109 protein-coding genes and 2 pseudogenes (1 of these 111 running past the window's edge) are annotated in these 110,050 nt (G+C 64.9%); 50 read left to right on the top strand and 61 right to left on the bottom strand.

All coding sequences use genetic code 11. The features are described from left to right. Nucleotides 1-348: 348 nt before the first annotated feature. A complete protein-coding gene (locus ACM6JT_RS20405; RefSeq protein WP_034181434.1) occupies nucleotides 349-528 on the top strand; it encodes a hypothetical protein in 180 nt (59 codons plus the stop codon). Here the strand turns inward: ACM6JT_RS20405 and ACM6JT_RS20400 are convergent. The 8 genes from ACM6JT_RS20400 to ACM6JT_RS20365 all read right to left on the bottom strand — a co-directional run bounded on the left by ACM6JT_RS20400 (nucleotide 498) and on the right by ACM6JT_RS20365 (nucleotide 5,643). Then, the gene (locus ACM6JT_RS20400) at nucleotides 498-1,076 is read right to left on the bottom strand and encodes a hypothetical protein (protein ID WP_414857212.1); all 579 of its coding nucleotides are present in this window, start codon (nucleotides 1,074-1,076) and stop codon (nucleotides 498-500) included. The genes ACM6JT_RS20405 and ACM6JT_RS20400 overlap by 31 nt on opposite strands. After that, nucleotides 1,033-1,236 (bottom strand): hypothetical protein, encoded by a 204-nt coding sequence (locus ACM6JT_RS20395; RefSeq protein ID WP_081938455.1) that lies wholly within the window; start codon nucleotides 1,234-1,236, stop codon nucleotides 1,033-1,035. Before ACM6JT_RS20395 ends, ACM6JT_RS20400 begins: the two co-directional genes overlap by 44 nt. 256 nt (nucleotides 1,237-1,492) lie before the next feature. After that, nucleotides 1,493-2,212 (bottom strand): Crp/Fnr family transcriptional regulator, encoded by a 720-nt coding sequence (locus tag ACM6JT_RS20390; RefSeq protein WP_034181435.1) that lies wholly within the window; start codon nucleotides 2,210-2,212, stop codon nucleotides 1,493-1,495. A 65-nt stretch (nucleotides 2,213-2,277) separates the two neighbouring features. Next, on the bottom strand, nucleotides 2,278-2,499 hold the full coding sequence (locus ACM6JT_RS20385) for a hypothetical protein (RefSeq protein WP_034181801.1): 222 nt from the start codon (nucleotides 2,497-2,499) through the stop codon (nucleotides 2,278-2,280). A gap of 81 nt (nucleotides 2,500-2,580) precedes the next feature. Next, nucleotides 2,581-4,257 (bottom strand): SagB/ThcOx family dehydrogenase, encoded by a 1,677-nt coding sequence (locus tag ACM6JT_RS20380; protein ID WP_414857143.1) that lies wholly within the window; start codon nucleotides 4,255-4,257, stop codon nucleotides 2,581-2,583. 243 nt (nucleotides 4,258-4,500) lie between these two features. Then, the gene (locus tag ACM6JT_RS20375; protein ID WP_034181437.1) at nucleotides 4,501-4,767 is read right to left on the bottom strand and encodes a DUF1488 domain-containing protein; all 267 of its coding nucleotides are present in this window, start codon (nucleotides 4,765-4,767) and stop codon (nucleotides 4,501-4,503) included. Beyond that, the gene (locus ACM6JT_RS20370) at nucleotides 4,768-4,953 is read right to left on the bottom strand and encodes a hypothetical protein (RefSeq protein WP_034181438.1); all 186 of its coding nucleotides are present in this window, start codon (nucleotides 4,951-4,953) and stop codon (nucleotides 4,768-4,770) included. 534 nt (nucleotides 4,954-5,487) lie between these two features. Then, nucleotides 5,488-5,643 (bottom strand): hypothetical protein, encoded by a 156-nt coding sequence (locus tag ACM6JT_RS20365; RefSeq protein WP_165948038.1) that lies wholly within the window; start codon nucleotides 5,641-5,643, stop codon nucleotides 5,488-5,490. Between ACM6JT_RS20365 and ACM6JT_RS20360 the strand changes: the two genes are divergently transcribed. Then, complete coding sequence (locus ACM6JT_RS20360; protein WP_414857142.1) at nucleotides 5,642-6,013, top strand: hypothetical protein; 372 nt, start codon at nucleotides 5,642-5,644, stop codon at nucleotides 6,011-6,013. The genes ACM6JT_RS20365 and ACM6JT_RS20360 overlap by 2 nt on opposite strands. On the opposite strand, the gene ACM6JT_RS20355 is transcribed toward ACM6JT_RS20360, so the two are convergent. The 3 genes from ACM6JT_RS20355 to ACM6JT_RS20345 form a co-directional block, all read right to left on the bottom strand. After that, nucleotides 6,000-7,004 (bottom strand): hypothetical protein, encoded by a 1,005-nt coding sequence (locus ACM6JT_RS20355; RefSeq protein ID WP_414857141.1) that lies wholly within the window; start codon nucleotides 7,002-7,004, stop codon nucleotides 6,000-6,002. The two genes, ACM6JT_RS20360 and ACM6JT_RS20355, sit on opposite strands and share 14 nt — an antisense overlap. A 115-nt stretch (nucleotides 7,005-7,119) precedes the next feature. Further along, nucleotides 7,120-7,947 carry a hypothetical protein gene (locus ACM6JT_RS20350; RefSeq protein ID WP_105391356.1) on the bottom strand — a complete coding sequence of 276 codons (828 nt, stop codon included), beginning with the start codon at nucleotides 7,945-7,947 and terminating at the stop codon, nucleotides 7,120-7,122. 120 nt (nucleotides 7,948-8,067) lie between these two features. Next, nucleotides 8,068-8,655 carry a tetratricopeptide repeat protein gene (locus tag ACM6JT_RS20345; RefSeq protein WP_414857140.1) on the bottom strand — a complete coding sequence of 196 codons (588 nt, stop codon included), beginning with the start codon at nucleotides 8,653-8,655 and terminating at the stop codon, nucleotides 8,068-8,070. A 476-nt stretch (nucleotides 8,656-9,131) separates the two neighbouring features. Here ACM6JT_RS20345 and ACM6JT_RS20340 point away from each other — a divergent pair, with 476 nt between their 5' ends. After that, the gene (locus tag ACM6JT_RS20340; RefSeq protein ID WP_051983726.1) at nucleotides 9,132-9,743 is read left to right on the top strand and encodes a TetR/AcrR family transcriptional regulator; all 612 of its coding nucleotides are present in this window, start codon (nucleotides 9,132-9,134) and stop codon (nucleotides 9,741-9,743) included. 123 nt (nucleotides 9,744-9,866) lie between these two features. Further along, nucleotides 9,867-10,817 (top strand): universal stress protein, encoded by a 951-nt coding sequence (locus ACM6JT_RS20335; RefSeq protein WP_414857139.1) that lies wholly within the window; start codon nucleotides 9,867-9,869, stop codon nucleotides 10,815-10,817. Nucleotides 10,818-10,828: 11 nt separating this feature from the next. On the opposite strand, the gene ACM6JT_RS20330 is transcribed toward ACM6JT_RS20335, so the two are convergent. Then, the gene (locus ACM6JT_RS20330; RefSeq protein ID WP_414857138.1) at nucleotides 10,829-13,120 is read right to left on the bottom strand and encodes a heavy metal translocating P-type ATPase; all 2,292 of its coding nucleotides are present in this window, start codon (nucleotides 13,118-13,120) and stop codon (nucleotides 10,829-10,831) included. A gap of 228 nt (nucleotides 13,121-13,348) precedes the next feature. On the opposite strand from ACM6JT_RS20330, the gene ACM6JT_RS20325 reads away from it, so the two are divergent. Together ACM6JT_RS20325 and ACM6JT_RS20320 are read left to right on the top strand one after the other, a co-directional pair. Further along, nucleotides 13,349-13,966 (top strand): hypothetical protein, encoded by a 618-nt coding sequence (locus tag ACM6JT_RS20325; RefSeq protein WP_414857137.1) that lies wholly within the window; start codon nucleotides 13,349-13,351, stop codon nucleotides 13,964-13,966. Between the two features lie 357 nt (nucleotides 13,967-14,323). Further along, the gene (locus ACM6JT_RS20320) at nucleotides 14,324-14,791 is read left to right on the top strand and encodes a CreA family protein (RefSeq protein ID WP_081938456.1); all 468 of its coding nucleotides are present in this window, start codon (nucleotides 14,324-14,326) and stop codon (nucleotides 14,789-14,791) included. Nucleotides 14,792-15,003: 212 nt separating this feature from the next. Here the strand turns inward: ACM6JT_RS20320 and ACM6JT_RS20315 are convergent, their stop codons facing one another. The 6 genes from ACM6JT_RS20315 to ACM6JT_RS20290 all read right to left on the bottom strand — a co-directional run bounded on the left by ACM6JT_RS20315 (nucleotide 15,004) and on the right by ACM6JT_RS20290 (nucleotide 22,292). Further along, nucleotides 15,004-16,215: a porin gene (locus ACM6JT_RS20315; protein ID WP_414857136.1), complete on the bottom strand. Its 1,212-nt coding sequence runs from the start codon at nucleotides 16,213-16,215 to the stop codon at nucleotides 15,004-15,006. After that, nucleotides 16,212-17,585, bottom strand: a complete 1,374-nt coding sequence (locus ACM6JT_RS20310) for a lactate utilization protein B (protein WP_131946223.1) — start codon at nucleotides 17,583-17,585, stop codon at nucleotides 16,212-16,214. Before ACM6JT_RS20310 ends, ACM6JT_RS20315 begins: the two co-directional genes overlap by 4 nt. Next, the gene (locus tag ACM6JT_RS20305; protein ID WP_414857135.1) at nucleotides 17,582-18,325 is read right to left on the bottom strand and encodes a (Fe-S)-binding protein; all 744 of its coding nucleotides are present in this window, start codon (nucleotides 18,323-18,325) and stop codon (nucleotides 17,582-17,584) included. The genes ACM6JT_RS20310 and ACM6JT_RS20305 overlap by 4 nt, the downstream gene beginning before the upstream one ends. 211 nt (nucleotides 18,326-18,536) lie before the next feature. Next, nucleotides 18,537-20,285, bottom strand: a complete 1,749-nt coding sequence (gene dld / locus ACM6JT_RS20300) for a D-lactate dehydrogenase (RefSeq protein ID WP_034181449.1) — start codon at nucleotides 20,283-20,285, stop codon at nucleotides 18,537-18,539. 426 nt (nucleotides 20,286-20,711) lie between these two features. Further along, nucleotides 20,712-21,623, bottom strand: a complete 912-nt coding sequence (locus tag ACM6JT_RS20295) for a LysR family transcriptional regulator (RefSeq protein WP_407971796.1) — start codon at nucleotides 21,621-21,623, stop codon at nucleotides 20,712-20,714. Between the two features lie 321 nt (nucleotides 21,624-21,944). Then, nucleotides 21,945-22,292 (bottom strand): DUF4148 domain-containing protein, encoded by a 348-nt coding sequence (locus ACM6JT_RS20290; protein WP_034181451.1) that lies wholly within the window; start codon nucleotides 22,290-22,292, stop codon nucleotides 21,945-21,947. Nucleotides 22,293-22,517: 225 nt separating this feature from the next. Here ACM6JT_RS20290 and ACM6JT_RS20285 point away from each other — a divergent pair. Further along, a pseudogene (locus ACM6JT_RS20285) lies at nucleotides 22,518-22,724 on the top strand (DUF2384 domain-containing protein); the annotation flags it as partial. A gap of 172 nt (nucleotides 22,725-22,896) precedes the next feature. Here the strand turns inward: ACM6JT_RS20285 and ACM6JT_RS20280 are convergent. Together ACM6JT_RS20280 and ACM6JT_RS20275 are read right to left on the bottom strand one after the other, a co-directional pair. After that, nucleotides 22,897-23,766 carry a S66 peptidase family protein gene (locus ACM6JT_RS20280; RefSeq protein ID WP_414857134.1) on the bottom strand — a complete coding sequence of 290 codons (870 nt, stop codon included), beginning with the start codon at nucleotides 23,764-23,766 and terminating at the stop codon, nucleotides 22,897-22,899. Between the two features lie 81 nt (nucleotides 23,767-23,847). Next, entirely contained in the window at nucleotides 23,848-24,417 is a 570-nt protein-coding gene (locus tag ACM6JT_RS20275) for a hypothetical protein (RefSeq protein ID WP_414857133.1), read from the bottom strand. A 134-nt stretch (nucleotides 24,418-24,551) separates the two neighbouring features. Between ACM6JT_RS20275 and ACM6JT_RS20270 the strand changes: the two genes are divergently transcribed. Further along, entirely contained in the window at nucleotides 24,552-24,701 is a 150-nt protein-coding gene (locus tag ACM6JT_RS20270) for a hypothetical protein (protein WP_198293988.1), read from the top strand. Between the two features lie 26 nt (nucleotides 24,702-24,727). On the opposite strand, the gene qatD is transcribed toward ACM6JT_RS20270, so the two are convergent. The 4 genes from qatD to ACM6JT_RS20250 are packed head-to-tail and all read right to left on the bottom strand — an operon-like array spanning nucleotide 24,728 to nucleotide 29,458. After that, nucleotides 24,728-25,474 (bottom strand): Qat anti-phage system TatD family nuclease QatD, encoded by a 747-nt coding sequence (gene qatD, locus ACM6JT_RS20265; protein WP_414857132.1) that lies wholly within the window; start codon nucleotides 25,472-25,474, stop codon nucleotides 24,728-24,730. Beyond that, nucleotides 25,474-26,736, bottom strand: coding sequence for a Qat anti-phage system QueC-like protein QatC (qatC, locus tag ACM6JT_RS20260; RefSeq protein ID WP_414857131.1), 1,263 nt, complete (start codon nucleotides 26,734-26,736; stop codon nucleotides 25,474-25,476). The genes qatD and qatC overlap by 1 nt, the downstream gene beginning before the upstream one ends. Then, complete coding sequence (locus ACM6JT_RS20255) at nucleotides 26,733-27,617, bottom strand: hypothetical protein (RefSeq protein ID WP_414857130.1); 885 nt, start codon at nucleotides 27,615-27,617, stop codon at nucleotides 26,733-26,735. The genes qatC and ACM6JT_RS20255 overlap by 4 nt, the downstream gene beginning before the upstream one ends. Further along, a complete protein-coding gene (locus tag ACM6JT_RS20250; protein ID WP_059725767.1) occupies nucleotides 27,617-29,458 on the bottom strand; it encodes a P-loop NTPase fold protein in 1,842 nt (613 codons plus the stop codon). The genes ACM6JT_RS20255 and ACM6JT_RS20250 overlap by 1 nt, the downstream gene beginning before the upstream one ends. A 715-nt stretch (nucleotides 29,459-30,173) precedes the next feature. Here ACM6JT_RS20250 and ACM6JT_RS20245 point away from each other — a divergent pair. Beyond that, on the top strand, nucleotides 30,174-30,791 hold the full coding sequence (locus ACM6JT_RS20245; protein WP_105391332.1) for a LysE family translocator: 618 nt from the start codon (nucleotides 30,174-30,176) through the stop codon (nucleotides 30,789-30,791). A 106-nt stretch (nucleotides 30,792-30,897) separates the two neighbouring features. Then, complete coding sequence (locus ACM6JT_RS20240; protein WP_034181454.1) at nucleotides 30,898-31,146, top strand: hypothetical protein; 249 nt, start codon at nucleotides 30,898-30,900, stop codon at nucleotides 31,144-31,146. A 57-nt stretch (nucleotides 31,147-31,203) separates the two neighbouring features. Here the strand turns inward: ACM6JT_RS20240 and ACM6JT_RS20235 are convergent, their stop codons facing one another. The 7 genes from ACM6JT_RS20235 to pobA all read right to left on the bottom strand — a co-directional run bounded on the left by ACM6JT_RS20235 (nucleotide 31,204) and on the right by pobA (nucleotide 38,171). Next, nucleotides 31,204-32,562 (bottom strand): MFS transporter, encoded by a 1,359-nt coding sequence (locus tag ACM6JT_RS20235; protein WP_034181455.1) that lies wholly within the window; start codon nucleotides 32,560-32,562, stop codon nucleotides 31,204-31,206. A 203-nt stretch (nucleotides 32,563-32,765) separates the two neighbouring features. Next, on the bottom strand, nucleotides 32,766-33,152 hold the full coding sequence (pcaC, locus tag ACM6JT_RS20230) for a 4-carboxymuconolactone decarboxylase (protein ID WP_217590356.1): 387 nt from the start codon (nucleotides 33,150-33,152) through the stop codon (nucleotides 32,766-32,768). A 10-nt stretch (nucleotides 33,153-33,162) separates the two neighbouring features. Continuing rightward, entirely contained in the window at nucleotides 33,163-33,948 is a 786-nt protein-coding gene (gene pcaD, locus ACM6JT_RS20225) for a 3-oxoadipate enol-lactonase (RefSeq protein WP_034181457.1), read from the bottom strand. Continuing rightward, on the bottom strand, nucleotides 33,948-35,321 hold the full coding sequence (locus ACM6JT_RS20220) for a 3-carboxy-cis,cis-muconate cycloisomerase (RefSeq protein WP_414857129.1): 1,374 nt from the start codon (nucleotides 35,319-35,321) through the stop codon (nucleotides 33,948-33,950). Before ACM6JT_RS20220 ends, pcaD begins: the two co-directional genes overlap by 1 nt. Nucleotides 35,322-35,409: 88 nt before the next feature. After that, complete coding sequence (locus tag ACM6JT_RS20215) at nucleotides 35,410-36,066, bottom strand: CoA transferase subunit B (protein WP_047903702.1); 657 nt, start codon at nucleotides 36,064-36,066, stop codon at nucleotides 35,410-35,412. Nucleotides 36,067-36,079: 13 nt separating this feature from the next. Then, nucleotides 36,080-36,796, bottom strand: a complete 717-nt coding sequence (locus ACM6JT_RS20210; protein ID WP_034181459.1) for a 3-oxoacid CoA-transferase subunit A — start codon at nucleotides 36,794-36,796, stop codon at nucleotides 36,080-36,082. 142 nt (nucleotides 36,797-36,938) lie between these two features. Continuing rightward, nucleotides 36,939-38,171 carry a 4-hydroxybenzoate 3-monooxygenase gene (gene pobA / locus ACM6JT_RS20205; RefSeq protein WP_105391330.1) on the bottom strand — a complete coding sequence of 411 codons (1,233 nt, stop codon included), beginning with the start codon at nucleotides 38,169-38,171 and terminating at the stop codon, nucleotides 36,939-36,941. A 166-nt stretch (nucleotides 38,172-38,337) separates the two neighbouring features. Between pobA and ACM6JT_RS20200 the strand changes: the two genes are divergently transcribed. The 3 genes from ACM6JT_RS20200 (at nucleotide 38,338) to ACM6JT_RS20190 (ending at nucleotide 40,795) form a co-directional block, all read left to right on the top strand. Continuing rightward, nucleotides 38,338-39,264, top strand: coding sequence for a LysR family transcriptional regulator (locus ACM6JT_RS20200; protein WP_034181461.1), 927 nt, complete (start codon nucleotides 38,338-38,340; stop codon nucleotides 39,262-39,264). 98 nt (nucleotides 39,265-39,362) lie between these two features. Further along, nucleotides 39,363-39,992 (top strand): GTP cyclohydrolase I FolE, encoded by a 630-nt coding sequence (folE, locus tag ACM6JT_RS20195; RefSeq protein WP_034181462.1) that lies wholly within the window; start codon nucleotides 39,363-39,365, stop codon nucleotides 39,990-39,992. Beyond that, nucleotides 39,992-40,795, top strand: coding sequence for an SDR family oxidoreductase (locus ACM6JT_RS20190; RefSeq protein ID WP_414857128.1), 804 nt, complete (start codon nucleotides 39,992-39,994; stop codon nucleotides 40,793-40,795). The genes folE and ACM6JT_RS20190 overlap by 1 nt, the downstream gene beginning before the upstream one ends. A gap of 36 nt (nucleotides 40,796-40,831) precedes the next feature. On the opposite strand, the gene epsC is transcribed toward ACM6JT_RS20190, so the two are convergent. Both epsC and ACM6JT_RS20180 read right to left on the bottom strand, forming a co-directional pair. After that, nucleotides 40,832-41,752, bottom strand: coding sequence for a serine O-acetyltransferase EpsC (gene epsC / locus ACM6JT_RS20185; protein WP_034181464.1), 921 nt, complete (start codon nucleotides 41,750-41,752; stop codon nucleotides 40,832-40,834). A 138-nt stretch (nucleotides 41,753-41,890) separates the two neighbouring features. Beyond that, nucleotides 41,891-42,124 (bottom strand): hypothetical protein, encoded by a 234-nt coding sequence (locus tag ACM6JT_RS20180; RefSeq protein ID WP_034181465.1) that lies wholly within the window; start codon nucleotides 42,122-42,124, stop codon nucleotides 41,891-41,893. Nucleotides 42,125-42,401: 277 nt separating this feature from the next. Here ACM6JT_RS20180 and ACM6JT_RS20175 point away from each other — a divergent pair, with 277 nt between their 5' ends. The 4 genes from ACM6JT_RS20175 (at nucleotide 42,402) to fnr (ending at nucleotide 44,726) form a co-directional block, all read left to right on the top strand. Next, nucleotides 42,402-42,812 (top strand): DUF3005 domain-containing protein, encoded by a 411-nt coding sequence (locus tag ACM6JT_RS20175; RefSeq protein ID WP_034181466.1) that lies wholly within the window; start codon nucleotides 42,402-42,404, stop codon nucleotides 42,810-42,812. A 29-nt stretch (nucleotides 42,813-42,841) separates the two neighbouring features. Beyond that, entirely contained in the window at nucleotides 42,842-43,009 is a 168-nt protein-coding gene (locus ACM6JT_RS20170; protein WP_175749692.1) for a hypothetical protein, read from the top strand. Between the two features lie 399 nt (nucleotides 43,010-43,408). Then, complete coding sequence (locus ACM6JT_RS20165) at nucleotides 43,409-43,876, top strand: universal stress protein (protein ID WP_414857127.1); 468 nt, start codon at nucleotides 43,409-43,411, stop codon at nucleotides 43,874-43,876. 103 nt (nucleotides 43,877-43,979) lie between these two features. Further along, on the top strand, nucleotides 43,980-44,726 hold the full coding sequence (gene fnr / locus ACM6JT_RS20160) for a fumarate/nitrate reduction transcriptional regulator Fnr (RefSeq protein WP_034181468.1): 747 nt from the start codon (nucleotides 43,980-43,982) through the stop codon (nucleotides 44,724-44,726). A gap of 48 nt (nucleotides 44,727-44,774) precedes the next feature. On the opposite strand, the gene ACM6JT_RS20155 is transcribed toward fnr, so the two are convergent. Continuing rightward, nucleotides 44,775-45,668, bottom strand: a complete 894-nt coding sequence (locus ACM6JT_RS20155) for a LysR family transcriptional regulator ArgP (RefSeq protein WP_105391326.1) — start codon at nucleotides 45,666-45,668, stop codon at nucleotides 44,775-44,777. Nucleotides 45,669-45,786: 118 nt separating this feature from the next. Between ACM6JT_RS20155 and ACM6JT_RS20150 the strand changes: the two genes are divergently transcribed. After that, nucleotides 45,787-46,407 carry a LysE/ArgO family amino acid transporter gene (locus ACM6JT_RS20150; protein WP_034181470.1) on the top strand — a complete coding sequence of 207 codons (621 nt, stop codon included), beginning with the start codon at nucleotides 45,787-45,789 and terminating at the stop codon, nucleotides 46,405-46,407. A 386-nt stretch (nucleotides 46,408-46,793) separates the two neighbouring features. Then, complete coding sequence (locus tag ACM6JT_RS20145; RefSeq protein ID WP_034181471.1) at nucleotides 46,794-47,741, top strand: aldo/keto reductase; 948 nt, start codon at nucleotides 46,794-46,796, stop codon at nucleotides 47,739-47,741. Between the two features lie 77 nt (nucleotides 47,742-47,818). On the opposite strand, the gene ACM6JT_RS20140 is transcribed toward ACM6JT_RS20145, so the two are convergent. Continuing rightward, nucleotides 47,819-48,799 carry a helix-turn-helix domain-containing protein gene (locus tag ACM6JT_RS20140; RefSeq protein WP_034181472.1) on the bottom strand — a complete coding sequence of 327 codons (981 nt, stop codon included), beginning with the start codon at nucleotides 48,797-48,799 and terminating at the stop codon, nucleotides 47,819-47,821. A 184-nt stretch (nucleotides 48,800-48,983) separates the two neighbouring features. Here ACM6JT_RS20140 and ACM6JT_RS20135 point away from each other — a divergent pair, with 184 nt between their 5' ends. The 5 genes from ACM6JT_RS20135 (at nucleotide 48,984) to ACM6JT_RS20115 (ending at nucleotide 53,931) form a co-directional block, all read left to right on the top strand. Continuing rightward, nucleotides 48,984-49,517, top strand: coding sequence for a 2,4'-dihydroxyacetophenone dioxygenase family protein (locus tag ACM6JT_RS20135; RefSeq protein WP_414857126.1), 534 nt, complete (start codon nucleotides 48,984-48,986; stop codon nucleotides 49,515-49,517). A gap of 18 nt (nucleotides 49,518-49,535) precedes the next feature. After that, a complete protein-coding gene (locus tag ACM6JT_RS20130) occupies nucleotides 49,536-50,840 on the top strand; it encodes an MFS transporter (RefSeq protein WP_414857125.1) in 1,305 nt (434 codons plus the stop codon). A 1-nt stretch (nucleotide 50,841) separates the two neighbouring features. Beyond that, nucleotides 50,842-51,963, top strand: a complete 1,122-nt coding sequence (locus ACM6JT_RS20125) for a 2,3-butanediol dehydrogenase (protein WP_414857124.1) — start codon at nucleotides 50,842-50,844, stop codon at nucleotides 51,961-51,963. After that, nucleotides 51,941-52,663 carry an SDR family NAD(P)-dependent oxidoreductase gene (locus ACM6JT_RS20120; protein ID WP_414857123.1) on the top strand — a complete coding sequence of 241 codons (723 nt, stop codon included), beginning with the start codon at nucleotides 51,941-51,943 and terminating at the stop codon, nucleotides 52,661-52,663. Before ACM6JT_RS20125 ends, ACM6JT_RS20120 begins: the two co-directional genes overlap by 23 nt. Before the next feature lie 176 nt (nucleotides 52,664-52,839). Beyond that, nucleotides 52,840-53,931: a porin gene (locus ACM6JT_RS20115; protein ID WP_034181477.1), complete on the top strand. Its 1,092-nt coding sequence runs from the start codon at nucleotides 52,840-52,842 to the stop codon at nucleotides 53,929-53,931. 164 nt (nucleotides 53,932-54,095) lie between these two features. Here the strand turns inward: ACM6JT_RS20115 and ACM6JT_RS20110 are convergent, their stop codons facing one another. The 5 genes from ACM6JT_RS20110 to ACM6JT_RS20090 all read right to left on the bottom strand — a co-directional run bounded on the left by ACM6JT_RS20110 (nucleotide 54,096) and on the right by ACM6JT_RS20090 (nucleotide 60,003). Beyond that, on the bottom strand, nucleotides 54,096-55,013 hold the full coding sequence (locus tag ACM6JT_RS20110) for a LysR family transcriptional regulator (protein WP_414857122.1): 918 nt from the start codon (nucleotides 55,011-55,013) through the stop codon (nucleotides 54,096-54,098). 128 nt (nucleotides 55,014-55,141) lie between these two features. Then, nucleotides 55,142-56,185, bottom strand: coding sequence for a porin (locus tag ACM6JT_RS20105; RefSeq protein WP_279512481.1), 1,044 nt, complete (start codon nucleotides 56,183-56,185; stop codon nucleotides 55,142-55,144). Between the two features lie 560 nt (nucleotides 56,186-56,745). After that, nucleotides 56,746-57,081, bottom strand: a complete 336-nt coding sequence (locus ACM6JT_RS20100) for a DUF485 domain-containing protein (protein ID WP_414857121.1) — start codon at nucleotides 57,079-57,081, stop codon at nucleotides 56,746-56,748. A gap of 14 nt (nucleotides 57,082-57,095) precedes the next feature. Continuing rightward, nucleotides 57,096-58,775, bottom strand: coding sequence for a sodium:solute symporter family transporter (locus ACM6JT_RS20095; protein WP_034181479.1), 1,680 nt, complete (start codon nucleotides 58,773-58,775; stop codon nucleotides 57,096-57,098). A 70-nt stretch (nucleotides 58,776-58,845) separates the two neighbouring features. Beyond that, on the bottom strand, nucleotides 58,846-60,003 hold the full coding sequence (locus ACM6JT_RS20090; RefSeq protein ID WP_131946238.1) for an amidohydrolase: 1,158 nt from the start codon (nucleotides 60,001-60,003) through the stop codon (nucleotides 58,846-58,848). A 448-nt stretch (nucleotides 60,004-60,451) separates the two neighbouring features. Between ACM6JT_RS20090 and ACM6JT_RS20085 the strand changes: the two genes are divergently transcribed. Continuing rightward, entirely contained in the window at nucleotides 60,452-61,024 is a 573-nt protein-coding gene (locus tag ACM6JT_RS20085) for an AidA/PixA family protein (RefSeq protein WP_034181481.1), read from the top strand. 137 nt (nucleotides 61,025-61,161) lie between these two features. Here ACM6JT_RS20085 and ACM6JT_RS20080 read toward each other — a convergent pair whose 3' ends face one another. The 5 genes from ACM6JT_RS20080 to ACM6JT_RS20060 all read right to left on the bottom strand — a co-directional run bounded on the left by ACM6JT_RS20080 (nucleotide 61,162) and on the right by ACM6JT_RS20060 (nucleotide 69,293). Beyond that, the gene (locus ACM6JT_RS20080; protein ID WP_414857206.1) at nucleotides 61,162-63,399 is read right to left on the bottom strand and encodes a TOMM precursor leader peptide-binding protein; all 2,238 of its coding nucleotides are present in this window, start codon (nucleotides 63,397-63,399) and stop codon (nucleotides 61,162-61,164) included. 88 nt (nucleotides 63,400-63,487) lie between these two features. Continuing rightward, nucleotides 63,488-63,850, bottom strand: coding sequence for a BMA_0021/BMA_0022 family TOMM bacteriocin (locus tag ACM6JT_RS20075; protein ID WP_034181483.1), 363 nt, complete (start codon nucleotides 63,848-63,850; stop codon nucleotides 63,488-63,490). A 17-nt stretch (nucleotides 63,851-63,867) separates the two neighbouring features. Continuing rightward, nucleotides 63,868-64,212 carry a BMA_0021/BMA_0022 family TOMM bacteriocin gene (locus tag ACM6JT_RS20070; RefSeq protein WP_105391313.1) on the bottom strand — a complete coding sequence of 115 codons (345 nt, stop codon included), beginning with the start codon at nucleotides 64,210-64,212 and terminating at the stop codon, nucleotides 63,868-63,870. 33 nt (nucleotides 64,213-64,245) lie between these two features. Then, on the bottom strand, nucleotides 64,246-68,271 hold the full coding sequence (locus tag ACM6JT_RS20065) for a TOMM system kinase/cyclase fusion protein (protein ID WP_414857205.1): 4,026 nt from the start codon (nucleotides 68,269-68,271) through the stop codon (nucleotides 64,246-64,248). A 20-nt stretch (nucleotides 68,272-68,291) separates the two neighbouring features. After that, a complete protein-coding gene (locus ACM6JT_RS20060) occupies nucleotides 68,292-69,293 on the bottom strand; it encodes an FHA domain-containing protein (RefSeq protein WP_034181485.1) in 1,002 nt (333 codons plus the stop codon). Nucleotides 69,294-70,101: 808 nt separating this feature from the next. On the opposite strand from ACM6JT_RS20060, the gene ACM6JT_RS20055 reads away from it, so the two are divergent. From ACM6JT_RS20055 to ACM6JT_RS20045, 3 genes are all read left to right on the top strand, one after another. Then, nucleotides 70,102-70,812: a PadR family transcriptional regulator gene (locus ACM6JT_RS20055; RefSeq protein ID WP_034181810.1), complete on the top strand. Its 711-nt coding sequence runs from the start codon at nucleotides 70,102-70,104 to the stop codon at nucleotides 70,810-70,812. Between the two features lie 37 nt (nucleotides 70,813-70,849). Then, complete coding sequence (locus ACM6JT_RS20050) at nucleotides 70,850-71,671, top strand: siderophore-interacting protein (RefSeq protein WP_414857120.1); 822 nt, start codon at nucleotides 70,850-70,852, stop codon at nucleotides 71,669-71,671. Between the two features lie 241 nt (nucleotides 71,672-71,912). Continuing rightward, the gene (locus ACM6JT_RS20045) at nucleotides 71,913-72,146 is read left to right on the top strand and encodes a hypothetical protein (RefSeq protein ID WP_034181811.1); all 234 of its coding nucleotides are present in this window, start codon (nucleotides 71,913-71,915) and stop codon (nucleotides 72,144-72,146) included. A gap of 26 nt (nucleotides 72,147-72,172) precedes the next feature. Here the strand turns inward: ACM6JT_RS20045 and ACM6JT_RS20040 are convergent, their stop codons facing one another. Next, nucleotides 72,173-72,754, bottom strand: a complete 582-nt coding sequence (locus ACM6JT_RS20040) for an undecaprenyl-diphosphatase (protein ID WP_105391310.1) — start codon at nucleotides 72,752-72,754, stop codon at nucleotides 72,173-72,175. A gap of 443 nt (nucleotides 72,755-73,197) precedes the next feature. Between ACM6JT_RS20040 and ACM6JT_RS20035 the strand changes: the two genes are divergently transcribed. Both ACM6JT_RS20035 and ACM6JT_RS20030 read left to right on the top strand, forming a co-directional pair. Then, nucleotides 73,198-73,938, top strand: a complete 741-nt coding sequence (locus ACM6JT_RS20035) for an acetoacetate decarboxylase (protein WP_034181487.1) — start codon at nucleotides 73,198-73,200, stop codon at nucleotides 73,936-73,938. Nucleotides 73,939-73,988: 50 nt separating this feature from the next. Beyond that, the gene (locus ACM6JT_RS20030; protein ID WP_105391308.1) at nucleotides 73,989-74,774 is read left to right on the top strand and encodes a 3-hydroxybutyrate dehydrogenase; all 786 of its coding nucleotides are present in this window, start codon (nucleotides 73,989-73,991) and stop codon (nucleotides 74,772-74,774) included. Between the two features lie 49 nt (nucleotides 74,775-74,823). Here the strand turns inward: ACM6JT_RS20030 and ACM6JT_RS20025 are convergent. Continuing rightward, nucleotides 74,824-74,964: pseudogene (locus tag ACM6JT_RS20025) on the bottom strand (RNA-guided endonuclease TnpB family protein); the annotation flags it as partial. A gap of 86 nt (nucleotides 74,965-75,050) precedes the next feature. On the opposite strand from ACM6JT_RS20025, the gene ACM6JT_RS20020 reads away from it, so the two are divergent. Further along, the gene (locus ACM6JT_RS20020) at nucleotides 75,051-76,268 is read left to right on the top strand and encodes a patatin-like phospholipase family protein (protein ID WP_034181489.1); all 1,218 of its coding nucleotides are present in this window, start codon (nucleotides 75,051-75,053) and stop codon (nucleotides 76,266-76,268) included. A 67-nt stretch (nucleotides 76,269-76,335) separates the two neighbouring features. Beyond that, entirely contained in the window at nucleotides 76,336-76,800 is a 465-nt protein-coding gene (locus ACM6JT_RS20015; RefSeq protein WP_034181490.1) for a hypothetical protein, read from the top strand. A gap of 143 nt (nucleotides 76,801-76,943) precedes the next feature. Here the strand turns inward: ACM6JT_RS20015 and ACM6JT_RS20010 are convergent, their stop codons facing one another. Next, on the bottom strand, nucleotides 76,944-77,828 hold the full coding sequence (locus ACM6JT_RS20010) for a LysR family transcriptional regulator (protein WP_034181491.1): 885 nt from the start codon (nucleotides 77,826-77,828) through the stop codon (nucleotides 76,944-76,946). Nucleotides 77,829-77,949: 121 nt separating this feature from the next. On the opposite strand from ACM6JT_RS20010, the gene argC reads away from it, so the two are divergent. Beyond that, nucleotides 77,950-78,888 (top strand): N-acetyl-gamma-glutamyl-phosphate reductase, encoded by a 939-nt coding sequence (gene argC / locus ACM6JT_RS20005; protein WP_243565845.1) that lies wholly within the window; start codon nucleotides 77,950-77,952, stop codon nucleotides 78,886-78,888. Nucleotides 78,889-79,063: 175 nt separating this feature from the next. Here argC and ACM6JT_RS20000 read toward each other — a convergent pair whose 3' ends face one another. Next, nucleotides 79,064-79,987, bottom strand: coding sequence for a LysR substrate-binding domain-containing protein (locus ACM6JT_RS20000; protein ID WP_034181493.1), 924 nt, complete (start codon nucleotides 79,985-79,987; stop codon nucleotides 79,064-79,066). Nucleotides 79,988-80,103: 116 nt separating this feature from the next. Between ACM6JT_RS20000 and ACM6JT_RS19995 the strand changes: the two genes are divergently transcribed. Beyond that, nucleotides 80,104-81,189, top strand: coding sequence for a tartrate dehydrogenase (locus ACM6JT_RS19995; protein WP_414857119.1), 1,086 nt, complete (start codon nucleotides 80,104-80,106; stop codon nucleotides 81,187-81,189). Nucleotides 81,190-81,685: 496 nt separating this feature from the next. Here the strand turns inward: ACM6JT_RS19995 and ACM6JT_RS19990 are convergent, their stop codons facing one another. Continuing rightward, nucleotides 81,686-82,165, bottom strand: coding sequence for a DUF1348 family protein (locus ACM6JT_RS19990; protein WP_217590342.1), 480 nt, complete (start codon nucleotides 82,163-82,165; stop codon nucleotides 81,686-81,688). Nucleotides 82,166-82,230: 65 nt separating this feature from the next. After that, complete coding sequence (locus ACM6JT_RS19985; protein ID WP_414857118.1) at nucleotides 82,231-82,836, bottom strand: TetR/AcrR family transcriptional regulator; 606 nt, start codon at nucleotides 82,834-82,836, stop codon at nucleotides 82,231-82,233. Between the two features lie 192 nt (nucleotides 82,837-83,028). Between ACM6JT_RS19985 and ACM6JT_RS19980 the strand changes: the two genes are divergently transcribed. Then, nucleotides 83,029-83,667, top strand: coding sequence for a GNAT family N-acetyltransferase (locus ACM6JT_RS19980; protein WP_414857117.1), 639 nt, complete (start codon nucleotides 83,029-83,031; stop codon nucleotides 83,665-83,667). Beyond that, nucleotides 83,664-84,080, top strand: a complete 417-nt coding sequence (locus ACM6JT_RS19975) for a hypothetical protein (RefSeq protein ID WP_414857116.1) — start codon at nucleotides 83,664-83,666, stop codon at nucleotides 84,078-84,080. The genes ACM6JT_RS19980 and ACM6JT_RS19975 overlap by 4 nt, the downstream gene beginning before the upstream one ends. A gap of 391 nt (nucleotides 84,081-84,471) precedes the next feature. Here the strand turns inward: ACM6JT_RS19975 and tdh are convergent, their stop codons facing one another. Together tdh and ACM6JT_RS19965 are read right to left on the bottom strand one after the other, a co-directional pair. Then, nucleotides 84,472-85,500, bottom strand: coding sequence for an L-threonine 3-dehydrogenase (tdh, locus tag ACM6JT_RS19970; RefSeq protein ID WP_096475501.1), 1,029 nt, complete (start codon nucleotides 85,498-85,500; stop codon nucleotides 84,472-84,474). A 13-nt stretch (nucleotides 85,501-85,513) separates the two neighbouring features. Next, a complete protein-coding gene (locus ACM6JT_RS19965) occupies nucleotides 85,514-86,713 on the bottom strand; it encodes a glycine C-acetyltransferase (RefSeq protein ID WP_414857115.1) in 1,200 nt (399 codons plus the stop codon). A 161-nt stretch (nucleotides 86,714-86,874) separates the two neighbouring features. On the opposite strand from ACM6JT_RS19965, the gene ACM6JT_RS19960 reads away from it, so the two are divergent. The 3 genes from ACM6JT_RS19960 (at nucleotide 86,875) to ACM6JT_RS19950 (ending at nucleotide 89,133) form a co-directional block, all read left to right on the top strand. Beyond that, the gene (locus tag ACM6JT_RS19960) at nucleotides 86,875-87,486 is read left to right on the top strand and encodes a helix-turn-helix domain-containing protein (protein ID WP_105391300.1); all 612 of its coding nucleotides are present in this window, start codon (nucleotides 86,875-86,877) and stop codon (nucleotides 87,484-87,486) included. A 130-nt stretch (nucleotides 87,487-87,616) separates the two neighbouring features. Next, nucleotides 87,617-87,994, top strand: a complete 378-nt coding sequence (locus ACM6JT_RS19955) for a DUF2471 family protein (protein ID WP_034181502.1) — start codon at nucleotides 87,617-87,619, stop codon at nucleotides 87,992-87,994. Nucleotides 87,995-88,095: 101 nt separating this feature from the next. Beyond that, nucleotides 88,096-89,133: a tyrosine-type recombinase/integrase gene (locus ACM6JT_RS19950; protein ID WP_414857114.1), complete on the top strand. Its 1,038-nt coding sequence runs from the start codon at nucleotides 88,096-88,098 to the stop codon at nucleotides 89,131-89,133. A gap of 138 nt (nucleotides 89,134-89,271) precedes the next feature. Here ACM6JT_RS19950 and ACM6JT_RS19945 read toward each other — a convergent pair whose 3' ends face one another. After that, complete coding sequence (locus ACM6JT_RS19945) at nucleotides 89,272-90,453, bottom strand: DNA-binding protein (RefSeq protein WP_414857113.1); 1,182 nt, start codon at nucleotides 90,451-90,453, stop codon at nucleotides 89,272-89,274. Nucleotides 90,454-92,275: 1,822 nt separating this feature from the next. Between ACM6JT_RS19945 and ACM6JT_RS19940 the strand changes: the two genes are divergently transcribed. Then, on the top strand, nucleotides 92,276-93,643 hold the full coding sequence (locus ACM6JT_RS19940; RefSeq protein ID WP_243565841.1) for a replication initiation protein: 1,368 nt from the start codon (nucleotides 92,276-92,278) through the stop codon (nucleotides 93,641-93,643). Nucleotides 93,644-93,747: 104 nt separating this feature from the next. Here ACM6JT_RS19940 and ACM6JT_RS19935 read toward each other — a convergent pair whose 3' ends face one another. Both ACM6JT_RS19935 and parA read right to left on the bottom strand, forming a co-directional pair. Beyond that, the gene (locus ACM6JT_RS19935; protein WP_414857112.1) at nucleotides 93,748-94,809 is read right to left on the bottom strand and encodes a ParB/RepB/Spo0J family partition protein; all 1,062 of its coding nucleotides are present in this window, start codon (nucleotides 94,807-94,809) and stop codon (nucleotides 93,748-93,750) included. Nucleotides 94,810-94,832: 23 nt separating this feature from the next. Beyond that, a complete protein-coding gene (parA, locus tag ACM6JT_RS19930; protein WP_034181507.1) occupies nucleotides 94,833-95,495 on the bottom strand; it encodes a ParA family partition ATPase in 663 nt (220 codons plus the stop codon). Between the two features lie 978 nt (nucleotides 95,496-96,473). Between parA and arsC the strand changes: the two genes are divergently transcribed. Further along, entirely contained in the window at nucleotides 96,474-96,833 is a 360-nt protein-coding gene (gene arsC / locus ACM6JT_RS19925) for an arsenate reductase (glutaredoxin) (RefSeq protein ID WP_414857111.1), read from the top strand. Between the two features lie 123 nt (nucleotides 96,834-96,956). Here the strand turns inward: arsC and ACM6JT_RS19920 are convergent, their stop codons facing one another. Both ACM6JT_RS19920 and ACM6JT_RS19915 read right to left on the bottom strand, forming a co-directional pair. Beyond that, on the bottom strand, nucleotides 96,957-97,172 hold the full coding sequence (locus tag ACM6JT_RS19920; RefSeq protein WP_034181509.1) for a zf-HC2 domain-containing protein: 216 nt from the start codon (nucleotides 97,170-97,172) through the stop codon (nucleotides 96,957-96,959). Next, entirely contained in the window at nucleotides 97,150-97,749 is a 600-nt protein-coding gene (locus ACM6JT_RS19915; protein WP_414857110.1) for an RNA polymerase factor sigma-70, read from the bottom strand. The genes ACM6JT_RS19920 and ACM6JT_RS19915 overlap by 23 nt, the downstream gene beginning before the upstream one ends. 367 nt (nucleotides 97,750-98,116) lie before the next feature. Here ACM6JT_RS19915 and ACM6JT_RS19910 point away from each other — a divergent pair, with 367 nt between their 5' ends. Continuing rightward, complete coding sequence (locus ACM6JT_RS19910) at nucleotides 98,117-98,671, top strand: NADPH-dependent FMN reductase (protein WP_243565839.1); 555 nt, start codon at nucleotides 98,117-98,119, stop codon at nucleotides 98,669-98,671. 66 nt (nucleotides 98,672-98,737) lie between these two features. On the opposite strand, the gene ACM6JT_RS19905 is transcribed toward ACM6JT_RS19910, so the two are convergent. Then, nucleotides 98,738-100,981, bottom strand: coding sequence for a hybrid sensor histidine kinase/response regulator (locus ACM6JT_RS19905; RefSeq protein WP_105391364.1), 2,244 nt, complete (start codon nucleotides 100,979-100,981; stop codon nucleotides 98,738-98,740). A gap of 470 nt (nucleotides 100,982-101,451) precedes the next feature. Between ACM6JT_RS19905 and ACM6JT_RS19900 the strand changes: the two genes are divergently transcribed. Genes ACM6JT_RS19900 through ACM6JT_RS19890 form a run of 3 tightly spaced genes read left to right on the top strand, consistent with a single transcriptional unit; the run spans nucleotide 101,452 to nucleotide 103,374 of the window. Next, complete coding sequence (locus ACM6JT_RS19900; protein ID WP_034181513.1) at nucleotides 101,452-101,820, top strand: response regulator; 369 nt, start codon at nucleotides 101,452-101,454, stop codon at nucleotides 101,818-101,820. Beyond that, a complete protein-coding gene (locus ACM6JT_RS19895) occupies nucleotides 101,813-102,439 on the top strand; it encodes a chemotaxis protein CheC (protein WP_034181514.1) in 627 nt (208 codons plus the stop codon). The genes ACM6JT_RS19900 and ACM6JT_RS19895 overlap by 8 nt, the downstream gene beginning before the upstream one ends. Further along, nucleotides 102,436-103,374 (top strand): GGDEF domain-containing protein, encoded by a 939-nt coding sequence (locus tag ACM6JT_RS19890; protein WP_034181515.1) that lies wholly within the window; start codon nucleotides 102,436-102,438, stop codon nucleotides 103,372-103,374. The genes ACM6JT_RS19895 and ACM6JT_RS19890 overlap by 4 nt, the downstream gene beginning before the upstream one ends. Nucleotides 103,375-103,425: 51 nt before the next feature. On the opposite strand, the gene ACM6JT_RS19885 is transcribed toward ACM6JT_RS19890, so the two are convergent. Beyond that, complete coding sequence (locus ACM6JT_RS19885; RefSeq protein WP_034181516.1) at nucleotides 103,426-104,310, bottom strand: alpha/beta fold hydrolase; 885 nt, start codon at nucleotides 104,308-104,310, stop codon at nucleotides 103,426-103,428. 192 nt (nucleotides 104,311-104,502) lie between these two features. On the opposite strand from ACM6JT_RS19885, the gene ACM6JT_RS19880 reads away from it, so the two are divergent. The 5 genes from ACM6JT_RS19880 to ACM6JT_RS19860 all read left to right on the top strand — a co-directional run bounded on the left by ACM6JT_RS19880 (nucleotide 104,503) and on the right by ACM6JT_RS19860 (nucleotide 109,936). Continuing rightward, complete coding sequence (locus ACM6JT_RS19880) at nucleotides 104,503-104,835, top strand: hypothetical protein (protein ID WP_034181517.1); 333 nt, start codon at nucleotides 104,503-104,505, stop codon at nucleotides 104,833-104,835. A gap of 289 nt (nucleotides 104,836-105,124) precedes the next feature. After that, the gene (gene hpnD / locus ACM6JT_RS19875) at nucleotides 105,125-105,973 is read left to right on the top strand and encodes a presqualene diphosphate synthase HpnD (protein WP_105391294.1); all 849 of its coding nucleotides are present in this window, start codon (nucleotides 105,125-105,127) and stop codon (nucleotides 105,971-105,973) included. Between the two features lie 13 nt (nucleotides 105,974-105,986). Beyond that, nucleotides 105,987-107,240, top strand: coding sequence for a hydroxysqualene dehydroxylase HpnE (gene hpnE, locus ACM6JT_RS19870; RefSeq protein WP_034181519.1), 1,254 nt, complete (start codon nucleotides 105,987-105,989; stop codon nucleotides 107,238-107,240). 11 nt (nucleotides 107,241-107,251) lie between these two features. Continuing rightward, on the top strand, nucleotides 107,252-109,225 hold the full coding sequence (gene shc / locus ACM6JT_RS19865) for a squalene--hopene cyclase (protein WP_034181520.1): 1,974 nt from the start codon (nucleotides 107,252-107,254) through the stop codon (nucleotides 109,223-109,225). Between the two features lie 54 nt (nucleotides 109,226-109,279). After that, entirely contained in the window at nucleotides 109,280-109,936 is a 657-nt protein-coding gene (locus ACM6JT_RS19860) for a phosphorylase (protein ID WP_051983728.1), read from the top strand. Between the two features lie 111 nt (nucleotides 109,937-110,047). On the opposite strand, the gene ACM6JT_RS19855 is transcribed toward ACM6JT_RS19860, so the two are convergent. After that, nucleotides 110,048-110,050, bottom strand: partial view of a VacJ family lipoprotein gene (locus tag ACM6JT_RS19855; RefSeq protein WP_414857109.1) — the 3' portion only. It continues 999 nt past the right edge of the window; 3 of the gene's 1,002 nt are visible here — the last part of the coding sequence; its start codon lies beyond the right edge, outside the window — the gene reads right to left on this strand; its stop codon occupies nucleotides 110,048-110,050.

Below are 110,050 nucleotides of genomic sequence, written 5' to 3'. Positions count from 1 at the left end.
GCTACCTCAGGGAGAATGTCTGATCCCGGCAGCGCTCGCACGGCGACAATGCGTCCAATCACGCAGACGGCGCAGGCCGCCGTCTGCAACCCGCATCACTCGATCGATCGGCAGCCGTGCCGCTGGCTGCTGCCCGGCCTCGACCGCCTCCGCGGCTGCGCCGCGCGAGACACGGGCCGTTTTCCACGAAGGCGCGCCGCAAACGGCGGCGTTCGCCGTCGAACTGGCGATGCAATTCGGCAGGGACATCGTCGATGGCGAGATCGCTTCACCAGAGATCCGACCCACCAGCCGCGGCAAATTCGCCGCGACCGGCCGACAATCCGCTCACCTCGCTCCGAGGGAACCATGAAATACCAGGAAAGCACGGCAATCGATCGACGCGATCAGGCAACCCGGCAAAAACTCCGCGACGACCTCGCCCGCGCCGACATCGAACGGGCCGACAAGCGTACGCAAAACGACGCCCGCATCGACTCCAATGCGAGCAAGTGGCGCTATTTCAGTCCCGACCATCGGGTGAAGTAAATGACGCGGCACTGCTCCCGGCGCAGGCGGCGGTTGACGTTCGCGCCTCGCGTCGTCGTGCGCGCTTTGCGCAGGCTGCACCGCAGACGTTCCGGCGCCAGATACCCTGGCGCAGGCGGATCGAGAATTCGGCGCTGGCCTTGATCCCGCGCGGCTCCGCGCAACGACACCGCTCGTGCAAGCGGGCCGGCAATTGCTCGTTCGATGCGGGTGAGCGCCTGCAGCATCGATGAACCGATCATCTCCCGCAGCGAGGTTTGAACGCGGTCGTTTGAATCCGCTCGTCGATCACTGCGACGACGTTGTCCCGTATCGGGATGATCATAAAAAACCGGCACCCTTGACGCCGCTGCCCGACGACGGACATCGCAGCATTGCAGGCGCCGTTTGTCGTAACGAGCGACGTGCCAAAGTAAAAAGCCGGCGCTTGGCCGGCTTCGAATTCCGCCTTGCTGGGGCGGCTCCTCGTTCTGTTTGAGAGCGAGGAGTTTTGCTACGCCTGGGTTAATGGTTCGACATAAAACCCATTCCCAGACGTTTCCTTGCATCGGAAATGCGTTGCTTGGGTGTGACGGCTTTCCACGAAAAGGCAGGGCGTCTTGGCCAGTCCGGATGAACAACAGGCATTCCATCGTCGGTCGCGCGTGCGTCCGCCTGTTCCTGTTGCCCGTCCTGCGAATTCTTTTCTCGTTTCGGATGATCGTTCATCAACAAGCTCCGTCAAGCAACCGCGTTTCGTCATGGATTGGCTTGCGCCGCCCGAGTCGGGATAAAACTGCGCAAGCGATACGAATCGCAACGGCCCGCTTCCATCACGGCATGCTCTCTCCATGAAGTCTGCGGCCGATCTGCAGTCTGTGCGTCATGCACCACCATGCACCTGCGGGCTTCGGCAGTCGGTACGCTGCCGTACGAACCCGATGGCACGGACAGGCGCGCGGCCTCGGTACGGTTCCAAAGGGCTCTAAAGGCGCTTCAAATCAGGAAGCAAGCGGTCGAATTCTCGCCTGACCACGCCGTAGCATTCGCACACACGCTTTTCGAGCCCGGATCGATCCAATACCTCGATGTGCCCATAGTTGTACCGGATCAATCCGGCATCCTGAAGTTTCAGCGCAGCTTCCGTCACGCCCGATCGTCGGACACCGAGCATGTTGGCGATCAACTCCTGCGTCATCTTCAGTTCGCTCGACGGCAGCCGGTCGAGACTGAGCAGGAGCCAGCGGCACAGCTGCTGATCGATTGAATGATGCCGATTGCAGACGGCGGTCTGCGCCATCTGCGTGATGAGCGCCTGGGTGTAGCGCAGCAAGAGCCGCTGCATCGAGCCGCCGCGACGGAACTCGTCTTTCAGCATGCGTGCATCGAGTCGGTAAGCGTGTCCGGCGCTTTGGACGATCGCGCGGCTCGGGGTCGTTTCGCCCCCCATGAACAGCGCGATGCCGATCAGCCCGTCGTTGCCGACGATGGCAATTTCGGCCGACGAACCGTCTTCCATCACGTACAACAGCGAGACGATGGAGGTCGTCGGAAAATAGACATGACTGAGCGCACCACCCGACTCGTACAGCACCTTTCCCAACGGCATCTCGACCAGCACAAGATGCGGCGAAATATGCGCGAGAGCTTCTGGCGGCAAGGCTGCGAGCAGATGATTGTCAATCGGGGATAGCTGCGCCGACATAGCTCGCTCCTGCAGTGATTGCGGCCTTCCCCCAACGCGACTCGACGCCACGAAGCGTCATCCGCTCAAGACTCGAACTCGCGAAGCAGACGTTGCGCGAGGATCTTGGCGTCTTCGAGCGCGAGATCGTACTGCTCCCGATCGAAATCGGTCTGGTATGGGGGATCATCGTTCGGCCCCTCGTCGGTGCGGCGCAAATACACATAACCTCGGTACACACCACGCGCAGATTCCATCACACGAATGCGTGCGAAGTGTGTTTTGGTACTGAATGTGAAATCGTCCATGATGTGACTTTCTGCACTGCACATGTTCAATCATCCTAGCACTCCGGGTGAAATCGAACGGAGAGGTCGGTGGGCTGTCAGTCAAGGCTGTCTCTCGTACGGCGGAAATGCCGACAGACGTGGATCGTCCACCGCGCCGCCAACGGTGAAGTGATACAGGGATTGCCAGACATGGTCCTTCGCGCCGAGCAATGCATGCATTTCATCATCGAAAAAGCAGCCGATCCCCGTCGCGCGCACGCCGGCGGCTTCTGCTTCGAGATAGAGCGCGTGGCCAAGCATCCCGCATTCCCAGAACAGGTGGCGATAACGCCATGGCTGCTTCAACGCGATTTCGAATCTCGTGATCATCCCGAGCGCAAAGCAGGAATCGGCGGCGATATCCTGGTGGCAGCAGATCAACCCTGCCGCCGCGCGCAAATCGTAAGGCAGTAGCAGATAGAGCGGCAGGTCGTCCGGCCCGGTCTTTTGCCACAGCCATTCCGGACGCAGGGATCGCTTCAGATCCGGCAGTGCGCCAGGGTTTCTTGCGAGCATATAGAGGCCCGGCTCCAGGCCGTCGACGCGATGCACCAACAGCGCCGCATGCACCGCGGCAGGAGACGTCAGCGCATTCCACGGCGGTGTGCCGGGACGTGCCAGCAGGCATGTCAGCATGCTGAAGAAGGCCGCGTCGCCGATGCGCGTCGTGCCATCGAAATTCACGGCGCTGCGACGCTGTCTGGCGATTCGGGCGAAGCCGAGATCGAGGGCTGGCATCGCCGGCGCCGAGCACGGCTCCGGGTTCGGCGACGGTGGTTCGCGAGTACGGGTCTTGTGCGTGGCGCGATGAATCGAATCGATGTCCGGCCAGGCCACATGTCCCGAACTCAGTTGATTGGCGCGCCCGTGCCACTGTGCGCTGCCCAAAGCGATCCGCATGCGCTCGAGATCGGGTCGCGTCTCGGGGCTGCCGATCCAGAGCAAAAGATCCGGCGCCTCCGCTTCGGCTCCGCTGAAATCTTCGCGGCGGTCCACGCCGAGCAAATCGGCCACAGCATCATCCGCAGCCGCCTCCATCAACCGCGTCTGCCAGCCGAGCGCAGCTGCTGCATAACTCATCGCAGCGACGACATGGCCGCAATCCTGTTGGCAGTAGCGCCAGGCGCGCATGCCATATTTCCACGCTTCGCGCCAATGGATCGAGCTGACGCCGACCAGGACGCCACTTCCCGAAAACGCGTCGGTCCATTGCGGCTCGTCCACCGCGGCACGATGTTCAAACGCATGATCCCGGCTCAGGTAATGGTAGACGCCTGCGGACAAGCCGGGCAGGGCCGGACACAGAAGATAGCCCTCGGTCGGATGCAGATTCCCGCTCGAAGGATTGCAGCGCAGTGCCCACCGCTGGGCACCATAGGATTTCCACCCCGACAAGCCGAGCGAAAGTTCGAACAGGATTGCCAGACTGGACAGATCGAATTCGTGCGCGGGCGGCAGGTTGCCGCAACGCAACGCGTTGTAGCGAGTGGCCAGCGTGTCCGCGGCCAATGGCAGATCGACGCGCGGTGCGCCACGAAACACCCGGAACGGGTCCGGCTGGGTTGCCCAGTCGAGCCGCCCGGGGCCGGGAGCGTAGAAGTCGAGGCGGTGCTTGCTGCGTTCGTGATAATCAAGCAGCGCATGCCATAACCGATCCATGTCCACCTCAGACCCGGAATACTGCATACGCACTGTACAAAACCGGATGGCTCGACGCTTAAGCGCGGCCGTCATCATGTCGGGGAATCCGGCGCGCGCCTTCCTTCAACATCGATTTCGCCGAGGTGCGCGTGCTTGTTTTCCCCGAGGTCTTCAGTATGCGATCGGCAGGAAATAGTCGCGAGCCCGCCGGACCGAGCCGTCCGTGCTCTCCGCCCGAACGATCGGCAGTCCCGACGCCAGCAGACGACTACTCACGGCCAGTGCAGGCCGGAAGGAAGGCATACGTCGGGTCGGGCGCGTGCGCAAACCGGCCCCGTCTCACGAGATCATGTACCTGTTCTGGGGGCCGCCCTTGTAAAGATCTCTGGCGAGCCCCAGGATCCGGTCGCGGTTGCGGTCGAAGGCCGCCAGCAACGCGGGCTCGCTCGAATCCATGTCGGAGTTCAGTTTCGCCAGCATCGCATCGTCGACCAGAAAGGTAATCTCGCGAGCATTGTCGTAGCCCCAGAAGCACACGCAGTGCCTGGACATGTCGTAGGTGCGACTGGGATTGGGAAAGTTGAGTGCCGCGTCGATTTTTCCCATCTAACCCTCCTGGCTGATATAACGCCACTTGCTCGCGTTGACATCGAGGCGGGCGTCATTTTCGCGTCGCTTCTCGGCGCGCTCGATGTCCGCGCGCTTCAGTGCCTGGGCGCGGGACTTTTGCGCGTCGACGTAATCGTTTTGCCTGACGGACGTGGCGGACTTCTGTTCGGTTTGCTTGGGCATGCCGGTTCCCGAAAAATGAATTTCAAATGTCAGGACCGTCGCGGTGACCGAATTTCGTCGTCGTCCGGCCCACAGGAGGCACGAACGGACTACCCGCGGGCTTGCCGCCGACGGCCTCTGTTGCGCACTGAACTGCCGGATCGGGCCTCGCGGGGAGGCCGGGTTGACGCACGACGTTCGCAACTTCGACGTTCGCGCGCGGGGTCATTGTGGTGAGCGTTCTGCGGAACCGTGCGGACAGGGGGAAGCGTAAGGAGTCGAAACAAAATCGCCGGTCGCGCACATCGAACCTCATGAGAATGCGCCCTATATCACGGCCATGCAAGCGCTATCTCGCGTCAAGGGCCATCAACGGCACGATTCACTCCAGGCCACATTACTGTCATCAACCGGACCGGGCGGCCGCCGGCCAGCATTTTCCCGGCCCCACGACCCAAGCGATGCGCAGCGTGCGCGGCGGCTTGTTCAGCGTCGCGCACAACTGTCGTCGCTGCTTCGTGGAGCGGGATCGGAACCGCATCGTCGACCACGCCGTCAGTGCTTGTGGTGCATCCAGCCCATGTGATGTGCGTCAAGCCACTGAACCATCCCTTCGCCCTTGTGGTCGCGCAGGTAACGCAGCGCCAGCATGACCGCGATGGCGAGTACGACCGCCAGGCCAACTACAAAGCTAATCATTGACTGAGTCATGGCAGCCTCCTTGACAGGTCGCGACCATCTTTACATTGTAGGTGATGCCCTCGCGGAAACCAGCGTCCGGCACGGCTTCTGTCCCTCAGGAAAACGAATCAGCGTTTCCCTGGCCCGGCGGTCGATGGAGGCCGGCAGCTTCGCTTCGGTTCCGGCCGATTTTCTGGTCCGCCGGACAAAAAGGGGCCGGCGTTTGGCTGGCTTCTGCCGTACGCGTAAACGAAATACCGCCGGCAAGCCGGCGGCAAAAGATGCGTCCACGGATGACGTGACGCACCTGAGGCACTCGATGCAGCTGGCGCGGATCATTCAGCAGCGAATGACCCGCGCAATGCTGCTGCGCCAGAGGCACCCGCTCAGTTCTGCGTGAGCGGATTCAGCGTCGTGCACAGGAAGCCCGTGCAGTTCGCCGGCTTGAAATAGAACGACGCCATCACCGGGGTCGTCGTGCCGAGCGCGAGATCGCCCAGGTACGCGGAGCCCTGCGCGCCAAACGTGTTCGACTGCTGGACGAAGCTGTCGCCGGTCGACTGGATCGCGGCCGACTGGTACGTGAAGGTCGGCGACTGCGTCTGGTCCTTCACGTAGACCCACGAAATCGTGCTGCCGAACAGCATCCCGCCTTTCGCGCGATAACCCTTCGCACCTTCGCTGTTGGCCTGCGCGATGAAGTCGCTGACGTTCGACGTCGGCACCAGCGCGTCGTACGTGTAGGTTGCGTTCGAAGCGTTGTTCTTCATGTACACGTTCGCCTGCACCGATCCGACCATCATCGGGCCCACGAACCAGTAGCCCGACTGGCCCTGGCCGTTCGCCTGCGCGAGGAACGCGTTCGTGTCGGCCGGCAGGCCCGTTGTCGCGTACGTATAGGTAGCCGACGAGCCGCCGTCCTTGCGATAGAGATAACCGTACGTGAGCGGCCCTTCGAAGCGGTAGCCGCTCGCGCCTTGCGCGTTGGCCTGGCTGACGAAGCCCGTCATGTCGGCCGGCGTCGACTGCAACTGGTACGTGTAGGTCTGTGCGGTGCCGTCGCTCACGAAGATCGAGCGCGAACCGCCGTTGGACGCGTTGTAGAAGTAGTCGCCCAGATAACGATAGCCCTTCGCGCCTTCACTGTTGAGCAGCGTCAGGAAGCCGGCCTGATCCGCCGCGGTCGGCTGGGCGTCGTAGCGCAGCGTCAGCGTGCTGCCGCCCGACCCGCCGCTGCCGCCGCTTACCGTACCGCCGGAACCCGTGCCGCCGCTTCCACCGTTATTGCTCGTGCCCGATCCGCTGCCGGACGATGCGGGCGAGGAATTGTCGTCGCCGCCGCACGCGGTCAGCGCCAGACAGGTCAATGCGATCAATGCAAAGGCTTTCATCGGAGTCACCTCGGAACGAAAAGGGCGAACGAAGCCGAGACGCGCAGATCACGCCGCACGCACGGACATTCACGTATCGGAAATCGACCGGCGGCGCACCGCCGGCCAGGGGACATCAGTTGACCTGGAGCTGGCCGCCGCGGCCGAGGCCGCCCTTGACGTCCTGCGCCTTGTAGCTGCGCAGTGCGACGACCATCTTGTTGTACGCATCGATGAACGCGACGACCGTCGCCTTGCCTTCCGGCGTCGACGAGAAACCGGCGAGCGCACCGCCCACGCCGCCGCCGAAACCGCCCAGCGCCGCGCCGTAGTTGGTCGCCGTCGAGCTGCCTTCCGACGCCGCGATCTGCACGGCCGAGCGCACGTCGAACAGCGTCAGCGTGACGACCGATGCCTTCGCCTGCAGGTGGCCGGCCACCGCCGCCACCGCGCCGTTGCCGATCAGCCCGCCGATCATGCTGCCGATGCCGCCGATCGGCGAATCGTTGATGACGATCTGCGGTTCCATGTAGTAGTCGGCCGCGACACGCTGGCCCTTCTGCTGCTTCGAGCCCGCGCGATATTCGCCGGAGCTGCGCTGCAGCTGCGTAATCCGCGACAGGCGCGCGTCGCTCTTCTGGTTGCCGATCGACGTGATCACGAAGCAGTTCGACTGCTGGACCGCCAGGCGCAGCAGCGGGTCGATCGTCGTCATCTTGGTCGCGCTGCCGAACGGGCCCCACCAGTCGGCGTTGCGGCCGTCGTCGACGGCGATCGTGCCGAGCGGCGACGTGCAGCGCTGCAGCCCCGAATCGGCGCCTGCGCTCGTGCCGCCTGCCGCGGCGCCCGTCACGCCGGCGTTCTGGCCGCCGGGCGTCACCACGCCGCCGCAGCCCGCGACGGACGCGCAAAGCGCTGCAACCAGCGCACCTTGGGTGAGACGATGGGAAAGGATGGTCTTCATGTCGTTATCGTTCGATAGAGTCGTTATTCGGCTTACGTGTCCGTACGAACGTCGATAAGCCCCCCGGCGTGGCGCGCGATGGTGGTCTCCCCGCTGCCGCCCCCGTTGCTTCCGGCCCGGTCAGTAGTACCAATACGTCTGATTCCAGACGCCGTAGTACGGATAGCCCGAGTTCCAGTAGCCGTAATAGACGTCACGCCATTGCGTGCGCCATTTCCAGTCTTCTTCGTCTTCCTTCTTCGCCTTGCGCGCGAGTTCGAGCAGCTTCTTCGACTCCTTGTCGCCGCGGCCGGCCGCGATCGACAGCCACTTGTCCGCTTCGCGTGGATCGGAGCCCATTTCCTCGAGGCCGAACAGGTAGAAGCTGCCGAGCGCCTTCTGCGCCCGCAGGTCGCCGCGCTCGGCGGCGTCGCGCATCCACTTGAGTGCCTGATAGCTGTCCTGGCGCACGCCGTCGCCGCGGAAATAACGCAGGCCGAGATCGTAGGCCGCCTTCGGCTGGGCTTTCGCGGCCTGCTTCAGTGCGACGATGCGAGGGTCTTCGCGATCTTCCGCATCGTCCTTATTTTGATAGGAGACCTGATCTTTAGGTCGATAGGAACAGCCGGTGTCGTCGCAGATCCGCACCGTGTTGCTGGTCACGGACGGATCCTGCGCGCACGCGGCCAGCAGCAACAACAGCCCCGGTGCGAGTAAACGGCGGTACATGGGTACTTTCCTCGAGTTTTATTTGCGCCGACTGCTTCGCGCGATCCCGCCCCGCGAGCGCGCACCGGTTTGCGCGCGGCGCGGCGAATACCATCCGCCAGCACCGACACGTAACCCACGGCTCTCTCAGGTTCTCTTTTCGTCTTGCATTACCGCTGCATCGCCAGAAGCCGGCAAGAGGCACAGGGCGCCGCCGGCATTCTTTCAATTTCGCTGCTGTGCCCGCTGCGGCACCGTCGAGCAGTGAATCGATGGCTCACGTTCCTATTTTTTTAAAGCACGCAGCATCGACCATCGCTTTCCAGTTTCAAATGATACATATCGGTCTATATCATAGTCAAGACAACTTGCGAACGCGCATCATGATGCGGACCCGCCAAGTCCGGGAGATCGGTGGCGAGACCGGATGTGACCGAGCGGTACGATGCTAGAATGTTTAATTTACGCAGTCGGAAGGATCAAGGAGGGAACCGTTCGTGCGAGCCAGCAAACGCCAGTTGGTGGTAGATAAAGCTACCGAACTGTTCTCGAAGCACGGTTTTCATCCGGTGGGTGTCGACTGGATCATCGACGATTCCCGCGTCGCCCGAATGACGCTGTATCGGCATTTTCCGAGCAAGGACGAACTGATCCGGGAAGTGCTGGTCCAGCGTTACGACCTGATCGTAGGCAGTATCGACGCGCAGCTGCAGCACGTCGCCGATCCGGTCGAGCGGGTCAAGACGATCTTCGACTGGTACGAAGCGTGGTTCAATACGCCGGCATTCGCCGGTTGCCTGTTCGAGCGCGCGCTGGCCGAATTCGGAACGGCGTATGCGCCCATCTCGGATGTCGCGATCCGCTATCGCCGCAAGATGGTCGAATGGATCGCCGAACTGCTCGCGGATCTCGTTTCGCCCGAAACGGCACAACGGCTGGCGGCCGTTTATATGATGCTGCTGGACGGTGCGACAGTCGAAGCGAGAGCGTTCAACGACTCGGCGTCCGCAGGGCGGGCGTGGCAAGCCGCGAAAGCGCTCCTGGAACAGGAAATGCGTGCCGGCACCGGGCACGCGAAACACGCGGACGCCCATACGCAACGCGCGTGATCCGAGTGGGGCCGGAACGTCGCCGGCTAATTCTTGAAAACTTGATGGCGATCAAGCTGCCACAAGCCGCGCGCGCAAAAAATTACCGCGTACAAGACCTTGGGTTGCCACCGGGAGACGCTCATGAGCACCAGCACTTCAACCTTCCAGGCAGGGGCTCCTCTCCAAAGGGTACTGATCGCAATCGACGGCTCCGTTGCATCCGACCGGGCAGTCGCCTATGCGCAGCACATCGTTCCGCCGAATGCGTCGGTACACATCGTGAGTATTGCGGAAAATCCGCGAACGCTCGTGCCGCTCGGATCACAGGCCACTGCATTTCTCGAGGCCGCGCGCAACGAGTTGCTTAAAGACGCATCCGACTCCGTATCACGCGCCAAAAACGAAATGCAGCGCGACGATATCGACATCGACACGGAAGTCATCGACCTGTCCAAGCATGGCGGCGATATCGTGCGTGCGCTGATCGAGAGTACGGGAGCTCAACAGGCCGACCTTCTGATCGTCGGTGCGCATCAGCACCATGGCTTGCGCAGATGGGTTGAAGGAACGGTTTCGGGCCCGCTTGCCAGGCTTGTTCGTTGCCCGCTGCTTATCGTTCCGGAAAGTTTCGTCTCGGCTGCCGAGCATCTGCCGCAGCGGATTCTGTTTGCCGTTGACGGAAGCCCCCTGGCGCTCGACGCATTGCGAGTCGGATTGCAGTTCTCGAGACCCGACACCGAGTTACGCGCGATCTACGTACAGGATCGCGCCGTATCGCTGGGTGACTTCGTACCAGTCGAAACAATAGAGGGCGCATTGATCAACGAAGGAAATCAGGCGCTGCAACAAGCCACGACCGTGCTCGATGGTGTAACCGCGCACTCGCGGTCGCAACTGCTTCAAACGGATCGAACCGGCTCGGACGTTTCTCAGGTAATCGTGCACGAAGCTGCCGAATGGAATGCGGACATGATCGTCATGGGCACCCATGGGCGGCGAGGCATCGCGGGCTGGGTTGTCGGTAGCGTTGCCGGCCGCGTCGCGCGGATCACGAAGACGCCTGTCCTTCTCGTGAATGCGCGTGGTGCGTGACGCGCTTTTTGTCACGCATCCGTTCCGACTGCGTGGAACAGCTCCTCCTCTTGAGCACAATGCAGGCGTACGATTGCTTCCAGCCCGTACAGCAAGCGTTGTACCGCCTGCATCTGCATCGCGTCCGGTCCGTCATCCGGCATGTCCGCGACCATCTGCCTGAGCGACCGAACCATCTTGAAAATTTCCCTGTGCGCGCTGCTCATCGCCGCGAGCGGGTCCTCGCCGCCGAGAAGTGGCGCGAGACGCGGGTAGACGTCGAGGTCGTCGGATTGTTCGTGAGGCAAAAGCCGTTCGTCCAGCGAGTCGATTACATGAGCGAGTTCGTTCGCCATGATTGCGCCGGATAGCTTAGGTATGCGATCTGCCAGATCCCTGATCTGGTCCATCAGCGGCGCCAATGCCGAATGCTCGCTCTTGAGTTTTTCGACGTCGATGTCGGCGAGGCGAGCCTCCGTCGACATCGGGCGCGCAAGTGACGCCCGTAACGCATTGATGATGACGACGACGTCGATGATCTCCTGAATCACCGCACCGGCGATCGGCTGCAGGAATCCCAACGCAGCAATCGTCATGGCGGCGACAGACAACGACATGCCGATCACCACGCTCTGCAGCGCAATCCGGCGCGACTGCCGGGCGATACGCATCGCGTCCACGAGCCGATCCAGCCGATCCACCAGCAGTACCACGTCGGCCGCTTCCGACGACGCCGCCGCCCCGCGCGCACCCATTGCAATACCGACGTCGGCCGCCGCCAGCGCTGGCGCGTCATTCACGCCGTCGCCCACCATGATCACTACGCCCTCCTTGCGAGCTGCCCGAATGGCGGCAAGCTTGTCCGTTGGCGTTTGCTCCGCGCGTACATCGGTTACGCCCAACAGTTCGCCAACGGCTTCCGCAATGTCCCGCCGGTCGCCGGTCAGCATGATGAGACGCTTGACGCCCTCGCGTTTCAGCAGCCGCAATGCCCTCGGCGTTTCCAGCCGCACCTGGTCGGCCATTTGAATTGCGCCGATCATCGCGCCATCCACGCCAACGAATACAGCAGCCCCGCCCTGGCTGCCGACCCGCCGAAGGAAGGCGTCGCTCCAGGGCACAACGGTCGAACGGGCGGATACGTACTCGAACTTGCCGATTGCGACGGTCCGGTTGTCGACCTGGCCTGTCACGCCTTCGCCGGCCGTTTCCTTGACGGCCGACGGCGGAGAAAGGTCGACGTGGCGTTCCCGCGCCGCGACCGTCAACGCATCCGAAATGACATGACCCGAAGCTTGCGCCAACGATGCCGCGAAACGCAGCACATCGTGCGTTCCGACATCCGGGCCGCACTCGATCGAAACGATGCGTGCCCGGCCGCCCGTCAGCGTCCCTGTCTTGTCGAAGAAGAGAATCGTCGCTTGCGCTAGACGCTCCAGCGCGCCTCCACCCTTGACCAGAACGCCTCGCTTCGAACAGCGCGACATGCCGGAAACGATTGCTACCGGCACCGCGAGGATCAACGGACATGGAGTGGCTACGACAAGCACGGCAAGCGCGCGTGCAATGTCGCCTGTCACCAGCCAGGAGATACCCGCGATCAGCAGCGAAACCAGCACGAAGAATGCCGCATAGCGATCCGCAAGACGGACGGCCGGACTGCGCTCGCGTTGCGCACTCTCGACCATCCGGACGATACCGGCGAATGTACTGTCGCCGACCGTCGCGCGGGCGACCATTTCAAACGGAGCACCGGCGTTCACCACGCCGCTGCATGCGAGCTCCCCGGAGCTTCGCCGCTGGGTCGACGACTCGCCCGTCAGCATGGATTCGTCCAGTTCCGCGTCATTGGTCAGCGTGCCGTCGACCGGCACGAATTCGCCGCTTCGCACGAGCAGCCGGTCACCGGGGCGAATGGTTTCCAGCGCGACAGAACGCCATTCACCGTTCTCGAATCGGATTGCCTGCCGGGGCGCACGGCTGAGCAGCGCGGTCATCTCGCGTTGCGCACGATCTTGCGCATACTGTTCGAGGGTACGTCCGCTTGCCAGCATCAATGCAATGACGGCGGCAGTCAGCGTCTCGTCGAGCGCCACCGCCAGCCCGATCGCCAGCCACGCGAGAATATCGATGCCGGCCTGCCGCTTCACGACGGCCTTTGCGATGGATACAGTCAGGGCGAGCAAGACCGGCAACGTGCCGAGCAGCCAGACGATTCGCGCGACTGAAGGCAGGCCGAACGCAACGCACACGCCTCCACCGGCGAGCGTAACGGCCGCAAAGACCAGCAACATGAAATCGATTGACCAGGGAATTCGAGACATGACGATATTTCAGATCCCCGTGCATGGACGTGTTCGGTGAACCCGAACCCGGTCGCGGATCGCGTTTCATCAGTCTAAGAAACGCCTCCGTTCGATGCTTGACCTGGGTCAGGACGACGTGCCTCCGGCGAAATGCGGGCACGATGCCTTGCTTGACGTGAGTCAAGCCGTCGACTCCTTTCGTCAGCAAAATGGAATCATGATGCCGGATGGCCTGGAGTCGATATCGTGCTAACGCTGGCCGTGCTGTTCCTCGTGATTCTTCTGCTGAATCTCATACCGGCGTTCGCCCCTCCGACCTGGATGGCGATGTCGTGGGTCGGGTTCAATCTGCCTGCCGGAAATCCATTGATCTTTGCTGTCGTCGCGGCTGGCGCTGCGACAACGGGCCGCGTCATTCTGGCTACCTTCGCGAGGTCGCTCGTGCGGTCCCGCTGGATACGGGAATCCGATCGCGAGAATATCGACATCGCCACACACTGGCTGCGGAAGCACAAGACGCTGACCGCCAGCGCATTCTTTTTCTATGCATTGAGCCCGCTTCCATCGAACTATCTGTTCATCGCGTATGGGCTCTCAGGGTTGCCGCTCAAGATCATCGCTGCGGCGTTCTTCATCGGCCGCACAATGACCTATGCGATCTGGGCGCTCCTCGGCCGCTTTGCGTCGACCCGGCTGGATGTGGAATCTCAGGTCGAAGGCACTTACCTCGGCGGATACTTCGTCGTCACGCAACTGGTATTGCTCGGCTTGGTCTTCGCGTTGATGAAGCTCAATTGGCGTGCACTCGTCAACGAACGTCGATTGACGTTTCGACGCGGTCATCATCCGCGCAACTCCGGATGACATGAACGGGCGCGCTCCGGGAGAGTGTGGGCATGGCAAGAAGGCATATCGATGTGCACAGCGCGCCGACAATTCTGCGCCCACATGATCATCTCCGATTGCACATGGCATCTTTTGCATCCGTTATTGCCCGGATACGAACGATGCGGGACGGCCGCGGAGATTATGCGTACGAATCTCGCTGCTCTCGCCATAAGCATCCTGCCGCCCACCAGTTCGACCTTGACTCAAATCAAGCGATCGACGCACGCAGAAACCTAAAGCTGGTTATCAAATCGGCCTCGACGCCACAAACAGCGGGCGAAACGAGCTTGATGATCAGTTGAGGACTCCCGCGATGATCACGTACGAACAGCCATGTGGATTGCTTCCACGGTTTTTGCGATGCTCGCCGCGCCAACTGCCACTGCTGAAGAATTGGCGCGCATACCTACTCACTCTCAGCGCTACGGGATCCATATCGGAATTTCCGCGTACGACGATCCGCTGCTCAAGGGGGTGACGTGCTTCGTTTCGGAACCGCATACAAACGGCCAACGCCCCGGGTTCCGCGACAGACATGGCAACGGCGAATCGTCGGTGTCCTGCCATCAAGTCGGAGCACTCGCGACTACGGCGCATGTGCCGCAACAGGCACAAGTGTTCGACGAATCGGTAGACCCCGTATTTCGATCGATACACGTAATTCGTATTCTCGATATGAAGCGTCTCGTCGTGTTGTATTTCTCATACGCCGAGAGCGACGTGGCCGGCGATCTACCGGGACATGTCGACGTCATTCGCCTTCCCGTACGTTCTGAAAAGCAAAGCTCGTCAGCCGAATGATTCGGAGCGCGATCGATCGACTGCGGTGATGCTGACCCGCCCTCTTCGGCAGAATGCCGACCGTAGCATTCGACGGGACGGGTTCTATCGAGATCGACTCGATCGATCACAACCCGTTCTCCGCCGAAGACCTGCTGCAGAACGAGCGCCCGCCCCGTTCGTGCAGTGGCTTCGCATCGTTCGATCGCGTTCACACCGAGCCCTCGCCCGACTCAAAACCGATGTCGCATGCCGACGGCCAGCACCAGCTGATTCGCACCGGACGCGCGCGAGAAGTTCGAAATCTGCGCACCCGAAATGCCGGTTCCGTCAAGTCCGTTCGCGTGCTGGAACAGCGCTTCCGCATACGCGTCGGTGCGCGGTGACAGCGCATCGATCCCGATGATTCCGGCTTGCTGCCAGTTCGGCCGCGCATGTCCGGACGGGCCGTCGAACGACGCAACGGTAAACGTGTAGGCCGCCGCCACGGTCCACCGGCGCGTCAGCGCATAGCACGCGTTGACCTCCGCGTTGCGGAACGTGATGTCCGCGTCGTGAAGCACGACTGGCGTATCGGCGACGTTGTTGATCGACGTTGCCTCGTCGAGCCGCGTTCGCGTCGCGATGGCCGAGATCCGCAACCGGCCCCACGTGTAGGCGGCCGCCGCGCTGACGGTGCGCTGCCGGGCCGCGTTGAACGGCGCACCGGCCGGCTCCATGCCGTCGGCATTGGCCGGTGGGAGATTGCCTTCGTGGTCGAATGCCAGATAGCTCGTGCCGAAGGCAAACGCGCCACGCTCGTAGGTGGCGGCCAGCGCGTAGCCGCGGTTGTCCGCAAAGCCGCCCGCCGCGTTCGAGAATCCGTAGGTCGCGCCGAACCGGAAGCCGTCGAGTAGCGGGCTGCTGTACTTCACCGCGTTGTTGCTGCGGGTGTAGTTCGCCAGGTTGTCGTTGTCGAACGGATGCGCGAACGCGACTCCGCCGAAGGGCGTTCCGCCCAGCGCGAACGGCTGCACGAGCTGCAGCGTCGAATCGAACTGGCGGCCGACCGTCACCGTGCCGTACCCGAGCGCGTTCACGCGATACTCGCGCTCGCTCAGGTAAAGCGAGCCGGTCTCCGCGACCGCGAACGCCGGACGCACGATCCCGACATCGACATCGTTCAGATCGTGCGGACGCTCGACCGCTTCGATGCGCCGCGTGCCGGCCACTTCGGGCACCGCCGAACAGAAGGTCCGTGCATCCGGAAAGCGCGCGCGGATCAGCGCTTCGATGTCGCCGTCCGCGGGCGCGTCGCACCAGACGCCGCCCACGCGGTCGAGCGATCGTTTGAACGCGTCGATGGCGGGCGGCAAATCCCGATCGAACAACGGCACCGCCAGCAGCGGTTGCGGCGACCGTCCGGCGCCCCGCAGGCGGGAAAGAATCAGGTCGCGGCTGCTCATTTCTTGTTCCTCTTCAGATACCAGTCACGGAAGGTTTCGGTCGGCGGCTCCGGCAGTTCACGCTGCTTGCCCCACGCGTTGAGCGGGTTGTAGAGCACCGCGCGCGGCAACGTCGCGATCGCGCCGGCGGCCCCCTTGATCGCCGCGCGATAGAGCGCCGGTCTGGAAAGCACCTGGCCGGCCACCTTCATCGCTTCCTGCTTGACGAATGGCAGCGCGTGCCGCTCGGCAACGATTTGCCGCCACTTGTAGATCTGCTCGTGGATGTTGATCTTGACCGGACAGACGTTGGTACAGCTGCCGTTCATCGTCGACGCGAACGGCAGCGAGCTGTATTTCTTCAGGTCGTAGGTCGGGTTGATGATCGCGCCGATCGGCCCGGAGTAGACGCCACCGTAGCTCAGGCCGCTGCTGCGCCGGTAGACCGGGCATGTATTCATGCAGGCGCCGCACCGGATGCACTTGAGCGAATACCAGAAATCGTCCATCGCAAGCCGTTCGGAGCGGCCGTTGTCGACCAGCACGAAATGCATTTCGCCGCCGTCGCGCGGGCCGCGAAAATGCGACGTGTACTGCGTGATCGGTGCGCCCAGCGCATTGCGCGACAGCATGCGGATGAACAGGCCCAGGTGTTCGAGCTTCGGAATCAGCTTTTCGATGCCGATCGACGCGATGTGCAGCGGCGGCACGTTGGCACTCAGGTCGGCGTTGCCCTCGTTCGTGCAGACGGTGATGCCGCCCGTCTCCGCCACCGCGAAGTTGCACCCGGTCATGCCGGCTTCCGCCGCCAGGATGAGCGGGCGCGTGGCCTGTCGCTGCGCCTCGGCGAGCCGGGGGATGCTGCTTTCGGCGGGATCGGTGCCGAACGAGTCCGCGAAGGTCCGGGCCACGTCCGTCGCGAGCTTGTGCACGGCCGGCACGACGATGTGCGACGGCAGCTCGTCGTCGAGTTGCTGAATCCGCTCGCCGAGGTCGGTTTCGACGACCGCGATGCCCCGCGCCTCCAGGTACGGGCGCATGTCGCACTCCTCGGTCAGCATCGACTTGCTCTTCACGAGCGTGCGCACGTTGCGCCCGTGCAGAATGCCGTAGACGATCCGGTTGTGCTCTTCGGCGTCCTTCGCCCAATGCACGATCACGCCGTTTGCGACGGCATTGCGCTCGAACTGCTCGAGATAGTCGGCCAGATGCGTGAGCGTATGCTCCTTGATCGCCGACGCGAGCGCGCGCATCGTTTCCCACTCGGGAATCGCGTGCACCGCCGCATCGCGCGCAGTGCGCAGGCCCCACAGGCGCTTGTCATGGAATTCGACGTGTTTTTCGTCCGCGATGAACTTCTTCGAGTAACCGGCATGGTCGATGCGTTTCATTCGGGTGCCCCATTCAGGATGCTCGCGATGTGGATGAACTTCAGGCCGAGTCCGAGACGCTCGGCGCAGCCCTGCTGATGCATCAGGCAAGACGAGTCGGCGGACACGATGTACTCGGCGCCGTTGCGCGCGTGATCGCGCACCTTGTCCGCCCCCATGCGCGCGGATACCGGCTCCTCCGACACGCAGAACGTGCCGCCGAAGCCGCAACATTCGTCCGGACGATCCGGCTCGATGAACTCGATGCCCTTCACGCCCTTCAGGAGCGCCAGGGGTTTCGAGAAGAACGGGCCGTTGATTTCGGACATGCTGGCGGTTTTCAGGCCGCGCAGCGTCCCGCAACTGTTGTGCAGGCCCACCTTGTGCGGAAATTCCGCCCACGGAAATTCGCGAACCTGCAGCACATCGTGAATGAACTCGACCAGCTCGTATGTATTGCGCCGGACCTCGATCGCGCCGGGCGTCTGGTCGGCCGCGGTCAGGTGATCGCGAACGTGATGCACGCAGCTACCGCTCGGCGCGACGATGTAGTCATATCCGGCGAAGTTGCTGACGAACAAGTTCTCGGTGGCCGCGGCCTGCCTTTCGCAGCCGCTGTTTCCCATCGGCTGGCCGCAGCAGGTCTGGTCGAGCGGATAGTCGACGTCGCAGCCGAGGCGCTCGAGCAGTTCGAGCGTCGCGATGCCGACGTCGGGAAAAAATGCGTCGATGAAGCACGGGATGAACAAGGCAACTTTCAATGCAGCGACTCCTGATACGGGTTTGCAGGTTCAACGTTCGGCGTGGCCACCTGGAACGACGCCACGCGATGCCCGCTACGTCGGCTCGACCGGCGACGCTCGGCGCAAGAAGAAGCGGCGGACGTGGCCGGCCATCGACGGCAGGAAGGACCGGCTGACGCGGGCCGCACACGCCGGTTCGAACGACACGCGCGCGCCGCCCCGCGTCGAATCAGTCGTGTGCTTCGCGGTAGTTCGCGAACTTCGACGTCTGGCCGATGCCCGGATTGAAGCAGTTGCACGGGTCGAGCCCTTCGTAGAAAGCCTTGAGCGCGGGCTTCGCGTGGTACAGGTGCCCGACGTTATGCTCGGCCGGATACTCGGCGCGCCGCGCGTCGAGCAGTTTCCACATCGCGTGTTCGAGCGCGAGGCAATCGTTGCCCTTCCTGACGATGTAGTCCTGATGGAAGACGTGGCAGAGGAAATGACCGTAATACAGCTTGATCGCGATCGGCGCGTCGATCTCGTCCGGCAGCGTTTCGAACCAGTCGCGGTCGTTGCGGCGCAGCGCGATGTCGAGCGCGACGATGTCTTCGACCTCACGGGTGTGTACGTTGCGGTAACGGATCGCCGCACCCGCGGCCGCGAACCGGTGCAGGAACGCCTTTGCACCCTCCGCCGGCGTGCATTCGAAGAACGCGCCCGTATGCCGGGCAAAGAACGAGGTCAGGTAGGTCCGCGCTTCGTCGGCGGTATCGGCCGACACCTTGAGCATCAGGTGATGCTCGTATCGCTTCCCGTAGTCGCGAATGCGCTTGGGCAGGTGTTTCGGGAACAGGCGGCTGACCGCCTGCATCACGCGATCGCTCAGATGCCGGGGCAGGAAGCCGAGCCGGTCGAACCACGCGTCGCATTTGCTCTTGAAGGCGAACAACATCGGCATGCGCTGCGTGCCGAAGTGATGAATCATCAGGAACGTGTCTTTCCCGTACTTCTCCGCGATGTCGAACGCATCGCGGTGCAGGTACTCACCCGAGATCGGCAGCCGGCTGAATTGCGTGAGAACGTGGCGGCGGATGTCGGTCAGTTCGTCGATGTCGTTGGTGCCGATATAGAACACCTTCGCACCCGCCTCGATCGGAAACGTATCGAGGCGCACCGCGAACACCATGACCTTGCCCGCCGAGCCCGACGCTTCGTGCAGCCGCAGCGGATCGGCATTGTAACGGGCGGGGGTGTCCGCATCGACGTCCCGCACGTGCTCGGCGTAGCGGTGATCGGACGCGGACGCGCCGCTGTCGACGATGTCCTTCTCCGCGAACTCGCCCTTGTCCAGGCGCGCGAGGATTTCCTCCGGGACGGCGCCGAGACGGACATCGAGGTGGTTCACGAGCGCCAGGCGCCCGTCCGCGCCGACACACGCGAAGAGGGCCATCTCCGTATAAGCCGGCCCGCGTTGCACGAGCGCGCCGCCGGAGTTGTTGCAGACACCGCCGATCACCGATGCGCCGATGCACGACGAGCCGATCACCGAATGCGGCTCGCGCCCGAGCGGCTTCAGCGTCTGCTCGAGCTGATCGAGCGTCGCGCCCGGCAGACAGATCACCTGCGTGCCGCCCTTGATGACGTGGACCGTCCGGATCCGGGCCGTGCTGACGATCACGATATCGCGGTCGTAGTCGTTGCCGTCCGGCGTGGATCCGCCGGTCAGCCCGGTGTTCGACGCCTGGCAGATGACGATCACGTTGGCGGCCACGCAGGCCTGCAGCACCTTCCATTGCTGGAGCAGCGTACCGGGCCGCACCACCGCCAGGACCCGACCATCGCCGAACCGGAAGCCCGTCCGGTACCGTCGGGTATCCGGCTCCTTCGTCAGCACCTCCTGGTGTCCGACGATTTCCGTCAGCGAATGAATGAACGCCTCCTGCCGCCTGTTCCGCGGCGTCGGCGGCGAAGACGATTCGCCTGAAACGGTTGACACGTGAATTCTCCTGTTGGCCGCGCATCGCGATGCGCGCGGGTAATGGACTGAACGGCGCCGCGGCGGCCGGTGCACCGCCGAACCGCACTCCGATCGAATCCCGTAAGGCTAGGCGTGCGAGCCGGTGAAGTCCAATATCGCGCGGACGCGACTTCAAGACGAAATGCATATCGATCGTTGTACGGCGCAGCGGTCCACGGGGCACGTGAGGGTGCGCGGCGCGTGCGTGAAGACGTGCACGTGCCGCGCCGCACGAGCGAAGACACCCGTGGGCAGCGTCGCACGCGCGAAGCATCGGAAGCACGGAGGTGGCGGGGACGAGACGGAAACGCCATGCCCGCCCGGAGACGGCGCACGCGCGGCCTGCGGCGTTACGCCGGCTGGCGCACGGCTGCTAGCGACAGCGCCAGCCGTCGGCGAGGTCCGTCACGGCAAGGCCGTGCGGTCGGCCGTTTCGCGAGCGAGCGCGCGAACGGCCCGTACGAGGTGATGAATCACCGGCGACTTTTCTCTTGGCCGGTGGACGAGCGCGATCGGGGATCGGAGCGGTTCGCCCTGCAATGCGTGGTATGTGACGCCGCCTGTCGGCGCCTGACGCACCGACTCGGGAATCAGCGTGACGCCGAACCCCGCCGCGACCAGATTCACCGCGGCCGGAATCTGCGGCGACTCCATTCCGATGGCCGGCGTGAAGCCGGCCGTCCAGCATGCGCCGACGATCGCGTCATACAGGGCCGGGCCGATCGCGCGCGGAAACAGTACGAGCGGATCGTCGGACAGCGCGTGCAACGCGAGCACCGGCTCGCCGCCGTGGCGGTGGCCGGACGGCAACACCGCCAGAAACCGCTCTTCGACGAGCGGCTGCACCGCCAGGTCCCGGCAATCCACCGGCAAACGCACCAACGCCGCATCGACACGTGCCTCGAGCACCTTGTCGACCAGCGCCGGGCTGTTGCTCTCCTCGCAGTGAATGAGCACGCCCGGATAGTCGCGCCGGTAGCGTTGCATCAGCGACGCGACGAGCGGATGGAACACGATCGAGCCGGCGAACCCCAGCACGAGCCGGCCGCTTTCGCCGCGACCGGCGTTTTGCGCTTCCGCGAGCGCCAGTTCTGCTTCTTCGACGATACGCCTCGCGCGCTCCCTGAACAGCCGGCCTGCGTCCGTCAGTTCGACCCGGCGCGGATGGCGTACGAAAAGGCGCGTGCCGATTTCGCGTTCGAGCTTGAGGATCTGCTGGCTGAGCGGGGGTTGCGCGATGCCGAGAAACTCGGCGGCCTCGGTGAAATGAAGATACTCGGCCACCGCGAGAAAGTAGCGCAACTGACGGAATTCCATACGGTTTTCGTCTCGGGAAGGCGTAGAGGATCGGGCGGGCGATTCTAACCCGACTCGGCGCGTCTACATCCGGACGGACCGCACCTCCTCGGAGGCATATCAGGAAGCGCATCGAGGCCGTTCGCCGCGACGATGGGGGTGACGCACACAGCTCGACGAAACGTGCCCGGCCGCAAGCCCGGGCATGACGCTCGAATTATCGAACTGGAATCGGCTCGCTATTGCAACGATCGCGCAAGGATCGAAATAGCGAGCCGCGGGTTTGACGCGGGACCGCCGGGGACGGCATCCCGCTCGCAGGCAGCGCCGTTCAATCGGCGTTTAGTGACCGCGATACAGCGACTTCATTTCGTCATTGGCGCGCGGGGCCACCACCTTCGCAGGCTTGCCCGACGCAACGGCGCCTTGCGCGTCCTTGCCGATACCACTGTTGTCGACACCTTGCGCACGGGCAAGCGCATGTTGTTGCTCCACGCGAGCTTCGGCAGCCTGGAGGTCTTCCGGATAGTGCGGGTCTTCGCCGACTGCCGGGTTGTAGCCCGCCTTTTCCAGTTCGATCAGTTCGGCGCGGACTTGCGCGCGAGTGAGCGGCGCGCTGCTCTGAGCGAAAACGGCGACCGGAGCAGCAAGGGCGGCAGCAACAACAACGGCTTGAATCAGGTTCTTCATGATACTTACCTCCGACTTTGTCTGGTTGTCTGGCTTCGAACACCTTGTTCGTTACCGATGACTCAAGTCTAGGCAGGCGATCACTCGAGAGTTATAGGGCGGCGAGGAAGAGATTGTTGCTGCTTGCTCATGGAATCATGGGCCACGAAGCAGCCCTCCGGAACGCCGGCGGAGTCGCACCGATTGGGCCTGGACGCGGAAATTCCCGGAACAGATGTCTTTGGGAACGTGCAAAAGTACCTTCGAGAAGCGATTCGGATTATCCGAGTTGCAACAGATATCTCCGAAGACGTAGGAATAACGCTCTTCTGGTATCGCAATGAGCCGCTGCCAACCTTCGACTACAAGACTGCTGAACAGCTCGTGTCGGAAGGACGCGTTGAGGACTTGCTTCGCTACGTCGTTTCGCTTATGGCAGGTGCAGACGGGTAAGGTAAAGAACACTTGTTGCCGGTCTGAAAAATATAACGACCACGCTCAGATCGTGGTCGACCTAAGTTCGACGAAAGAAAACAGGGAGTGGGACATATCGGCTTGGACGTTGTTCCGCGGTATGTTCCTACCCCATCTCTTCGAAGTTAAATGCCATCGAACGCAACTGATGTCAGAAAGCAAAATGGATCACGCCGCAGTCGATTACAGCGTGGCTGCCATACTCCCAAGTAACGTTCCGATGCTCATGTCCAATCGGCAGGCCAGCATAAATCGGCCGGCCCCACGAACTAAGTAGGTCGACCAGCATCTCCTCGAGTGTGAAATCCGCACTCTCGGGGACGGGGCATCGCGTAAATTGTCCAAGCACGAAAGCCCGAGCACCATCGAAGGCGCCGCTTAGGCGCAACTGGGTCAAACTGCGGTCCAAGCGGTACCCGAATTCCGTCACGTCCTCCAGCAAAACAATGGCATCTCGTGCGCGCAACGACCACCGCGTACCAGCCATACTCGCGAGTACCGTAAGGTTGCCCCCACAGAGGCGTCCAGTCACTGTGGCAGGATCTCCGAGCAGATGGCGCAGCTTTAACGGCTCGCGTTCAGTTCCGGTCAGAACGGCACGTATGTCATCGCGCGTTGCATCATCCACCTTCATCGCGAGACTATGAAAGGTCGGTCCGTGCATTAGGCGAACGCCCGGTCGATCTGAAAGAGCACAGAACAACGATGTCGCGTCAGAAAACCCAATGAGTACCTTCGGCGTCGCTATTTCCTCGGGCAAGTGCTCGAGCAGATGCGCACAACCAAACCCTCCGCGGGCGAGCCAGATGATGTCAACGGTCGGATCCGACAAAGCAAGTCGCAGGTCGTGCGCTCGCTCGGCAGTCGTGCCCGAAAAATAGCGATAGCGCCCCCCAAGATACTCGCCTTTTGTGACGCTGAATCCCCAGCTCTCAAGGAGTGCCACGCCGCGCTCGATACCATCCGGGTCAGGGACACCAGCAGGTGCCACTATCTTAATTCTATTTTTTCGTATTTCCATCGAAGTGATATTCCGACGACAAGAATACAATGACTATACTCGGCGGCGAACACCTGCATTTCATCTTCAAACAGGCGTCGGCTATGCATGAGAATACTGCGAACCTGCATCGGCGAACGCGCTGCGAAGCCAGCGTCGTTTGAGGATCACTGTCGAGGCAAAATCACCTACTGAACGATCTCGGTCCCATTCGATCGATTCACCAAGCAACACATCCATCGGATAGACCTCCGTTCCGTCAACTTGACGGACACGTCCGAGCGTCAATCCATCGGTTGGCACAGCGGCAAACGAATCACCGTCGAACCCCCGCAACGTAGTCAATGCCTGTTTCATTTGAGCGAGGTACTGGACCTGGTTGAAGCTGCCGAGGCACTGAAACTGATTCAGGAAGGCAAGTGACGCGAATACCGGGAATGGCCCCGGGCACAACACACGGCTTCGCAAAGCAGTCACGATCGCAACAGGGCTCCAGTCCAACGCGAGATCGCGCCCACTTAGGCAAAAGCCGTTCGTTCGCAATTGTTCGAATCGATCACCGCCCCTTCCGGCATGACTGAACCAGGAAATGTGCGGCAACGCCTGACGCAACTGCCCATTTAATTCCGGATCGAAACAACGGTTTGCGCATGTATTCCACGAAGCCTGCAACTGTGGGCTCTCGGAAAAGATGTCCTCGGCACCGTATATAAATCAACGACTTGGACATCTTTTTTGAGACGATCGCATGCCACCCGTCTCAGAAAAGATGTCCTTGGGCACGGAAATTCTCAGAAAAGTTGTCCTTGGAAGCATCGCTTGCCTGCGTTCGCGTACCCATGGAGCGGGAGAACGTCGCGCGACGCTTCGGCGACCTCAAGGGCAATGCCCGTATCGGAGACGATTTTGATGCGGCGCTTCCCGAAGAAGTGCGCGCCGTATTTGAGGGTCGTTAGGCCTGCACGTCGGCGACGACTGGAATTCACCGATTGTTCGGCCATCCCATTAGCTCAAGCAACTTCCGACTGTTCTCCGTTAGAGTCGCCAGCGTTTCCGATTCTGAGCAGCCCCAACTCGACCCGAGCAATTGCGCAGTTCGGGCCATACTCCATGGCTGAACCGTTGCGCCACCCTCGCTCGCGAATGGACCATCGCTTTCGGGAACGACTCTGTCTCGGGGAAGCCTAGCAGCGAGTGCACGCCCCGCTGTGCTGGCAAACGCAGCAGGGCCCAAGCTGAACCAGCAGCCCATTTTGTGGGCAACTTCCACCTCGACCAAGGTTCCGCTGAACCAATGAAGCACGGCGGTTCCGAACCCGGGATTTTTCAGAAGGATGGGCAATACCTCCTTCACGGCACCTCTGGAGTGGATGCTGAGGGTCTTGCCGCCGAGCTCTCTGCTCCGAGTTACGACGGCTTCGAACACCTTGCGTTGCGCCTGCAAGCTCGATTTGAAGCGATAGGAGCCATCCATTCCCACCTCGCCGATGGCCATCGCTTTCTCCATCTGCTTGAGCAACTGAGGGAGTTCGCCCGCGCGCTGCTCGACCAGTTCAGGATGCAGCCCTGGGGTGATAAGCACGCGCGGAACGTGACCAAGGACCTTTGATGTGGCTGCATAGGCGCGAGGGCTTGTAGTCACAAGCCACGTGAACTCGTTACGACGTGACGCCTCATCGGTGACGGCTTTCGCGCCCGGATAGAGGTCTAGGTGGCAGTGGAAATCCATCAGAGAACGCCGTCTCTACGAAGAATTGCTTCGACCTCGGAAAGGCCTCGTCTCATTGTGTCCCGATACGATTCTCGGTCGGCCGTTGGGGCAAATCCTAGAGTTGCGCCGAGGAATCGGTCGAGCCCCCGCTCTTTGACGGTTAGGACCGCAAGCGCTGCTGCCATGGCGTCATCGGGGCCGCTCGATTTGTCTGCAGCAAGAAGTGATTCGTGTCTGTAGACCGTTTCATCTTTCCCAGGTCCCCAAGCATGAAACGCACCTTTTCGAATCATGCACGGGACGCATCGGCCACAGTGCTGTCGATTGTAGGTTCGGAACCGGCCGCAACTCGTCGTGTCGCTCGCCAGTTCCTTGAGCAGATCCTGATTGAGGCATTCTTGAAGCATCTGTCCTTTCGTCTTGAATCGATAGGGCAGCTCAAGCGCGATGTCGAGGCCGACTCCATCCAGCAGCTCTTGCATCATCGAGATGAATTGAGGATGCGTCGTCTTCGTGCTCAAGCTCGACACACGGCCCGGCACCAAAGGCGGGTTGATACAGATGAAACCGTTCTCCGGAACGTAGACCTGAACTCGGTTCCCTTGCAATCTTGATGCCGCGAGTACGGCGAACGCATAGAAGGCGAGTGACCGAGCACGCGTCGATGGTTCGCGTTGGCCCGGAAAATTGATGCCATGGCTCCATTGCCAATGTGAGTCGGCCCCGCCAAGCCGTCGAGCGTACGAGATTTGCCGAGCGGAATCGTCGTGAGCGAGTTGGGATACGAATACCGGCCGGCGACCTTGCGACACGAGGTTGATACCACCGATCAAGCTGTCTAGGCCTCCCGAGAGAAGGCATACGCAATCGTGAGGCACATCTGCGACCTTGCCTGCGGGCGGTGCTTCGCCACCGACGATGAAGTGGAGCTTCCAATAGTCTCCTGTCAGCAGCTTGAGCATCTTTTCGAGGTGCTCTTCGAGGCCGACCCACCGCATCGGCTCGTGCAGGCCGACCGTGAGGTCGATGACTCGAGTCCAGCCATCTGCGCTTGTCTCCCGTAGGCAAGCTAAGTCTGCCGCACAAACAGCGAGGCAAAACTGAACGAAATCCCACGTGGCCGCGTTGGGTGCAAAGCCTCTGCGCTTCAGCAGCCGCTTCCAGTTATTGGCGATGTTTCCGACGCCTGCTCGCCGACTCGAACGAAAGAACGAGAACGCTTGCTCGTCAGGTTCAAGATTTGCCGGGAGGCTATCCGGGCTGGTGCATAAGATTTTCATTCCCCGAATACCTCCAGAGTTTTCGACAGGACATCGCGCGCGAGCCCATGGGGGTCTACCGGTCTCGGTCCCAATTTGTCTAGTTCTACTCGGACGAGTCCATGGACATATTCACGGACATCGTTCCGGTTCATTTGCACTTGCTGGGGCGTGTACTTCAGCTTTTCGTAGGTTTGGCCGAGCAGCAGGTCCATTCGGTTGCAGATGTCGTTGGCGACGGTGAAGCCGATGACGTCTGCGATTTGCTGGTCTGTGAGGTCGAAGACGTCCACGTCGGGGGACCTCTCGTACAGCATAGAGAGCGTTTCCGTCGCCGCGTTGCGAAGCGACTCTTCATCGACGCTTCCCGAATTGGGTATGACTTCTCGCACCACTTCCAAGATGAGATCGTTGGCCGATAGATTCGCAGCGCGAACGCGCGCGACCCAATCTACGACTCTTGGATTTGTCCCATCACGTGCTTGGGTAAGGAATTGACCCAATGCCCCCGCGCCCTGCGCGGTTGCACGCATGGTTCTTGCCGCCCGGGCTGGGCCACCCATCCCTCGCCCGACCATACGCCTAGCAGCCGACTTGATTTGGTCGCGACCACCTCCTCGCAACGCACCCGCTAAGGCTGTGCGAGCTCCTGCGAGGCGTCTCGCAGGGTTCAGGGGAGGAAGCTGCGGGTCTCCCAGCGCGTCAGCACCATTGTCGATCATCTGACCATCATCGTCTGCAGCGATGTCTCCTTCATCGGCGCCGTCTCCACCGTCACCGTTGTCGTCGTTGTCTTCGCCGTCGATGTCGCCGTCACCGCCGCCCACAGCGGGCCCCTCGAGCCATTCTGGGTCAAATGGTGAGCGCGGGCCGCCACCTTTGCTCGAAGTTGAGGTCCCCATTAGTTATTCCTTTTGTCCTGTTGGTCGATTGCGCGTTTTACCTTCTGGTCGATATCAGGGTGGGCCGACCATTTGTCCAGTACGTCCTTGGCCCATGCCTGTGCTTTGAGCTCGGGAATAATGCCGACCCCAATGTCACCAATCGGGGCGGTGAGCAGCATCCGCGTGGCCTGCTCAACATGCTCCGGGAATGCTCTGGCAACTTCGATAAGCATCAGTACGTCCTCAGCTTTCTTCCACCCGCGCTTAGGCGACTTAAGCGCCCACGCACGCGACAGTGCCAGCCCTGCTTGCACTGACCCAGCGGTGTTGATTGCTGTAGCGAGCGGGTGATTTCGCGTTGTTGCCTCGGCAAGCGCATCACGTAGTCCGCGTCCGACCGCGGTCAGCTCGTCTGGTCCGAAATCGCGGGTTGCGGTGTCACGACTGAGATGAAGAAGAGGGCGGAGATCAACTTCGCCCAGCGGGGGAGCAAGCCCGAGCCATTGGGGTATGAATGGGTCGTCTACACCAAATATTCCTGTTAGCGGCTCTCCGGCTTTACTACCTTCCTCAGCGACTCTCAACGCCTCCACGCGTCCGTCAAACTCTGATGTCACAAGGTTTGCGAGCGCCGTCGCAAGCGTCGGGGCGCAACGTTCGACGAGGTGCCATTTTGCGAGAGCCTGAAGGTCAAGTTTGATGCCTTGCGGCTCAGCCAAGCTTGAGCGAAGGAAGACCGTGTTGAGAAATCGCTTCATCAAGCGAGGGTTCCCATCGACTGCACCGGACCTCGTCAGCAATGGCGCTAGTCCGTCGGCTAGCCGCATCAGTTCGACCATGTCCTGGTTGCCGGCAGCTTGCGCCTCCAAAAAGTCGAGTGTGACGGAATCCCCGCGCCACGCGTCTCTTAGTCTTTTGGACACAGCGTCTTTGGCGGCTGCGAATTTATCCTCTGCGAACTTTTCGTCCTGACATTCCCTCTGCAGCAGCAAGAGTGCCATGTATGCTTTCGCTTCGTTCACGCCGAGCCGTGGCACATGAAGAGGAACCTGAATCAGTTTGTCGAAGTAGTTCGTCGCGACCTCGTCCTTGATTTCCGTTCCGGCAAAATGAATGCGAACTGCGCCCTTGATGAAATCGTTGTCGGCCGCGATAACGAACGCAGTCCGCTTGATAAATAGCAAAAGTCGGATGGATTCGAGCGTGGAAATAGCTGTCTTGGGCAGACACCGGTCAAGGTCATCCACGAATACCACTAGCGTGATTTTCATCTCTTCCAACAAGGCTTCGAGCGCCAAACGAAACTCATGTATCTCGTTCGGCAGAGAAAGCGGCTCTGCTTTCTTGAGAAGTCCATCATCCTTCTTGTCTTCTTTTTTATCGCCCTCGTCGCTCTTATCACTATCGAGTAAGCCGAATCTTTTCATGGCTCTGCCAATCGTCCCGATAGGAACGCCGGTCAGATAGGTGGCGGCGGCCTCGCCACCAAGTTGTACGACGCGGAGCACGTTTATGCGCTTCAGAAGGCGTACAGCCTTGTCGCGCAGCCCTTCTCGGTCGTTGGCCTCCTCGAGAATTTTGTCGCCAACTAACTGCAACAGAGCACTGCGAGCGCTATCGAAGTCTTGATAAAGCCAAGGGTTGAACGTGACAAAAACGTAGCTGTTATCACCAGGCTTGTTGAGCCCTTCGAGACGTTCTCCCACCATCTTCACCAGCGAGCTCTTGCCGGCGCCCCATCCGCCGGATATCCCGACAGAAATCGGCTCGCCGCGGGTCTGTTGAAGCAACTTCGCGCAAGCATCCGCTACGATGCCGAAGTTCAAATAGTCAACGGTAGTTTCGTTGTCATGCCACACTGGTTTGGCCCTCTCGATGCGGTAGCTCAGCGTTGGGTGAGCTCACGTAAGCGTTTTTTTGGTGGATCCGATGCTTTGGTATAAATGATAAATCACATAAGCGATCGTTTATACCAGATTTTTACTTTATAGAGACGGTGAAGGTGCCTCGGGTTTGTATTTATACAAAATAAAGGAATTTGCATCGGATTAATGGAAGTCGTGCGATTCGACGCGCAACCCGCCAAGTAGGTCGCTGCGGTCGGCAAGATGCTTCGCCACGAGGTGCCGGACCTTACCTTCGACCTGCCAAAGGCCTATACGGCCAGCAGCGATGCGCCGAGAGCTTCGCGGCGGTACTTTTCCAGCAGCGCGGGCTAGAGAATGACGTTCGTTTGACCGGATTCGTCCTCAATCGTGATGAATAGCACGCCCCTTCGTAGTCCGTGGTCGCTGCCTGACTATCACGATGCCGCACGAGATGCTCCTCGAACCGCATTGGCACGCTAAGCAAGATTTCCAGCTCAGTTGCCCCCCGATATGTCGCCTTTTATTCAAAGGCAACATATTGAGACTGCGGACATCCTTTCCAAGAGTCAACAGCAACACACACACCGTCGCCGACCCTACCCCCTCCCCGTATCGGCAATCGTCAATCAAACTGTACCGGTACTGTACCGCCAACCGTCGCTAAACTGACCTCCATCCCAGTCTCGAACCGAATGGAGAATCCGCGATGGAATTCCTCACCCTGAGCGCGCTGCCAGCCGGCATGCTGTTCGCGCTCGTCACGTCGATCACGCCCGGCCCGAACAACACGATGCTGCTCGCATCCGGCGTCAATTTCGGTTTCCGCCGCACGATGCCGCACCTGTTCGGCATCAGCATCGGCGTCGCGATCCTGATGCTCTGCGTCGGCTTCGGCCTCGGCGAAGCGTTCAAGCGCATGCCGCTGCTGTACACGATCCTCGAAGCCGCAAGCGTCGCGTACCTGCTCTACCTCGCGTGGCGCATCGGCACGTCGGGCGAAGTGAAGGCGAACGGCGGCAAGCCGCGGCCGATGACGTTCATCGAAGCCGCCGCGTTCCAGTGGGTCAACCCGAAAGCCTGGATGATGGTGCTGACCGCCGCGACGACAGTCCGCCTGTCCGCCGACTACGGCATGAACGCCGCGTGGATGGCCGTCGTGTTCATCCTGATCGGCTTTCCGTGCATCTGCCTGTGGGCCGCGTTCGGCCTCGGCCTGCGCCGCTTCCTGTCGAACCAACGCGCATTGCGCATCTTCAACGTGACGATGGCCGTGCTGCTGATCCTGTCGCTGTATCCGCTCATCGCGCACCTGCTGCCGCAGTGAGCGCTCACAGCGCACCCGTTGAGATTCATGTGATGCAGGCGTACCCTTTCAGTACGGGCGCGCGCAGCCGCTTCGCGGTCGCGCCGCTGCTGCCGGGAGAAAGCCGATGAAACCCATGCTGAGGACGGGCGAGCACATCGAGGGGATGCACTGGATCGCCGAGTATCGCCCGCTCACGCACGACATCCGCGTGCTGCGCGAGAACATCGAAGTCGGCACTTACTGCGCGCCGCCCACGCTGTTCGGCGAAGAGGAAGAGATGGGCGCCGCGAACCTCGCCGATCATCGCGGCCGGGAGGCCGCGCTGCGCGCGTATCTGCGCAACTTCGTCAAGGAACACGACGCGGAGGAATAGCGGCGCGAAAGGCGCCGTTCGCAAAGGGCCGGCGCATCGCGCCGGCCCGCGCTTCGCTCAATGTCCGAGCGATTCGATCTTGCCTGCCGGCTGCGCGACGCCATGCGGCCGCGCCATCTGCTTGATCAGCAGCGCGATGCACGCGAGCACGCCCGCGACGGCAATCGTCGCGAACACACCCGCGAACGTGAAGTGCCGGCGCGTCAGTTCGGCGACGAGGAACGACCCGGCAATCCCGCCGAAGCGGCCGACGCCGAGCATCCACGCGACACCGGTGCCGCGCCCCTCGGTCGGATAGAACGCGGCGGCAAGCGCCGGCATCGACGATTGCGCGGTGTTCATCAGCACGCCGGCCACGAACACGACCAGCACGAGCAGCCCGACGTTGCCGGCCGCCTGCCCGATCGCATACACGCTCACCGCCGTCAGCGCATAGCACACGGCGATCACGCGGTTCGCGTTGAAGCGGTCCATCAGCACGCCGCACAGCACGGCGCCCACGCCGCCGAGCGGGAACAGCGCCGAGATCAGCGTCGCGCTCTTCGGCGTCAGGCCGGCATCCTTCAGCAGGATCGGCATCCAGTTGATCGACGCGTAGAAGATCACGAGGCCCATGAAGTACGCGATCCACAGCATCACGGAGCCGACGATGTACGAGCGCGACAGCACGACGCCGAGCCCCTTGCCGCCCGTCTGCGGCGCGGCCTCGGTCATCGCGAACGAGCCGGCATTCAGCGCGTCTCGCGAGATGCGCGCGAGCGTTGCGCGGATCTTGTCGACGGCCTGGCCGCTCGCGACCATGAAACGCACCGATTCAGGCATCTTCAGCAGCAACAGCACGCCGAGCAGCAGCGGCGTCACGCCGCCGAGCATCAGCACGCTGCGCCAGCCGAAATGCGGAATCATCCATGCGGCCAGGAAACCGCCGAACGCGGCACCGAGCGGGAAGCCGCAGAACATCAGGTTGATCACGGTCGCGCGGCGCTTGTCCGGACAGAATTCGCCCATCATCGTGACCGCGTTCGGCATCGCCGCGCCGAGCCCGAGGCCGGTGATGAAGCGCAGGATCGTCAGGTGTCCGATGGTCGTCGAGAACGCGGACACGAAGCACGCGACACCGAACAGGAATACCGAGCCGAGCAGCAGCGAGCGGCGCCCGAGCCGGTCGGACAGCGGGCCCGACACGAGCGCGCCGCACGCGAGGCCGAACAGCGCGGCGCTCAGCACGGGCGCGAGATCGGGCTTGGTCAGGTTCCATTCGCCGAGCAGCGACGGCGCGATGAAGCCGATCGCGGCCGTATCGAAGCCGTCGAGCAGCACGATCACGAAGCACATGAGGAACACGAGCCATTGAAAGCCGCCGAACGGCTGCTCGTTGATGAAGGTCTGGACGTCGACCACGGTTGCGCGATTCATCGCGAGTCTCCTGAATATATGTATATGAGCAATACGGCATGGTTGCCGCGCCCTTCCTTTGTTCGCCCACCGGCCATCCGGTGTGCCGCGCGCCGATACTCTGCCGGCGCGTTCATCGCTCCCGTCGTCGACGGCCCGCTTGCGACGGCGGGCCACGCGATCGGTTGCGGTCGCCCTCAGCCGACCGCTCCTGACCGGCCGTCTTACGCGGCCGCGTCCTGTTCCTTGAAGATCTTGTCCGCGAGATGGAACGCGGAATTCGCGGCCGGCACGCCGCAATAGATCGCGGTCTGCAGCAGCACTTCCTTGATCTCGTCGCGCGTCACGCCGTTGTTGCGCGCGGCGCGCAGATGCAGCGCCAGTTCCTCGCCGCGGTTCAGCGCCACCATCATCGCGATGGTCAGCAGGCTGCGCGTATGGCGCGGCAGGCCTTCGCGCGTCCAGATCTCGCCCCACGCATAGCGCGTGATCAGGTTCTGGAATTCGTCGGTCACCTCGGTGCGGTTCTCGAGCGAACGGTCGACGTGTGCATCGCCGAGCACCGCGCGGCGCACCTTCATCCCTGCTTCGTAACGTTCCTGGTCGTCCATCGTCGGTGCCTCACGCAGTCAGGAAATCGAGCAGCGCGCGGTTGAAGCCGCCGGTGCACTCGATGTTCGAAATGTGCGCGGCGTCGAATTCGACGTGAAGCGCACCGGGAATCGCGGCAGCCAGCGCGCGGCCCTGGTCGGGCGGCGTCGACATGTCCTTCGCGCCGGTCACGACGAGCACCGGCAGCGTAATGCCTTTCACCTCTTCGCGCAGGTCGGCCGCGTTCAGCGCGTCGCAGTTCGCCGCGTAGCCGTCCTTGTCGGTATGCACGAAGGTGTCGCGGATCGCGTCGAACAGGCGCGGCTCGCGCTCGACGAACGCATCGGTGAACCAGCGCGGCAGCACGGCGTCGGCGAGCGCGGCCATCCCTTCGGCGCGTGCCTTCTGCGCGCGCGGCACCCACACTTCCGGCGAGCCGATCTTCGCGGCGGTGTTCGACAGCACCGCGCGAACGATGCGCGACGGGTAGCGCGCGGCCAGCGCGGCGCCCGTCAGCCCGCCCATCGAGATCCCGCAGAAATGCGCGCGCGCGATGCCGACGTGATCGAGCAGGCCGATCACGTCGCCCGCAAGCTGGTCGATCGTGTACGAACCGGCCGGCGCATCGGAATGGCCGTGGCCGCGCGTGTCGTAGCGCAGGATGTTGAAGTGCTGCGTGAGCGGACGGATCTGCGGCGCCCACATCTGCAGGTCGGCGCCGAGCGAGTTCGAGAAGACGAGCCACGGCGCGTCGTCGCGCGCGGCACGGTCGATCCGGTAATGCAGTTTCACGCCGTTGACAGTGGCGAAAGGCATCAATGTTCTCCTGGTTGGGTCGTGCCCGCATGCAGCGCGAGCACGGCATCGACATAGGCCTGCGCCTCGCCGACGTAATGTGCGGGATCGAGCAGCCGCGCGAGCGCGTCGCGCGACAGGTGGGCCGATACGGTTGCATCGGCGGCGAGCACGTCGAACAGCGTCGCGCCCGTGCGCACGGCTTCCTTCGACGCATGCTCGACGACGTGGTGCGCATCGAGCCGGCCGATCCGGTCGCCGAGCGCGAGCATCACGGCTTCGCCGAGGATCAGCCCGTGCGTCAGGTCGAGGTTCGCGGCAAGGCGTTCGGTGTTGACGTCGAGGCCCGCGACGATCTGCGCGATCTGCGCGAGCGCGCCGCCCGTCAGGCGCGCGAGGTCGGGCAACGCATCCCATTCGGCCTGCCAGCCGCCGAGCGCGCGCTCGTGCTCCTGGACCATCCCCGCGAACACGGTCGCGACGAGGTTCGGCGCGCGTACGGCGGCGGTCAGCACGGCCGCGCAGCCGACCGGGTTGCGCTTGTGCGGCATCGTCGACGAGCCGCCCTTGCCGGCGGCGGCCGGCTCGCCGAGTTCGCCGACTTCGGTCTGCATCTGCAGCGACACGTCGCGCGCGATCTTGCCGAGCGTACCGGTCAGCATCCCGCAGCATGATGCGGCTTCCGCGATGCGGTCGCGCTGCGTATGCCACGGCACGGCCGGCACGGCGAGCTTCAGGTCGGCCGCGAGCGCGGCCGTGACGCCACGCGCGTGCTCGCGCAGGCTCGCGAGCGTGCCGGCCGCGCCGCCGAACTGCAGCACCAGCACGCGCTCGCGCAATTCGGCGAAGCGCGCGCGATGGCGCAGCAGCGCATCGAGCCATTGGGCGAATTTCAGGCCGAGCGTGATCGGCAGCGCCTGCTGCAGCCAGGTGCGGCCGATCATCGGCGTCGCGCGATGCGTGCGCGCGAGCGCCGCGAGCGATGCGCACGCCTGGTCGAGCATCGGCTCGAGCACGTCGAGCGTGTCGCGCAGCTGCAGCACGGTGGCGGTATCGATGATGTCCTGGCTCGTCGCGCCCCAGTGCACGAACTTCGCGGCCTCGGGGTCGTCGGCCTTCACTTGCGCGGTGAGCTGCTTGACGAGCGGAATCGCGAGATTGCCGCCGAGCGCCGCGCCGTGCGCGAGCGCGTCGGCGTCGAGCCGGCCGGCATCGCATGCGCGTTCGATCGGCGCGACCGCGGCGGCGGGAATCACCTGCTGCGCGGCGAGCGCGCGCGCGAGCGCGGCCTCGACGTCGAGCATCCGCTGGATCGTCGCGCGCGGCGACCAGATCCGGTTGAGCGGCTCGGTGCCGCAGATGAGGGAGGTCAGGCGGGCGCTGTCTTCGAGCATGGCATCAGATTGGGGAAACGGCGTGCGCCTATTGTCCACCCAAGCGCGCCGGCGTGCGCTCGATCGCGCGCGCCGGCACGCCTGCGGTTCAGGCAGCGGCCTTTTGCGTCGCGTCGATCAGCGGCACGCCGGTCAGCTTCTGCAGTTCGTCGAACGACAGGTCGGTGAAGATCTCGCTCACCGCGAGGCCGTCGGCCGTCACGTCGAGCACGGCGAGATCCGTGTAGATACGGCTCACGCATTGCACGCCGGTGACCGGATACGAGCACTGCGCGACGATCTTGCTTTCGCCCTGCTTCGTCAGGTGCTCCATCATCACGAACACCTGCTTCGCGCCGATCGCGAGGTCCATCGCGCCGCCGACGGCGGGAATCGCATCGGGCGCGCCCGTATGCCAGTTCGCGAGATCGCCGTTCGCGGACACCTGGAACGCGCCGAGCACGCAGTAGTCGAGGTGGCCGCCGCGCATCATCGCGAACGAATCGGCATGGTGGAAATACGCGCCGCCGGTGAGCAGCGTCACGTGCTGCTTGCCGGCGTTGATCAGTTCGTCGTCTTCTGCGCCGGGCGCGGGCGCGGGGCCCATGCCGAGCAGGCCGTTCTCGCTGTGCAGGAAGATTTCCTTGCTCGGGTCGAGGTGGTTCGCCACCAGCGTCGGCACGCCGATACCGAGGTTCACGTACGCGCCTTCGGGGATGTCCTGCGCGACGCGCTTGGCCATTTCATCGCGGGTCAGTCGTTTCATCTGGATATCTCCCTCAAGCGGCTTGCGATGCAGCGTGTTCGGCGGCCAGCTCGGCCGCATGGGCGGCCTGCGGCACCTCGACGATGCGCTGGACGAAAATGCCCGGCGTCACAATGTGTTCCGGGTTCAGCGCGCCGAGCGGCACGACTTCCGACACCTGCACGATCGCGACCTTCGCGGCGCTGGCCATGATCGGCCCGAAGTTGCGCGCGGTCTTGCGATACACGAGATTGCCCCAGCGATCGCCCTTGTACGCCTTCACGAGCGCGAAATCGGCGTGGATCGGCGTCTCGAACACATACGGCTTGCCGTCGATCACGCGCGTTTCCTTGCCTTCCGCGAGCTTGGTGCCGTAGCCCGTCGGCGTGAAGAAGCCGCCGATGCCGGCGCCCGCCGCGCGGATGCGCTCCGCGAGGTTGCCCTGCGGCACGAGCTCCAGCTCGATCTCGCCCGCGCGGTACAGCGCGTCGAACACCTGCGAGTCGCTCTGGCGCGGGAACGAGCAGATGATCTTGCGCACCTGTTTCGCCTTGAGCAGCGCCGCCAGGCCCGTCTCGCCGTTGCCCGCGTTGTTGTTGACGATCGTCAGGTCGCGCGCGCCCTGTTCGATCAGCGCGTCGATCAGCTCGGACGGCATGCCGGCCGTGCCGAAGCCGCCGATCATGATTGTCGCGCCATCGTGAATGTCGGCAACCGCCGACTGAAGCGATTCGAAAATCTTGTTGACCATGTCTCTTCCTGATACGGACCCGCGGCACGATGCGCGGCCTGTCGAGGGGACACGCGCGTGCCGCGTGCCGCGCCGGGCCGATTTCGATCCCGGCATTTGTTCGCTATTCGAACCTAGATTCGATTAGCGAACGATGGGCCGATCATAGAGTCGTGCACAGCGCGTTGTCAAGGCGGGTTGCCTCGGGGGTCCCTGCATCATCGAACGGCAGCCCGACGTAGTTTTCGGCGAGCGACTGCGCGGCGGCCCGCGAGCGCGTCACGTATTTCAGCTCGGCAAACTTCAGGCGATTGACGAACGGCGAATCCTCCGGCGACGAATGCAGCATGTTCGTCATGAAGTACGAGAAGTGCTCGGCACGCCATACGCGCTCGAGGCAGGTCGCCGTATACGTGTCGAGCGGCGTCGCATCGCCCGTTCGGTAGCGTGCGCCGAGCGCACGGGACAGCGCGCGGACGTCGGCGACCGCGAGGTTCATCCCCTTCGCGCCGGTCGGCGGCACGATGTGCGCGGCGTCGCCGGCAAGGAACAGCCGGCCGTGCTGCATCGTCTCCGACACGAAGCTGCGCATCGGCGTCACGCTCTTCTGCGTGATCCGGCCCTCGGTCGGCGTCCAGCCCGTGTCGTTCGAGAAGCGCGTGTGCAGTTCGTCCCAGATCCGCGCGTCGGACCATTCGGCGAGGTTTTCATCGGGCTTGCATTGCAGGTACAGGCGCGTGACGGTCGGCGAGCGCATCGAGAACAGCGCGAAGCCGTTGTCGTGATGCGCGTACACCAGTTCGTCGAGCGACGGCGCCGCGTCGGCGAGGATGCCGAGCCATGCGAACGGGTAGACGCGCTCGAACGTGTTCAGCCGCTCGGCCGGGATCGTCTGGCGCGCGATGCCGTGGAAGCCGTCGCAGCCGGCGATGTAGTCGCAGTCGATGCGGTCCGCGCGGCCGTCCGCGTGCTTGAACGTGACGAACGGGTGTTCGCCTTCGACGTCGTGCAGCGCGACGTCGCTGACTTCGAAGTGCATTTGGTGGCCATGCTCGACGCCGGCCGCGATCAGGTCGCGCACGACTTCATGCTGGCTGTAGACGGTGATCGCGCGCCCGCCGGTCAGTTCGGACAGGTCGATGCGGTGGCGCTGCCCGGAGAACAGCAGCTCGATGCCGTGATGCTCGAGCCCTTCGCGGCGCATCCGGTCGCCGAGGCCGGCTTCGTTCAGCGTATCGACCGTGCCCTGTTCCAGCACGCCGGCACGGATGCGGTTCTCGCAGTATTCGCGCGAACGCGCTTCGACGAGGATGGAATCGACGCCTTGCAGGCGCAGCAGATGGGAAAGCAGAAGGCCGGACGGACCGGCGCCGATGATCGCGACTTGGGTGCGCATAGTTTGTCTCCTTGTCGACCGGAGTTAGCGCTTCAGCGCTTACTCCGGTCCCATGCAAAGCTGAACATTGGTTCGAGTAATGGAACACATTTGAGCGCTTTCCCGACTATGCGGCAACGCGATTCAGGAGATATGTTGTATACGTTTTGAAGATATTGGCCCGATGATGGATTCGCTCGATCTGAACCTCATTCCCTACCTCGTCGCGCTCGACGACACGCGCAACGTCAGCCGCGCCGGCGACCTGCTCGGCGTGAGCCAGCCGCGCGTGAGCACGGCGCTCGGCCGGCTGCGCGAGTATTTCGGCGATCCGCTGTTCGTGCGCACGTCGCGCGGGATGGAGCCGACGCCGCGCGCGCTCGCGCTGCTGCCGGCCGCACGCGACGCGCTCGCGCAGATCGAGCGCGGCCTCGTCGCGCCGCACGACTTCGATCCGGCCGCGAGCACGCATACGTTCTCGATCGCGCTGTCGGACGTCGGCGAGATCGTGTTCCTGCCGAAACTGCTGCAGGCGTTCGCGACGCGCGCGCCGCACGCGAACCTGCGTTCGGTCTCGCTCGCGCACGACGAAGTCGGACGCGGCCTCGAAGCCGGGTCGATCGATCTCGCGGTCGGCTACTTCCCCGATCTGGACGGCAACAACTTCTTCCAGCAACGGTTGTTCACGCACCGGTTCGTGTGCCTGATGCGCCGCGGCCATCCGCTCGAACAGACGCCGCCGTTCACGGTCGAGCAGTTCCTCGCGTGCGGGCACGCGGTGGTGCGCGCCGAAGGGCGCAGCCAGGAAGTGCTCGAGAAATACCTGGCGAAGCAGCGCATGCAGCGCCGCGCGGTGCTCGAGACGCCGCACTTCATGAGCCTGCCGTTCATCCTGAGCCGCACCGACCTGATCGCGACGGTGCCGCATGCAATCGGCTATGCGTATGCAGCCGAGCATGCGTTCATCGTGCCCGTCGAGCCGCCGCTCGCGCTGCCGCGCTTCGACCTGAAGCAGCACTGGCATCGCAAGTACCACAACGATCCGCGCACCGCGTGGCTGCGCGGCGTCGTCGCGTCGCTGTTCAACGACGAGCAGGACGAATGGCCGAAGTGAGCGCCAGGGCCTGTTCGCGCTGGCACGCACGACCCGCGAAAGCATGAAACAATTGGCGGATATCGGCCGCCGCAGGCGGCCTTCGATGGAGCCACTACATGGGTAAAAAATCCGCACGGCCCGAGCAGGCCGCATCCCGGCCGAGCCGCGAAGAAGCAGAGGCCGCCGTCCGCGTGCTGTTGCGCTGGGCCGGCGACGATCCCGCACGCGAAGGCCTGGTCGACACGCCCGCGCGCGTCGTGCGCGCGTACGAGCAGTTCTTCGCCGGCTATGCGGTGGAGCCGCGCGACATCCTCGCGCGCACGTTCAGCGAAGTCGACGGCTACGACGAGATGATCGTGCTGAAGGACATCCGCTTCGAGAGCTACTGCGAGCACCACATGGTGCCGATCATCGGCCGCGCGCACGTCGCGTATCTGCCGAACCATCGCGTGGTCGGCATCTCGAAGCTCGCGCGCCTCGTCGACGCGTTCGCGAAGCGCCTGCAGATCCAGGAAAAGATGACCGTGCAGATCGCCGATACGCTGTTCGACGTGTTGCAGCCGAAGGGCGTCGGCGTGATCCTCGAAGCCGCGCACCAGTGCATCTCGACGCGCGGCGTGCACAAGCCGGGCGTCGAGATGGTCACGTCGCGCATGCTCGGCTCGTTCCGCACCGATCCGTCGACGCGGCGCGAATTCCTGTCGATCGTCGCCAATCCTTCTTCAGTCAACCTGACGAATACGTAATGGAGTCGACGAAGCAAACGGCGCACGCGCCCGTCGTGCTCGTGACCGGCGCCGCGCGCCGGGCCGGGCGCGCGTTCGCCGAGTATTTCGCCGCGCACGGCTATCGCACCGCGGTTCACTACGATCGTTCGGCCGATGCCGCACGCGCGGCGGCACGCGCGATCGCCGAGCGCGGGCACGATTCGATCGCGCTGCAGGCCGACCTGTCGGATGCCGCGCAGATCACCGCGCTGATCGACCAGGTGTATGCGCGCTTCGGGCGCCTCGACGTGCTCGTCAACAACGCGTCGGTGTTCTGGCAGGACCACTTCCCGAGCTTCGATCTCGCGGCGTTCGACCAGGCATGGGCCGTCAACTGCCGCGCGCCGATCCTGCTCACGCGCGCATTCTACGAACGGGCGCGCGTGGCCGGCACGCAGGGCGTCGTCGTGAATGTGGTCGACCAGAAGATCAAGGAAAACTTTCACCGCGACCATTTCAGCTACACGGTCGCGAAGGCCGCGCTCGGCAACCTCACGCAGATGCTCGCGCTGTCGTGCGCGCCCGTGCTGCGCGTGAACGCGGTGTTCCCGGGGCTGATGCTGCCGAGCGACGACCAGACGCAGGCCGACTTCGAACACGCGAGCCGCGCATCGACGCCGCTCGCGCGCATCGCAGGCCCCGACGACGTCGCGAGCGCGATCCTGCTGCTGACCGGCAACGCCTACAACGGCGTGGATTTCGTGGTGGATGCGGGGCAGAACCTGATCCGCGTCGACCAGGACGTGCTGTACAAGCACCGCTCGCCCGCCGGCAAGCTCTGACGCACGCGCGGCGGCGGTCGGCGGCCGCGCGCCGCGTTACGGCTTCTCGGCGCTGCCGCCTTCGCGGGCCCTGGTCTGCGCAACGCTCGTGCCGGGCGGCACGCTGTGCGTGAGCCACACGTTGCCGCCGATCACCGAGCCGCGCCCGATCGTCACACGGCCGAGAATCGTCGCACCCGCATAGATCACCACGTCGTCCTCGACGATCGGGTGCCGTGCGTTGCCCTTGACCAGCGCACCTTCGCCATCGGCAGGGAAGCTCTTCGCGCCGAGCGTGACGGCCTGGTACAGGCGCACGCGCTCGCCGATGATCGCCGTCTCGCCGATCACGACGCCGGTGCCGTGGTCGATGAAGAAGCTCGGGCCGATCTGCGCGCCGGGGTGGATGTCGATGCCGGTGGCCGAGTGGGCGATTTCATTGATGAAGCGCGCGAGCAGCGGCACGCCGAGCTGGTGCAGCGCGTGCGCGAGCCGGTGGTGCATCATCGCCAGCACGCCCGGATAGCACAGCAGGATCTCGGTAATGTGCTGCGCGGCCGGATCGCCCGCGTACGCGGCCTGGATGTCGCTGACGAGCAGCGCGCGGACCGCCGGCAACTGCCGGCCGAACTCGCGCGCGATCTCGAACGCGCGCTCGTCGAGTTCCGCGAACGGCGTGTCCGCATGCTCGGGCAGGAACGGCAGCGCGCGGCGAATCTGCTCGCACAGCACGCGCAGCGTGCTTTCGAGCGTGTGGCCGACGTAGTAGTCGACGCTTTCGTCGGTGAGATCCGGCGCGCCGTAATGCGTCGGAAACATCGACGCGCGCAGGCCGGTCACAATCTTGCAGATCGCATCGCGGGACGGCAGTTCGCGGATGCCGCGCGGATGGCGCGTGCGATGGAGTTCCTCGCGCGACTCGCGCAAGCCGGCGACGATTTCTTCGAGGCCCCACTGACGGACGGGTGATGTCGACATATGCAAATGCAGGCGGCCGCGCTCGGTCGCACGGCCGCTAATAAAGTGACGGGTTCCGCAAGATTACCGCGTTTTTTGTCCGGGAGCGGCACACCGGGGATCGGCCGAACGGCCGACGATGCCGGAAACGCGATGGCGTCAGATCACGATGCTGCTCGCGTCGATCCAGCGCACGGCCCAGTCGCGCGCATGCGCGATCGCGGCGCCTTCGTCGTTGAACTGGAGCTCGGTCGGGAAAAAACGGTTCGCAACCAACTCCCCGTCGCTCGATCGGGAGATCACGACGTAGGGCTTGAACGAACCGTCACTGGCGCGCGCGGGCGCGCAATTCAACAGATAACCGCGGTGCGTGAAGGCAGTAGTCGCTTGCATGAATCCGCCACCTCTAGTCCCTTGTTTGTTGTTCACTACCCGTCTTTAAGGGTGCTGCGGCGCCCCGGCGCGGGCAGAGGCGGCGAGATCGCATCCCCTGTCGCCGCTTCGCAGGAAAAGAATCATACTCTGTAGAAAACGCGTCTTCTAGCTGAAATAAATCATGACAAATCAGTGCGCGTCGCGCGACCGCGGCGGTCGCCCGCGCGCCTTTTCCCGTCGAACCCGGAACGGGATTTGCTTCGATCCGAAGCGCTTCGCCGCCAGGAGAGCCGTGATGGAATCATCCGGTCAAGCAGGTCATTTGCATCCGCACAGCGTCGAGCTCGACAACGACGACACCCACGACAGCACGGTCGACACCGACGGCAAGAACCGCGAGGCGTGGCTTCTCGCCGGCGGCGGGCCGATCTCGCCCGACCAGGTCACGGGCAGCAACGCGTCGCTCGTCAATGCGATGCCCGAAGCCGGCGACGGCCTCGCCGGTTTCGACAGCCGCACCGGCGGCAACCATCCGGCGTTCGCGCTGCGCGCGGGCTATGTGGTGATCGAGAAAGGCTTCGCCGCGCCGTCGCCCGCGGACGATGCGCAGTTCGGCCCCGTCCATCGGATGTACGGCAGCGCGTACTGGCCCGGCCACGGACGGCGGCCGGAACGCGTGATCGAGCTGACGGCCGTGCCGAGGTAGCCGGCGCGGCGTTTGAATCGATCGTTCGTTTGCAGATCGGCATCGGTCGACGATCGATGCCGGTGGATCGGCGCACGCGACAGGTGCTCAAGCGAACGATTCCGCGCGTCGGCATCGGCGGTTTCATGCATGCCGCGAATCGCGCCGACGCACATCCATTGATCGAAGTCATGTCGAAACGGCGCGGTTGCGATTGAATGACGATGCGCGCGGTTCATCGGCGTGATTTCGCACCGTGTCGGTGCGGCATGCGCGCGCCGCGATGCGTGCGCCGGTGCAACGCGGGATTTCGATGCCTGCGCATTCGTTCCCGGCGACGGTGCGGTCTTCATCCACCATCGCTCGAAACCGCTATCGCGAGCCGCGCGGCGGCCACGCGAACGACGGATGCGATGCAGCCATGCGATATGCGTCGCGCAGTGCGGCATGCATTGCGTGCATGGCCGTGCACCGCGATGCCGGAGGCGCTGCTGTAGCACGGCAGCACAGGCACCGCACTGCAAAGTCCCCGCCGTTGGTTTACCCTGCCTCGCAGCATTGCTCAGACAGATCGGCCATCCGGCCGACTTCGTTTCAACCCGCCACTCGGAGACACTATGTACAAGCGTATTCTGGTTGCCGTCGACGGCAGCAACACGTCCCGCCATGCGTTCGATGCCGCGCTGGCGCTCGCGAAAGCGCACGGCGCCGAGCTGCAACCGTTCTACGTCGTCGAGAACGCCGCGATCTACTACAACGTGCCGGGCTACGATCCGTCCGTGCTGCGCGATCAGCTCGTCGCGCAAGGCAACGAGCTCGCGAAGGATTTCACGAAGCTGATGCAGGCAGCGGGCGTGAAAGGCGATACGAAGCTGGCCGAAGCGACGTCGCTCAACGATGTGTCGCAGCTGATCCTCGAGGGCGCGAAGGCGTTCGGCGCCGATCTGCTCGTGCTCGGCACGCACGGCCGCCGCGGGTTCCGCCGTCTCGTGCTCGGCAGCATCGCCGAACAATGCGTGCGGCACGCGACGCTGCCCGTGCTGCTGATTCCGGCCGCCGCCAACACGGACGATCAAGCCGCATGAACGGCGTTCGGCATCCGCGGCCGGTCGCGACGTTTTGTCACCCGACAGCGACAACTTGCGGTGGGACAATGATTCAGTCGATTCAACGCCGGAGTAAACGATCATGCTGACGCCCGTCGCCACACGTACCGCCGCCACGCCTCATGCCGGCAGCTGGGCTCCTCGCCAGGCCGCGCACTGCTCGTCGTGCGCGATGCGGCACCTGTGCATGCCGCAGGGCCTGGCGCCCGAAGCGCTCAGCCGCCTCGAGTCGGTCATCTGCGCGGCGCGCCCCGTCAAGCGCGGCGAAGCGCTGTTCCGCGAAGGCGACGCATTCGACAACCTGTACGCGGTACGCTCGGGTTCGCTGAAAACCGTCGCCACGCGCCACGACGGCCGCGAACAGGTCACGGGCCTGCATCTCGCGGGCGAAGCGCTCGGCCTCGACGGCATCTGCGACGACACGCATCCGCGCACCGCGGTCGCGCTCGAAGACAGCTCCGTCTGCGTGATTCCGTACAGCGCGCTGAAGGCACTGTGCTCGGAAGCCGGCTCGATGCAGTTGCGCATGCACAAGCTGATGAGCGAACAGATCGTGCGCGAAACGTCGCAGACGATGCTGCTCGGTTCGCTGAATGCCGAAGAACGTGTCGCCGCGTTCCTGCTCGACGTATCGTCGCGCTACCTGAAGCGCGGTTACTCGCCGTCGGAATTCAACCTGCGGATGACGCGCGAAGACATCGGCAGCTATCTCGGCATGACGCTCGAAACGGTCAGCCGCACGCTGTCCAAATTCCAGAAGCGCGGCCTGATCGAAATGCAGGGCCGCCACGTACAGATCATCGACTTCGACGGCCTGCATCACGTCTGATCCCGCACGGTGCACGCATCTCGCGCGCCGCCCGCGTGACGTTACCGATCAATCGAGAAACAGCGCGGCGCGCGCCTTCAGCGCCGCGCTGAAATCGTCGAGCCAGCCGATCGACAGACGCCAGCTCTGCCAGTAAAGATCGATGTCGACGGTGCGCCCGCGCGACATGTCGACCAGTTCGCCCGCCGCCAGCTGGCGGTCGACCATCCGGTCCGGGCACATCCCCCATCCCAATCCCGTTTCGCATGCGCGCAGATAGCCCGCGACGTGCGGTATCCAGTGCTGCGGCGGATCGAGATCCGCGCGCGTCACGCGCCGGATGAAACGCGCCTGCAGCCCGTCCTTCGGATTGAACATCACGCACGGCGCGCGACGCAGCGCATCGCGCGTGATGCCCGCGCCGAAATAGCGTTCGTAAAACGCCGGCGAGCACACCGCGCGATAGCGGATCCGCCCGAGCCGCTCCGACCGGCATCCCTGGATCGGCTCGGCCTGCGCGGTCACGGCGCCCTGCACGCTGCCGTCGCGGATGCGCGCGGCCGTGTAGTCCTGGTCGTCGATCACGAGGTCGAGCAACGTTTCGCGCTCCGTGCAGAACGGCCCCACCGCGTCGATGAACCACGTCGCGACGCTGTCGTCGTTGACGGCCACGCGCAACATCGGCCATGCGCTCGCAATCTGGCCCGGCAGCGCCGGCATCCGGCCGCCCAGTTCGGCCTCGAGCAGTTGCACGCGCTCGGTATGCCGGCACAGCAGCGCGCCCGACGTCGTCGCAACGCACGGCTGCCCGCGCTTGACCAGCACGCTGCCGACACGCTCCTCCAGCAGCTTCACGCGCTGCGACACCGCCGACGGCGTGACGTTCAGCTCCTTGGCCGCGCGCTCGAACGAGCCGTACCGGATCACGGCCGCGAGGGCATCGAGCAGGGCGTAGTCGAGCATTAGATTTCCTTAATCCGCATTAGGTGAATTAGCTTCTCTTATTTTCATGCTGACCGCAGACTAGCGCTACCCGATTCATCCGTCTACTGCTTCCACTGCGTCTACCGCTGTCACCACCATGAACTGGCTCGCTTTTTCCCACGGCGCCGCACTGTGCGCGTCGCTCATCGTCACCATCGGCGCGCAGAACGCGTTCGTACTCCGCCAAGGCATCATGCGCTCGCATGTAGGCAAGATCGTGCTGCTGTGTGCGCTATCCGACATGATCCTGATCGGCGCCGGCGTCGGCGGCGCATCGGTGCTGGTCGAGCGGTATCCGACTTTCGTCCATGCGGTGCTGTACGTCGGCCTCGCGTATCTCGCATGGTTCGGCATCAACGCGCTGCGCCGCGCGTTCAAGCCGGGCCACGCAACGCTCGACGTGCGCGGCGACGCGGTCGCGCCGCCGCCGCAGAGCGGGCTCGCGATCGTGCTGATGACGCTCGCGTTCACGTGGCTCAACCCGCACGTATATCTCGACACTTTCCTGCTGATCGGCACGGCCGGCGCGCGCGAGCCGGAAGGCGCGCGGCTCGCGTTCGCGATCGGCGCGATGGCGGTCAGCGTCGTGTGGTTTCTCGGGCTCGGCTACGGTGCGCGATTGCTGGCGCCGTGGTTCCGCAAGGCCGTTGCGTGGCGCGTGCTGGATGGCGCGATCGGCAGCATGGTGCTGTTTCTCGCGGCGGTGCAGTTGCGCTGACCGACTCGCCGTCGCACGGGCGGCTGCTTGCCGCCCGTCTGCCGATCCGCTCCGGCGCAACGTCGGGGCATCCGTCCCTCCCGCCCCCGCCCGCTTCCGCCGACACGGCATCTCGCTTCCCGCAGCGCATCGCCGCCGCGAAATTCAGCTCCGGATCCAACGCAGCCGTACGGACCGCCAACGTGACGGACGATGCGTCCGTCATCTGTCCCAAGCCGTCCATCATCGCGGCGACACGCCGCCTGCACGAATCCGATCGATCGGAGAGAATGGCCGGTGTCCTGCGACAACGGCGGAACCGCACCGCGCACCCCGCCGTCTCGTCGCGCTCGACCTGGCCAATCGCTCAGTTCAATCCCGTCACCCCACCGATATCGGAGCAGAACATGGCACTACGCACTCTCGGCACGTCGAACATCCAGGTTTCGCCGCTCGCGTTCGGCGGCAACGTCTTCGGCTGGACCGTCGACGAAAACGCGTCGTTTTCGCTGCTCGACGCGCTCGCCGACATCGGCATCAACTTCATCGACACGGCCGACGTCTATTCGGCCTGGGCGCCCGGCAACAGCGGCGGCGAATCGGAAACGATCATCGGCAAGTGGCTCAAGCGTTCCGGCAAGCGCGAGCAGGTCGTGATCGCGACCAAGGTCGGCCTGCTTTCGACACGCGCGGGCCTGACGAAAGACAACATCCTGAAGGCCGCCGACGATTCGCTGCGCCGCCTGCAGACCGACTACATCGACCTGTATTTCTCGCACCGCGACCTCGCCGATACGGCCCCGCTCGAGGAAACGCTCGGCGCATACCAGACGCTGATCGACGCGGGCAAGGTGCGCATCATCGGTGCATCGAACTACAGCGGCGCGCGCCTGCGCGAAGCCGCCGACATCAGCAAGCGCGACGGCCTGCCCGCGTACCAGGTCATCCAGCCCGAGTACAACCTGATCGACCGCGCCGACTACGAACGCGATCTCGAGCCGGTCGTGCGCGACCTGAAGCTCGGCGTCGTCAACTATTACGCGCTCGCGAGCGGTTTCCTGTCGGGCAAGTACCGCAGCGAGGCCGACCTGAAGAAGAGCGTGCGCGGCGATCGCGTCGCCGGCTATCTCGACGAACGCGGCCTGCGCATTCTCGCCGCGCTCGACGCCGTGTCGGCGAAGCACGGCACGCAGCCGGCCGCAATCGCGCTCGCGTGGCAGATCGCGCGGCCGACGATCACCGCGCCGATCGCGAGCGCGACGTCGCTCGCGCAGCTCGCATTGCTCGGCGAAGCGATCCGCATCCGGCTCGATCAGGACGACATCCGCCAGATCGACGAGGCCAGCGCAACCTGACGTCGTGGGCGGCAGGCCGGTCGATCGAATCGCGCGGTCTTGCGGTTCCGCGATCGGCCTGCGTCATCTGCGCTCCGCTAAACGGCGCCGCGCGGCGCCGCATCGCGCAGCGCCATCGGCGACGCGCCGTAGCGCTCGCGAATCGCGCGGCTGAAATGCGCCTGGCTCGAGAACCCCCAGCGAAACGCGATCTCGCCGACGCTCGTCTTGCGCAGCCGCGCATCCGTCAGCTCGCGATGCGCGTGCGCCAGCCGTTCCGACCAGATGTGCTGCGTGATCGACTCGCCTTCGGCCGCAAAGAGCCGGCCGAGATGACGCAGCGACAGCCCGACCGCGTCGGCAACCGCCTGCGGCCCGAGCTCCGGCTCGCCGAGATGCGTCGCGATGTACTGCTTCGCGGTCAGCAGGTACGACAGCGAAGCACGCGATGCGCCCGCACCGTTCACTTCCGTGTCGATCAGTTCCGCGACCAGCGTGCGCGTGCGCTCGGCAAAGCGCGCGGCATCGCACTCGACCGGATCCTTCATGAAGCGCTCGACGCTCGCCCTCAGCGTCGCGCCGAGCATCGCACCCGCGCCCGGCTTCGGCGCGATCCGCAGCGGCAGCGCCGCCAGTTCCGCATCGAGCCGGTCGTCGAACGTCGCGATCGGGACATCGATCAGCAGCTGCCGCATCGGCGTCAGGAATCCGAACAGATAAGGCACGCGCGTGTCGTAGACGACGACGTCGCCGGCTTCCGCGAGCAGGCACCGGTCACGCTGGATGAAATACGCGCGCCCGCTCAGGATCTGGCACGCGAACAGCGATTCCTTCGGCAGTTGGCGCACCAACGCAGGGCTGCGCTCGATCACGTGATCCTGGCCGCTGATGTCGGCGATGCCGAGGCCCGGCAGCGCGATGTCGGTCTTCTCGACTTCGAGCCCGGCCGGCGACAGCGACGAGCAGCGCAGGCCGACCAGCGTCGCCGCGTTGAACGCATCCCAGTACGCCATCCTGTCGCGCGCCGGCACGTCGGCCGTCGAGCCTCGCGTGCGTGAAAAAACGGTCGAATTCGTCACGTCGCCTCCTGCTGGCGCCCGTCGTACGGAGCGGCATGCATTGCGGAATTGGGGGATGGATCGTTTAAACGTCGTGCGGTGCGATGTCCGGCCCGATCAAGCAATTCGTCCAGCCCAGTCAAGAGCGGCGCGCACCGGCTGGCTAAAGTCGAGCCCACGACATCCATACACAAGGAGACGAACCGTGGTCGACAAAGCCGTAGCCGAATTCTGGCAAAACATCCCGCCGATTGCCAATCCGTTCAAGCCCGATGCGCTGCCGGAAGCCTACATCGCGAACGCGGCCACCGACGACGAGCGCTATTACGTTCCGTTCACCGAAACGGTTTCGTCGCGGCCGCTGTGGATCTCGCCGTCGCAGAACAAATGGTGCGACATCCTGATGGCAAAGGAAGCAGGGCTCGTGAACCGGCACTATCACCCGCACGAGGTATTCGCGTACACGTTGTCCGGCAAATGGGGCTATCTGGAGCACGAATGGACCGCGACGAAGGGCGATTTCGTGTACGAGACGCCAGGCGAAGGCCACACGCTCGTCGCGTTCGATCACCCCGAGCCGATGCGCGCGTTCTTCATCGTCAAGGGGCCGCTGATCTGGCTCGACGAAGAAGGCAACCCCGACGGCTATTTCGACGTGCATTCGTACATCGCGATGTGCAAGGCGCATTACGAGAAGGTCGGCCTCGGCACGCAAGCGATCGAGAAGCTGTTCCGCTGACGCGCGACGGGGCCCGCCATGACATCCCACCCTTCCCCCAAACTCGCATGGACGTACGAGAACAGGCTGCTGCTGATCCTGTTCATGACGTTCGGCTTCGTGTTCTTCGACCGCCTCGCGCTGTCGTTCCTGTTCCCGTTCATGTCGGCCGAACTGCACCTGACGAATGCGCAGCTCGGCATGGTGTCGTCCGCGCTCGCGCTCACGTGGGCGCTGTCCGGCGCCGCGACCGGTGCGTGGTCCGACGCGCGCGGCACGCGCAAGCCGCTGCTGATCGCGGCCGTGCTCGGCTTTTCCGTGTGCTCGGCGCTGTCGGGGTTCGTCGGCGGCTTCGCGAGCCTGATCGCATTCCGTGCGCTGATGGGCATCGCCGAAGGCCCCGTGCTGCCGCTGTCGCAGTCGCTGATGGTCGAGAGTTCGACGCCGAGCCGCCGCGGGCTGAACATGGGCCTGCTGCAAGGCTCGGCCGCCGGCCTGCTCGGCGCGATGATCGGCCCGCCGGTCGTGATCGGCATCGCAACCGCGTACGGCTGGCGCGAGGCGTTCTACGTATCGTGCATTCCGGGCTTCCTGATCGCCTTCTGCATCTGGCGCTGGGTTCGCGAAGCGCCGCCCGGCGGCGCACGGCATGCGCAGGCCGACACCGTCGGCGCGGCAGCGGCGGGCGGCGCGGCCGTCAGCCGCTGGGCACTGCTGAAGGAACGCAACATCCTGCTCTGCGTGCTGATCAGCTGCTTCTTCCTCACGTGGTTCGTCGTGATCATCTCGTTCGCGCCGGTCTTCCTCGTCGACAGCCGCCATCTTTCGCCGTCCGACATGGGCGTCGTGATGACCTGCCTCGGCGCCGCATGGGTGTTCTGGGGCTTCGCGGTGCCGGCGATCTCCGACCGGATCGGCCGCAGGCCGACGATGATCGTGTTCGCGCTGGTCGCCGCCGCGTGCCCGGTCGCGATGATTCACGCGAATTCGCTGTGGGTGCTCTGTGCGCTCGTGCTCGCGACCTACACGGGCCTCGGCTGCTTCACGCTGTTCATGGCGACGATCCCGGCCGAAACGGTGCCGCCGCGCGCGATCGCCAGCGCGCTCGGGCTGATCATGGGCGCCGGCGAGCTGATCGGCGGCTTCGTCGCACCGACCGTCGCCGGCTTCGCGGCCGACCGCTACGGCCTGCAGTTCGCGATGTGGACGTCGGCAACCGGCGCGATTCTCGCGTGCGTGCTGTCGTTCGGCCTCGTCGAAACCGCGCCCGCCGTGCTGCGCAAGCGCGCGCCCGCCGGCGCCGCCGCGAACCGTCTCGATACGCAGAACCTCGGAGGACGCTGACATGCGTGCACTTCAATGGCATGGCCCGCGCGACGTCCGTCTCGTGGAAATCGACACGCCGCGCGTCGGGCCGGGCGAGGTGCGCATCGCGGTCGCGTATTGCGGCATCTGCGGCAGCGACCTGCACGAATACGCGGACGGCCCGCACGCGATTCCGGTCGACACGCCGCACCCGCTGTCGCGGCGCACCGCGCCGCTGACGCTCGGCCACGAGTTCTGCGGCACCGTCGTCGAAGTCGGCGAGGGCGTGACGACACTGAACCCGGGCGACTGCGTCGCCGTCGAGCCCGAATATCGCTGCCACCAATGCGCGTACTGCCGCACGGGGTCGTACAACCTGTGCGTGTCGATGGGCTTCGCGGGCCTGATGGGCGACGGAGGGATGGCCGATTTCGCGGTCGTGCCGGCCTATATGCTGCATCGGCTGCCCGACGGCGTCAGTCTCGAACAGGCCGCCGTGATCGAACCCGCCGCCGTCGCGCTGCATGCGTTGCGCCGCGCCGAACTCCGGCTCGGCGGCACCTGCGCGGTATTCGGGCTCGGGCCGATCGGCCTGCTGCTGATCCAGCTCGCGAAGCTGCAGGGCGCGACGACCATCGTCGCGGTCGACGTGTCGCCCGAGCGCCTCGCGGCCGCCGCGCGTCTCGGTGCGACGCACACGTTCAACGCGCGCTCGCTCGACGCGTCCGTGCTGCGCGACGCGATCCGCGAGGCATCGGGCGGGCTCGGCGTCGATGCGAGCTTCGAGGCGGCCGGGTTGCCCGCCACGTTCGAAGCGGCGATGCACGCGCTGCGCAAGGGCGGCCGCGTCGTAATGGTCGGCCTGATGCCGCATGCGGGCTTCGATGCGTTCCGCGCGGTCAACGACGAACTGACCTTCACGGCGAGCGTCGGCTACCGGCATGCATACGAAGACCTGCTGCGCATCGTCGCGTCGGGCGCGCTCGACCTCACATCGATCGTCACGCGCACCGTGTCGCTCGAAGATGCCGTCGCCGACGGCTTCGACGCGCTGCTCGCCGATCGCACGCAGATCAAGATCCTGGTTTCCCCCGCGCAGCGGTGCGCCCGCCGCGCACACACCGTCGGGAGCATCGAGCATGAGTCGTCCGTTGGCGTTTGAAGGCAAGACCGTCGTCGTGACGGGCGGCACATCGGGCATCGGCGCGCGCACCGCATGGCGGTTCGCGGAAGCCGGCGCATCGGTCGTCGCGCTCGGGCTCGACGCCGCCGGCCCGCATGCGCCCGCGCACGCGGGCATCGAGTACATCGAACTGAACGTGACCGACAGCGATGCGCTGACGCGCACGATCGCCGAGCTGCCGCGACTCGACGTGCTCGTCAACGGCGTCGGCATCAGCCGGCACGCGGACGAATACCGGATGGACCAGTTCGAGCTCGTGCTGAACGTGAACCTGACGTCGGTGATGCGTGCATCCGACGCCGCGCTGCCGGCGCTGTCGGCGCACGGCGGCAGCATCGTCAACATCGCGTCGATGTACACGTACTTCGGCAGCAAGGACCGGCCCGCGTACAGCGCGAGCAAGGGCGGCATCGCGCAGCTCACGCGCTCGCTCGCGCAGGCGTGGGCCGAGCGCGGCATCCGCGTGAACGCGGTTGCGCCCGGCTGGATCGACACGCCGCTCAGCAGCGGGCTGATGGCCGACACGCAGGCGTCGCGGCAGATCCTCGAGCGCACACCGCTCGGGCGCTGGGGTACGGCCGACGAAGTCGCGGAAGTGATCCTGTTCCTGTGCTCGCCCGGCGCGTCGTTCGTGACCGGCGCGGTCGTGCCGGTGGACGGCGGGTATTCGACGGTATAGCGCCCGGCGCCCGGCGTGTCGGCGGGCAGGCAGTCGCTCCCGATGCGCCGTGCGCAGACCATTCCCCTTCGGTTGCACCTGAATCGGAATCATCCCGGTTCAGGATTATTCATATCAATCAGTAGTCCAATCGAAAATATCCGACTCGATCGGAAACATGTGAGGAGCATCTGGAGATGACGAAAAAGACCCTTCTGGCACTCGCGGCCTGTGCGATTCCGGCCGCGTCGTTCGCACAGAGCAGCGTGACGATGTTCGGTCTGATGGATGCCGGCATCAGCTATGTCAGCAACGAAGGCGGCCACGGAAACGCGAAATTCGACGACAACATCTTCTTTCCGAACCTGCTCGGTTTCAAAGGCAAGGAGGATCTCGGAGCGGGCACGCGCGCGATCTTCCGGCTCGTCAACCAGTATTCGCTCGGCAATGGGTCAATCATCGGCGGCGGGTTGTTCGCGCGGCAGGCCTACGTCGGGCTCGAAAACGATCGCTACGGCAAGCTCACGCTCGGCAACCAGTACGAGTTCATGGTCGATGCGCTGGCCGCCAGCGGCAACGAGATCGCGCAGGATCTCGTCGGCCTGTACGGTTTTCGCAACGGGCCGTTCGACCAGCTCGCGCTGCCGAACAACCCGACCGGCGCGTTCGACTGGGATCGCGTCGCAGGCAGCAATCGCGTCGCGAATTCCGTCAAATACACGAGCCCGTCGCTGTCGGGTCTGATCTTCGGCGCGCTGTACGGCTTCGGCAACGTCGCGGGGTCGATCGGCGCGAACAACACGGTCAGCGTCGGCGCGAGCTACGACAACGGCCCGTTCGGCGCGGGCGCGGCCTATACGAACCAGAAATACGGCGCGGCGGCCGGGATGACGCCGACCAGCGTGCGCAACTGGGGCGCGGGCGTGCACTACACGCTCGGCACGGTCACGGGGAAGGCGCTCTTCACAACCGTACGCAACGCGCAGAACGGCGCGGGCGTCTGGTCGGTGGAAGCGGGCGCGGCGTGGCATCCGTCGCCTGCGTGGGTAGTCGGCGCGTCGTACACGTACATGAAGGGCAACGACACGCTCGACAACGCGCATGCGCATCAGATCCTGGCGGCCGTTCAGTACTGGCTGTCGAAGCGCACGATGGTGTACGTGGCGGGCGTGCATCAGCGCGCAAGCCGCGGCAGCAACGCGCAGATCAACGGCGTGATGGATGCGAACGGCGCGTCGAGCGGCGCGCTGCAGTCGATCGCGCGGATTGGGTTCAGTACGCGGTTCTGAGAGGTTCATGGCCCGTACCCTGCGAAGCCGGCCGACTCGTGCTCCACCACCCACGTGTTCCCCCGGGCGGCGGCGATTGCCTGAACGTCGTCGTCCCCTGGGTCTCGCTTTCGGAAGCGCATGGCGACCGGCTTGGCTCCATGCGTGCGCACGCTCTCACGACGTCAGTTGGTCGCCGATTCTTCCGAGAATTTCTTGAACACGTCCCGCACCAACGCATTGATTCTGCCCATCGTGACCGACGGGGTCCTGCCCGCGAGCGCCACGATCCCTAAACGAGCCGAACCGGCCAGCGGCGGATTGAGCGGTATCTGATGCAGCCGGTTCGCCCGGACCGCTTCGTCGAAAACCGGAAGGCTGCCGAGAATGACGACTTCGCTCACCGCGGCCGCCGCTTCCAGTTCGCCGAAATCGTCGCTCTGGAGCTTGATGCGGTCTGCAATCGAAAATCCGAGATGCTGATGAAGGTCGTCGAGCGCATATCTCGACAGGTGCGTGCTGCCGATCGGATATTTCAGCAGCGCCTCCGGCGATACGCACGCCATGCCGCCAAGGGGATGCGTACGGCCGCAAAAGAACGCGGCCCGCCATCGCGGTAGCGGCATGATCTCGATTTCCGGCTGCTCCGTGAGTGACGCGATATCGCCGACGAACATGTCGATGCGCTCCGCCATCAACATGCCGAGCAGATCCGCGGTATTGCCTCGCTTGAGCACCACTCGTACGTTCGGCGCATTGACGGCCCCGAACGTCAGAATGGGTTGTCTGAGCAAAGCGGCCGGCGTCGCGCCCAAGCCAATGCAGATTTCGCCGAACTCCCCGCGCTCGAGCAGCGCGAGATCGCGCACGAGTTCCCGCATCTCGAAATCGATCCGACGTGCGCGATCGACGAATACCTTGCCGTACGGTGTCAGCGCGATGCCTTGTGCGCTACGGTCGAACAACGGAAATCCGAACTCCGATTCGATCGACTGGATGCTGCGGGACAACGCGGATTGACTCAGATGCACTTCCGCGCAGGCGCGACTGAAGGTCTGATATCGAGCGAGTGCAATGACATGTTGCAGTTTGCGAAGATTCATTGGAAACCCAGGACAGGAAACCCGGCATTCGAGGACAGCGGCCGCGCCCACGTGCGGCAAGTATAGTCGCCCCCTGCCCCTGTCCGATGCGAACGCGCAGACCTGACGCTCGGCAAACGGCGCCCACGTCAGAACTTGTGGTGAATGCCGACGCTCGCGCCGACCTGACTCTTGCCGGGCTGGCCCACGTTCGAATAGCTGTTGACACCGAATGCGCTGTCGCCGGAATTCAACATCGTGCCGACATGGGCATACAGAAACGTCGCCTTCGACAGCAGATACTCGGCCCCGCCGACGAACAGCGTCGGGTGTTCCGGTGCGCGCTGGAAGTCGTAACGGCCGCCCAGCACGTACCATTGAATCGTCGGCGTCGCGAATCCTTTCGCACTGCCCCAGTAAGCCGTACCGCGCGGCGTCAACTGCAGGTCGCCCAGCACGCGCGTGACGCCCGCGGAAAGCGTCACGCCGCCGACCGTACAGCGGAGCGCCGCGCTGTAGCGCTCATCGCTCCGCCCGGACGAATCGATGCCGCCGGTGCTCGTCCCCCGGCTCTGTTCGTACAGCACGCGCGCGGCAAACGTTCCGTGAACATATTCGAGCGCCGTGCCAACGTAACGGCCGGCCAGCATGTTGCCGGGCAGCTGTTGACCGAAGCCGTACTCGGCCTCGACATTGAGGCCATGAAATGACTCCGACTGAAACTTCACCGCATTGTTAAGCCGCAGCGTCCCGAGCGGGATCAGATTCAGCGACAGCGTGGAATCGTTGGCGAAATACGTCGGGTCGTAGAGAACCGCCTTGTCGAACTGCACACTGTATTGGCGCCCGAACGTCAGCCGGCCATAGGGCGATCGAATCCCGACGCTCGACAGCCGGTTGAACAGCGTGCCCGGCGTCACGAGCGTCCCCTTGCCGAGGTCAAAGCCGTTCTCGATCTGGAAGACCGCGCCGTAGCCGCCGCCGAGGTCCTCGTCGCCCTTGAACCCGAACCGTGAAGGCAAAAATGCGCTGCCCAGCATGCCGAACGATGACTTACCCTCCCTTCCGGCATTGGTCAGGCTCTGCATGCCGATATCCAGAATGCCGTACATGACCACCGAACCCTGCGCGCGAACGTGACTCCCGCACGTTGCGCACACAAGCGTCAGCAAAGCCGCCGCCGATCTCCTCATCGATTTTTTCCGATTCATCTCGTTCCATCGCTTGATTTTGATTTCGTCCTGATCCGGGCAAGCTGACCTTCGGCACGGCCCATGCGCAATGCGTTTTTATTCGTATAACGAATTATCTGAAAGTCGAATTCGCCGTCGGGTACAGCGGGAAGCGCTAAAAGCCGGGAAGCTTGCAGGATCGCCTCAGACGGCTTCAATCCCGCGATGCATCGTAAGCAGCTAAAAAATCGCTATCCAATGAGATTCTTGTCGCCGGGCGATGCAGGATTTGCATGGCCGCCGGGCAACCGGGTGGCGATCTGCGCCGTAAAAAAAACGCGTATCGGCTGTATCGCCGACACGCGCTCAAGGAGACACGGTTCTGATGCAGAGTGCGCGAATCACCCGGGAAAACCTCGGACTACCGGGAAGCACGACGGTCCAGAAGCCGATTCGGCCGGGCTGCTTCCGCTGGACAGCGCCGCGGAACCGCCTTCGCGCGGCGCATCCATCGGCACCGGTCGCCACACGTTGGCGCGCCGCGTGCCATCGTCGCGCATCCGGACGTGCGGGCTTCTCGCTCAGCCGGCAATCCGGCGAACGAGCGGGTCGATCCAGCGGCCGGCTATCCACACGTACGCTCCCGTCGCGATCGTGCAGAACCAGTACAGCCCGACGCCGACGACGATCCCGAACGTCATCGGCGAATCGGCGGACAAGGGCCGTGTCAGCACGCCCGGCACGAATGCGACGATCAGGATGTACGTAAAGTAGGCGCCCAGCACGAGCAGGCTCATGCCGAAGCTCAAGCGGGCGCGGCGCCGGATCAGACGGGTTACGTCGGGCGCATGCGCGTCGGCGCCTGCATTCGCGCCGGCGCCGGCCGCAATGGCCGTCAGGTGATTGACGTTCGACATGGTTGCTCCAGTGGTCAGTGAGTGTGGGCGGCGCTGATGCCAATCCCTGTCGCACTGCGGAACGTCTGCGCATCGAATCGCGCACGCTCCGCCGCCGCGCGAGCGGACGAATCGGTGATCGACGCGAGCCATGCGACCCCGAACGCCAGCGTCATCGAGAACAAGGCCGGGTTCGCATACGGGAAGAGCGCGACGTCGTGCTTCAGAATGCCCACCCAGATCGTCGGCCCGGTGACGAGGAGCCCGACCGACGACGACAGTCCGACCATCCCGCCGGCCAACACGCCGCGCGTCGTCAATCCCCGCCAGAACATCGACAGCATCAGAATCGGGAAGTTGGTACTCGCCGAAATGGAGAACGCGAGTCCGACCAGGAAGCTGATGTTGAGGTTCTGCACGAGATGCGACAGGAGCAATGCGACCGCCACCAGCACGAACGTCGCCCAGCGAGACACCTTCAGTTCGCGCGCCGGATCAGCTTGTCCCCTGCACACGATTCGCTTGTACAGATCGTGCCCGACCGCCGACGCGCCCGAAATCGTGAGTCCCGCGACGACAGCCAGGATCGTTGCGAACGCCACCGCGGACATGATGCCGAGGAACACATCGCCGCCGAAGTAGTGGCTCAAATGCATCGCCGCCATGTTCCCGCCGCCGATCAGCGTGTGCGTCGCCGGGTCCACGAACGCCGGATTACGGAGCACGAACACGATCGCACCTGCGCCGATCACGACGACCGCGGTATAGAACCATGCGATGAGCCCGGTCGCGTAGAACGCCGATTGCCGGGCCGCTGCGCCATCGCGGACGGTGAACAGGCGGCTCAGAATATGCGGCAGGCCCACCATGCCGAAGATCAACGACATGCCGAGCGAAATCGCGTCGACGGGATTCGTGACAAGCCGGCTCGGCGCCAGCACGGCTACACCGGCCGGATGGGCTTGCACGACCGCGCTCATCAGCCGGTTCGCGCTGAAGCCGGTCGCCTGCAGCACCTTGAACGACAGATACGTGCCGATCGCGAGCATCAGCGCCGCTTTCACGATCTGCACCCACGTGGTGGCCAGCATGCCGCCGATCAGCACGTAGACCAGCACCAGCGCGCCGACCGCCAGCATCGCGACCATGTACGGCACGCCGAACAGCAACTGGATCAGCTTGCCGGCGCCGACCAACTGGATCACGAGGTAGAAAAGCACGATCGCCAGTGAATTCACCGCGGCCAGGATGCGCACCGGTCGCTCTTCGAGACGGAACGCGACGACGTCGGCGAGCGTGAAGCGTCCGAGATTTCGCAATGGTTCCGCGACGAGAAACAACAGGATCGGCCAGCCGACCAGCGTGCCGACGCCGTAGATGATCGCGTCGTAGCCTGAACCGGCCATCATGCCCACCGCGCCGAGGAACGACGACGCGGACATGTAGTCGCCGGCGAGCGCGAAGCCGTTCTGCAACGGCGTCACGCCACCGCCCGCCGTATAGAATTGCGACACCGAGCGGTTACGGCGCGAAGCCCAGTACGTGATGCCGAGCGTCGACGCGACGAAAATCAGAAACGGCGCAAGCGTATACGCGCTCGCAACGCCCTGCGAGTGCGCACCGGCCGCGCACGCCGTGCCCGATGCGAGCACGGCGCACACGCCTGCCGACAGGACGGCCAGCATCCGCCGGGCACGGAACGTTGCGTGTCCCATGATGTTCTCCTCCAGTTTTTTTATGAATGTCCGGATCGCGCGACGTCGATGCAGTCGCACGGTCGTTTTGTCAGGCGGCGAGACGACGACGCACGACTTCGTCGAATATCGCGACGCCGATCGGCGCCACGTCGTCGTTGAAGTCGTATTCGGGGTGATGGCACATATGCCCGCCCTGCCCGAGAAAGAAGTAACAGCCGGGCCGCGCCTCGAGAAAGCGCGCGACGTCGTCGCCGGCCATCAGCGGCGCCACGTCGGTCAACACGTTCGCGGCGCCGACCACCGCGGCCGCCGCATCCATGACGCACCGCGCCGGAGCTTCGGCGTTGATCGTCGGCGGCGTGCCGTGCGAAATATCGAGATCGATCGTGCAATCGTGCGACAGCGCGACGCCCGCGCAGATGTCGCGCAAGCGGCGATGCACGCGTTCACGCGCCGTCGGCGACAGCGCGCGCGTGGTGCCTTGCAGCGACGCGCGATCCGGAATGACGTTCGCCGTCGCACCCGCGACGAACTGGCAGATACTCAGGACCGCGCTGTCCAGCGGGTCGATCGAACGGCTGACGACGGTCTGCAATGCGGTCACCAGCAGCGCGCCGATGGCGATCGGATCGACGCTGCGATGCGGTGTCCCGCCATGACTGCCGGTCCCGCGAATCTCGATCGTGAAGAAGTCCACAGCGGCTAGTTGCGACCCCACGCGTACGCCGATTTTTCCGGGCTGGAGCTGCGGATGATTGTGCAGCCCGTAGATTTCGTCGAACGGGAACCGCTCCAGCAACTGATCGTCGAGCATCGCCTGGCTACCTTTGACGATTTCCTCGGCCGGCTGGAATACCAGCACGACCCGGCCCCTGAACTGGCGATGGTCGGCAATCCGCTTCGCGGCGCCGAGCAGGATCGCGGTGTGTCCATCGTGACCGCAGCCATGAAACAGCCCGTGATGGACCGAACGATAAAACGGTCGACCCTCTTCCTGGATCGGCAACGCGTCCATGTCTGCGCGCAACGCGATCGTGGGGCCCGGCCCACCTGTGCCGTCGATCACGCCGACCACGCCGGTGCGGCCGATGCCGGTATGCGTGTCGATGCCGAACGAGCGCAGCAAATCCGCGACGAACGCAGCCGTGCCGGTTTCCTGAAACGCGATTTCCGGGCGACTGTGGATCTGTCGGCGCCAGGCTTTCATGTCTTCGGACAGCGCGGCAATGGGCGAACTGATCTGCATGTAGCGACTCCTTGTATTGCTGACGCGCGGCAAGCGCGGCGGGGAAACGAACCCTTCGAGCAAGGTTCGACGTCCGGCCGATTCTAGAAATCGCAAAATGCGCAGTCCAATGCAAAGTTCCGGCACTTTCCATGCAGAGACTGCATAGGGCCGCGTCACCGGCGTCGGCGATATTTCGGTGACGGTGCATGCGGGCGGAGTTCCGGCGACGCTGACACAGCCGTACACCGGGTGCAGGATTCACATGCACGCGCCGCACGCCTCGCCATACGCGCACTGTAACCACGTGTAATCGATTTGCAGATCAATCCTCCGTACGCTGTCGATACTCTTCCGCCCGCCCGATTTCTGCACAGGCGCTGCTTCGCAGGATGGGAGAGATACCGGTGCCACGGGCGTCGTCGCTCAGCAGCGTGTTCTTCAACGATAAAACGTGAAAGGAACTGCCATGTCTCATAGCTTGGATACCTTCAAATTCATCGATGTCCTGATTGCGTTCGATGTCGATGAGATTCTGAAAAAGAACAACAACTCGCTCGGCACGGAGCCGGATAAGGCGACCTCGCTCGGAAACGACCCCGATTCCGTCTACATGATCACCCCGCTGGCGGATGCGGCGGATGGCTATAGCCAAGGCTCGGTGCAAGGCGTGTACCAGGGGGAGGCCGGCAGCAACTTGCTGCTCAAGGCCAATGCCGACGACGTGATTTACTGGCGCACCGTGTCTCTGACGTACACGGAAAGCTACAAGTGCTTCCTGTATCGCTTCAAAGCGATCACCCGCAACCTTCTGGGCGAAGTTTCGTACCACACCGAGAACGTCAACGAGCCTTACCCGGTACAGGGCTGGCCCGACAACAACAGTGTGAAAGCGGAGCAGCGCGCGGACTACTGGGCGCAAGCCACCGTGCTCGCTCCCGGCCAAGAGACCTATGCGTTCGTCGTCGCCATTTACGACCGGCGCGCGCAACTGAAGGGCTACGTCACCTGGGATGCCTACCTCACCATCAACAACCGGTGATCTCGAACCGGCGCCTCGACAAGACCGGAACGTGATCGGCGCGAGGCGCCCGGCAGCACCGGGCGGGAGCAATCGGCCCGCCCGCCGCTTTCCGCCGGCGAATCCATCCCGCCGCCATGAAAGGACAACCGGCCAAGTCAAAGAAACAGCAGTGCCGGATTCAGTTCCTGTTCGTCGCACGGCTGCGCGCGCCATCCCAATTCCACTGGAACCGAGTAAAGCCGTCGCGCACCAAACCGCGGCCAGAAATGGCACAACCCCGGCGCGATGACTTGCACCACGGACAAGCCGATGTCGGGCCGCGTCTTGTCGACGACGAGCACGTCCATGCCGGCCGCCGCGATGCGCCCGACGCAATGCGCGAGCGCCGCCGGCAACGACGCAGCGTCGCTCGGCCGCCACGTCGAGTGCGCCGTGCAGCGCACGCCGTTCGCCGGATACAGGAATCCGGTTTCCGACAGTTTGTCGCGATCCCACGGGTGCGGCGCCTCCGCCGCGACATCGAGCAACTGGTTGACTTCGGTTAGCGCGCGCTGCACCGCGAATCGGCCGTCCGGATGGCAGCCGAAGCCGATCGAGAAGCGCCCGTCCTGCGGATTTTCCGCCAGCGCGGCCACGGTCGGCACGCCGAGATCGGTGGTGATGTCGAGCGCCCACAAACGCCACCCGAACGTCGCGTATTCACGCACGAGCGCATCGAAATACGGATCGTCGAAACTCGCGAGATCGACGCCGGGGCGCGGGATCCGGTTGTACCACCAGATCGCGACCGCATCGCGCTCGATCAATTCGAGCATGCCTTGCAAAATCGCCTCGTCGACGTTCGATCCCGCCGCGCAACCGTTGGGATTGTGCACGCATGCGGCGGGCGCCTGCGCGCTGTCTGGCGTTTCCGCATAACAGTAGCTCAGCGGCACGAGGTGGCGCCTGCCGGTCACGAGCGACCAGGCCGGCGTCCAGTCGATGACGTCGCGCGCGGTGAAACGCGGCGGCACCTGCTTTCGAACATCGCGCGTCAATGCATTGATCGCATCGCGCGCGTCGAATTGCCGTTCGCTGAACTGCTGAAGATCGTTCACGTGAATCGGCACGGCATCGCATGCCGGATCGGCGAGCAGGCTTTCGATGCTTCCGGTCAGTGTCGCCTCGTCGCCTTGATACACGCTGCTGTATCGTTCGAGCGCCTCGCATAGCGCGCTCACCCGGGCTTGTTCGTCGGTGCGACCTTTGCCGGAGCAGATCCTGTCGAACCGGTTGCTGCCCGGTACGGCGGCCGGGCACACGAGAAAGCCCGACGCATAGACCTTGCGCAGGCCCGCGTGTCGCTTCGGCATCGGGTGCAGATACGCGATCGCGCCGCTGACCGGCGATATCAGATGGGCGTAACGCTCGAACACCTGTTGCGGATCGGCGGTACGGTAGCCGCCGTCGGCACGCGCCAACGGCGCATGATCGGCGAGTTGCGGCGCCCGCGCCGCCTGCTCGCGCATCCACGCGGGATTGCCGCAGCACGGGCATTGCGGACGCTTCAGCACGCGGTGCCGCTCGGCGGCCAACGTGTCGATGCGCTGCGCCACGATATGCGTTTGCGACCGTTCCGAAACCGTGCGGCTGACCGCGATCTGCTCGACCGTCGCCGCCACGAGCGCCGCCGCTGCTGCTGCCCCGGCACGCGAGGCGGCCGGCGGCAGACGCGTCGCGTCGCTGCCGTGATGGCGCGCAAGCAGCGCCTCGACAGGCCGGTTGATGCGAATCCAGTAGCGCACGCATTCGATGCACGGCGCGTCGGCCAGCGCGCCGCCGCCGGCCAGCAGCGGCCCGATCAGCGTCTGCACGCCACCGGCCGCCACGACGAGCAATGCCCCGCCGCGTGCCGCCACGCGGGCGGCGCACGCGGCGAGATCGTCGCGGTCGTGCGTATCGGTGATCGCGACGGTCAATTCGGCGTCCTGCACGACGTCGATGCCGGCCGTGTCGAGCGCGCGCCTGAGCGCCGCATCGTCGGCACCGAACGCCTCGACCGCGACGCGCAGTTGCACGACGCGCGCGCAGGCCGCGTCGCCGTCGAGCCCGGCGCGCTCGAAGAAGCCGCGCGCCGCATCGTCGTCGTGCGGCGTGTCGGCGTGCACGTAGCCGCGACGCACCAGATGATCGAGCCGCGCGAGCACGTCCCATTCTCCGAACGCGCCGGCAAGCGATGTGACGATCTCGGCGATCGTCATCCGCGCCCGCAGGCAGGCGGCGATCCGCACGAAGATCGCGCCCGACAGCATCGCGCGTTTGAACTCGTCGACGACGAACAGCGTCTCGGGGCCCGCATCGAGCACGAGCAAATGCGGTTTGAAGCGCAACACGCGCGAAAGGTCATCAAGCATCGTCGGGTTCCGTGCAGCGGGTAAACAAACATCGCGGCCCGGGCAGCCGGCCCGGGCACGCGACGGTGCGCGGCGCGACCGCGCCGGATCAGCAGCAGGTGAACAGGTAAGTCGACCCGGCGTCGCTGTACGCCGCGAGTGCAACGGCCTCTTCGTCCCGGCTCAACGGCTGTTCCGGTATGCCGACCGTCATCACGTTGCGCGGCAGGTGCCAGCTCCCGCCGTCCTTCCCGTTGTCCCTCCAGCCATGATCGCCGTCCGGTTCGACGACCTCGATGTCGATGATCCACGGACACTGGTAACCGAAGTATTTCGCGAGCGTGTCCAGCGGCTTCTCCAGCAGCTCGCCCTTGAAGTCCGGGTTTCGCCATGAAAGCGCGATCGCACGCAGATAGACCTTCTGAAACTCCAGCATCGATTCGAGCGTCGGATTAGCATTTTCCTTTGCCATATCGGTTTCCCCTGAAGTCATTCCATGATGGTGATGTGGTTCGCGTTGTAGGCGGCCAGCGCCTGCGCGAATTGCTTCTCGTTCGCCGGCGCGGGCGGCAGAAACAACGTGAGCTTGTTTTTCTGGCCGGCCGTCCAGTCGCCGTTGACGCCCGGTGTCCAGGCCGACGACTTGGTCTGCACCTTCAGGTCGAGCTCGAACGGAAAGTGATAGTCGAAATGCTTGCGCAACGCGTGGATCGGATCGGCCTCGAGTTCTTCGAGAAACGCCGGGGAATGCCACGCGAGGGCGATCGCCCGAATGACGGTTGCCCGGTATTCGAGAAACTGTTCGTACGTCGGTAATCGCAGATCCTTGCTCATCGGTATGTTCTCCTGATTGACGAATGGAACGACTTACGGCAACGACTGCAACATCGCTCCGGCGAGCCTGGCAATGCGGCCCATGCCCGCCGTTGTTGCAACTTCGCATGCGCGCCGGCACGCGGCCAGCGCGGCCACGCCGCCGCATCGCGGGTCGGCCTGGCACAAGTACTCGCACTTCTTCAGCAGCAGCTGTGCTTCGTAATACCGTTCTCCGGTCGACTCGCACCATGCGAGGCACTGCTCGATCTGCGCGAGCGCGGCGCGGTAGTCGCCGTGCTCGGCATCCAGCTCGGCCAGCAGCGACGCGTAGTAGGTCAGCCCGAGCAGGCCGCCCGACTGCCGCTGCGCATCGAGATGCGCGACGACGCCCGCGCGATCGCCTTGCGCCCACGCATGAATGATCGCGGCGTAGTGCCCGACCGCGCGCAGCCGATGCACGTCCGACAGACGCAGAATCGCTTCCGACAGCGTGCGGGCCGCGTCGCGATCGCCCGCCAGCTGGTACGTGCGTGCGAGGTACATCATCGTGACGCCGAGCGTCGGCAGATGGTCGAGGCAGGTCGCGCAATACACAGCGTCGCGCGCCATCGCGAGCGCGGCCTGCGGATCGTCGTCCATGCACCAGCGCACGCTCGCGAGCGACGCCATCGTCCACGCGCGCGTATCGAGCCCCAGGATGCGCCGATGGTCCGCGTCGCGCCGCACGTCGTAGCCGGCCAGCACCGCGTCGAACGCGGCGCGGGCGCGCGCATAGTCGCCGTCGACCCACAGGCTCATGCCGCGCATCGCGTCCGCCGCGACCTGGACGCCGGCATCGCCGCGCTCGGTCGCGAGCGCGTCGAGCCGCATGCCGATCCCGCGCACGGTGGGACGATCGCCGGCGACGTGATAGTAGGTCGACAGCGTCCATAGCGCGCTGATCTCGAGCTCCGGGTCGTCGAGCGTCTGCATCTGCCGCAACAGTTGCTCCGCATGCTCGCGCACCTGCGGGTCCGCCCAGCCGAACCGTGCCATCGTCGCGTGCGTCAACGTGGCGCGGATGCGCGCGCTGTCGTGCTCGCGTTGCGCGTAGTCGGCGTTGCCGAGCCAGTCGAACACCGTCTGCCCGTAGCGGATCGCATCGTCGTAGCGGGAACGTTCGAGTGCGCGGCGCGCCGCGTCGATGCCGTGAGCAACCGCGTCGGTGAAGGCACCGGCGCGCGCGAAATGCCCGGCGACACCGAACGCATGCGCACCGGCGCCGCGGTCGGCTTGCACGACCAGCGCGCGGCCGACGCGTGCGTGGTTGCCGCGCCGCACGGCGGGCGGCATCGATTCATAGGCCGCATCGCGAATCAGCGCGTGGCGGAACGAATAGAACACGCGATCGCGCCGATGTTGCGCGTACACGATCCGCTCTTCGAGCAGCAGCCGCAGATGCGCGTCGAGCGTGGTGCGATCGTGCGGCGATGCGTCGGCGAGCAATTGCGCATCCACCTCGAGCCCGATGGTCGCGGCGAGCTGCGCGGTGTCGCGCGCGTCGTCGATCCGGTCGAACGCGAGACCGAGCATGCCGCCCAGGCTGAGCGGAAGCGGATAAGGGTCCGTTGCCCGCAGCCCCGCGAGCGAGCCGTCCGCGCCATCCGCGCCGTTCATCGTCAGCTCGCGCGCGACGGCCTCGATGAACAGCGGGATGCCCGCCGTGCGATGGGCGAGCTGGTCGAGCCAGGCCGGATCGAGCACGCCCCGGCCCAGACACGCCGACATCAGGCGCTGCGCGTCGTCGCGCGGCAGGCGGCGCAGCACCACGCGTTCGGTCGCGCCGCGCCAGCGCCCGAGCTTGTCGGGGCGCGACGTAAACACGATGCCGAGCGCCGCCGCGTGCGGCGAGCGCTGCAGGTACGCAAGAAAGTCCTCGGTCGAGCGATCGATCCACTGGACGTCCTCGACAACGAGCAGTACCGGCGCACCGTTGCCGAGCGACACGATCAGTTGCCCGAGGACATCGAACAGCGCGTGCTGTTCGCGCGCACTCGACCACAGGAACCCCTTCGCATCGCAGGGCAGCCCCAGCCAGGTCGCGAGCGCGACACGGGCCGCCGCATGATCGCATTCGAGCGGCGCGATCATCGCGTCGATCGCAGCGAGCGCGGGACCGGCCGGGCTGTCGGCGTCGATATGCCAATGCGCGCCGATGAATCGCAGGATCGGAAACAGCGCATGATTCTCCCGCTCGGGCAGGCACCCGCAATGCGCGAAGGCGTGGCCCTGAATCCGGACCGCGTCGCACAACTCGTGCACGAGGCGCGACTTGCCGATTCCGGCGTCGCCGACGACGAGCCGCGGCACACCGTGCGGCGCAGGCTCGCCGCGCATCACGCGACGATGCCGTGCAAGCGTCTCCTGCCACGCGCGCAACAGCGCGTCGAGTTCGCGCGCGCGGCCGACCATCGGCGCCCGCATGCCGGCGTCGAGCGAATCGAACGGCGTATCGGCGCGACGCTCGCCGAGCAATTCATGAACCGGCTGCGGCACGAGGCCCGCCCGCGCCAGCCGCAACGAGGTCGGCCGATAGTCGGCATGCCGTTCGAGCGCAAGCCGCGCATCGTCGCTGATCAGGATCTGCCCGGGCCCGGCAAGCCGCAGCAGCCGCGCCGCCGCGGCGGGCGTCGAGATGCCCGACATGCGCGACGCATGAGCGAGAACCTGCCCGACGTGAATCGCGGCGGCCACTTCGACGCGCCAGCCTTCGCCGCCGGCCGTCGCCGGTACCGACAGCCGTGCACGCTCGGCCACCCGCACCATGTCGAGCGCCGCGCGCGCCGCACGGCGCGCTGGCCGGTCGATGTCGCCGTGCAGGCCAAAATGGAACAGCAGCGTGTCGCCGAGCCGTCCGTCGACCTGCGCGCCATAACCGACGGCGATGTCGGCGCACTTCGTCAGCCATTGCTCCTCGTAGCCGTCGAGCAAGTCGCCGTGATCGGTTCCGGCGTGGCGCCGCCGCCCCTCTCCGGAGATCGTCACGCAACAGCACAGCGTGGTGATCTGACGATACTCGCCCACCGTTGCGATCGTCTCGCCACGCGGCGCGAACGGGCGCGGACGCGTCTGCCCGCTTGCGCGGCCGGCATCGAACTGGCCGACGAGCGCGGCGAAGTTGACCGCGCGAAACGACTCCGCGAGTTCGTCGGCCGACGCGGCGCGCTGTTCCGGATTCTTGCTCAGCGCGCGCCGCAATACCGAGCCGAGCGGATGCGACGCGATCGACCGAGGGAGCGCGACATCCACCGGGCTGAGCTGCTGATAGAGAATGTCGGCCACGCTCGCGCCGTGCATGACGACATCGCCCGTCAGGCATTCGATCACGATCAGACCCCACGCATACAGATCGCTCCTGGGCGTCGGCGGCTCGTTGCGCAATTGCTCTGGCGCGCAGTAGGGCGGCGAGCCGAGCACCTCGGTCGCCAGCGTCGAAGTCTGACGCGCGATGTCTTCCGTGCCGGGCAGCAACGCGCCGATGCCGAAATCGAGAAGCATCGCGTGCGGCCCGTCGTCGGCCATCGTGATCGCGATGTTCTGCGGCTTCAGGTCCCGATGCACGATGCCCCGCCGATGCGCGGCCGCGAGCGCGTCGAGCACCTCCGTCATCAGCCGGCCCGTGTCGACGGCCGACAGCGGCCCCTGCGCTGTGAGCCGGTCGCGCAAGGTCCGGCCCTGTACCAGCTCGAATACGGCGAACAGCCGGCCGTCGGGCGCTACCCCCTTGTCCAGCAACGCCACGATGTTCGGGTGCCGCAGCGCTTCGCACAGGCTCGTCTCGCGCTGAAAGCGCACACGCCGGCGCGCGCGCTCTGTCGCGGTATGCGCGGCGTCGTCCCGCATCAGCTTGATCGCGACGTCCTGCCCCGTCTCGCTGCAGGTCGCGCGAAACACCACGCCATTGCCGCCTTCGCCGAGCAGCGAGCCGAGCCGGTAATGCCACTTGCCGGCAAGTTCCGCGAAAGGCGCGGCGAGCTGGCGCGGTTGCCGGGGTTCAAGTGCTTCCGGCACGACGGGCGCGCGGGACACGGTAGTCAACACGGCCGGTTCTCCCGTGATCACGAGTAGTGGGCGACCGGGTCCGGCGCCGGACGATGCACGCCGATACGCGGCAGGGCGGCCGGCACCGACTGGCATTCGAGATGCTCGCCGCGCATGACGCGGAACGGAAAATCGCCGAACCGGACGCTGCCGCGCCGGCGCTCGACGAGCTGGCTCGCGTCCAGCCCCGGCAGGGCCGCGAACTGGCTCCGGGCGCGGTGAATCTGCACGTTGACATGGGACGTATCGATGCCGAGCATGCGCGCCAGCCGGTCGAGTTCGATCCAGCCTTGCGTGGCGGCGTCGTAGCCGGCCTGCATGTCGGCCGCGCGCGCCCGGGCGAGCGTGACGAGACTGTAGTGATGGGCGCGCTCGCCGAGATCGACCACGCCGCCGCGGACATGCAGCAGCATGCGCACGTGCTCTTCGTCGCGGCTGACGAAGAATTCGAGCAGTTGCGCCGGCGCGGCCGTATCCGCGGGCGCGGCGAGCATCATCGTCGAGCCGTTGCGCACGACCGCCAGGCGCCACGTGACGTCGCCGGTCGATACTTCATCGCCGTCATGAAGCGCGCGCGGCGGCAACGTGTCGTCGCACAGCCATTCGCCGGCCGGCGACCGGACGATCGTGACCGGCTGCGCGGCGCGTGCAGCCAGGATCTGGCGCGGCGCGAGCACGATCGGATGCGCGGCGCCTCGTATCGGCCACAGCGTATCGGCCGGATCGTCGAGCGCATCGACGCGCCACGGCGCGATACCCGCCCTGCCGAACCGGATCACGTCGCCTGGCTGAAGCACCGCGTGCTCGCCGTGGCGCAACGGCACGCCCGAAACCGACGTGCCGTTGCTGCTGTGATCGTGGAGCTCCCACCGCCCGCCGATCCAGCGGATAAGAGCGTGGACTCGGGACACCGACGCGTCCCGGATGACCGTGTCGCAGCGCGCGGCATCGCGGCCGAACACGTGATAGGCGCGGAGCAGGCACGCTTCTCCGGATGAATCGTTCTTGAGTATCGCCATGGTCGCCCCGCGTCGGATTCGCCCGGATCGCTCGAGTGACGCATCGGCGCTGCCGGGCGAGCGATTGATTCGATGATCGCGAACAATGTCGACTGTTCGCCGCTTCGTTACCTGATTTCTCGTCAGCTTCCTTTCGAATCGTTGCTCATCCGGCACCTGTTATTTCGGTCAATTGAATGGTCGACTGTTTTGTTTTTTTAAAATCGAGCAACTTGTTGAAAATCCTGCCAAATAAAATCACGCGCCGCAACCGGAATACTCAATCCCGGGTTTTATATTGCAATGCTTTACATTTTCGACGAATTATCGGGTTGCAAATAAAGGGTCGAAAATCTTCATCGGCGTGCAAGCCGCGACCGACATGCGTTGCCTGGATGAGATCACATTGAATGACGGGCCGGATTCAAACACCTTTGCCGCCGCGGAAATTTTGTTTGATGAATCGGAAATAAATTAAACCATTTCGGGAATTTAAATAATTACCGCCGACGTTTTTAAAATCAGCATTGCTTTATTTATTCCGACAGGCCGTTTCACCACGGCGAGTTTCTCGCAGTGTCATCGGTAGGCGAATGAGGGGCGGTATGGTTGTGCCTCACGATCAATGGCTCACGGCAACCGAGAAATCAGACCTTACGGCGATCGTCCGATCGGCTCGCCAAAGGGGTTGAGGGAACGCATCGACGAGAGCCCTCATCGCAAGCAGACGGATACGGTCGCCCCTCCATCCAACCCCAATAAATCCCCTTGACGCCCTATCTTTCGATATATATCTTTAGATATGTTTTACGACACACAGGACACGATCATGCGACACAACCCCTCCCGCGGCCATGCCCGATGCGACGGTCATGGTGCGCATGCCCGCCCTGACTGGTTCGCCGGTCTCTGGTACGCGATCGGCCGGCACCGTCGCGGCCACGATCCGTTCGGCGGCGGCCCGTTCGGCGGCCGTGGCGGGCGCGGCGGCTTTGGCGATTTCGGCGACGACGGCATGCCGCGCGGCCGCCAGTTCACGTCCGACGATCTCCAGCTGCTGCTGCTCGCGCTGGTCGCCGAGCAACCGAGCCACGGCTACGAGCTGATCAAGGCGCTCGACACGCGTTCGAACGGTTTCTACAGCCCGAGCCCCGGCATGGTGTATCCGGCGCTCACGTATCTCGAGGAAGTCGGCTTCGTCGCATCGCAGGCGGAAGGCAATCGCAAGCGCTATGCGCTGACCGAAGCCGGCCGCGCGCATCTCGACGCGCAACGCGAACGCGTCGACACGCTGTTCGCGCGCCTCACGCACCTCGCACGCAAGATGGAATTCATGCGTCGTGCGTTCGCCGGGGAATCGGCGGGCAACGACGCGCAGGACGAATCGCAGGCCGGCTGGCTGCCGGAGTTCGTCGAGGCGCGCGTCGCGCTCAAGCGGGCGCTGCTGCACAAGAGCGCAGCCGGCCCCGACGAACAGCGCCGCATCGCGGCAATCATGCGCCGCGCGACGGCCGAAATCGAAGGCGGCACCGGCGCGTAATCCGCGCCGCGCCGCCAAACCGAAGGAGAATGGATTGATGCAGAGCACATCCGAGCGCACCGTGACCCGCGTGCGCCATACCCTCAAATTCCGCCTGCTGCAGGTACTGCGCGTGCATGCCGTGACGCCGCATCTGCTGCGCGTCACGCTCGGCGGCTCCGATCTCGCGGATTTCGAATCCGCATCGTTCGATGATCACGTGAAGGTGTTTTTCCCGCCGCCCGGCGCCGAACGGCCCGCGATGCCGACGCTCGGCGCAAACGGCCCCGAGTTTCCCGAAGGCGAACCGAAGCCGGTCGCGCGCGACTTCACGCCGCGCCGCTTCGACCGCGCCGCGTGCGAACTGGATCTGGAATTCGTGCTGAACCATCCCGGCCCCGCATCGCAGTGGGCTGCGCAGGCGCGCGTCGGCCAATGGCTGGGTATCGGCGGGCCGCGCGGTTCGTTCGTCGTCCCGACCGGTTTCGACTGGCACCTGCTGATCGGCGACGATACGGCGCTGCCGGCTGTCGCACGGCGTCTCGAGGAACTGCCGGCCGGCGCGCGCGCGGCGGTCGTGCTGGAAGTCGCGGATCGCACCGCGCAGATTTCGTTCGATACGCGCGCCGACGTGCATGAAATCTGGCGCTTCCGCGCGGAAGCCGACGCGGCGAACGGCGACGTGCTGCTGAATGCGGTTCGCGACCTGCCGCTGCCGCCGTCCGGCGACGGCTACGTGTGGGCGGCCGGCGAAGCGCTGTCGATGCGCGCGGTACGTCAGCACCTGACCGGCGAGCGCGGCGTCGACAAGTCGCGCATCCGCGCGGCGGCCTACTGGAAGCGCGGCGCGGCGGCCGTGCACGAAACGCTGGAAGATTGACGCGACGGGCTCCCGGCATACGGGCTCCCGGCATACGGGCTCCCGGCGTACGGGCACCCGGCATACGGGCTCCCGGCCACGGGCATCCGGCAGACAGGCTCCCCGGCCGGCGAACGGGTGATGCGACCGTGGCGCCGGCGCACCAACGGGCTTGGCATCGGCATCGCGGCTGGTATATATGTACGTCTGCGTCGCCGCTGTCACGCGACAGCCGCCGCAGCCCGTCCAGGAGCGCCCGGTCATGACAAAAGAAAGCCACGCTTCGCCTTTCCTTCGCAACCTGAAGATCGCCGGCTATTGCGGCCTCGCCGCGGTCGTACTCGCGCTGTTCGTCGCGATGTGCGCGATCCTGAAGGAAAGCGCCCTTGAACGCGACGCCGCGCAGCATCCGGCCGATACGCCCGAACTGCACGATGCGGGCGGCGGCCCGTCCGCATCGGCCGAATCGGCCCACACGCCGGGCTCGCCCGGCTGACGGCGTCCTGCCCGACTTCCTTCCGCTTACGGCGCGTGCCGGCGCCCCGTCACGACCGCGTGCACCGAATCGCCGAACCGTTCGAGCAGCGCGGTCACACGTTGCCCGTACAGGTGCGCAGCCAGCGCGCCGGCCGTGCCGACCAGCACGCCGCCCGCCATGTCGAACGGCCAGTGCACGCCCGCATAGATACGCCCCCACGCAATCGCCGCGGCCATCGCGGCCATCACGAACCCGGTGAGCCGGGTCGTGCCGCCGAGCATCAGGCCGACCGCCATGCTCCACGCGAACGTCATGTGATCGCTCGGAAACGAGCTGTCCGGCGCATGCGGAATCAGCTGCGCGCCGACGCCGGCCATGAACGGCCGCGGCGAGAACCAGAAATGCCCGAGCAGCTGCGCGAGTATGAGTGCCGCGCATACGCCGACGCCGGCTTCGATCGCCTGGCGCCGCGTCGGGCGCGCGCCGAAGATCCAGGTCAGCAGCAGCATCGCGGGCAGCGCATAGACGAGCCAGTCGGCGGCGAAGATCGCAACGCGGGCCACGCCCGGCTGCGGCGCATGCCCGGCGTTGATGGCGGAAAAGAGGGCGAGATTGAGGTTCTGCATGAATCCGGTTGCGTGGAGCATAAAGATTCGACCGGTTGCCCGGTCGGATACGAACGATGCTAGGGCGCGCCCGCTTAAGCGATGCTTAATGAATGCGGCAGGCCTGCGGGACAGGGCGCGACCGCCGTGGCGAACGCACTTAGAGCGCGCAGTGCAATACAAGTTCACGAAATTGTCATATTCACGCGCGACCGTCTCCCGGAAAGGCTCACCTGACATCCCGTAAAGGCTCACCTTTTTCACATCGTGGCGTCATCGACGTGTGCGAGCATCGGGGCGCCGGGCGCCATCCACGCCGTTTGCGTCGTTCGTCTCAATATTTGCGCGGTAAATCCGTCGAAATCGGCAACAATTAATTCCAAATGCGGCATCGCACAACGGCAACGCACAGGCATACGATTACGAGCACTCATCCACGAAGCGATCAACAACAAGGAGTCCGCATGAAACCCAGCGATGTCCGATCGAAAGCGTTTGCGATGCCGTTGACCAGCCCTGCCTTCCCGATGGGCCCGTACCGTTTCGTCGACCGTGAGTTTCTGATCATCACGTATCGCACCGATCCGGACCGTCTCCGCGAAATTGTCCCCGAGCCGCTGCAGATCACCGAGCCGCTCGTGCATTACGAATTCATCCGCATGGCCGATTCGACCGGCTTCGGCGACTACACCGAAAGCGGCCAGGTGATTCCCGTCGAATACAACGGCCAGCCGGGCGGCTACACGCTCGCGATGTATCTCGACGATCACCCGCCGATCGCCGGCGGCCGCGAGCTATGGGGCTTCCCGAAGAAGCTCGCGTCGCCCACCCTGCACGTGAACACCGATCACCTGCTCGGCACGCTCGACTACGGCAAGGTGCGCGTCGCAACCGGCACGATGGGCTACAAGCACAAGGAACTCGACATCGACGAGCAGACGAAGCGTCTCGCCGGCCCCAATTTCCTGCTGAAGATCATTCCGCACGTCGACGGCACCGCGCGCGTATGCGAACTGGTGCGCTACTACATGCAGGACATCAAGATGAAGGGCGCGTGGACGGGCCCCGCATCGCTCGAGCTGGCGCCGCACGCGCTCGCGCCGGTAGCCGACCTGCCCGTGCTCGAGATCGTCGAAGCCCGGCACCTCGTCGCAGATTTGACACTCGGTCTCGGCGAAGTCGTCTACGATTACCTGGCTCAGTAACACGTCCGCAGTCCTTCTCCCTGTCAATCCTTTCACCACGGGAATTCGAAATGAGCAACCTGAATGGCAAGACCGCAGTCGTCACGGGTGCCGCGAGCGGCATCGGCAAGGAAATCGCGCTGGAACTCGCGAAAGCGGGCGCGGCCGTCGCGATCGCCGACCTGAACCAGGACGGCGCGAATGCGGTCGCCGACGAGATCAACAAGGCAGGCGGCAAGGCGATCGGCGTCGCGATGGACGTGACGAACGAGGAAGCCGTGAACAGCGGCATCGACAAGGTTGCCGAAACGTTCGGCTCGGTCGACATCCTCGTGTCGAACGCGGGCATCCAGATCGTGAACCCGATCGAGAACTACGCGTTTTCCGACTGGAAGAAGATGCAGGCGATTCACGTCGACGGCGCATTCCTGACGACGAAGGCCGCGCTCAAGCACATGTACAAGGACGATCGCGGCGGCGTCGTGATCTACATGGGTTCGGTGCACTCGCACGAAGCGTCGCCGCTGAAGTCGGCGTACGTGACGGCCAAGCACGGCCTGCTCGGACTCGCACGCGTGCTCGCGAAGGAAGGCGCGAAGCACAACGTGCGCTCGCACGTCGTGTGTCCGGGCTTCGTGCGCACGCCGCTGGTCGACAAGCAGATTCCGGAGCAGGCGAAGGAGCTCGGGATCAGCGAAGAGGAAGTGGTGAAGAAGGTGATGCTCGGCAACACGGTCGACGGCGTGTTCACGACGGTGCAGGACGTCGCGCAGACGGTGCTGTTCCTGTCGGCGTTCCCGAGCGCCGCGCTCACCGGCCAGTCGTTCATCGTCAGCCACGGCTGGTTCATGCAGTAACGTCCTCGCCTCCCTGACGGGAGGCGATTCCCGCACCCGGCGGCGCACGTCCGCACCGGAACTTCCTGTTCCGCTCGAGCGTGTGCTTCCGCGTGTCGTTGCAGAAGTTCCAGACGTAGTTCACCGCACGGCTCCGTTTGTTCAGGAGTCCGTCGGGCGACTTCACGCGATAGCGGTAGACAAGGATCATACCGATCATTCCAACGATGGAATGCCGTCTGTCGACGTCACTCCTTTCCTCTCCGCCATCGATGGCGGGATTTCTCGGAGCAACTGATGAAACCGCATGCCCGTACAGAAAAGCAGGCCGTCGATGCGACGGACTTGCATCACGAAGCCGGCCCGCCGGCCACTGCGCGGTCATTGCCGTACGAAACGATCGCGCTCGTCCTGCAGGGCGGCGGCGCGCTCGGCGCGTATCAGGCCGGCGTGTTCGAAGGGCTGCACGAGGCGGGCATTCCGCTCGACTGGATCGCGGGCATCTCGATCGGCGCGCTCAACACCGCGCTGATCGCCGGCAATGCGCCCGAGCATCGCGTCGAGCGGCTGCGCGAGTTCTGGGAAACGATCTGCCAGCCGGCGTTCTTTCCGGCGATTCCGGCCGCGTTCGAATTCGCGCTGTTCAACAGCATCGACCAGATCCGCACGTTCTTCACCGCGTCGCAGGCTGCGAGCGCGATGATGCAGGGCCAGCAGGGCTTCTTCTCGCCGCGCTTCCCGCCGCCGCTGCCGGGCGTGTCCGACCATCCTGAAAAGATCAGCTGGTACGACACGTCGGCGCTGCGCACGACACTGCTGAAGCTGTGCGACTTCGACCGGATCAATTCGGGCGAGACGCGCATATCGGTCGGTGCGGTCAATGTCGGCACCGGCAACTTCGTGTACTTCGACAACTCGCGCATCCGTCTCGCACCCGAGCATTTCATGGCGTCCGGCGCGCTGCCGCCCGCGTTCCCGCCGGTCGAGATCGACGGCGAGTATTACTGGGACGGCGGTGTCGTGTCGAACACGCCGCTGATGGAAGTGCTCCGCGCACGGCCGCGCAGCGACACGCTCGCGTTCCAGGTCGATCTGTGGAGCGCGCGCGGGCCGCTGCCGCGCACGATGGCCGACGTCGCCGAACGCACGAAGGACGTGCAGTATTCGAGCCGCACGCGTTTCGTCACCGATACGCTGCAGCGCGAACAGCGCTACCGCAACGTGCTGCGCCACGTGCTCGAGCAGGTGCCGGAAGAGCAGCGCAAGAACGACCCGTGGTGCGTCGAGGCCGACGCGATGTCGAGCGGGAAGAAGTACAACATCCAGCACCTGATCTATCAGCAGAAGGCGTACGAGCATCACTACAAGGACTATCAGTTCGGTCTGTCGACGATGCGCGACCACTGGTCCGCGGGTCTCGACGACATCCGCAAGACGCTCGCGGTGAAGGACGGCCTCGCGCTGCCCAACAACGACGCGGGCTTCGTGACGCACGACATTCACCGCCGCCGGTGATGCCGTGTGCGACGGATCGGTGCGATGCATGCACCGGTCCGTCCTCTTCTCCGATCTCCGATTCGACATGCCGATTTTCATCGCACTGTTCGCGCTCATCGCTTTGGGATGGGGCGCGGTTCACCTGTTTCACGTCATCGCCGCGCAGTTCGGGCAGCCGGTCGCGATCGCGGCCGCGGTGCTCGCCGGCGCGATCCTGATCGCGCTGGTCGCGTGGTGGATCAAGCGTCGCCGCGACATCGCACCGAATACCAGGGAAGAAGGCTGGACGCATATCGTGCATCGCGCGTGGGGCGAGTTGCGTGTGTCTGCGACGCAAGGGCTGCTGTGGCTGTCGCACGACGGCGCGGACGGTCGTTATACGCTGTCGCAGCTCGACGGCTGCCAGGCCGCGCCGATCGGCGGCCGCTGGCATCTCGTCGTGCACGTGCGCGACGCGGTGCGCAGCGAATGGAAGCTGCCGATGACGGACAAGCGCGATGCGCAGCGCTGGGCGCGGGTGCTGACGCTGGCGAAGGACAACCGGCTGTAACGCGGGCCGCGGCCGCGAGCGGGCGCCGGCGCGGGCTGCCCGCACGTAGACGCACTGGGCGACATGCCGAAGCAATCGGCGTGGCGCATGTTGCGTCCGACCGGTTCGCACCTGCGGCGCGCGTCCTGAACGGCGCTGCCTCCCTATCGCGCGCCGAGCGCCCATAACGCATCGAGCACGTGCTGCGTCGGCCGCTCGACCGGGCCGGCCCGATGGGCGATGCCCAGTTCGCGCCACAACGTCGGGCGCAACGGCCGCATGACGATACGTGCGTCGGGCAAAGGGGCACCCGCCTCGTGCGGCAGCAGCGTCGCGCCGTAACCGGCGGCGACCAGGCTCTTGATCGCATCGTTGTAGTTGAGTTCGATGCGCGGCTCGGGCCGGTGGCCGCCGAGCGCGAACCATTCCGTCGTGAGCCGCGACAGACGCGTGGTCGCATCGTTGAGAATCAGCGGACGCGCGGCCAGATAGGCCGGCGTCACGCGAGCCGGAAGCCGCCAGTCCGCGGGCAGGAAAGCCATCACCGGATCACGCCGCCACGCGCGGATCGACAGCCCCGCGACCGACGTCTGCGGCAGCGCCACCAGCCCGACGTCGAGCGCGCCCTGCGCAATCCGCGCCAGGGTGTCCTGCGACGTGAGCACCGCAATCTGGACATCGATGTCCGGATGTTGCTCGCGCAGCCGGGCCACTGCCTGCGGCAGCAGGTGCGCGATCGCCCCGGTCGACGCACCCAGGCGCACCCGTCCGGTCAGCCCCTGCACCTGACGCTGCACGTCGTCGAGTGTCGACTCGACCTCGGCCAGCAGACGGCGCGCCCGCTCCACCAGCACTTCACCGATGGTCGACGGCCGCACGTTTCCGCGCGTGCGGGACAGCAGCGGCACGCCGATGCGGCTTTCCAGTTCGGCTATGTGAAGACTGACGGTCGGCGGCGCGAGATGAAGCAGTTGTGCCGCGGCCGCGAAGGATCCCTGGTCGGCGATCGCGACCAGCGTGCGCAGGCGGTCCAGACTGATCTCCCGCATTTCCCACCTCTCGTTCAGGAAAACTGAATCCAACAATCAGTAAATTCAACTTTTCCTATTCTAGGCGTTCGGTGGACGATACGGTTTCTCCCGACGACCGAACGCAAGGAACGCGACCATCATGAGCCTCCCCACTGTCTATATCGACGGCGATCAAGGCACGACCGGACTGCAGATCCACGAGCGCCTGCGCGAGCGCAACGATTTGCAGCTGCTCACGCTGCCGGCGGCCGAACGCAAGGATCCCGTACGGCGCGCCGAGGCAATCAACGCGTGCGATATCGCAATTCTGTGCCTGCCCGACGCAGCCGCGCGCGAAGCGGTCGGCTTCATCCGGAATCCTGAGGTACGCGTGATCGACGCGAGTTCGGCCCATCGCACGCAGCCGGAATGGGTCTACGGCTTTCCCGAGATGGTCGATGGGCACGCGCAGAAAATTGCGCATGCGCGGCGCGTCACCAATCCGGGCTGCTACCCGACAGGCGCGATCGGCTTGCTTCGGCCGCTGCAACAGGGTGGCCTGCTGCCGCGCGACTATCCGGTGAGCATCCATGCCGTCTCCGGTTACTCCGGCGGCGGGCGGACCGCCATCGACGAATTCGAATCGGACGGGGCTTCGCGCGCGAAACCGCTGCAGGTCTATGGCCTCGCACTCGCGCACAAGCACGTGCCCGAGATCCAGCTGCATGCCGGGCTCGCGCACCGTCCGTTGTTCGTGCCGGCTTACGGCGCCTATCGGCAAGGCATCGTGCTGACCGTGCCGATCGAGTTGCGCCTGCTCCCGGCCGGCGTGACCGGCGAGCGGCTGCACGCGTGTCTCGCACATCACTACGCGGACGCGCGTCATGTCGATGTCACGCCGCTCGCGGACACGCGCGCGATCACGCATCTCGATCCGCAAGCGCTGAACGGCACCAACGACCTTCGGCTCGGCGTGTTCGTCAATGCCGATCACGGTCAGGTGCTGCTGTCCGCCGTGTTCGACAATCTCGGTAAAGGAGCATCCGGCGCAGCCGTGCAGAATCTCGACCTGATGCTCGGTGCGTCGAGTGCGGCATGACCCGCCCGCCGGCACCGTCGAAAGCCGGCCCGGCGAGCGGATCGACAGCGCGGCGCAGCCGGCAATGCTTCTGTACGCGCTGCACGCTGCATGCTCGCGACGCCGTTCGCGAGCTGCGAAAGGGCGTCTGCCGATGCCCGCACACGCCCCCGTAAAAGCTCACCTTTGGCCGGCCTCACGCCATATCGTCACCCGCGGCGGCATTCAGGCCGGCCAGCGCCTCCGCCAGAAAATCCACGCACACGCGCACTTTCGCCGATGCCGCGACGCGTTCCGGATAAACCGCCCAGATGTTCGCGGGCTGGATCGCGTCCGGCAGCACGCGGCACAACGCGCCGCGTTCGATCAGCGGCCCGGCTTCCCAGATCGAGCGCAACACGATCCCGCGCCCGGCCAGCGCCCATTGCACGGCCACCTCGCCGTGGTTCGTCGACAGTGCGCCGCCGACCTTCACCGTGGCCATTTCGCCGCGCACGTTCAGCCGCCAGACGCCGAGCGGGTGATCGCGCTCCTTGATCGCGAGACAGTCGTGCGACGCGAGATCCGCGAGCGAACGCGGCGTGCCGCGTCGTGCGAGATAGTCGGGCGACGCACACAGCACGCGGTAGTTCGCGGCGAGGCGGCGCGCGATCAGGTGATCGGAGATTTCGTCGCCGATACGCACGTCGAGGTCGTAGCCTTCGCCCGCGACGTCGACGAGCCGGTCGAACAGATCGAGCCGCACATTCAGTTGCGGATAGCGTGCGGAGAAATCGAGCAGCGCCGGCGCGACGACGTGCCGGCCGAAGCCGAAGCTGCTCGAAATGCGCAGCGTGCCGCGCGGCACCGTGCGCGTCGTCGACACGTCCTCGACGAGATGATCGACGTCGTCGAGAATCTTCTCGGCGCGCGCGAACACGCGTTCGCCGGCTTCCGTGACCGTCACGCGGCGCGTCGACCGATGCAGCAGGCGCGTGCCGAGTTGCGCCTCGAGCAGCGCGATGCGCTTGCTGACGTAGGCGGGCGACACCGCGAGCTGCTCGGCGGCCGCGCTGAAGCTCGTCAGGCGGACGACCAGGCTGAACACGCGCAGGTCGTCGAGGTTCGGTGATTTATTCACGATTCGTGGAAAGTCGATTAACCTTTCGTGCGATTTTAATCCGAATGGAAATAAATAAAATGGCGTGACGTGCCACTGCATCCCCGGCAGCAGGCCGACCAGCCAAGGAGCTTTACATGACCGACAGGACTTACAGAATTGCCGTGATCCCCGGCGACGGCATCGGCCGTGAAGTGATGCCCGAGGGCCTGCGCGCGCTCGACGCCGTGACCGCGCGCTTCGGCATCCGCTTCGATTTCGTGCAGATCGACTGGGCGAGCTGCGACTACTACGCGCAGCACGGCCAGATGATGCCGGACGACTGGAAGGCGCAACTGTCGGGCATGGACGCGATCCTGTTCGGCGCGGTCGGCTGGCCCGCAACGGTGCCAGATCACATTTCGCTGTGGGGCTCGCTGCTGAAATTCCGCCGCGAGTTCGACCAGTACATCAACCTGCGGCCCGCGCGCCTGTTCGACGGCGTGCCGTCGCCGCTCGCCGGCCGCCGCCCGGGCGACATCGATTTCATGATCGTGCGCGAGAACACCGAGGGCGAATATTCGTCGGTCGGCGGCACGATGTTCGAAGGCACCGACCGCGAAGTCGTGATGCAGCAGTCGATCTTCACGCGTCACGGCACCGAGCGCGTGCTGAAATTCGCGTTCGAGCTCGCGCAGCGGCGCGCGAAGCGTCTCACCGTCGCGACGAAAAGCAACGGCATCGCGATCAGCATGCCGTGGTGGGACGCGCGCGCGGCCGAGATGGCCGAACGCTATCCCGAAATCGCCGTCGACAAGCAGCACATCGACATCCTGTGCGCGCGCTTCGTGCTGCAGCCGGACCACTTCGACGTCGTCGTCGCGTCGAACCTGTTCGGCGACATCCTGTCGGATCTCGGGCCGGCCTGTACGGGTACGATCGGCATCGCGCCGTCTGCGAACCTCAACCCGGACCGCACGTTTCCGTCGCTGTTCGAACCCGTGCACGGTTCCGCGCCCGACATCGCGGGGCAGTACATCGCGAATCCGGTCGCGATGATCTGGTCGGCGGCGATGATGCTCGACTTCCTCGGCAACGGTGCGGGCCGCGAACGCGAAGCACACGATGCGATCGTCGCCGCGATCGAGGACGTGCTGCGCGCCGGGCCGCATACGCGCGATCTCGGCGGCAGCGCGGGCACGCAGGAAGTGGGCGAGGCGATCGCCGCGCGGATCGCAGGCTGACGGTCAGGCCCGGCGCGAGCGATCGCGCCGGGCAGCGGCTTCACGAATCATCCGGCGGTGAGTAACACGCGATACGGTTGCGCACCCGTGCGGGTTCCGATGCGTGCACGCTGACGTCGAGCGGTGAGCAACGACACACTGCAACGCGCACTGCTTGCAGTGTCTTTCGTTGAAATCGATCCGATCGGTGAGTTGCACATCATGTTCACGCACACCGATCGCCAACAGACCGTCGATCCGGTTCGATCGGTGAGATGCATTGCGTGGTGAAGCACACCGCTGCGCATCGATAGGTGCATCACGCGATATCGACGTGAGCGACATGTCCGCTTCATCCGGAGCGATGCCGCTTCGATCTGCGCGAAGCACACGGTCCGACGCGACATTTCACCTGGTCCCGAAAAATCTCACCTTCAGCGCACCGGCTCCCGAATTTCCTCACCATTGAGCACAGCCGATGCGTTAACCGATCCGCTGAACCGGCGCGGCGAGAACGTCACAGCCCGAGATCGGACAGCCCCGGATGATCGTCCGGACGGCGGCCGAGCGGCCAGTGATAGAGACGGTCCGCCTCGCGAATCGGCAGATCGTTGATGCTCGCGTGGCGATGCGCCATCAGGCCGTTTTCGTCGAACTCCCAGTTTTCGTTGCCGTACGAGCGGAACCAGTTGCCGGCGTCGTCATGCCATTCGTACGCAAAGCGCACCGCGATGCGATTGCCGCCGAACGCCCACAGCTCCTTGATCAACCGGTAGTCGAGCTCGCGCGCCCATTTCCGCTGCAGCAGCCCGACGATCTCGTCGCGGCCGGTCACGAATTCCGCGCGATTGCGCCATTGGCTTTGCGGCGTGTAGGCGAGCGCCACGCGCTGCGGATCGCGCGTGTTCCATCCATCCTCGGCGGCGCGCACCTTCTGGCGTGCCGATTCGAGCGTAAAGGGCGGGACGGGCGGACGGACTTCGGGGGAAGCGGACATGGATTTGCTCCTGTTCAGGGTTCTGGCCGCGGACACCCGCGGCCGGTTCGGATTCGCTGCATCGACTACCGCGGAACGGTGTCGAGCAGCAGTTCGGCCGTCGCGCGCGCATCGCGCGCGGCATTGGTATCGCCGCTGACGAGCGCCACGCCGATCGCGCCGTCGATCAGCACGAGCCACTGACGCGCAAGGCGCGCGAGCCCGCGGCGCTCGATGCCCGTTGCGTCGGCATACGCGTCGAACCGCTCGCGCACGAATGCCAGCAGGCGCGCCTTGTGCATACGCGCGACGACGCGCACGGGATCGTCGGCATCGGGAATCTCGCCCGATGCGTTCAGGAACGCGCAGCCATGAAAGTCGGGCTGCCCGAACCAGTCGCGCAGCACGTCGAACATGCCGAGCAACTGCGCGCGCGGCGCGTTGCCGCGCGCACGGGTTGCATCGACGAACCAGCGCATCCAGCGCTCGTCGCGGCGTTCGAGCGCGGCGACCACCAGCGCCTCTTTCGATTCGAACTGCGAATAAAAGCTCTTTCGTGCCGCACCGGACCGCTTCACGATCGCGTCGACACCCGTTGCGTGGATGCCGCCCGAATAGATCAGCGCTTCGGCCGCATCGAGCAGCCGGTCGCGAACGCCCGGTTCGCCGGAAGTGTCGTGTCGTGTGTTCATGCGTTTACGGTAGAACGATCGTTCTCCGCCGTCAACTCCTGTGTGAAATGGCCATATCGGCGAAAGGGCTGAATCGTGGCCTGGCTGCACAGCGGCCTGCGACGCGACCCGCCGCGTTTACGACATTTTTTCTTGAAGTAGATGCGTGACGCTCACTACACTTCGGTCACCCTGTCTGGGCGAAAGGACATCATGCAGCGACCGGAATCCGCGCGCCCCGCGCGCGCCTATGCGGCTTATGCAAAGCGGCTCGACGGCCGCGTCGTGGTGCGGCGCTTCGATCCGCGCAGCGATTCGTACGACGCGCTGACCGCGCTGCTGCATCGCGCGTTCGCGCCGCTCGGCGCGCTGGGCTTCAACTGCCCGTGCGTCGATCAGCCGGCATCGGCGACACGCGAACGCGTGCTCACCGGCGAATGTTTCGTCGCGCTCGGCAACGCGCATCTGGTCGCGACGATGACGATGCATTCGCACGATCCCGATTCGCGCTGCGATCCGTATCGCAGCCGGCACGTCGCGACGCTCGGACAGCTGGCCGTCGACCCCGTCTGGCAGCAACGCGGCATCGGCCGCTCGCTGCTCGCGTTCGCGCAACGGCGGGCGGCCGCGCGCGGCGCGACGCACCTCGCGCTCGACGCGCCGTCCGCAGCGGTCCGGCTCATCGATTTCTATCGTCGCGAAGGATTTCAACCGGTCGACGTGATGCGCTTCCCGGGACACAACTACGACAGCGCGATCCTGTGCAAATCCGTCGGCGTCGCGGACGACCGCATACGTGCCTGCGACACGGCGCAGATCGACGTTGCGCGGCAAGCCGGTGCGGCGTCATGAAACATGACGTGCAGAAGCATGATGGCGATGGCGATCGTGCGCAGCTCGCTGTCCGGCAGGCACGCGTGCGTGCGGCGCTGCGGCTGCGCGGCGTGATGAAGCTGACGATCGTCACGATCGCGGCCGCGCATGCGCTGACGTTCGCGTTCGAAGGCCTGCTCGTCGCGGCCGGTTTCGCGCCCGAAACCGCGACGTTGCTGCTGTTCCGCTTCATGACCTGCGCACTCGTCAGCTTCTGGCTGCAAGCCGATGCGCTGCGCGCCTATCGGTATGCGGCGCAGCATGGGTTCGTCACGGTTTCCGGCACGCACGGCGATCTGATCGGCGTTGCGCCGCAGTGCCCGAAGCGCTGGCTCGTCGTGTTGAATCTCCAGCTCGAGCCGCGATGGTTGAACGGTGAACAAACCAGGTAGCGGTCCGCGCACCGCTCGAGGCAGATTGCGTTGCGTATGAGTGAGTCGCAACGAGGTTCACCGACTCACGGTTGACGTCCCGGTTCGGCACGGCACGGCATTGCATACGGTTCGTAGGCAGCGATCGCTCGACAAGCGAAGCAGGGAAGCGTGCGGAGGAAGAAGAACAGGCGCCGATTGGCGTGAAGGGGTGAAGCGAGGCGGGGGCTGACGGGTGAAGTGAACGTGCGATTGCGAGTCACCGATGCGCGATCGCGTCGCGATTCGACGCGCAAACACAGCTCCCGAATAATCTCACCTCAAGCCCGGATTCGCGCGTTCCGATCTCGACGACGCACGCGCAAACGAAAGCGGGGCAGGCGACAAACAAGCCGCGCTGCCCCTTCGGCACTCAGGCCGTCCAGTCGAGAATCACCTTGCCGCTTTCGCCGGACAGCATCGCGGCGAAGCCTTGCTCGTAATCGTCGGCCTTGAAGCGATGCGTGATGATCGGCGACAGGTCGAGGCCGCTCTGCAGCATCGCGACCATCTTGTACCAGGTCTCGAACATCTCGCGGCCATAGATGCCCTTGATCTCGAGCCCCTTGAAGATCACCTGGTTCCAGTCGATCGCCGTCTGCGCGGGCGGGATACCGAGCAGCGCGACCTTGCCGCCGTGGTTCATCGCCTCGAGCATGCTCGTAAACGCGCTCGGCACGCCCGACATCTCGAGACCGACGTCGAAGCCTTCGGTCATGTGCAGGTCGGCCATCACATCGCGCAGCGACTCGCGTGCGACGTTGACCGCGCGCGTCGCGCCCATCTTGCGCGCGAGTTCCAGCCGGTAGTCGTTGATGTCGGTGATGACGACGTTGCGCGCGCCGACGTGCTTCGCGATCGCAACGGCCATGATGCCGATCGGGCCCGCGCCGGTGATCAGCACGTCTTCGCCGACGAGGTTGAACGACAGCGCCGTGTGCGTCGCATTGCCGAACGGATCGAAGATCGACGCGAGATCGTCGGAGATCTCGGGCGGAATCTTGAACGCGTTGAACGCCGGAATCGCCAGATACTCGGCGAACGCGCCTTCGCGGTTCACGCCGACGCCGACCGTGTTGCGGCACAGATGCCGGCGCCCCGCGCGACAGTTGCGGCAGAAACCGCACGTGATGTGGCCTTCGCCCGACACGCGATCGCCGATCGCGAAGCCGCGCACTTCCTGCCCCATCTCGACGATCTCGCCGACATATTCGTGACCGACGTGCATCGGCACGGGGATCGTCTTCTGCGCCCAGTCGTCCCACTTCCAGATATGGATGTCGGTGCCGCAGATCGCCGTGCGGCGGATCTTGATCAGCACGTCGTTGTGGCCGACTTCGGGGCGCTTCACGCGCGTGAGCGTGAGGCCGGGGCCGCGCTCGAGCTTTGCCAGTGCTTTCATGGTCGCGCCTCCGTCAGACGATGCCGAGCGACTTGCCGACGCGCACGAACGCGGCGACCGACTGGTCGATCTGTTCGGGCGTATGCGCGGCGCTCATCTGCGTGCGAATGCGCGCGCGGCCGCGCGGCACGACGGGGAACGAGAAGCCGATCACGTAGACGCCTTCGCCGAGCAGCTTGTCGGCCATGTTGGTCGCGAGCTGCGCGTCGCCGAGCATCACCGGAATGATCGGATGCGTGCCGGGCACGAGCGTGAAGCCCGCTTCGGTCATCTGCTCGCGAAAACGCGCGCCGTTCTCGCGCACGCGCTCGCGCAGCTTCGCGCCTTCGTCGCTGCCGAGCAGTTCGAGCACCTTCAACGATGCCGCGGCGATGCTCGGCGTGAGCGTGTTCGAGAACAGATACGGGCGCGAGCGCTGGCGCAGCAGTTCGACGACCTCGCGGCGCGCAGCGACATAGCCGCCCGATGCGCCGCCGAGCGCCTTGCCGAGTGTGCCCGTGATGATGTCGACGCGGCCTTCGACGCCGCAATGCTCGGGCGTGCCGCGGCCGTGCGCGCCGATGAAGCCGACCGCGTGCGAATCGTCGACCATCACGAGCGCGCCGTAACGATCGGCGAGATCGCAGATGCCTTTCAGGTCGGCGATGATGCCGTCCATCGAGAACACGCCGTCGGTCGCGATCAGCTTGTGGCGCGCGCCCGCCGCATCGGCTTCCTTGAGCTTCGCCTCGAGATCGGACAGGTCGTTGTTCCGGTAGCGGAAGCGCTTCGCCTTGCACAGGCGGATGCCGTCGATGATGCTCGCGTGGTTCAGCTCGTCGCTGATCACCGCGTCGTTCTCGTCGAGCAGCGTCTCGAACAGCCCGCCGTTCGCATCGAAGCAGCTCGAGTAAAGAATGCTGTCCTCGGTGCCGAGAAACGCGGCCAGCGCGCTTTCCAGTTGCTTGTGCACGGTTTGCGTGCCGCAGATGAAGCGCACCGATGCCATGCCGAAGCCGTCCTGGTCGAGGCCGGCTTTCGCCGCGTCGATCAGGCGCGGATCGTTCGCCAGACCCAGATAGTTGTTCGCGCAGAAATTGAGCACGCCGGCACCGCCGGCAAGCCGCACGGCCGCCGCCTGGGGACTCGCGATCTCGCGCTCGGTCTTGTAAAAACCGTCCGCGCGGATCTGGTCGAGCGTCCCGCGCACCTGGGCGAGAAAGGCATCACGCATCGCAAAGCTCCTGACAGGGATTCGCATTCCGCGGCGCGCCGCTCGTGGCGGCGGCGCAACGGCCTGCTACTGTTATAGTCGGTCGTTCGGTTGACCGCATTTATCCGATATTCCGAACTAGAATTCGAAATACCGAACAACTCTAAGCGAACGGAATCCAAATGGCAAGTTCCTCCGGATCGCGGCGCACGCCTGCCGGCGCCGCATCGCAGCCGCCGGCCGCCACGCCGCCGCGTGTCGGCGAGCAGATCCAGCGGCTGCGCAACGAGCGCAAGCTGACGCTCGACGACCTGTCGCGCGCGGCCGGCGTATCGAAATCGATGCTCTCCGAGATCGAGCGCGACAAGGCCAACCCGACGATCGCCGTCGCCTGGCGGCTGACCAACGCGCTCGGCATCACGCTCGACGAGCTGTTCTCGCAACCGAAGGCGCCGGAGACGATCCGTGTAGACGGCCCGCACGACATTCCGACGCTCGCCGGGCACGACGGCCGGTACCAGTTGCGTGTGTGGGGCCCGATCGATCTCGCCGGCAAGTTCGAGTGGTACGAGCTGACGCTGCCTGGCGGCGGCGCACTCGTATCGAATGCGCACGAACCCGGCACGCGCGAACACCTCACCGTGCTGCAGGGCGCGATGGAAATCGAAGCCGCGGCGGCCAGCCGGCGCCTGAAGGCCGGCGACACCGCGCGCTACCCTGCCGACGAGCCGCACGCAATCCGCAATCCCGGCAAGGCCGAAGCGCGGGCACTGCTGATCGTGATACATCGCTGACGGCGCGTATAGCTGGCCAAAGGGCCTGTTGCGGAAAATACTGTATGTTTGTACAGTATACGGACATTCCGCCATGCATGGGCCGGAGCCGGCGCACGGAGGCGCCCGCCCCGGTCGACAGGAGCCTGCGATGACAGAAGAACAAGATTTGGCCGCGCTCAGCTTCAAGGCTGCCGCACACGACCTCGAGCTGATCGTTCGCCATATTGCCGGGCGCTATATCCGTCAGCGCGTCCCGCTGACGTGGCGCCTGCTGCACGCGATCGAAGCCGAGGCGCTCGCCGATCTCGGCTTTGCCAGCCGGCACGAAGCCGGTATGCGTCAACTGTTCGAACGGCCGTCGGACATGGCGTTTCCCGAAACGGACGATCCGATCGACTTCGGGCGCTCGAATGCGCTGCCCGCCGTCTTTTCGTTCGCGGTTCTCGCATACGAAGCGGCGGCAACGTCGCATGACACGGCGCCCCGCGAGCGTGCTCACCGTCCGTCCAAGGCGTGGGGCGACTGACCGCCAACCCGGGCCGCCGCGCATGGCGGCCTGTCCAGCCTCTTGCTGCCCGAGACGTTGCGAAAAGGGCTACCATATACGCAACTAACGGAATAAATAACATGTCCCTTCCCGCCTCTCCCGACACTCCGGCACGCCCGGAAGAAAAGGATCTGTTCGACCGCGGTGCATCCGACTGGATCGTATCGCCCGAAGCCGCATTCGATGCGTGGCTGGCCATGCAGGACTATCGCCGCTCGTCGGCCGACGTCTATCGCACGCAATGGGGCGCGTTTCTCGCGTGGATGCGTTCGCATCAGAAAAATCTGGCAACGGTCGATACGGCAACAATCGCGAACTTCGTCGGCGAATTGCCGATCCGGAAAACCCAGCGATTGCGCTATCTGAGGCTGATCGAGCGTGTGCTCGACCACATCCGGCGCACCGAGTACGCATCCACCAACCCGGCCCGTTTCATTGCTCAGGATGGCGAAGCGAACTGGCGCAAGGCGCGCGACAACGAGCCGACCGGTTTCCTGACGCCGGCCGAACGCGCGACGTTGCTCGCGTATCTGTTTTCGCCGATCGGCGTATCCGGTTCCGCGTACTGGAAAGAGCGGCGCGACCGCGCGCTCGTGGCCGCGTTTCTCGGCGCCGGCATTAAAACCGGCGAAGCGCGTGCGCTCACGATTAGTTGCGTCAATACGAGCGGAACGTCGCTGCAGATCCAGTCGGCGCACCCGGCTTACGCGCGCGAAACCCATCTGGCGTCGTTCGCGATCGCGCTGCTCGAAGCGTGGCTCACGGAGCGCAAGCGCCAGGACATCCCGGGCGAACTCGTGTTCCCTGCGTCGCATGCCGGGCGGCCGATGCACAAGGCGACGATGCTGCGCGCCATCGATGCGATCGTCGAATCGGCCGGGCTCACGTCGTCGCGCACCGCGCGCGCGAGCCCGCAGACGCTACGCAATACCTATGCGGCTGAACTGTTCGAAAACGACGTGCCGCCCGAACGGGTCGGCAAATGGCTGGGCTTCATGCGGCCGATCTCGTCGAACCGCCTGCATCGCGCATGGAAAAACTGGCGCGATGGCCTGACCGACAACAACGGTGACGGTGACGGTGACGGTGACGCGTCCGACAGCGACGAAACTCACTGATCCGGAAACGGCTGCTCACGCGACACGATCCGTGAGCAGCCTTGCCCGGCACAGCCTCACCGTTTCACGGCTCCCGAAAAACCTCACCTCAAGCGTCCCGGATCGTCTCACCTGTGCAGGTGCCGCCAGATCTTCTGGTCAGGTGTGCGCAAAACGCGCGATAGCTTCGAATCGGGACGGCCATGCGCCCGAAGCGTGCTCACATTCAGGGCACGCCACTTCAAAACCCTCTTCGCTCTGCGACAACTCCGGTTCGCCGTCGCAACGCGGGCACTGGGCCGGTACCGGAATCTCTTGATCCAGCGACGTGCCGATCGCGGCAAACGCGTCCGCATCCAGTTGCCCGGCATCGGCCAGGCGCCGGATCAGCGCGGCAATTTCCGGATTCATCCCGCGGCTCGCGCGCAACGAACTCGCGTCGCGCGTCGCACGTTCCAGTTCGTCGCTCTGGCCGCGCAACTGTTCTTCGAGCCGGTCGGCGCGGGCCTTGGCCGAGCTCAGTTGCTGAAGGAAATCGAATTCCTTCCGCTGGACGTCGCGCAAACCGCTCTGGTAGGTCGACGCCATGCTGCGCAGCGAGTCCAGCTCGACCAGCATCGGCTTGACGCGGCGTTCTGCTTCGGCCACCGCGTCCTTGATTTGCTGAGCGTAGTGCTCGGTGCGCTGCTGCAATTCGGCTTGCAGCGCATCGATGCGGTTGCGCAGCACGGCGTTTTGCGCCTGTTCGGCGTCGACGCGGCCGGCTGCGGCGGCCAGTTCCTTCTCCAGTCGGGCGACTGTGGTGAGCAACGTCGCTTCGCTTGCCGAACCGTGCGTTGTCTGTGATGCGAGCTGAACCTCGAGTTCGGTCACGCGCGCCTGCAGTTGCTCGTTCCGGGCTTCGCCGCGCGCGAGCGCGCTTTCGAGCGTCTCGTGGCGGACGGTTGCATCGCGCAACCGCTGTTCGGCGTCGGCAATGCCGGCGCGAACCTGTTCGCGGTCGCCATCGAGACTGTCGCGGGCCGCTTTCAACGCTTCTTCATAGAGTGCACCGAGCAGCGCGCCGGCTTTTTCCTCGACGGCCTTCGGAATTGCCGCACCGTCGAGCCGGATCTTGGATGCAGAACGGATGCGCTCCCAGAAATGATCGATGTCTTTCGGGATGTCGCTTGCGCTGCCGGTTTGGGTGAGATCGCGGACGTTGGCCGCCGACGGCCGGATGCCGAGATCGAAGAACAGGCGCTTGCACGCATGCAATGACAATTCCTGGCGCCGCGCACCGCTTGCACGCAGCGATTCCAGTTCGTCCCGAATGACTTGGCGCATTTCGTCCAGGGTCATGACAGAGCTCGTAGACATTGAAATGTGGCAATCATAACGAAATACGTATCTATTGATACCTGTTTCGGGTCGACGTTGCGAATTTACGTCGCTTCGCACAGAAATCAGGTCTGTGAGCTTATCTGGACGAACGTGGTCCAGAATTCCGTGAAACAAAGCGAAGAAAGTCAGCCAAGTCTTTGTAATGCAAGCGTTTTCCAGCAGACCCCGAAAATCGGCATTTGTTTCACATGACGGCAGGTCCGATTCCCTGTGGGTGTTCAGGGTTTGGGGTCTCTGTGGAAAACTCGTCAGCCGATGTCTTGAGAGTATTAGAAGTAAACACCCTTGAACCCTTAGTTAAAAACGTTAACGCCATGGCACAGCCTTATGTAGCAAGGCTTTCCGGCCGGCAAGGTGAAGTTTTACGGGAGCCAAGGTGATCTTCTGCGGGAGCTGACGTGATGGGGTTCAGGGAGCTGCGTGAGCCGTTGCAGGAAAGGTCGTGAGCGGATTCGGGATCACAGTGAAACACGAGATTTCCCAAAGGTGAGGGTTTTCGGGGCCTCACAGCCACAGAACCCGCGCTGTGCCTGACTGCACAGTTTTCTGCCTGTGCAGACATAGGTGAGAATTTGCGGGACCCTCTTCGCGCCCCTATTCTGCCCATCTTTTAGGCAATTTTGGCGAAAGGTGAGGTTTCACGGGACTCCACGGGAATTTGGTGTGAGGATTTCCGGGAAACGAACGCCATTTTGCACAGCAAAAGTGCTCTCCGGGGCCTGTGATGCACTAAAGGTGAGGCTTTTCGGGAGGGAAATCCGGGTTTTCCTGCCCTGGTCTTGCTGAGGTGAGCTTTTTCGGGGCATGGATCACAGGCTGTGATCGTGGTCACAGGTGAGCATTTTCGGGAACGGTATTTGCTCGAAAAATGGTCAAAGGTGAGGCTTTTCGGGACCTGTGAGCGGTCGGATTCGCCGAAAAGCCCGCCAGGACTGGAAGAAATCTCGTTTTTGCTGTGCCCCTTTTTGGCACAGGTGAGAATTTTCGGGAGCTGACATACGGTCGTCGTATGAAGGACTCCCGTCGAAAGGTGAGGTTTTTCGGGGGATGTCTGCCGGGCACAGCCAAATGCCTTCTGTGCATAAGTATCGGAAGGCATTGGAGTTTTTGATACCGCGACAGTTACGGTGAGGTTTTTCGGGAGCTCTTTCCGTGCCCGTTGCTGTGCCGCATTTTTTCAATGAGGTGAGCGTTTTCGGGAGACTCCGGTAGCCAATCCCACGTGTGCCGGACATTCGACGGCATCGAGACGAAAGAACAAGCTGTGCTCAAGGTGAGCATTTTCGGGACCCGGCTCGATTTGGGCGCTGTACAATGCGCGCCCGGGCCGGCAAAGCAGGTCCGATCGGGCGGCGCGGGCCGGTTCCGACGGCGCGTTTCCGGGTGCTGGATGCGATCACGATCTCTCTGCGAGCCGTGCCTGTACATGCATACAGCCCGGTGCGGCGCGGTCGGGGACGTCCCGTGAGGTGCGATCGCGACCCTGTGGCGAACTCACGGACGTGCAGTCGCAAAATTACGACAAATCGAAAGGTGAGCCGATACGGGAGCGAGTTTCGCACGTGTCATGCACAGGGGAAATTCTGTGAATCGGCGCATCCCGCGGCACGTCTGGACGAGTCCGGAACGCCGCAATTCCGGACCGGTGAGCGTTTTCGGGAGCAGTTGGGGTGAGTGCCATTTTGCACGCGCGCTTCACCGGCTATGGTGAGCATGTCGTTCTGGACGCACATCACCGCAGGCGCTATCCTTCCGGAAAACTTCTCCTCCGACCCGACGTATGGCCACGACGAAGCGCGCCAAGAAAACCGATGTGGATGTGGTGAGTGCCAGTTCAGCCGAGTTGCGCAAGGCCGTCGAGGCGATCGCAATTCAGCCGAAGAGCGGCAAGATCACGCTCCTGACCCGCAAGCTGTTCAACGTCCTGCTGGCCGTCGCGCAGCAGGCCGACGACTCGGGCGATACGTATCGCGCGCTGCTGTCGGATATCGTCGCAAACTCCGCCTTCGATTCGAACGACACCGCACTGGTGAAGGAACACCTGCGCCGCATGGTGTCGGTGCAGGTCGAATGGAGTACGGGGACGTCGAGCCAGAAGCCGGGCCGCAAGTGGGGGATCTCGACGCTGATCGCCGACGCGGAAATTCTCGAGGATCCGGCGACCCGCCGCGTGTGGGTCGAATTCTCGTTCGCACCGAAGATCAAGAAGAAGCTGCTCGACCCGGTCCAGTATGCGCGCCTGAGCCTGCAGTTCCAGAGCCAGCTGCGCAGCAGCGCCGGCCTCGCGCTGTACGAGATCTGCGTGCGCTATCTGACGAACCCGAGCCACCTGACGATGCGCGAGCCGTGGGAATGGTGGCGGCCGATCCTGTCGGGTACGCCCGACACCGAAGCCGGCGACGAGGCGAAGCGCGAGTACAAGTACTTCAAGCGCGACTATCTGCGTCCGGCGATCGCGGAAGTCAACGCGGTCACCAACATCTTCGTCGAGCTGATCGAGCACCGTGAAGGGCGCCGGGTCGCGGAGATCCAGTTCCGCGTGACCGAGCGCAAGCAGCCGATGCTCGCGCTCGACGAACACCCGAACGTGTTCGACAGCACGCTGGTCGACCGGATGGTGAAACTCGGGATCCCGCTGAAGGAAGCGCAGACGCTCTATGCGGACAGCGAAGAGAACCGGATTCGCGCCGCACTGCAAATGACCGAGCAGCGGCTGCGCAGCACGACGCTGCCGCCGGTGCGCAGCGCGCCGGCGCTGTTCAAGGATGCGTTGAAGAAGGGTTACGCGCCGCCGGTCGAGTCGGTCGACGCGCTGCCTGCCGGCACGCCGTCCGCGAAGGTGGCAGCGGCGCAGCCGGACGACCTGAAGGCACGCCTGCTGAGTGAATTCTCGGCGTTCCGCCGCAAGGAAGCGAAGGTGCTGTACGAGGAGCAGGGTGACGCCGAGCGCGAAGTGGCGCGCGAGTCGTTCGAGTCGGAGGCGCTGCCGACGATGGGCACGCATTTGCGCGACGACTGGCGCAAGCGCGGCCTCGATTCCAAGCTGGCCGAGACGGCCTTTTTCGACTGGCTGGCCCAGAAGACCTGGGGCGAGCCGACGGACGGCGACCTGCTGTCGTTCACGCTGAACCAGTCGCGGGCCGCCTGAAGCCCGCTCAGCAGGCCCGCTCAGGCCGCTGACGGGCCTGCCGCCGGCCGCCTGCTCGGCCGGGCGGGCCCGGCGTCTTCACCAGGCCTTGCCGGCCGCTTCCATCACTCCGACAACAGCATCCGCTCGAGCTGCTCGAGGATCGCGTCGCGCTTGTCCTTCGGGAGGCCGCGCAGGCGCAATTCGATGCGGTCTTCGCCATACGACTTCAGGTCGCCGACCGACTTGCCGCCGAGCTTGATCTCGAGACGCTGCGCGTAGCGCTGACGGCCCGCGGCCTTCGGCGTCTCCTGCGCAGCGACGCGGCCCTTGACGATGTCCGACACCTGGCGCGTGCTGAGATCGTCCGACACGATCTTGTTGATCAGCCGCAGCGTGGCCTCGGTGCCGCGCGCATTGTGATAGCGGCCGACCTGATACGCCATGTTCGAACCGAAGCGATCGGGACGCGAGACCATTTCCTGCATGATGGCTTCCGGCAACTTGCCGATCGACAGCGCGACGGCCACCGTCGACTCGTCGAGGCCGAGATGCTCGGAGAGCTCCTTCTGGCTCTGGAAATGCTTGTCGTCGAGGAAGCGGCGCCACACGACGGCGTTGTCGAACACCGTCTGCGAATCGCGCTGGACGTTCAGATCGTAGCCGAGCTTGTAGCTCTGGATACCGATCGGCACGTCGATCACGATCGCCTTTACCGATTCCTTGTTTGCTTCCTTCAGCGCCCGCACGCGACGGCCACCGTCGCTGACGAAATACGTACCCGGATTGTCGTAATCCGGAATCACGTGGATCGCCTGCTGCTGCCCTTGCTTCGCGAGGTTGACCGCGAGTTCGGCAATCGACGACTTCAGATAGAAGTGCCGCGGATTGAACGGGCTATGCTTGATTGCCTTCAGCGACAGCTCGATCACCTGCCCGGGGGCATAGCGGTTCTCGAGGCGCCATGCGCGATATTGCTGCGATTCGTCGATCGACGGATCGAGCGTGAGTTCGGGAGCGGGCGGCACCGCGATGTCTTTCTTCGCGGATTTGGTCGGTGCCGCGGCGGGCGTCTCGGACTTGACGATGCCGTCAATCGCATTGAGCCGATCGAGCGCCGTGCGCTTCTCGCTCGTCGTGATATCCGGGCGCGCTTGGAATCCTTTTGCAAATTGGGAAGGTTTCATGTGACTCCTTTGTGCGCATAAAGTCAGGGCAGCATGGCGACGATTTCGTCGGCACATGCGCGAATTTCGGCGGCGGCGAGCTTGCCGCCGCGATCGTTCATCTGCAGCACGGTCTGACCGAGCGCCATCGCCTGCTTGTACGCTTCCCGCGTCGGGATCTGCGTCTTCAGCAACGGGAAGCCGAGCTCCTCGAGTGCGCGCTTGAGCTCGCGGGTCAGCATGCGCTTCTCTTCGGTCTTGTTCAGCAGGAAAACCGCGCGGAGGTCTTCGTTCATGACCTGCGCCTGCTGGATCAGTTTGACCAGCCCGACGCTCGACCAGTAATCGGCCGGCGACGACGAAGTCGGGATCACCGCAATCGATGCGGCCAGCAGGACAACGCCGGATACCTTCTCGGTGATCGACGGCGGACAGTCGACGACGATGATGTCGTAGTCGTTGATGAACTTCTTGATCTCGCGATGGATCTGGCCGTCGGCTTCGGCAAGGTTGACGACCGGAAACGGAATGCCGGTGTCGCTGTCGCCGGATGCACTCGACCAGTGAACCAGGGTGTTTTGACGGTCTGCGTCGATGACGAGGATGCGCTTCCCTTTTTCATGGAACGCGGCGCCGAGGTGCATGGCAATCGTGCTTTTGCCTACGCCACCTTTTTGTTGAGTGACTGCAATGATTTCCGCGGCCAATTTTCACTCCTATTTTGGTCGTTGGAATTCTACAGGACGATATTTATATTTCAATGAAATTGTCGTTCGACAACTACGCGTTAGCCATTCGGGCTATCGGTTTATGCGCATAAACGGACCGGTGATGATCGGCGACGTATCGGATGGCGTGGATGATGTCTGCGGACGTTGACGAGCCACATGACGGTTGCGTCATCACGACGTGCGTCGTTGGTACGCGCAGTGAGTGCTGGCGAGATCGAAGTGCGCTGCTCTTTCGCGTGACGGTGGTGGGTGGTTGTGCCTGCGAGCGGGTGAGTTTGTGCGCATAAACTCAGCGGCGACCGCGGCAGACCAACCGTGCGGCAGGACAGCGAGGCATTCCCGAGCGCGGGCGTGATCTTGTCCGCCCCGGTCAGATATGCAACTCGGGAGGTGTGCCATTGAGCCTATGAGCATCGGCGTCGCGTCATACTGAGCCGCAACGTTTATGCGCATAAACCGCGGTCGATGGATGGCGAGTACCGAGCGATCACGTGCCTAGCCCGCATCAATTCGGCAAGCCGGGATGCCCTGACACGGCAGTACATCGATGCGACCGATCGCTCCGGTGCCGTGACTGTCGACGCTCGTCGGCGCGATGAACTCCGATACCCTGCCGAGCGATCACGGGCTTTATGCGCATAAACCAATCGACGTACCACGCTATACCTGCGCTCTTTGCCACCCGAAACACCCATCACGATGCGCCGGCTTGCGAATCCTTATCCTTGCCGCGAGATAGCGGGCCGCACGACTTTATGCGCATAAACACGTCACCCCGTTGAAGCCCACCCCCGACGCATCGCTTCGCCCGAGGCCCGTGTCGCTGGCAGCACCTTCCCGCCAACCAGCCTCTCCAAAGTATCGAGTCCCCACACCGCTACCCCCACTTGCCGCCCACGCCGAAACCCCCGATCCAGACTGGCTACAATACAGCCCTCTCCCATCCAGACCTGAATGATGATCACGATCTACCACAACCCCCGATGCTCTAAATCGCGCGAGACGCTTGCGTTGGTCGAGACGCTGAACACGACCGGCACGCCGGTGAACGTCGTCGAGTACCTGAAGACGCCGCTGACGGTCGAGGAACTGGAAGCGCTGCATCGGCAACTCGGCCGCCCGGTTCGCGACATGCTGCGCGACGGCGAGGAGCAGTACAAGACACTGGATCTGGCACGTGCGGATTTGACCGATGCGCAAGCCTACGAGGCAATCGCCGCTCATCCGGTTTTGCTGCAGCGTCCTATCGTCGTTTATCGCGGGAAGGCAGCCATCGGCCGGCCGCCCGAATCGGTGCAGGCGCTGTTCGAATAATTCTTGTCCGGCGTATTTTTCTTATTGCATCATCCCGGCGTGCACGCCAGCAATCGAAGCAGGTCGGATCGCCGGGCAGCGCGCCACCCGCCGCCCGGACAATAGCGGCAACGCGGCCCGGATCTAGCCTGCCCCGGACGACGTGTCGTCGTCGCCCGGTTCCCGCCCCGCCGCCGCTTTCGCGGCCGTCCGCAGCAGTGCGATCTGCCCGCGATAGGCTCTGCAGCCACTGCAGGTCGGCAGGTGCACGCGCACCTGCAGGCGTTCATGCAAGGTCAGATGCCGGTCCAGCGCATCCGACAGCAGTCGTGTCACGTCAGTACATTTCCCCGGCAGCATCTTCGGTCGTCAGTCCTTTTTCGCTCAGGCAGGTTCGCAGGCGCGTGCGCGCCCGATACAGCAGCACGCTGCAATGATTCGTCGTCAGCGTCAATTCGCTGCAGATGTCCGTCATCTCGACGTCGAGGAATTCGCGCATCATGAACACGCGCCCGATCTGCTCCGGAAGGTGATCGAGGCAGGCCTGGAACAGCGTCCAGAACTGCTGCTGCTGCAACAGCGTTTCGGGGCGCGGCCATGGCCGCGGCTTCGCATGCGCGGCCCAGTGCCCGTTTTCCTTGAACAGCTCGCGATCGAGCACGGATTCGCCATCGAGCTCGGCGTCGAGTGCGGACAGGCTCACCGTCCGCTGCCGCGCACGCAGCACGTCGATCAGCTTGTTGCGCAGGATGCCGAACACCCAGGTCTTGTGGGCCGACAGTCCCGCAAAATCGCTCGCATGCGACCACGCGGCGGTCAGCGCTTCCTGCACGGCGTCTTCGGCCGCGTCGGCATCGCGGAGCTGGAGTCGCGCGAAGCGCAGCAGGTCGCGCCGCAGTTGCGCGAGATAAACGGGGTCGTCGTACGCGGACGGCATGTCGGGGGGGCAATGTCTCGAGGCGATCGCGCTTGCGCCACAGGGCGGGCGCATCGCGGTGCAAGCAGCTTACTGGGCGCGCTGCCGGCCTGCAACGTATGTTCCGTCACGAATTCGCGAAACCGGCCGGCGCGCTGCGCTATGCTTGCCGAAACCCGTGTCGCGCGTCGACGACGCCGCGCGGCGGGTGGTTTGTAACATCAGAACATAACGGTCGAGTTATCCACAATTTCTGTGGAAAACCTTGTGGAAAGTCGGCCGGACGGCCCCGTCGGGCGGTTCGCGGGCTGGCTTGCCTATAAACAGACCTTTGTCACCTGTTCGGAAGCAATCGAACCGATTCCTCACTCACCGGAAGGAGAACGTCATGTCCTATCGTATTGCGGTCGTCGTCGGCAGCCTGCGCCGCGCTTCGTCGAACCGCGCACTCGCGCACGCGGTGATCTCGCTCGCCCCCGCCGATTTTTCGTTCGAGTTCGTCGAGATCGGCGAACTGCCGCTGTACAGCCAGGACTACGACGCGGATTTCCCGGACGTCGCGAAGCGCTTCAAGCAGTCGATCGAAGCCGCCGATGCGCTGCTGTTCGTCACGCCCGAGTACAACCGGTCGATGCCGGGCGTGCTGAAGAATGCGCTCGACTGGGGCTCGCGCCCGTGGGGTTCCAACTCGTGGTCGGGCAAGCCGGGCGCGGTGCTCGGCACGTCGCCGGGCGCGACGGGCACGGCGCTCGCGCAGCAGCACCTGCGCAACGTGCTCGCGTACCTCGACGTGAAGACGCTCGGGCAGCCCGAGATGTTCATCAAGCACGACCCGGCGCGCATCGACGAGCAGGGCCAGATCGTCAGCGAGGACACCCGCAAGTTCCTGCAGGGCTTCGTCGATCGCTACGCGGGCTGGGTGCGCCTGCTGAAGGCGGCCTGACGACTTCGGCCCGATCGCGGCGGCCGTTCAGGCCGCCGACGCCGGCGCCGGCCCGCACGCAGCGGGTTACGTGCCGGTGTGCCGCGCGTCGCGCGCTTCGCGGATGCCCAGCAGGATCTCGTCGAGCAGCGCGATGTCGAACGGCTTCGACAGCACGCGGACGTTGACGGTGCGCGTGCGGTCGAGCTCCTCCGCATAACCCGTGACGAGAATCACGGGCAGCTTCCCCGGCCGCTTCTCGACCGCTTCGGCGAGGTCGATGCCGTTCAGGCGGCCCGGCATGTGGATATCCGAAATCACGAGGTCGAACGCGTCGTTCGCGGCCGCGCCTTCGATCAGGCGCAACGCGTCGTCGGCGGTGGGCGCATAGGTCACGCGGTGCCCGAGCAGCGAAAGCAGCGCTTCGGTGCCGGCCGCGACTTCGCTGTTGTCCTCGACGAGCAGCACGTGCAGCCCGGCGAGCGCGCTTGCGTCTTGCACGACGGCCTGCGGCCGCACGACGACGTCCTCGGCACGCGCGCGCGGCAGGTAGAGGCGCACCGACGTGCCGGCGCCAACCGCGCTGTCGATCGTCGCGAGGCCGCCCGAGCGTTCGCAGAACGCGAACACCTGCGGCAGCCCGAGCCCCGTCCCCATCCCCTGCGCCTTCGTCGTGAACAGCGGTTCGAACGCGCGCGCAAGCACGTCGGGCGCCATGCCCGAACCCGTATCGTCGAGCGAGATCTGCACGAAATCGCCGGTCAGCGGAAAGCCGTCCTCGCGGCGCAGCGTCACGTTGCGCGCGCCGACCGTGAAGCGGCCGCCGGTCGCCATCGCGTCGCGCGCATTGACCGCGAGGTTGATCACCGCGAGCTCGAGTTCCGCAACGTCGACGCGAATCGGCCAGACGCCGGGCTCGATCGCGACGACCAGCGACGATTTCGAACCGAGCGATGTCTTCAGCAGCTCGCGGCACGTGCCGACCCATTGGCCGATGTCGATCGTCTCGTTGTGCAGCGGCTGCTTGCGCGCGACGCCGAGGAGCTGGCGCGTGAGCGACTGCCCGTTCTTCAGCGCGCGTTCGATCGCGCCGAGTTCCTTGTCGAGATGCTGGACGCCGCGCCGCCGCGCGATCTGCACGTTGCTAGAGATGATCATCAGCAGGTTGTTGAAGTCGTGCGCGACGCTGCCGACGAGGTTGCCGAGCGCCTGCATCTTGCGCGACTGCCGGTACGCCGATTCGATCGAGCGCCGCATCGACGCTTCCGCCTGCCAGCGGTCCCACGCCTCCTCTTCCGCCTTCAGCCGCTTGAGCGACAGCCAGATCACGGACCACAGCGCGATCGACGGCGCGAACATCGAGATGAACAGCACGCTCAGGTGTTCGTACCATTCATGCCAGATCGCCGACGTGCGGTAGGCGCACGACACATAGACGGGATAGCTGCCGACCTGGCGGTACGCGACGATCTCGCTGCTTGCGCCGTCGTGGCGCACGCGCACGACGCCCGCGCGCGGATCGTTGCGCGCGTCGCCGAACGTGGCCGTGCGATCGGTATGCGCGAGCGACGGCGGCGGCGGATAGGATGCGATCACCGCGCCGTCCGAGCGCGCGAGTGCCATCGTCATCGGCGTGCTCGCGCCGCCGAGCAGGTCGCGGTAGAACGCGTTGAAATACGACGATTTCAGCGCGATCGACACCATCCCGGCGAACGAACCGTCGCTATGGCGCCGCGCGACGCCCGTGTTGAACACGGGAATGTTCTCGAGCTTGAGCGGCCCCATCATCAGCCGCGAGATGTGTTCGATGACCTTGCCGTCGCGGATGCCGGCGAAGTCGTCGCGGTTCGCGATCGACGCATAGGGCGCCGGATAGTAGAGGCTGTTGGCGAGCAGCATCCCGCTCGCGCCGAAGATCGACACGGCCGCCACCTGCGGGTAGCCGCCGCCGATCGTGTTCAGCGCTTCGTGGATGTCGGATTCCCTGTTGCGTACGGTCGCGTCGTCCATGTCCTGCACGAGATCGACGATGCGCGCATCGAGGGTTTCGCTCAGGTCGAACACCTTGAGCGCGTGCTCTTCGGCGACGCGCACGGTGCGCATCGTCACGTCGCTCGCGGCGGCCTCGCGCGCCTTCAGATCGTTGTACGCCATCACCACCACGTAGATGCACGGCAGCACGATCGCCGCGACGAGCAGCACGATCAGCGTCACGCGGCGAACTGCGAAATCGTGCTCGGGCGCACCGGACGCGTAGGTGCCGTCGTCCTGCCAGTCGTCGGCGGGAGCGGAGGCGGGGGCGTGGGAGTCGGCAGGCCGGTCGGACGTCATCGAAGCAGCGGGTGAGGCAGAGGTGCCTGCCATCATAAACGAGTTGCGACGGCCCGCCGCACCGCGCCGTACGAGCACGATCCCGTCGATTCCGACAGGGGGAAATTGTCGGATTGAAAACGCGACGAATCCGGCAGCGCAAACGTACACAAGGAAAAATTTTGCGTACTTATCTCAAAAATGGTTGCGGCTGTTTTCGGAATGACGCGCGATCGGATCGATTCTGTTCGAAATGGTGAAAATGGCGAGTTGCACCGACTTCGGTTTACTCCGAGAATCGCGCCTTGCTTTCCCTATGACAGATATATGCGCCCGCCGGCGTTCGCCGCGCGGTGCGTCGCGCGCACCTGCGTCGCGGCGCCCGTGCACGGCCGCCAGGCGGTTGCCTGCGCCCGAACGCATGGCGCCTCAAGAAGTGCGCCGCGCGGCCGTTAACGCGAGAGAGACCACTCCGTATACCGCATCGCCCCATGCCTTTGCCGATTGTAATTGCCGACGATTCGCTGCTCGCTCGCAAACTTCTGACAAAGGCGTTGCCGGGAGACTGGGACGTTGACGTCGCGTATGCAGCGAATGGTCGCGAGGCCCTGGCGCTCTATCGTGACGGCAAAGCTTCCGTGATGTTTCTGGACCTGACGATGCCCGACATGAGCGGATATCAGGTCCTGGAGACACTGCGCCACGAAGATCTGAACACGTTCGTGATCGTGGTATCCGCCGATATCCAGCCGCAGGCGCAAGCACGCGTGCGCGAATTGGGCGCGATCGCATTCGTTGCCAAGCCCGTGACGTCGGACGCATTGCTGCCCATTCTCAAGGAGTATGGGTTGTATGCCTGAATCGGTGTTCACGGCGGAGCAACGCGACGCGTTGCAGGAAATCGCCAACCTTGCAATGGGCCGCGCCGCCGCGCGGCTTGCGTTGCTGCTCGGGCGCTTCATCGAGCTGTCGGTGCCGCGCGTGCGCGTCGTGAAAGCGGCCGACGCGGGCGACGCGCTGCGCGAGATGACGGGCATTCACGACAACGTGACCGCCGTGCGCCAGGGCTTCCGCTCCGACATCAAGGGCGAGGCGATCGTGCTGTGCCGCAGCGCGGGCGTCGCGCGGCTCATGACGATCGTCGACCGCACGTTCGGCGACGGCGTGTACGGCGGGATGGCGACGCCGGACGAGCTCATGTTCGACGTCGCGAACGTGCTGATGGGCGCATGCGTCGCGTCGATCCTCGACGAGCTCGGCCGCAAGCCCGTGTTCTTTCCGCCGGGGCTGCTCGGTTCGAACGTGTCGTTCGACGACGTATTCCAGCCGCCCGAGCTCGCGTGGAGCGTCGCGCTGCTGCTCGAGGTGAACTTCGGGCTCGAGGATCATGCGTTCCGTGCCCACTTCGTGATGCTGATGGCCGAGGATTCGATCCGGCTGATGGGCGACGCGCTCGACGCGTTGCTGTCCGCGCTATGACGGCCGCCGCGCCGTCGCTGAGCGACCTCGTGATCGAGCGGGTGGGCTTCGGCCTGTTCGTGCTCGACCGTTCGATGAGCGTGCTGATGTGGAATCGCTTCATGCAGGACCACAGCGGCATCCCGGCCGCCGACGTGATCGGCCGCAACCTGTTCGACTGCTTTCCGGACCTGCCGCGCGCATGGCTGTCGCGCAAGCTCGAGAGCGTGTTCCAGCTCGGCAGCTTCGCGTTCAGCTCGTGGGAGCAGCGGCCCTACCTGTTCCGCTTCGAGCACGACCGGCCGATCACCGGCGGCGTCGACTACATGCAGCAGGACTGCACGTTCATGCCGCTCACGCGCGGCCGCGAGGTCGAGGCCGTGTGCGTGACGATCTCCGACGTCACGCATGTGAGCGTGATGCAGCGCGAGCGCGAGGAAGCGGTCGCGAAGCTGCGCGAACACGCGAATCGCGACGGCCTGACCGGCATCGCGAACCGGCGCTTCTTCGAGGCGCGGCTCGGCGACGAATTCGCGCGCTGGCAGCGCTACGGCGGCGACATGTCGGTGCTGCTGTTCGACCTCGACCACTTCAAGACGATCAACGACCGCTTCGGGCATGCGGCCGGCGACGCCGTGCTGCGCGAGACGGCGCGCCGCGTCGCGTCGATCGTGCGCGCGCAGGATACGTTCGGCCGTTTCGGCGGAGAGGAATTCGCGCTGCTGCTGCCGTGCACGAATCTCGACGAGGCGATGCTGGTGGCCGACAAGGTGCGCGACGCGATCGGCAGCTCGCCGGTCGATGCCGAGGGCGTCAGCGTGCCGGTGACGGCGAGCGTCGGCGGCGCGTGCGCGAGAACGGGCGCGCCGACCAGCGACGTGCTCGTCAGCGAGGCCGACGCCGCGCTCTATCGCGCGAAGCGGCTCGGGCGCGATCGTTCGGTCGCCTACGCGTAGGCGCGCCCGCCCCGCATCGCGCGAAGCGGCTTCGCCCCGCGCGTGCCGCGCTCAGCTTTTCGCGATGTCGGCCAGCACGCCGGCCAGCACGGCCGCCTCCGACACGAACGGCGAATGGCTGCTGTCGAGCTGGTGCACGTGGGTCGGGTTGCCGGGCGCGAACGCGTCGGCTTCGTCGATGAAGCGCTGCTGCAGCGCGGGCAGGATCACGCGATCCTGCAGGCACTTGATGTAGTGACGGTCGATCGCGCCCCAGCGCACGGCGGTCGTCGGGATCGCGGTCGCGAACGGCGCGGCCGGCACGTCGCAGGTCATCAGGTTCGCGACGGCCTCGAAATCGGCCTGCGGTGCGTCGTCGTACAGCGCGCGCTTCATCGTGTCGCGATACGCGGCGTCGCCGCTGCGCGGATCGATGCGCAGCGCACCGGCGACGCGCGGGCTCGCGAGCATCAGCGCGCCGAGCATCTCGCCCTTGTTCTCGGGCGCGCGCACGTAGTCGAGGCCCGGCACGCCCGAGGCCGGCATGAACGCCGCGAGATAGACGATCTTCGCGATCTTTTCCGGCGCGCGCTCGGCGGCCGCCGTGATCGCGAGGCCGCCCATGCTGTGCCCGACCAGCACGACCTTGCCGCGGCCGAGCGCATACGCGTCGTCGACGGCCTGCATCACCTGCGTCGCGTAATCGTCGAGCGTCGTGTTCGCGACCGGCGACGGCTCGGCGCCGAACGCGTCCTTGTCGAGCGGCCGTTCGAGATAAGACGCGGGAAAGCGGGCGTTGATGCCGTGCGCGGGCAGGTCGCGCGCGATCGACAGGTAGCCGCGCGCGGCCAGCGCGGCCGCGACGTGCGCGTAGCACCACGCGCCGTGCCAGGCGCCATGCACGAGCACGAACACGGGATGGTCGGCCTGCTGGGGGGCGGTTATGTTCGTCTCCATGGTGTTCGTGTTTTTTCGGGAAAGCTGTCATCTTAGACGAACCCGTGCGTATCCAAGCGCGAACGCATGGCACGATTGCGCGGTAACCGGCGATCCGTCCCTCTTGTCTCGCGCAGGCCACATTTCGTCCGGATCCGATATGAATTTGAGCCGAAGCGCGCTAATTTGTTGCTTTGCTCGCGATTGCGCCCCATGAACGTCGACTATCTCTTCTACCGGAAGCCGGACAAACCCGGCCCCTATTCGCTCGACGACCTGGGCGACATCGCGCCGCCGATCGGCCCTGGCGACCTGGTGCGCGCGGGGATCGCGCGCGTGTTCGAGCAGATCGACTGGCAGGAGTCGCCCGACGTGCCGGGCGCGTGGTTCGGCACGGGCGGCGCGGTATTCCAGTTCACCGTGGAGCCCGACGGCCGCGTGACGAGCTTCATGGGCTCGCGCCTCGAACGCCGCTCGATGCTGCAGCTCACCCGCGAAATGGGGCTCATTGCGCTCGACCTGCAGCGCGATATCGTTTACGGCTGACGGGCCGCCGGCGCCCGCTGATGCCCGCTGATGCCATGTGGTGCCCGTTCCCGCCGAGGCCGGCCGCGCCGGCCCGCCAACGGCTCCCGGCGCCCCGCCGGGCATGGCGCGTGTCCGCCATCGAACTTCAAAGATTGCTATACTTTCGCCCAATTCCGGCTTCCGGCCGGTAATTTGTGCCTGTCTGTGTCGATCGTTCGCATATCTCGCACGCATTTGACACCCTGACCATCCCAGCCGGGCATGGCTTCTTCAATCGCCCCGCGTGGGTGTCTCCGTGGAGCTTGTCTTGGCCGTTTCCAATTCCGTCGTGGACGAACAAGAAACCGACGCCGCTGCCGTCACATCGGGCAGCTCTTTCTATCTTGCGATGCGCATCCTGCCGGCCGTGCAGCGCGATGCGATGTTCCAGGTCTACGCGTTCTGCCGCGCGGTCGACGATATCGCCGACAGCGATCTGCCGCGCGCCGAGCGCACCGCGGGCCTCGACCGCTGGCGCGCGGACATCGACGCGTGCTTCGCGGGCCGCCCGCCGCGCCATCTGGCCGCGCTCGATCGCGAGATCCGCGCATTCAACCTGCAGCGCGACGACTTCCACGCGATGATCGACGGGATGGCGATGGACGCGGTAGAAGACATCTGCGCACCCGACGAGCCGACGCTCGACCTCTTTTGCGATCGCGTGGCGAGCGCGGCCGGCCGGCTGTCGGTGAGGATTTTCGGGATGCCGGAAGCCGAAGGGATCGAGCTGTCGCACCACCTCGGCCGCGCGCTGCAACTGACGAACATCCTGCGCGACATCGACGACGACGCGGCGATCAACCGCTGCTACCTGCCGCGCGAGCTGCTTGCGCGCGAAGGCATCGCGATCGCCGATCCGGCGACGATCGTGCGCGATCCGGCGCTGCCGCGCGTGTGCGCGACGCTCGTCGAGCGCGCGCTCGAGCATTTCCGCCAGGCCGACGCGGTGATGGATACCTGCCCGCGTGCGCAGGTGAAGGCGCCGCGCATCATGTCGGGTGCGTATCGCTGCATTCTCGAAGCCGCGATCGCACGCGGCTTTGCCGCCCCGCGCGCGCCGCTGCGCAAGCCGAAAGCGCGCATGCTGATGATCGCCGCGCGCTACGCGCTGTTCTGAGTCGACCGAGTCGATGCCCAGAACCGTCCACGTGATCGGTGCCGGACTCGCGGGCCTGTCGGCCGCGGTCGAGCTGCAACGCCGCGGGCGGCACATCGTGCTGCACGATGCGCACGCGCATGCGGGCGGCCGCTGCCGATCGTGGTTCGACGGGACGCTGAACACGACGCTCGACAGCGGGCTGCATGTGGTCTTCGCGGGGCAGGCGGCCACGCAGCGCTACCTGCGCGCGATCGGCGCGGCCGATCAGCTGGTCGGGCCCGCGCTGCCTGAATTCCCGGTCGTCGACGTCGCGTCGCAGCAGCGCTGGACGCTGCGCTTCGGCAACGGGCGCTGGCCGTCGTGGCTGTTCGATGCCGCGTCGCGCGCGCCGGGCACGACACCGCTCGACTACCTCGCGCTCGCACCGCTCGCGTTCGCGCGCACGGGCCGCTCGCTCGCACAGACGATGCGATGCGACGGCGTGCTGTGGGATCGTTGGCTGCGGCCGTATTGGCTCGGGATACTGAACGTCGAGCCGCGCCACGCGAGTGCCGAGCTCGCGCGCGCAGTGCTGTGCAGCACGTTTGCCGCGGGCGGCCCCGGCTGCCGTCCGCTCGTCGCGCGCCACGGGCTCGGCAGCGCATTCGTCGAACCGGCGCTGCGGATGCTGCAGCACGGCGGCGCGCAGATCCGGCTGAACTCGCGGCTCGACGCGTTCGAGTTCGGCGCGCACGGCAATGCGGTCGACGCGGCCGTGATCGGCGGCGAGCGCGTCGATCTCGCGCCGGGCGACGCGGTCGTGCTGGCCGTGCCGCCCGAGGTCGCGTTGCCGCTCGTGCCCGAACTCACCGCGCCGGATACATTCAGCGCGGTCGTGACCGCGTATTTCGCGGTCGAGCCGCCGGCCGGCAGCCCGCTGCAGACGACCGTCGTCAATGGCGTCGTCGATGCGGTGCGCGCCGGCGGCGGCCAGCTCGCGGCGACGATCCGCGATGCGGGCCGCTGGCTCGACATGCCGCACGACACGCTTGCGCGGCGGATCTGGGAAGACGTCGCGCGCGTGACGGGCGCGAACCCGGAAACCATCCCCGCGTGGCAGCTCGTCGTCGAGCCGCGCGCGGGCTTTGCGGCGGTGCCGTCGCAGGAAATGAAGCGTCCGGCCGTGCGTACGCGCTGGACCAATCTTGTGCTGGCGGGCGACTGGATTGCCACCGGCTTGCCCGCCACGATCGAGGGCGCGATCCGTTCCGGCCAACTGGCCGCGGACGTGCTCCAGACGCAATAACAGAGGGACCGATGAACGATCTCACCGAAATGGCTACCCTGTCCGCCGGCATCGCGCCGGCCGGCGTCGACGCGGCCGTCGCGCGTGCGACCGACGCGCTGCTGGCCGCGCAGAACCCGGACGGACACTGGGTCTACGAACTCGAAGCCGATTCGACGATTCCCGCCGAATACGTGCTGCTCGTCCACTATCTCGGCGAGACGCCGAACCTCGAGCTCGAACAGAAGATCGGCCGGTATCTGCGCCGCATCCAGCAGGCGGACGGCGGCTGGCCGCTGTTTACCGACGGCGCGCCGAACATCAGCGCGAGCGTGAAGGCGTATTTCGCGCTGAAGGTGATCGGCGACGACGAGAACGCCGAGCACATGCAGCGCGCGCGCAAGGCGATCCACGCGATGGGCGGCGCCGAGATGTCGAACGTGTTCACGCGCATCCAGCTCGCGCTGTACGGCGCGATTCCGTGGCGCGCGGTGCCGATGATGCCGGTCGAGATCATGCTGCTGCCGCAGTGGTTCCCGTTCCACCTGTCGAAGGTGTCGTACTGGGCGCGCACCGTGATCGTGCCGCTGCTCGTGCTGAACGCGAAGCGCCCGCTCGCGAAGAACCCGCGCGGCGTGCGCATCGACGAGCTGTTCATCGATCCGCCCGTCAACGCCGGGCTGCTGCCGCGCCAGGGCCATCAGAGCGCCGGCTGGTTCGCGTTCTTCCGCGTGGTCGACCATGCGCTGCGCGCGGTCGACGGCCTGTTCCCGAGCTATACGCGTGAACGCGCGATCCGCCAGGCCGTGTCGTTCGTCGACGAGCGCCTGAACGGCGAGGACGGCCTCGGTGCGATCTATCCGGCGATGGCCAACGCAGTGATGATGTACGACGTGCTCGGCTACGCGGAGGATCATCCGAATCGCGCGATCGCGCGCAAGGCGCTCGACAAGCTGCTCGTCGTGCAGGAGGACGAAGCGTATTGCCAGCCGTGCCTGTCGCCGGTGTGGGACACGTCGCTCGCGGCGCACGCGCTGCTCGAAACCGGCGATGCGCGCGCCGAGGAAGCCGTGCTGCGCGGCCTCGACTGGCTGCGTCCGCTGCAGATCCTCGACGTGCGCGGCGACTGGATCTCGCGCCGCCCGAACGTGCGGCCCGGCGGCTGGGCATTCCAGTACGCGAACGCTCACTACCCGGACGTCGACGATACGGCCGTGGTCGTGATGGCGATGGACCGCGCGCAGAAGCTCAGGCAGTCGGACGCGTACCGCGAATCGATGGCGCGCGCACGCGAATGGGTCGTCGGCATGCAGAGCAGCGACGGCGGCTGGGGCGCGTTCGAGCCGGAAAACACGCAGTACTACCTGAACAACATCCCGTTCTCCGATCACGGCGCGCTGCTCGACCCGCCGACCTCCGACGTGTCGGGCCGCTGCCTGTCGATGCTGTCGCAGCTCGGCGAGACGGCCGCGAACAGCGAGCCGGCCCGCCGCGCGCTCGACTACATGCTGAAGGAGCAGGAGCCGGACGGCAGCTGGTACGGCCGCTGGGGGATGAACTACGTGTACGGCACGTGGACCGCGCTGTGCTCGCTGAACGCGGCCGGCCTCGGGCCGGAAGATCCGCGCATGAAGCGCGGCGCGCAGTGGCTGCTGTCGATCCAGAACAAGGACGGCGGCTGGGGCGAGGACGGCGACAGCTACAAACTGAACTACCGCGGTTTCGAGCAGGCGCCGAGCACGGCGTCGCAGACGGCCTGGGCGCTGCTCGGCCTGATGGCGGCCGGCGAGGTGAACAACCCGGCCGTTGCGCGCGGCGTCGACTACCTGATCGCCGAGCAGAACGAAGAGGGTCTGTGGGACGAGACGCGCTTCACGGCGACCGGCTTCCCGCGCGTGTTCTACCTGCGCTACCACGGCTATCGCAAGTTCTTCCCGCTGTGGGCGCTCGCGCGCTACCGCAACCTGAAGCGCGACAACGCGACGCGCGTCACGGTCGGGATGTAACGCGTGGGCGCATCACGGCACAACGGCGCATTGCCCGTCATCGCGGTGACGGGGATGGCGTTCGAGGCACGCATCGCGCGCGGCGACGGCGTAGAGGCCGTGTTCGCCGCGCGGGCCGACCGGCTCGAGCGCGCGCTGGCCGACGCGACCGCGCACGGTTGCGCGGGCATCGTGAGCTTCGGCACGGCGGGCGGGCTTGCGCCCGACCTGGAACCCGGCGCGCTCGTGATCGCGAACGCGATCGACGGGCCGTTCGGCCGCGTCGAGACCGATGCGGGCTGGAGCGCGCGGCTTGTCGCCGCGCTGCACGACACGCCGGTATGGGCGCGCGTCACGCGCGGCACGATCGCGGCCGTCGGCGCGCCGGTCGTCAGCGCACAGGAAAAGGCGTCGCTGCACCATGCGAAGGGCGCGCTCGCCGTCGACATGGAGTCGCATATCGCGGCGGCCTTCGCGGCTGCGCGCGGCGTGCCGTTCGCGGTGTGCCGCGCGATCGTCGATCCGGCGTGGCGCACGCTGCCGCGCGCGGCGACGGCCGGCCTGCGCGACGACGGCAGCACGGCGATCCTGCCGATCCTGCGCGAGTTGCTGAAGCAGCCGTCGCAGCTCGGCCCGCTGCTGCAGGTTGCGAGCGATGCGCGCGCGGCGCGCACGACGCTGATCCAGGCGCGGCACGCATTCGAGCGTGCGGGTGCGATGCGGATCGTCTGAGCGGCGCGCGCCGCATTTCTCTTTCCCTTCTCTCTCTCGTTTTTAGCGAACAAAAAAAGAGCGCTGCATGATGCAGCGCCCTTTGTCTTTGCGGCGGTCGCCGTTGCAGCGTTA

Origin of the sequence: Burkholderia sp. IT-111MI5 (assembly GCF_949752865.1) — a bacterium.
In the GTDB taxonomy this organism is placed as follows: Bacteria; Pseudomonadota; Gammaproteobacteria; order Burkholderiales; family Burkholderiaceae; genus Burkholderia; species Burkholderia pyrrocinia_C.
This window is presented reverse-complemented; position numbering and strand designations above follow the sequence as displayed.

Bases quoted from the DNA above. Each gene is read 5' to 3' on its own strand.
- ACM6JT_RS20405 (WP_034181434.1), top strand. From the start codon at position 349: ATGAAATACCAGGAAAGCACGGCAATCGATCGACGCGATCAGGCAACC.
- ACM6JT_RS20400 (WP_414857212.1), bottom strand. From the start codon at position 1,076: ATGCAAGGAAACGTCTGGGAATGGGTTTTATGTCGAACCATTAACCCA.
- ACM6JT_RS20395 (WP_081938455.1), bottom strand. From the start codon at position 1,236: ATGAACGATCATCCGAAACGAGAAAAGAATTCGCAGGACGGGCAACAG.
- ACM6JT_RS20390 (WP_034181435.1), bottom strand. From the start codon at position 2,212: ATGTCGGCGCAGCTATCCCCGATTGACAATCATCTGCTCGCAGCCTTG.
- ACM6JT_RS20385 (WP_034181801.1), bottom strand. From the start codon at position 2,499: ATGGACGATTTCACATTCAGTACCAAAACACACTTCGCACGCATTCGT.
- ACM6JT_RS20380 (WP_414857143.1), bottom strand. From the start codon at position 4,257: ATGATGACGGCCGCGCTTAAGCGTCGAGCCATCCGGTTTTGTACAGTG.
- ACM6JT_RS20375 (WP_034181437.1), bottom strand. From the start codon at position 4,767: ATGGGAAAAATCGACGCGGCACTCAACTTTCCCAATCCCAGTCGCACC.
- ACM6JT_RS20370 (WP_034181438.1), bottom strand. From the start codon at position 4,953: ATGCCCAAGCAAACCGAACAGAAGTCCGCCACGTCCGTCAGGCAAAAC.
- ACM6JT_RS20360 (WP_414857142.1), top strand. From the start codon at position 5,642: ATGGCAGCCTCCTTGACAGGTCGCGACCATCTTTACATTGTAGGTGAT.
- ACM6JT_RS20365 (WP_165948038.1), bottom strand. From the start codon at position 5,643: ATGACTCAGTCAATGATTAGCTTTGTAGTTGGCCTGGCGGTCGTACTC.
- ACM6JT_RS20355 (WP_414857141.1), bottom strand. From the start codon at position 7,004: ATGAAAGCCTTTGCATTGATCGCATTGACCTGTCTGGCGCTGACCGCG.
- ACM6JT_RS20350 (WP_105391356.1), bottom strand. From the start codon at position 7,947: ATGAAGACCATCCTTTCCCATCGTCTCACCCAAGGTGCGCTGGTTGCA.
- ACM6JT_RS20345 (WP_414857140.1), bottom strand. From the start codon at position 8,655: ATGTACCGCCGTTTACTCGCACCGGGGCTGTTGTTGCTGCTGGCCGCG.
- ACM6JT_RS20335 (WP_414857139.1), top strand. From the start codon at position 9,867: ATGAGCACCAGCACTTCAACCTTCCAGGCAGGGGCTCCTCTCCAAAGG.
- ACM6JT_RS20330 (WP_414857138.1), bottom strand. From the start codon at position 13,120: ATGTCTCGAATTCCCTGGTCAATCGATTTCATGTTGCTGGTCTTTGCG.
- ACM6JT_RS20320 (WP_081938456.1), top strand. From the start codon at position 14,324: ATGTGGATTGCTTCCACGGTTTTTGCGATGCTCGCCGCGCCAACTGCC.
- ACM6JT_RS20315 (WP_414857136.1), bottom strand. From the start codon at position 16,215: ATGAGCAGCCGCGACCTGATTCTTTCCCGCCTGCGGGGCGCCGGACGG.
- ACM6JT_RS20310 (WP_131946223.1), bottom strand. From the start codon at position 17,585: ATGAAACGCATCGACCATGCCGGTTACTCGAAGAAGTTCATCGCGGAC.
- ACM6JT_RS20295 (WP_407971796.1), bottom strand. From the start codon at position 21,623: ATGGAATTCCGTCAGTTGCGCTACTTTCTCGCGGTGGCCGAGTATCTT.
- ACM6JT_RS20290 (WP_034181451.1), bottom strand. From the start codon at position 22,292: ATGAAGAACCTGATTCAAGCCGTTGTTGTTGCTGCCGCCCTTGCTGCT.
- ACM6JT_RS20280 (WP_414857134.1), bottom strand. From the start codon at position 23,766: ATGGAAATACGAAAAAATAGAATTAAGATAGTGGCACCTGCTGGTGTC.
- qatD (WP_414857132.1), bottom strand. From the start codon at position 25,474: ATGGATTTCCACTGCCACCTAGACCTCTATCCGGGCGCGAAAGCCGTC.
- qatC (WP_414857131.1), bottom strand. From the start codon at position 26,736: ATGAAAATCTTATGCACCAGCCCGGATAGCCTCCCGGCAAATCTTGAA.
- ACM6JT_RS20255 (WP_414857130.1), bottom strand. From the start codon at position 27,617: ATGGGGACCTCAACTTCGAGCAAAGGTGGCGGCCCGCGCTCACCATTT.
- ACM6JT_RS20245 (WP_105391332.1), top strand. From the start codon at position 30,174: ATGGAATTCCTCACCCTGAGCGCGCTGCCAGCCGGCATGCTGTTCGCG.
- ACM6JT_RS20240 (WP_034181454.1), top strand. From the start codon at position 30,898: ATGAAACCCATGCTGAGGACGGGCGAGCACATCGAGGGGATGCACTGG.
- ACM6JT_RS20235 (WP_034181455.1), bottom strand. From the start codon at position 32,562: ATGAATCGCGCAACCGTGGTCGACGTCCAGACCTTCATCAACGAGCAG.
- pcaC (WP_217590356.1), bottom strand. From the start codon at position 33,152: ATGGACGACCAGGAACGTTACGAAGCAGGGATGAAGGTGCGCCGCGCG.
- pcaD (WP_034181457.1), bottom strand. From the start codon at position 33,948: ATGCCTTTCGCCACTGTCAACGGCGTGAAACTGCATTACCGGATCGAC.
- ACM6JT_RS20220 (WP_414857129.1), bottom strand. From the start codon at position 35,321: ATGCTCGAAGACAGCGCCCGCCTGACCTCCCTCATCTGCGGCACCGAG.
- ACM6JT_RS20215 (WP_047903702.1), bottom strand. From the start codon at position 36,066: ATGAAACGACTGACCCGCGATGAAATGGCCAAGCGCGTCGCGCAGGAC.
- ACM6JT_RS20210 (WP_034181459.1), bottom strand. From the start codon at position 36,796: ATGGTCAACAAGATTTTCGAATCGCTTCAGTCGGCGGTTGCCGACATT.
- pobA (WP_105391330.1), bottom strand. From the start codon at position 38,171: ATGCGCACCCAAGTCGCGATCATCGGCGCCGGTCCGTCCGGCCTTCTG.
- ACM6JT_RS20200 (WP_034181461.1), top strand. From the start codon at position 38,338: ATGGATTCGCTCGATCTGAACCTCATTCCCTACCTCGTCGCGCTCGAC.
- folE (WP_034181462.1), top strand. From the start codon at position 39,363: ATGGGTAAAAAATCCGCACGGCCCGAGCAGGCCGCATCCCGGCCGAGC.
- ACM6JT_RS20190 (WP_414857128.1), top strand. From the start codon at position 39,992: ATGGAGTCGACGAAGCAAACGGCGCACGCGCCCGTCGTGCTCGTGACC.
- epsC (WP_034181464.1), bottom strand. From the start codon at position 41,752: ATGTCGACATCACCCGTCCGTCAGTGGGGCCTCGAAGAAATCGTCGCC.
- ACM6JT_RS20180 (WP_034181465.1), bottom strand. From the start codon at position 42,124: ATGCAAGCGACTACTGCCTTCACGCACCGCGGTTATCTGTTGAATTGC.
- ACM6JT_RS20175 (WP_034181466.1), top strand. From the start codon at position 42,402: ATGGAATCATCCGGTCAAGCAGGTCATTTGCATCCGCACAGCGTCGAG.
- ACM6JT_RS20165 (WP_414857127.1), top strand. From the start codon at position 43,409: ATGTACAAGCGTATTCTGGTTGCCGTCGACGGCAGCAACACGTCCCGC.
- fnr (WP_034181468.1), top strand. From the start codon at position 43,980: ATGCTGACGCCCGTCGCCACACGTACCGCCGCCACGCCTCATGCCGGC.
- ACM6JT_RS20155 (WP_105391326.1), bottom strand. From the start codon at position 45,668: ATGCTCGACTACGCCCTGCTCGATGCCCTCGCGGCCGTGATCCGGTAC.
- ACM6JT_RS20150 (WP_034181470.1), top strand. From the start codon at position 45,787: ATGAACTGGCTCGCTTTTTCCCACGGCGCCGCACTGTGCGCGTCGCTC.
- ACM6JT_RS20145 (WP_034181471.1), top strand. From the start codon at position 46,794: ATGGCACTACGCACTCTCGGCACGTCGAACATCCAGGTTTCGCCGCTC.
- ACM6JT_RS20130 (WP_414857125.1), top strand. From the start codon at position 49,536: ATGACATCCCACCCTTCCCCCAAACTCGCATGGACGTACGAGAACAGG.
- ACM6JT_RS20125 (WP_414857124.1), top strand. From the start codon at position 50,842: ATGCGTGCACTTCAATGGCATGGCCCGCGCGACGTCCGTCTCGTGGAA.
- ACM6JT_RS20120 (WP_414857123.1), top strand. From the start codon at position 51,941: ATGAGTCGTCCGTTGGCGTTTGAAGGCAAGACCGTCGTCGTGACGGGC.
- ACM6JT_RS20115 (WP_034181477.1), top strand. From the start codon at position 52,840: ATGACGAAAAAGACCCTTCTGGCACTCGCGGCCTGTGCGATTCCGGCC.
- ACM6JT_RS20110 (WP_414857122.1), bottom strand. From the start codon at position 55,013: ATGAATCTTCGCAAACTGCAACATGTCATTGCACTCGCTCGATATCAG.
- ACM6JT_RS20105 (WP_279512481.1), bottom strand. From the start codon at position 56,185: ATGAGGAGATCGGCGGCGGCTTTGCTGACGCTTGTGTGCGCAACGTGC.
- ACM6JT_RS20100 (WP_414857121.1), bottom strand. From the start codon at position 57,081: ATGTCGAACGTCAATCACCTGACGGCCATTGCGGCCGGCGCCGGCGCG.
- ACM6JT_RS20095 (WP_034181479.1), bottom strand. From the start codon at position 58,775: ATGGGACACGCAACGTTCCGTGCCCGGCGGATGCTGGCCGTCCTGTCG.
- ACM6JT_RS20090 (WP_131946238.1), bottom strand. From the start codon at position 60,003: ATGCAGATCAGTTCGCCCATTGCCGCGCTGTCCGAAGACATGAAAGCC.
- ACM6JT_RS20085 (WP_034181481.1), top strand. From the start codon at position 60,452: ATGTCTCATAGCTTGGATACCTTCAAATTCATCGATGTCCTGATTGCG.
- ACM6JT_RS20080 (WP_414857206.1), bottom strand. From the start codon at position 63,399: ATGCTTGATGACCTTTCGCGCGTGTTGCGCTTCAAACCGCATTTGCTC.
- ACM6JT_RS20075 (WP_034181483.1), bottom strand. From the start codon at position 63,850: ATGGCAAAGGAAAATGCTAATCCGACGCTCGAATCGATGCTGGAGTTT.
- ACM6JT_RS20070 (WP_105391313.1), bottom strand. From the start codon at position 64,212: ATGAGCAAGGATCTGCGATTACCGACGTACGAACAGTTTCTCGAATAC.
- ACM6JT_RS20060 (WP_034181485.1), bottom strand. From the start codon at position 69,293: ATGGCGATACTCAAGAACGATTCATCCGGAGAAGCGTGCCTGCTCCGC.
- ACM6JT_RS20055 (WP_034181810.1), top strand. From the start codon at position 70,102: ATGCGACACAACCCCTCCCGCGGCCATGCCCGATGCGACGGTCATGGT.
- ACM6JT_RS20050 (WP_414857120.1), top strand. From the start codon at position 70,850: ATGCAGAGCACATCCGAGCGCACCGTGACCCGCGTGCGCCATACCCTC.
- ACM6JT_RS20045 (WP_034181811.1), top strand. From the start codon at position 71,913: ATGACAAAAGAAAGCCACGCTTCGCCTTTCCTTCGCAACCTGAAGATC.
- ACM6JT_RS20040 (WP_105391310.1), bottom strand. From the start codon at position 72,754: ATGCAGAACCTCAATCTCGCCCTCTTTTCCGCCATCAACGCCGGGCAT.
- ACM6JT_RS20035 (WP_034181487.1), top strand. From the start codon at position 73,198: ATGAAACCCAGCGATGTCCGATCGAAAGCGTTTGCGATGCCGTTGACC.
- ACM6JT_RS20030 (WP_105391308.1), top strand. From the start codon at position 73,989: ATGAGCAACCTGAATGGCAAGACCGCAGTCGTCACGGGTGCCGCGAGC.
- ACM6JT_RS20020 (WP_034181489.1), top strand. From the start codon at position 75,051: ATGAAACCGCATGCCCGTACAGAAAAGCAGGCCGTCGATGCGACGGAC.
- ACM6JT_RS20015 (WP_034181490.1), top strand. From the start codon at position 76,336: ATGCCGATTTTCATCGCACTGTTCGCGCTCATCGCTTTGGGATGGGGC.
- ACM6JT_RS20010 (WP_034181491.1), bottom strand. From the start codon at position 77,828: ATGCGGGAGATCAGTCTGGACCGCCTGCGCACGCTGGTCGCGATCGCC.
- argC (WP_243565845.1), top strand. From the start codon at position 77,950: ATGAGCCTCCCCACTGTCTATATCGACGGCGATCAAGGCACGACCGGA.
- ACM6JT_RS19995 (WP_414857119.1), top strand. From the start codon at position 80,104: ATGACCGACAGGACTTACAGAATTGCCGTGATCCCCGGCGACGGCATC.
- ACM6JT_RS19990 (WP_217590342.1), bottom strand. From the start codon at position 82,165: ATGTCCGCTTCCCCCGAAGTCCGTCCGCCCGTCCCGCCCTTTACGCTC.
- ACM6JT_RS19985 (WP_414857118.1), bottom strand. From the start codon at position 82,836: ATGAACACACGACACGACACTTCCGGCGAACCGGGCGTTCGCGACCGG.
- ACM6JT_RS19980 (WP_414857117.1), top strand. From the start codon at position 83,029: ATGCAGCGACCGGAATCCGCGCGCCCCGCGCGCGCCTATGCGGCTTAT.
- ACM6JT_RS19975 (WP_414857116.1), top strand. From the start codon at position 83,664: ATGAAACATGACGTGCAGAAGCATGATGGCGATGGCGATCGTGCGCAG.
- tdh (WP_096475501.1), bottom strand. From the start codon at position 85,500: ATGAAAGCACTGGCAAAGCTCGAGCGCGGCCCCGGCCTCACGCTCACG.
- ACM6JT_RS19965 (WP_414857115.1), bottom strand. From the start codon at position 86,713: ATGCGTGATGCCTTTCTCGCCCAGGTGCGCGGGACGCTCGACCAGATC.
- ACM6JT_RS19960 (WP_105391300.1), top strand. From the start codon at position 86,875: ATGGCAAGTTCCTCCGGATCGCGGCGCACGCCTGCCGGCGCCGCATCG.
- ACM6JT_RS19955 (WP_034181502.1), top strand. From the start codon at position 87,617: ATGACAGAAGAACAAGATTTGGCCGCGCTCAGCTTCAAGGCTGCCGCA.
- ACM6JT_RS19950 (WP_414857114.1), top strand. From the start codon at position 88,096: ATGTCCCTTCCCGCCTCTCCCGACACTCCGGCACGCCCGGAAGAAAAG.
- ACM6JT_RS19945 (WP_414857113.1), bottom strand. From the start codon at position 90,453: ATGACCCTGGACGAAATGCGCCAAGTCATTCGGGACGAACTGGAATCG.
- ACM6JT_RS19940 (WP_243565841.1), top strand. From the start codon at position 92,276: ATGGCCACGACGAAGCGCGCCAAGAAAACCGATGTGGATGTGGTGAGT.
- ACM6JT_RS19935 (WP_414857112.1), bottom strand. From the start codon at position 94,809: ATGAAACCTTCCCAATTTGCAAAAGGATTCCAAGCGCGCCCGGATATC.
- arsC (WP_414857111.1), top strand. From the start codon at position 96,474: ATGATGATCACGATCTACCACAACCCCCGATGCTCTAAATCGCGCGAG.
- ACM6JT_RS19920 (WP_034181509.1), bottom strand. From the start codon at position 97,172: ATGCTGCCGGGGAAATGTACTGACGTGACACGACTGCTGTCGGATGCG.
- ACM6JT_RS19915 (WP_414857110.1), bottom strand. From the start codon at position 97,749: ATGCCGTCCGCGTACGACGACCCCGTTTATCTCGCGCAACTGCGGCGC.
- ACM6JT_RS19910 (WP_243565839.1), top strand. From the start codon at position 98,117: ATGTCCTATCGTATTGCGGTCGTCGTCGGCAGCCTGCGCCGCGCTTCG.
- ACM6JT_RS19905 (WP_105391364.1), bottom strand. From the start codon at position 100,981: ATGACGTCCGACCGGCCTGCCGACTCCCACGCCCCCGCCTCCGCTCCC.
- ACM6JT_RS19900 (WP_034181513.1), top strand. From the start codon at position 101,452: ATGCCTTTGCCGATTGTAATTGCCGACGATTCGCTGCTCGCTCGCAAA.
- ACM6JT_RS19895 (WP_034181514.1), top strand. From the start codon at position 101,813: ATGCCTGAATCGGTGTTCACGGCGGAGCAACGCGACGCGTTGCAGGAA.
- ACM6JT_RS19890 (WP_034181515.1), top strand. From the start codon at position 102,436: ATGACGGCCGCCGCGCCGTCGCTGAGCGACCTCGTGATCGAGCGGGTG.
- ACM6JT_RS19885 (WP_034181516.1), bottom strand. From the start codon at position 104,310: ATGGAGACGAACATAACCGCCCCCCAGCAGGCCGACCATCCCGTGTTC.
- ACM6JT_RS19880 (WP_034181517.1), top strand. From the start codon at position 104,503: ATGAACGTCGACTATCTCTTCTACCGGAAGCCGGACAAACCCGGCCCC.
- hpnE (WP_034181519.1), top strand. From the start codon at position 105,987: ATGCCCAGAACCGTCCACGTGATCGGTGCCGGACTCGCGGGCCTGTCG.
- shc (WP_034181520.1), top strand. From the start codon at position 107,252: ATGAACGATCTCACCGAAATGGCTACCCTGTCCGCCGGCATCGCGCCG.
- ACM6JT_RS19860 (WP_051983728.1), top strand. From the start codon at position 109,280: ATGGCGTTCGAGGCACGCATCGCGCGCGGCGACGGCGTAGAGGCCGTG.